General features: G+C 59.3%; 111 protein-coding genes and 2 pseudogenes (2 of these 113 only partly in view). 67 read left to right on the forward strand and 46 right to left on the reverse strand.

The genetic code is table 11. The annotated features are described in order from the left end of the window. Window positions 1-577 carry the 5' portion of a metalloregulator ArsR/SmtB family transcription factor gene (locus tag QMK47_RS17400; protein ID WP_320388858.1) on the reverse strand. It extends 179 nt beyond the left edge of the window, so 577 of the gene's 756 nt are visible here — the first part of the coding sequence; its start codon is at window positions 575-577; the stop codon falls past the left edge of the window. An 82-nt stretch (window positions 578-659) separates the two neighbouring features. On the opposite strand from QMK47_RS17400, the gene QMK47_RS17405 reads away from it, so the two are divergent. Next, window positions 660-1,796 carry a cytochrome P450 gene (locus QMK47_RS17405; RefSeq protein WP_320388859.1) on the forward strand — a complete coding sequence of 379 codons (1,137 nt, stop codon included), beginning with the start codon at window positions 660-662 and terminating at the stop codon, window positions 1,794-1,796. Window positions 1,797-1,808: 12 nt separating this feature from the next. Here QMK47_RS17405 and QMK47_RS17410 read toward each other — a convergent pair whose 3' ends face one another. Then, window positions 1,809-2,150 (reverse strand): FKBP-type peptidyl-prolyl cis-trans isomerase, encoded by a 342-nt coding sequence (locus tag QMK47_RS17410; RefSeq protein WP_003202944.1) that lies wholly within the window; start codon window positions 2,148-2,150, stop codon window positions 1,809-1,811. Between the two features lie 146 nt (window positions 2,151-2,296). On the opposite strand from QMK47_RS17410, the gene QMK47_RS17415 reads away from it, so the two are divergent. Beyond that, on the forward strand, window positions 2,297-3,358 hold the full coding sequence (locus QMK47_RS17415) for a M4 family metallopeptidase (protein WP_258688556.1): 1,062 nt from the start codon (window positions 2,297-2,299) through the stop codon (window positions 3,356-3,358). Continuing rightward, on the forward strand, window positions 3,358-3,681 hold the full coding sequence (locus QMK47_RS17420) for a protealysin inhibitor emfourin (protein WP_320388860.1): 324 nt from the start codon (window positions 3,358-3,360) through the stop codon (window positions 3,679-3,681). Before QMK47_RS17415 ends, QMK47_RS17420 begins: the two co-directional genes overlap by 1 nt. Here QMK47_RS17420 and QMK47_RS17425 read toward each other — a convergent pair. Next, the gene (locus QMK47_RS17425) at window positions 3,678-3,986 is read right to left on the reverse strand and encodes an RcnB family protein (protein WP_258688558.1); all 309 of its coding nucleotides are present in this window, start codon (window positions 3,984-3,986) and stop codon (window positions 3,678-3,680) included. The two genes, QMK47_RS17420 and QMK47_RS17425, sit on opposite strands and share 4 nt — an antisense overlap. Before the next feature lie 287 nt (window positions 3,987-4,273). Here QMK47_RS17425 and QMK47_RS17430 point away from each other — a divergent pair, with 287 nt between their 5' ends. Further along, a complete protein-coding gene (locus QMK47_RS17430; RefSeq protein ID WP_320388861.1) occupies window positions 4,274-5,377 on the forward strand; it encodes a DNA alkylation repair protein in 1,104 nt (367 codons plus the stop codon). Window positions 5,378-5,383: 6 nt separating this feature from the next. Here the strand turns inward: QMK47_RS17430 and QMK47_RS17435 are convergent, their stop codons facing one another. Beyond that, complete coding sequence (locus tag QMK47_RS17435; protein ID WP_320388863.1) at window positions 5,384-7,462, reverse strand: putative bifunctional diguanylate cyclase/phosphodiesterase; 2,079 nt, start codon at window positions 7,460-7,462, stop codon at window positions 5,384-5,386. 430 nt (window positions 7,463-7,892) lie between these two features. Between QMK47_RS17435 and pncA the strand changes: the two genes are divergently transcribed. Both pncA and QMK47_RS17445 read left to right on the forward strand, forming a co-directional pair. Beyond that, window positions 7,893-8,546 (forward strand): bifunctional nicotinamidase/pyrazinamidase, encoded by a 654-nt coding sequence (gene pncA / locus QMK47_RS17440; RefSeq protein WP_320388864.1) that lies wholly within the window; start codon window positions 7,893-7,895, stop codon window positions 8,544-8,546. A gap of 41 nt (window positions 8,547-8,587) precedes the next feature. Then, entirely contained in the window at window positions 8,588-9,229 is a 642-nt protein-coding gene (locus tag QMK47_RS17445; RefSeq protein WP_320388865.1) for a DUF1345 domain-containing protein, read from the forward strand. A gap of 83 nt (window positions 9,230-9,312) precedes the next feature. On the opposite strand, the gene QMK47_RS17450 is transcribed toward QMK47_RS17445, so the two are convergent. The 7 genes and pseudogenes from QMK47_RS17450 to QMK47_RS17475 all read right to left on the reverse strand — a co-directional run bounded on the left by QMK47_RS17450 (window position 9,313) and on the right by QMK47_RS17475 (window position 17,208). After that, window positions 9,313-10,614, reverse strand: coding sequence for an ATP-binding protein (locus QMK47_RS17450; protein WP_320388866.1), 1,302 nt, complete (start codon window positions 10,612-10,614; stop codon window positions 9,313-9,315). 4 nt (window positions 10,615-10,618) lie between these two features. Next, the gene (locus tag QMK47_RS17455) at window positions 10,619-11,320 is read right to left on the reverse strand and encodes a response regulator transcription factor (RefSeq protein WP_253475874.1); all 702 of its coding nucleotides are present in this window, start codon (window positions 11,318-11,320) and stop codon (window positions 10,619-10,621) included. 218 nt (window positions 11,321-11,538) lie between these two features. Next, window positions 11,539-12,723 carry a pyridoxal phosphate-dependent aminotransferase gene (locus QMK47_RS17460; RefSeq protein WP_258688568.1) on the reverse strand — a complete coding sequence of 395 codons (1,185 nt, stop codon included), beginning with the start codon at window positions 12,721-12,723 and terminating at the stop codon, window positions 11,539-11,541. A gap of 41 nt (window positions 12,724-12,764) precedes the next feature. Beyond that, on the reverse strand, window positions 12,765-13,628 hold the full coding sequence (locus tag QMK47_RS28765) for a methyl-accepting chemotaxis protein (RefSeq protein ID WP_413817781.1): 864 nt from the start codon (window positions 13,626-13,628) through the stop codon (window positions 12,765-12,767). Beyond that, a pseudogene (locus QMK47_RS28770) lies at window positions 13,620-14,390 on the reverse strand (MCP four helix bundle domain-containing protein); the annotation flags it as partial. The pseudogene QMK47_RS28770 and the gene QMK47_RS28765, both read right to left, overlap by 9 nt. Before the next feature lie 226 nt (window positions 14,391-14,616). Beyond that, window positions 14,617-15,753, reverse strand: coding sequence for a glycerate kinase (locus tag QMK47_RS17470; RefSeq protein ID WP_320388868.1), 1,137 nt, complete (start codon window positions 15,751-15,753; stop codon window positions 14,617-14,619). A 330-nt stretch (window positions 15,754-16,083) separates the two neighbouring features. After that, a complete protein-coding gene (locus tag QMK47_RS17475) occupies window positions 16,084-17,208 on the reverse strand; it encodes a sugar diacid recognition domain-containing protein (protein ID WP_320388869.1) in 1,125 nt (374 codons plus the stop codon). 184 nt (window positions 17,209-17,392) lie between these two features. Here QMK47_RS17475 and QMK47_RS17480 point away from each other — a divergent pair, with 184 nt between their 5' ends. From QMK47_RS17480 to rarD, 3 genes are all read left to right on the forward strand, one after another. Beyond that, a complete protein-coding gene (locus QMK47_RS17480; protein ID WP_320388871.1) occupies window positions 17,393-18,703 on the forward strand; it encodes an MFS transporter in 1,311 nt (436 codons plus the stop codon). A 209-nt stretch (window positions 18,704-18,912) separates the two neighbouring features. Further along, window positions 18,913-19,947 carry an aldo/keto reductase gene (locus QMK47_RS17485; protein WP_003202978.1) on the forward strand — a complete coding sequence of 345 codons (1,035 nt, stop codon included), beginning with the start codon at window positions 18,913-18,915 and terminating at the stop codon, window positions 19,945-19,947. Window positions 19,948-20,071: 124 nt separating this feature from the next. Then, entirely contained in the window at window positions 20,072-20,956 is an 885-nt protein-coding gene (rarD, locus tag QMK47_RS17490) for an EamA family transporter RarD (RefSeq protein WP_024617788.1), read from the forward strand. 85 nt (window positions 20,957-21,041) lie between these two features. Here the strand turns inward: rarD and hppD are convergent, their stop codons facing one another. Both hppD and QMK47_RS17500 read right to left on the reverse strand, forming a co-directional pair. Continuing rightward, entirely contained in the window at window positions 21,042-22,118 is a 1,077-nt protein-coding gene (hppD, locus tag QMK47_RS17495) for a 4-hydroxyphenylpyruvate dioxygenase (protein ID WP_018605953.1), read from the reverse strand. A gap of 250 nt (window positions 22,119-22,368) precedes the next feature. After that, window positions 22,369-23,313 (reverse strand): DMT family transporter, encoded by a 945-nt coding sequence (locus tag QMK47_RS17500; RefSeq protein ID WP_320388873.1) that lies wholly within the window; start codon window positions 23,311-23,313, stop codon window positions 22,369-22,371. A 248-nt stretch (window positions 23,314-23,561) separates the two neighbouring features. On the opposite strand from QMK47_RS17500, the gene QMK47_RS17505 reads away from it, so the two are divergent. From QMK47_RS17505 to QMK47_RS17515, 3 genes are all read left to right on the forward strand, one after another. Further along, complete coding sequence (locus tag QMK47_RS17505; RefSeq protein WP_214511982.1) at window positions 23,562-24,425, forward strand: LysR family transcriptional regulator; 864 nt, start codon at window positions 23,562-23,564, stop codon at window positions 24,423-24,425. A gap of 132 nt (window positions 24,426-24,557) precedes the next feature. After that, window positions 24,558-26,102, forward strand: coding sequence for an EAL domain-containing protein (locus QMK47_RS17510; RefSeq protein WP_258688591.1), 1,545 nt, complete (start codon window positions 24,558-24,560; stop codon window positions 26,100-26,102). A gap of 211 nt (window positions 26,103-26,313) precedes the next feature. Further along, window positions 26,314-26,679, forward strand: coding sequence for a histone-like nucleoid-structuring protein, MvaT/MvaU family (locus QMK47_RS17515; protein WP_013693615.1), 366 nt, complete (start codon window positions 26,314-26,316; stop codon window positions 26,677-26,679). Between the two features lie 110 nt (window positions 26,680-26,789). On the opposite strand, the gene QMK47_RS17520 is transcribed toward QMK47_RS17515, so the two are convergent. After that, window positions 26,790-27,317: a DUF4946 domain-containing protein gene (locus tag QMK47_RS17520; RefSeq protein ID WP_320388874.1), complete on the reverse strand. Its 528-nt coding sequence runs from the start codon at window positions 27,315-27,317 to the stop codon at window positions 26,790-26,792. 85 nt (window positions 27,318-27,402) lie between these two features. Continuing rightward, window positions 27,403-30,273 carry an acyltransferase domain-containing protein gene (locus QMK47_RS17525; protein WP_253475900.1) on the reverse strand — a complete coding sequence of 957 codons (2,871 nt, stop codon included), beginning with the start codon at window positions 30,271-30,273 and terminating at the stop codon, window positions 27,403-27,405. A 302-nt stretch (window positions 30,274-30,575) separates the two neighbouring features. Between QMK47_RS17525 and gloA the strand changes: the two genes are divergently transcribed. Further along, window positions 30,576-31,097, forward strand: a complete 522-nt coding sequence (gene gloA, locus QMK47_RS17530; RefSeq protein WP_253475902.1) for a lactoylglutathione lyase — start codon at window positions 30,576-30,578, stop codon at window positions 31,095-31,097. Between the two features lie 181 nt (window positions 31,098-31,278). On the opposite strand, the gene ahpF is transcribed toward gloA, so the two are convergent. The 4 genes from ahpF to galU form a co-directional block, all read right to left on the reverse strand. Beyond that, complete coding sequence (ahpF, locus tag QMK47_RS17535; RefSeq protein WP_320388876.1) at window positions 31,279-32,841, reverse strand: alkyl hydroperoxide reductase subunit F; 1,563 nt, start codon at window positions 32,839-32,841, stop codon at window positions 31,279-31,281. Window positions 32,842-32,965: 124 nt separating this feature from the next. Continuing rightward, on the reverse strand, window positions 32,966-33,529 hold the full coding sequence (gene ahpC, locus QMK47_RS17540; RefSeq protein WP_024617781.1) for an alkyl hydroperoxide reductase subunit C: 564 nt from the start codon (window positions 33,527-33,529) through the stop codon (window positions 32,966-32,968). 271 nt (window positions 33,530-33,800) lie between these two features. Then, the gene (gorA, locus tag QMK47_RS17545; protein WP_320388878.1) at window positions 33,801-35,156 is read right to left on the reverse strand and encodes a glutathione-disulfide reductase; all 1,356 of its coding nucleotides are present in this window, start codon (window positions 35,154-35,156) and stop codon (window positions 33,801-33,803) included. Window positions 35,157-35,455: 299 nt separating this feature from the next. After that, window positions 35,456-36,295: a UTP--glucose-1-phosphate uridylyltransferase GalU gene (gene galU, locus QMK47_RS17550; RefSeq protein ID WP_003182953.1), complete on the reverse strand. Its 840-nt coding sequence runs from the start codon at window positions 36,293-36,295 to the stop codon at window positions 35,456-35,458. A 234-nt stretch (window positions 36,296-36,529) separates the two neighbouring features. Between galU and QMK47_RS17555 the strand changes: the two genes are divergently transcribed. Together QMK47_RS17555 and QMK47_RS17560 are read left to right on the forward strand one after the other, a co-directional pair. Beyond that, entirely contained in the window at window positions 36,530-36,745 is a 216-nt protein-coding gene (locus tag QMK47_RS17555; RefSeq protein WP_214511978.1) for a hypothetical protein, read from the forward strand. A 115-nt stretch (window positions 36,746-36,860) separates the two neighbouring features. Next, window positions 36,861-37,142, forward strand: a complete 282-nt coding sequence (locus QMK47_RS17560) for a hypothetical protein (protein WP_014337812.1) — start codon at window positions 36,861-36,863, stop codon at window positions 37,140-37,142. Here QMK47_RS17560 and QMK47_RS17565 read toward each other — a convergent pair whose 3' ends face one another. Both QMK47_RS17565 and QMK47_RS17570 read right to left on the reverse strand, forming a co-directional pair. Then, window positions 37,143-37,373 (reverse strand): hypothetical protein, encoded by a 231-nt coding sequence (locus QMK47_RS17565; protein ID WP_018605985.1) that lies wholly within the window; start codon window positions 37,371-37,373, stop codon window positions 37,143-37,145. A gap of 109 nt (window positions 37,374-37,482) precedes the next feature. Further along, on the reverse strand, window positions 37,483-37,833 hold the full coding sequence (locus QMK47_RS17570) for a hypothetical protein (RefSeq protein WP_003203007.1): 351 nt from the start codon (window positions 37,831-37,833) through the stop codon (window positions 37,483-37,485). 203 nt (window positions 37,834-38,036) lie between these two features. On the opposite strand from QMK47_RS17570, the gene QMK47_RS17575 reads away from it, so the two are divergent. The 5 genes from QMK47_RS17575 to ada all read left to right on the forward strand — a co-directional run bounded on the left by QMK47_RS17575 (window position 38,037) and on the right by ada (window position 41,413). Then, a complete protein-coding gene (locus QMK47_RS17575; protein ID WP_014337810.1) occupies window positions 38,037-38,339 on the forward strand; it encodes a DUF1883 domain-containing protein in 303 nt (100 codons plus the stop codon). Window positions 38,340-38,368: 29 nt separating this feature from the next. After that, a complete protein-coding gene (locus tag QMK47_RS17580) occupies window positions 38,369-38,539 on the forward strand; it encodes a hypothetical protein (protein WP_014337809.1) in 171 nt (56 codons plus the stop codon). Between the two features lie 325 nt (window positions 38,540-38,864). Further along, window positions 38,865-39,584 carry a 2OG-Fe(II) oxygenase gene (locus QMK47_RS17585; protein WP_320388879.1) on the forward strand — a complete coding sequence of 240 codons (720 nt, stop codon included), beginning with the start codon at window positions 38,865-38,867 and terminating at the stop codon, window positions 39,582-39,584. After that, window positions 39,571-40,251 carry a DNA oxidative demethylase AlkB gene (alkB, locus tag QMK47_RS17590; protein ID WP_253475912.1) on the forward strand — a complete coding sequence of 227 codons (681 nt, stop codon included), beginning with the start codon at window positions 39,571-39,573 and terminating at the stop codon, window positions 40,249-40,251. The genes QMK47_RS17585 and alkB overlap by 14 nt, the downstream gene beginning before the upstream one ends. Before the next feature lie 88 nt (window positions 40,252-40,339). Next, entirely contained in the window at window positions 40,340-41,413 is a 1,074-nt protein-coding gene (gene ada, locus QMK47_RS17595; RefSeq protein WP_003203015.1) for a bifunctional DNA-binding transcriptional regulator/O6-methylguanine-DNA methyltransferase Ada, read from the forward strand. On the opposite strand, the gene QMK47_RS17600 is transcribed toward ada, so the two are convergent. Beyond that, window positions 41,377-41,865, reverse strand: coding sequence for a GyrI-like domain-containing protein (locus QMK47_RS17600; protein ID WP_320388880.1), 489 nt, complete (start codon window positions 41,863-41,865; stop codon window positions 41,377-41,379). The genes ada and QMK47_RS17600 overlap by 37 nt on opposite strands. A gap of 149 nt (window positions 41,866-42,014) precedes the next feature. On the opposite strand from QMK47_RS17600, the gene QMK47_RS17605 reads away from it, so the two are divergent. The 8 genes from QMK47_RS17605 to QMK47_RS17640 all read left to right on the forward strand — a co-directional run bounded on the left by QMK47_RS17605 (window position 42,015) and on the right by QMK47_RS17640 (window position 48,993). Further along, window positions 42,015-43,085, forward strand: a complete 1,071-nt coding sequence (locus QMK47_RS17605; protein ID WP_320388881.1) for a nitronate monooxygenase family protein — start codon at window positions 42,015-42,017, stop codon at window positions 43,083-43,085. Window positions 43,086-43,604: 519 nt separating this feature from the next. Further along, entirely contained in the window at window positions 43,605-44,357 is a 753-nt protein-coding gene (gene modA / locus QMK47_RS17610) for a molybdate ABC transporter substrate-binding protein (RefSeq protein ID WP_258688607.1), read from the forward strand. Then, window positions 44,358-45,038 (forward strand): molybdate ABC transporter permease subunit, encoded by a 681-nt coding sequence (gene modB, locus QMK47_RS17615; RefSeq protein ID WP_003203023.1) that lies wholly within the window; start codon window positions 44,358-44,360, stop codon window positions 45,036-45,038. 3 nt (window positions 45,039-45,041) lie between these two features. Then, the gene (gene modC / locus QMK47_RS17620; protein WP_214511971.1) at window positions 45,042-46,121 is read left to right on the forward strand and encodes a molybdenum ABC transporter ATP-binding protein; all 1,080 of its coding nucleotides are present in this window, start codon (window positions 45,042-45,044) and stop codon (window positions 46,119-46,121) included. 216 nt (window positions 46,122-46,337) lie between these two features. Continuing rightward, the gene (locus tag QMK47_RS17625; protein WP_320388883.1) at window positions 46,338-47,393 is read left to right on the forward strand and encodes a DNA topoisomerase IB; all 1,056 of its coding nucleotides are present in this window, start codon (window positions 46,338-46,340) and stop codon (window positions 47,391-47,393) included. 116 nt (window positions 47,394-47,509) lie between these two features. After that, window positions 47,510-48,073, forward strand: a complete 564-nt coding sequence (locus QMK47_RS17630; protein WP_014337800.1) for an ATP-dependent Clp protease proteolytic subunit — start codon at window positions 47,510-47,512, stop codon at window positions 48,071-48,073. A gap of 128 nt (window positions 48,074-48,201) precedes the next feature. Beyond that, window positions 48,202-48,381, forward strand: a complete 180-nt coding sequence (locus QMK47_RS17635; RefSeq protein WP_003203031.1) for a general stress protein — start codon at window positions 48,202-48,204, stop codon at window positions 48,379-48,381. Window positions 48,382-48,522: 141 nt separating this feature from the next. Next, window positions 48,523-48,993 (forward strand): arsenate reductase ArsC, encoded by a 471-nt coding sequence (locus QMK47_RS17640; RefSeq protein WP_253475927.1) that lies wholly within the window; start codon window positions 48,523-48,525, stop codon window positions 48,991-48,993. Window positions 48,994-48,997: 4 nt separating this feature from the next. Here the strand turns inward: QMK47_RS17640 and QMK47_RS17645 are convergent, their stop codons facing one another. After that, window positions 48,998-49,531, reverse strand: coding sequence for a DUF3087 family protein (locus tag QMK47_RS17645; RefSeq protein ID WP_320388885.1), 534 nt, complete (start codon window positions 49,529-49,531; stop codon window positions 48,998-49,000). 217 nt (window positions 49,532-49,748) lie between these two features. Here QMK47_RS17645 and ppnN point away from each other — a divergent pair, with 217 nt between their 5' ends. Further along, on the forward strand, window positions 49,749-51,122 hold the full coding sequence (gene ppnN, locus QMK47_RS17650) for a nucleotide 5'-monophosphate nucleosidase PpnN (RefSeq protein WP_253475930.1): 1,374 nt from the start codon (window positions 49,749-49,751) through the stop codon (window positions 51,120-51,122). Window positions 51,123-51,385: 263 nt separating this feature from the next. Here ppnN and QMK47_RS17655 read toward each other — a convergent pair whose 3' ends face one another. Both QMK47_RS17655 and QMK47_RS17660 read right to left on the reverse strand, forming a co-directional pair. Further along, window positions 51,386-52,054 (reverse strand): HAD-IA family hydrolase, encoded by a 669-nt coding sequence (locus tag QMK47_RS17655; RefSeq protein ID WP_320388887.1) that lies wholly within the window; start codon window positions 52,052-52,054, stop codon window positions 51,386-51,388. 171 nt (window positions 52,055-52,225) lie between these two features. Then, a complete protein-coding gene (locus QMK47_RS17660) occupies window positions 52,226-53,572 on the reverse strand; it encodes an MATE family efflux transporter (RefSeq protein WP_214511966.1) in 1,347 nt (448 codons plus the stop codon). A gap of 504 nt (window positions 53,573-54,076) precedes the next feature. Between QMK47_RS17660 and QMK47_RS17665 the strand changes: the two genes are divergently transcribed. From QMK47_RS17665 to QMK47_RS17730, 14 genes are all read left to right on the forward strand, one after another. Beyond that, on the forward strand, window positions 54,077-55,294 hold the full coding sequence (locus QMK47_RS17665; protein ID WP_320388888.1) for a methyl-accepting chemotaxis protein: 1,218 nt from the start codon (window positions 54,077-54,079) through the stop codon (window positions 55,292-55,294). A gap of 11 nt (window positions 55,295-55,305) precedes the next feature. After that, on the forward strand, window positions 55,306-55,674 hold the full coding sequence (locus QMK47_RS17670; RefSeq protein WP_003203044.1) for a response regulator: 369 nt from the start codon (window positions 55,306-55,308) through the stop codon (window positions 55,672-55,674). A 15-nt stretch (window positions 55,675-55,689) separates the two neighbouring features. Continuing rightward, window positions 55,690-55,974 (forward strand): lipid asymmetry maintenance protein MlaB, encoded by a 285-nt coding sequence (locus QMK47_RS17675; RefSeq protein WP_214511964.1) that lies wholly within the window; start codon window positions 55,690-55,692, stop codon window positions 55,972-55,974. Between the two features lie 39 nt (window positions 55,975-56,013). After that, complete coding sequence (locus QMK47_RS17680; protein ID WP_320388889.1) at window positions 56,014-58,113, forward strand: chemotaxis protein CheA; 2,100 nt, start codon at window positions 56,014-56,016, stop codon at window positions 58,111-58,113. A gap of 33 nt (window positions 58,114-58,146) precedes the next feature. Then, window positions 58,147-59,805 (forward strand): methyl-accepting chemotaxis protein, encoded by a 1,659-nt coding sequence (locus QMK47_RS17685; RefSeq protein WP_320388891.1) that lies wholly within the window; start codon window positions 58,147-58,149, stop codon window positions 59,803-59,805. Between the two features lie 39 nt (window positions 59,806-59,844). Next, the gene (locus QMK47_RS17690) at window positions 59,845-60,381 is read left to right on the forward strand and encodes a chemotaxis protein CheW (protein ID WP_253475946.1); all 537 of its coding nucleotides are present in this window, start codon (window positions 59,845-59,847) and stop codon (window positions 60,379-60,381) included. Continuing rightward, window positions 60,378-61,214, forward strand: coding sequence for a CheR family methyltransferase (locus QMK47_RS17695; protein ID WP_214511960.1), 837 nt, complete (start codon window positions 60,378-60,380; stop codon window positions 61,212-61,214). Before QMK47_RS17690 ends, QMK47_RS17695 begins: the two co-directional genes overlap by 4 nt. Continuing rightward, window positions 61,211-61,708 (forward strand): chemoreceptor glutamine deamidase CheD, encoded by a 498-nt coding sequence (gene cheD, locus QMK47_RS17700; RefSeq protein ID WP_214511959.1) that lies wholly within the window; start codon window positions 61,211-61,213, stop codon window positions 61,706-61,708. Before QMK47_RS17695 ends, cheD begins: the two co-directional genes overlap by 4 nt. A 2-nt stretch (window positions 61,709-61,710) precedes the next feature. After that, a complete protein-coding gene (locus QMK47_RS17705) occupies window positions 61,711-62,784 on the forward strand; it encodes a protein-glutamate methylesterase/protein-glutamine glutaminase (RefSeq protein ID WP_214511958.1) in 1,074 nt (357 codons plus the stop codon). Between the two features lie 1,122 nt (window positions 62,785-63,906). After that, window positions 63,907-65,655 (forward strand): ABC transporter permease, encoded by a 1,749-nt coding sequence (locus QMK47_RS17710; RefSeq protein WP_413817733.1) that lies wholly within the window; start codon window positions 63,907-63,909, stop codon window positions 65,653-65,655. Window positions 65,656-65,666: 11 nt separating this feature from the next. Next, window positions 65,667-66,971: a nitrate/sulfonate/bicarbonate ABC transporter ATP-binding protein gene (locus tag QMK47_RS17715; RefSeq protein WP_320388894.1), complete on the forward strand. Its 1,305-nt coding sequence runs from the start codon at window positions 65,667-65,669 to the stop codon at window positions 66,969-66,971. 46 nt (window positions 66,972-67,017) lie between these two features. Next, window positions 67,018-68,094 (forward strand): sensor histidine kinase, encoded by a 1,077-nt coding sequence (locus QMK47_RS17720; RefSeq protein WP_320388896.1) that lies wholly within the window; start codon window positions 67,018-67,020, stop codon window positions 68,092-68,094. After that, window positions 68,081-68,719 carry a response regulator transcription factor gene (locus tag QMK47_RS17725; RefSeq protein ID WP_320388897.1) on the forward strand — a complete coding sequence of 213 codons (639 nt, stop codon included), beginning with the start codon at window positions 68,081-68,083 and terminating at the stop codon, window positions 68,717-68,719. Before QMK47_RS17720 ends, QMK47_RS17725 begins: the two co-directional genes overlap by 14 nt. 77 nt (window positions 68,720-68,796) lie before the next feature. Continuing rightward, window positions 68,797-69,339 (forward strand): hypothetical protein, encoded by a 543-nt coding sequence (locus tag QMK47_RS17730; protein WP_320388899.1) that lies wholly within the window; start codon window positions 68,797-68,799, stop codon window positions 69,337-69,339. Window positions 69,340-69,486: 147 nt separating this feature from the next. On the opposite strand, the gene QMK47_RS17735 is transcribed toward QMK47_RS17730, so the two are convergent. Next, entirely contained in the window at window positions 69,487-69,684 is a 198-nt protein-coding gene (locus tag QMK47_RS17735; protein ID WP_413817734.1) for an antitoxin Xre/MbcA/ParS toxin-binding domain-containing protein, read from the reverse strand. Window positions 69,685-69,907: 223 nt separating this feature from the next. Then, on the reverse strand, window positions 69,908-70,825 hold the full coding sequence (locus QMK47_RS17740) for a DMT family transporter (RefSeq protein WP_320388900.1): 918 nt from the start codon (window positions 70,823-70,825) through the stop codon (window positions 69,908-69,910). A 102-nt stretch (window positions 70,826-70,927) separates the two neighbouring features. Between QMK47_RS17740 and QMK47_RS17745 the strand changes: the two genes are divergently transcribed. Both QMK47_RS17745 and QMK47_RS17750 read left to right on the forward strand, forming a co-directional pair. Further along, window positions 70,928-71,794 (forward strand): LysR family transcriptional regulator, encoded by an 867-nt coding sequence (locus QMK47_RS17745; protein WP_320388902.1) that lies wholly within the window; start codon window positions 70,928-70,930, stop codon window positions 71,792-71,794. 113 nt (window positions 71,795-71,907) lie between these two features. Beyond that, on the forward strand, window positions 71,908-72,429 hold the full coding sequence (locus QMK47_RS17750) for an HIT family protein (protein WP_320388904.1): 522 nt from the start codon (window positions 71,908-71,910) through the stop codon (window positions 72,427-72,429). Here the strand turns inward: QMK47_RS17750 and QMK47_RS17755 are convergent. Beyond that, window positions 72,383-73,054 (reverse strand): DUF2268 domain-containing putative Zn-dependent protease, encoded by a 672-nt coding sequence (locus tag QMK47_RS17755; RefSeq protein ID WP_320388905.1) that lies wholly within the window; start codon window positions 73,052-73,054, stop codon window positions 72,383-72,385. The two genes, QMK47_RS17750 and QMK47_RS17755, sit on opposite strands and share 47 nt — an antisense overlap. Before the next feature lie 288 nt (window positions 73,055-73,342). Here QMK47_RS17755 and QMK47_RS17760 point away from each other — a divergent pair, with 288 nt between their 5' ends. After that, window positions 73,343-73,615 carry a hypothetical protein gene (locus QMK47_RS17760; RefSeq protein WP_018601122.1) on the forward strand — a complete coding sequence of 91 codons (273 nt, stop codon included), beginning with the start codon at window positions 73,343-73,345 and terminating at the stop codon, window positions 73,613-73,615. A 378-nt stretch (window positions 73,616-73,993) separates the two neighbouring features. Here QMK47_RS17760 and QMK47_RS17765 read toward each other — a convergent pair whose 3' ends face one another. Continuing rightward, window positions 73,994-75,277: a hypothetical protein gene (locus QMK47_RS17765; RefSeq protein WP_320388907.1), complete on the reverse strand. Its 1,284-nt coding sequence runs from the start codon at window positions 75,275-75,277 to the stop codon at window positions 73,994-73,996. Window positions 75,278-76,105: 828 nt separating this feature from the next. Here QMK47_RS17765 and QMK47_RS17770 point away from each other — a divergent pair. Beyond that, a complete protein-coding gene (locus QMK47_RS17770) occupies window positions 76,106-78,151 on the forward strand; it encodes a P-loop ATPase, Sll1717 family (protein WP_320388908.1) in 2,046 nt (681 codons plus the stop codon). 216 nt (window positions 78,152-78,367) lie between these two features. Here the strand turns inward: QMK47_RS17770 and QMK47_RS17775 are convergent, their stop codons facing one another. From QMK47_RS17775 to QMK47_RS17790, 4 genes and pseudogenes are all read right to left on the reverse strand, one after another. Then, window positions 78,368-79,207: a hypothetical protein gene (locus tag QMK47_RS17775; RefSeq protein WP_320388909.1), complete on the reverse strand. Its 840-nt coding sequence runs from the start codon at window positions 79,205-79,207 to the stop codon at window positions 78,368-78,370. Further along, window positions 79,191-80,261 (reverse strand): DGQHR domain-containing protein, encoded by a 1,071-nt coding sequence (locus QMK47_RS17780; RefSeq protein WP_320388910.1) that lies wholly within the window; start codon window positions 80,259-80,261, stop codon window positions 79,191-79,193. Before QMK47_RS17780 ends, QMK47_RS17775 begins: the two co-directional genes overlap by 17 nt. Window positions 80,262-80,626: 365 nt before the next feature. Beyond that, a pseudogene (locus QMK47_RS17785) lies at window positions 80,627-81,070 on the reverse strand (helix-turn-helix domain-containing protein); the annotation flags it as partial. A 122-nt stretch (window positions 81,071-81,192) separates the two neighbouring features. Further along, window positions 81,193-81,984: an NAD(P)H-dependent oxidoreductase gene (locus tag QMK47_RS17790; protein ID WP_320388911.1), complete on the reverse strand. Its 792-nt coding sequence runs from the start codon at window positions 81,982-81,984 to the stop codon at window positions 81,193-81,195. Between the two features lie 85 nt (window positions 81,985-82,069). Here QMK47_RS17790 and QMK47_RS17795 point away from each other — a divergent pair, with 85 nt between their 5' ends. From QMK47_RS17795 to QMK47_RS17810, 4 genes are all read left to right on the forward strand, one after another. Beyond that, window positions 82,070-82,987: a LysR family transcriptional regulator gene (locus QMK47_RS17795; RefSeq protein ID WP_320388913.1), complete on the forward strand. Its 918-nt coding sequence runs from the start codon at window positions 82,070-82,072 to the stop codon at window positions 82,985-82,987. 85 nt (window positions 82,988-83,072) lie between these two features. After that, a complete protein-coding gene (locus QMK47_RS17800) occupies window positions 83,073-83,327 on the forward strand; it encodes a hypothetical protein (RefSeq protein ID WP_053180412.1) in 255 nt (84 codons plus the stop codon). A 44-nt stretch (window positions 83,328-83,371) separates the two neighbouring features. Next, window positions 83,372-83,758, forward strand: coding sequence for a hypothetical protein (locus QMK47_RS17805; RefSeq protein WP_320388915.1), 387 nt, complete (start codon window positions 83,372-83,374; stop codon window positions 83,756-83,758). 172 nt (window positions 83,759-83,930) lie between these two features. Then, window positions 83,931-84,416 carry a GNAT family N-acetyltransferase gene (locus QMK47_RS17810; RefSeq protein ID WP_077508705.1) on the forward strand — a complete coding sequence of 162 codons (486 nt, stop codon included), beginning with the start codon at window positions 83,931-83,933 and terminating at the stop codon, window positions 84,414-84,416. A gap of 259 nt (window positions 84,417-84,675) precedes the next feature. Here the strand turns inward: QMK47_RS17810 and QMK47_RS17815 are convergent, their stop codons facing one another. Beyond that, entirely contained in the window at window positions 84,676-85,260 is a 585-nt protein-coding gene (locus QMK47_RS17815; RefSeq protein ID WP_320388916.1) for a DUF805 domain-containing protein, read from the reverse strand. A gap of 296 nt (window positions 85,261-85,556) precedes the next feature. Here QMK47_RS17815 and QMK47_RS17820 point away from each other — a divergent pair, with 296 nt between their 5' ends. Both QMK47_RS17820 and QMK47_RS17825 read left to right on the forward strand, forming a co-directional pair. Continuing rightward, window positions 85,557-86,318, forward strand: a complete 762-nt coding sequence (locus tag QMK47_RS17820) for an SDR family NAD(P)-dependent oxidoreductase (RefSeq protein ID WP_080675466.1) — start codon at window positions 85,557-85,559, stop codon at window positions 86,316-86,318. An 85-nt stretch (window positions 86,319-86,403) separates the two neighbouring features. Further along, entirely contained in the window at window positions 86,404-87,099 is a 696-nt protein-coding gene (locus QMK47_RS17825) for an HAD family hydrolase (protein WP_320388917.1), read from the forward strand. 14 nt (window positions 87,100-87,113) lie between these two features. Here QMK47_RS17825 and QMK47_RS17830 read toward each other — a convergent pair whose 3' ends face one another. Then, a complete protein-coding gene (locus QMK47_RS17830; protein ID WP_214511932.1) occupies window positions 87,114-88,007 on the reverse strand; it encodes a LysR family transcriptional regulator in 894 nt (297 codons plus the stop codon). Between the two features lie 94 nt (window positions 88,008-88,101). Between QMK47_RS17830 and QMK47_RS17835 the strand changes: the two genes are divergently transcribed. Further along, window positions 88,102-89,268, forward strand: a complete 1,167-nt coding sequence (locus QMK47_RS17835) for an MFS transporter (protein WP_320388918.1) — start codon at window positions 88,102-88,104, stop codon at window positions 89,266-89,268. A 63-nt stretch (window positions 89,269-89,331) separates the two neighbouring features. Here the strand turns inward: QMK47_RS17835 and QMK47_RS17840 are convergent, their stop codons facing one another. Continuing rightward, window positions 89,332-90,186 carry a LysR substrate-binding domain-containing protein gene (locus tag QMK47_RS17840; protein ID WP_003203143.1) on the reverse strand — a complete coding sequence of 285 codons (855 nt, stop codon included), beginning with the start codon at window positions 90,184-90,186 and terminating at the stop codon, window positions 89,332-89,334. 101 nt (window positions 90,187-90,287) lie between these two features. Between QMK47_RS17840 and QMK47_RS17845 the strand changes: the two genes are divergently transcribed. Then, the gene (locus tag QMK47_RS17845; RefSeq protein ID WP_258688661.1) at window positions 90,288-90,932 is read left to right on the forward strand and encodes an FMN-dependent NADH-azoreductase; all 645 of its coding nucleotides are present in this window, start codon (window positions 90,288-90,290) and stop codon (window positions 90,930-90,932) included. 85 nt (window positions 90,933-91,017) lie between these two features. On the opposite strand, the gene QMK47_RS17850 is transcribed toward QMK47_RS17845, so the two are convergent. Next, a complete protein-coding gene (locus QMK47_RS17850; protein ID WP_013693659.1) occupies window positions 91,018-91,362 on the reverse strand; it encodes a cupin domain-containing protein in 345 nt (114 codons plus the stop codon). A gap of 191 nt (window positions 91,363-91,553) precedes the next feature. Between QMK47_RS17850 and QMK47_RS17855 the strand changes: the two genes are divergently transcribed. After that, window positions 91,554-92,003 (forward strand): GNAT family acetyltransferase, encoded by a 450-nt coding sequence (locus QMK47_RS17855; protein ID WP_320388920.1) that lies wholly within the window; start codon window positions 91,554-91,556, stop codon window positions 92,001-92,003. A 103-nt stretch (window positions 92,004-92,106) separates the two neighbouring features. Here QMK47_RS17855 and QMK47_RS17860 read toward each other — a convergent pair whose 3' ends face one another. Further along, window positions 92,107-92,994, reverse strand: a complete 888-nt coding sequence (locus tag QMK47_RS17860; protein WP_320388921.1) for a LysR substrate-binding domain-containing protein — start codon at window positions 92,992-92,994, stop codon at window positions 92,107-92,109. A gap of 106 nt (window positions 92,995-93,100) precedes the next feature. On the opposite strand from QMK47_RS17860, the gene QMK47_RS17865 reads away from it, so the two are divergent. Next, window positions 93,101-93,475 (forward strand): tautomerase family protein, encoded by a 375-nt coding sequence (locus QMK47_RS17865; protein ID WP_214511925.1) that lies wholly within the window; start codon window positions 93,101-93,103, stop codon window positions 93,473-93,475. Window positions 93,476-93,640: 165 nt separating this feature from the next. Continuing rightward, entirely contained in the window at window positions 93,641-95,809 is a 2,169-nt protein-coding gene (locus QMK47_RS17870; protein WP_320388923.1) for a TonB-dependent siderophore receptor, read from the forward strand. Window positions 95,810-95,917: 108 nt separating this feature from the next. On the opposite strand, the gene QMK47_RS17875 is transcribed toward QMK47_RS17870, so the two are convergent. From QMK47_RS17875 to QMK47_RS17890, 4 genes are read right to left on the reverse strand one after another with little or no spacing between them, the layout of a single operon-like run. Then, window positions 95,918-96,322 (reverse strand): acyl-CoA thioesterase, encoded by a 405-nt coding sequence (locus QMK47_RS17875; protein WP_018601181.1) that lies wholly within the window; start codon window positions 96,320-96,322, stop codon window positions 95,918-95,920. Between the two features lie 54 nt (window positions 96,323-96,376). Next, window positions 96,377-97,462, reverse strand: a complete 1,086-nt coding sequence (locus tag QMK47_RS17880; RefSeq protein ID WP_320388925.1) for an aromatic ring-hydroxylating dioxygenase subunit alpha — start codon at window positions 97,460-97,462, stop codon at window positions 96,377-96,379. Then, window positions 97,447-99,048, reverse strand: coding sequence for a GH3 auxin-responsive promoter family protein (locus QMK47_RS17885; RefSeq protein ID WP_320388927.1), 1,602 nt, complete (start codon window positions 99,046-99,048; stop codon window positions 97,447-97,449). Before QMK47_RS17885 ends, QMK47_RS17880 begins: the two co-directional genes overlap by 16 nt. Then, window positions 99,048-99,977, reverse strand: coding sequence for a fatty acid desaturase family protein (locus tag QMK47_RS17890; RefSeq protein WP_320388929.1), 930 nt, complete (start codon window positions 99,975-99,977; stop codon window positions 99,048-99,050). The genes QMK47_RS17885 and QMK47_RS17890 overlap by 1 nt, the downstream gene beginning before the upstream one ends. Window positions 99,978-100,066: 89 nt before the next feature. Here QMK47_RS17890 and QMK47_RS17895 point away from each other — a divergent pair, with 89 nt between their 5' ends. Both QMK47_RS17895 and QMK47_RS17900 read left to right on the forward strand, forming a co-directional pair. Continuing rightward, complete coding sequence (locus QMK47_RS17895; protein WP_320388931.1) at window positions 100,067-100,945, forward strand: metal-dependent hydrolase; 879 nt, start codon at window positions 100,067-100,069, stop codon at window positions 100,943-100,945. A gap of 8 nt (window positions 100,946-100,953) precedes the next feature. Continuing rightward, window positions 100,954-101,868, forward strand: a complete 915-nt coding sequence (locus tag QMK47_RS17900; RefSeq protein ID WP_320388932.1) for a hypothetical protein — start codon at window positions 100,954-100,956, stop codon at window positions 101,866-101,868. On the opposite strand, the gene QMK47_RS17905 is transcribed toward QMK47_RS17900, so the two are convergent. Further along, a complete protein-coding gene (locus QMK47_RS17905) occupies window positions 101,856-102,971 on the reverse strand; it encodes a hypothetical protein (RefSeq protein ID WP_258688675.1) in 1,116 nt (371 codons plus the stop codon). The two genes, QMK47_RS17900 and QMK47_RS17905, sit on opposite strands and share 13 nt — an antisense overlap. Next, complete coding sequence (locus QMK47_RS17910) at window positions 102,965-103,630, reverse strand: hypothetical protein (protein ID WP_258691252.1); 666 nt, start codon at window positions 103,628-103,630, stop codon at window positions 102,965-102,967. The genes QMK47_RS17905 and QMK47_RS17910 overlap by 7 nt, the downstream gene beginning before the upstream one ends. Window positions 103,631-103,801: 171 nt before the next feature. Between QMK47_RS17910 and QMK47_RS17915 the strand changes: the two genes are divergently transcribed. The 4 genes from QMK47_RS17915 (at window position 103,802) to QMK47_RS17930 (ending at window position 108,005) form a co-directional block, all read left to right on the forward strand. Further along, the gene (locus tag QMK47_RS17915; protein WP_320388933.1) at window positions 103,802-105,262 is read left to right on the forward strand and encodes a fatty acid desaturase; all 1,461 of its coding nucleotides are present in this window, start codon (window positions 103,802-103,804) and stop codon (window positions 105,260-105,262) included. An 899-nt stretch (window positions 105,263-106,161) separates the two neighbouring features. Next, the gene (locus QMK47_RS17920; protein ID WP_320390537.1) at window positions 106,162-106,476 is read left to right on the forward strand and encodes a type II toxin-antitoxin system RelE/ParE family toxin; all 315 of its coding nucleotides are present in this window, start codon (window positions 106,162-106,164) and stop codon (window positions 106,474-106,476) included. Window position 106,477: 1 nt separating this feature from the next. After that, a complete protein-coding gene (locus QMK47_RS17925) occupies window positions 106,478-106,972 on the forward strand; it encodes an addiction module antidote protein (RefSeq protein WP_258688681.1) in 495 nt (164 codons plus the stop codon). A gap of 793 nt (window positions 106,973-107,765) precedes the next feature. Then, on the forward strand, window positions 107,766-108,005 hold the full coding sequence (locus QMK47_RS17930; RefSeq protein ID WP_320388934.1) for a hypothetical protein: 240 nt from the start codon (window positions 107,766-107,768) through the stop codon (window positions 108,003-108,005). A 60-nt stretch (window positions 108,006-108,065) separates the two neighbouring features. Here QMK47_RS17930 and QMK47_RS17935 read toward each other — a convergent pair whose 3' ends face one another. After that, window positions 108,066-110,765, reverse strand: a complete 2,700-nt coding sequence (locus QMK47_RS17935; protein WP_320388936.1) for an EAL domain-containing protein — start codon at window positions 110,763-110,765, stop codon at window positions 108,066-108,068. Window positions 110,766-110,879: 114 nt separating this feature from the next. Beyond that, window positions 110,880-111,629: a substrate-binding periplasmic protein gene (locus QMK47_RS17940; protein WP_320388937.1), complete on the reverse strand. Its 750-nt coding sequence runs from the start codon at window positions 111,627-111,629 to the stop codon at window positions 110,880-110,882. Between the two features lie 217 nt (window positions 111,630-111,846). On the opposite strand from QMK47_RS17940, the gene QMK47_RS17945 reads away from it, so the two are divergent. From QMK47_RS17945 to QMK47_RS17955, 3 genes are all read left to right on the forward strand, one after another. Beyond that, window positions 111,847-112,647 carry a hypothetical protein gene (locus tag QMK47_RS17945; protein ID WP_253476067.1) on the forward strand — a complete coding sequence of 267 codons (801 nt, stop codon included), beginning with the start codon at window positions 111,847-111,849 and terminating at the stop codon, window positions 112,645-112,647. 161 nt (window positions 112,648-112,808) lie between these two features. Further along, complete coding sequence (locus QMK47_RS17950) at window positions 112,809-112,961, forward strand: hypothetical protein (protein ID WP_320388939.1); 153 nt, start codon at window positions 112,809-112,811, stop codon at window positions 112,959-112,961. Between the two features lie 39 nt (window positions 112,962-113,000). After that, window positions 113,001-113,160 carry the 5' portion of a VOC family protein gene (locus QMK47_RS17955; protein ID WP_320388940.1) on the forward strand. The gene runs 488 nt beyond the window's last position, so only the first 160 of its 648 coding nucleotides appear in the window; it begins with the start codon at window positions 113,001-113,003; its stop codon lies off the right edge, out of view.

Consider the following 113,160-nt stretch of genomic DNA (forward strand, 5'->3'; position numbering starts at 1 on the left):
ACGCCGCGCCCAAGGCACCGCCCAGGTGCGGGCGGCGCATGCTCCAGTCCAGGCAGGGACAGGCGAATCGGCGGCGTTGCGTGACGAGTTGCTGGACGTCGATGCCCAATCCTTCGAACACCGCCGCCCCGGACTCACTCAGCCGATAGCCATCGCCTTGCACCTCTATCAGCCATCCAGCCTCGATCATCCGGTCATGCAGGCGCACCGCCAGAGTGCCGGCCATGTGGTCGTAACAGGTGCGAGCAAATTGCAGGCGATCCGGTGTGCGCGGGGTGAAGGTTGGTGCGGCGCTCTGGCCGATCACCATCAACGCCTCCAGTGCCTGGGCGACGCGCGGGTCGGCCAGGCTGTAATAACGATGACGGCCCTGGACATGCAAGCGCACCAAGGCCATTTGCTTGAGTTTCGCCAGATGGGCGCTGGCGGTCGAGGCGCTGACCTCGGCGATGCTCGCCAATTCGGTGCTGGTGCGGGCATGGCCGTCCATCAACGCACACAGCATCCGGGTGCGCGCCGGTTCGGCAATGGCCGCCGCCACTTGGGACACGCCCAGGTCATGGTGCTCTGCGTTCATATTTCGCTCCCCGACGAATCAAGCCATGCATCGACTGGAGATAGTAGCAACACTTTCTCCATCACGAACAAGGCCGCGCTTCATGGACCCGATCACCGCCGCGACACATTCCGACCCTTACCCTTTTTACGCCGCCCTGCGCGCTGCCGGCGGACTGGCCTTCGATCCCGAACTGAACCTGTGGATCGCCAGCAGCGCCGAGGCCGTGTGCGCGGTGCTGCACCATCCCGATTGCCATGTGCGCCCGGCTCACGAGCCCGTGCCAAAGGCCATCGCCGAGGGGCCTGCCGGGCGGGTGTTCGGCCACCTGATGCGCATGAACGAAGGGGAACGGCAGCGTTGCCCGAGGGCCGCAATTGCGCCGCGGTTGCAGGACATCGATCCCCGGCAGGTCGAGGCACTGGTCAGGGCCCGCCTTCTCCAAGAGGGCGCCGAAGGCCTGCACCAGGCCCAATTCATCGGGCCGGCCAGCGTGGTCGCGGCATTGCTGGGTTTCAGCCCGACGGACTGTCACCGGGTCAGCGAATTGACCGCAGACTTCGTCGCCGGCCTGTCGCCCCTGAGCCAAACACCGCAACTGGACGCGGCACACCAGGCCAGCGAGCAACTGACCGGTTTATTCCAGGAGCGGATCGAGGCGCAGGACAACCCTTTGCTGCTGGGCATTGGCCCAGGCTTCGAAAACGCTGATCCGGACAGTAAAGTCGCCAACCTGATCGGGCTGCTCTCGCAAACCTATGAAGCCACCGCCGGCCTGATTGGCAACGCGTTGCTGGCGCTGATCGGCGATCCCGCGTTGCACCGGACGCTGCGAGAGGCCCCCACACAGGTCGGCTCATTGCTGGCCGAAGTCCAACGTTTCGACCCGCCGGTACAAAACACTCGCCGCTTCATCGCCGCGCCCTGCGAAATCCTCGGCACTGCGCTGAACCCCGGGGAGGTGGTCCTGGTGCTGCTGGCCTCAGCCAACCGCGATCCGCAACTCAACCCCCGACCAGACACCCTGCTGCTCGACCGCCCGAACCGCCGCAGTTTCAGCTTCGGCAGCGGGCGCCATGAATGCCCAGGCCAAACCCTGGCCATGGACATCGCCCGCGCCACGCTGACGGCGATTCTGGAGCGCGAACCGCCACTGGATCAGTTGACCTGGTGCTATCGCCCCTCCGTCAACGGCCGCATCCCGCTGTTCAGCGAGCGGTCCTGTGCCGGCAGGTCATGACCCGCCCAGCCATCAATCGTCTCGCGTCAGGACTTCCAGCAACTCGATTTCGAAGATGAGGTTGGCGTTGGGCTTGATGTGGGCGCCCATGGACCGCTCACCGTAGGCCAGGTGGGCCGGCACCCACAACTTGCGCTTGCCACCGACTTGCATGCCCATCAGGCCCAGATCCCAGCCCTTGATGACGCGACCTGTGCCGATCACGCATTGGAAGGGTTTGCCGCGACTGTAGGACGAATCGAATTCGGTGCCGTCTTCGAGGGTGCCGCGGTATTGGGTGGTGATCAGCGCACCTTTGACTACGCTTTTGCCGTCGCCCTGTTCCAGGTCGATGATTTGCAGCTCTTCATTCATGGCGGTATCCCTCGTGTGATCCAGGCGCGGGGTTTTCGCAGAAATCCGGGCGCATGGCAAACGTTGTATGCCATGCGGCAGGGAACCGCGACGGCCTCTTCGGTTCACATGGGTATCGTCCCTGCATTTCAGATAAGGATTTTCTGATGTTCGACTCTCGTCCGCTCTACAGTTTCATTCCGCCATACATCCTCAATCGCATCATCGCCCACGGCTCCGAACAGCAACGCTCCAGCGCCCTCGGCACCTTGACCCACGTGCGCAGCCTGCGGCACAACCCCGGCCCGCCCGGCAACCTTCCCGCCGCCGCGAACCGGCCCAATCCCGGCACGGCCGGACAGCCGCAACGCAGCGTGCATGACGCCCAGAACAGCATGGAACTGCCCGGCCAGCCGGTTCGCCTGGAAGGCCAGCGGGCCAGTGGTGACCCAGCCGTGGACGAAGCCTACGACGCCCTCGGCGCCACCTATGATTTTTTCTGGAAGGTCCTGGGGCGCGACTCCATCGACAACAAAGGCTTCGCCCTGGTGGGCAGCGTGCATTATGGCCAGGGCTATGAAAACGCCTTCTGGAACGGCGCGCAAATGGTGTTCGGCGACGGCGATGGCGAAATCTTCCAGCGCTTCACCCGCTCCCTGGACGTGGTGGCCCACGAGCTGGCCCATGGCGTCACCGAAAGCGAGGCCGGCTTGATCTACGCCAACCAATCCGGTGCGCTGAACGAGTCCATCTCCGATGTGTTCGGTGTGCTGGTCAAGCAGTTCGTGCTCGAACAGACCGCCGACCAGGCCGACTGGCTGATCGGCGCCGACCTGCTCACCGACAAGATCAACGGCGACGGCCTGCGCAGCATGTCCAACCCCGGCACCGCCTACGATGACCCGTTGCTGGGCAAGGACCCGCAACCTTCGCACATGCGCGAATTCGTCATTACCCGTGAAGACAACGGCGGCGTGCACATCAACTCCGGCATTCCCAACCGGGCCTTTTATCTGGTGGCGACCACGCTGGGCGGATTTGCCTGGGAAAAGGCCGGCCGGATCTGGTATGAAACCTTGTGCGACCGAAGATTGGCCAATGACGCGTCCTTCAGCGCCTTCGCCCGCCTGACCGTCGAGCATGCCCGCCAGCGCTTTGGCACGCGGGAAGTGCAAGCGGTGCAGAACGGCTGGGCCCAGGTCGGCGTCGACCTGACACAGGAGAGCTGATGAAAACCCTTCCAGACCTCGACGACAAGGCGGTGATACGGCTGTCGCGCCAGGGTGGCGTGGCCGCCATCCATGCGCTGACCCGACCACGGGAAATCGAATTCGCCCAGTGCGACCTCGACCAGCGCACGCGCATCTGTTCGGTCCTGGAGGGTTGCCTGCCACTGACGTCCTCCACGCCCGGGCACGGCGACCAGCGATTTTTCCAGATCGAGGTGCGCTACCGCACCGACGACCAGGACGATGAGATGGTGCTACAGGTGCCTGAGGACCAGGCACCCGGCGAGCTGGTTCACCTGTGGGACAAAGGCGAAGTGCTCTAACGTGTGGCCGGCACGATCTTGACGATGGCGCCGGACACGGTTTCGACCAGCAGGTACTTGTCGTCGATCTGCACCCATTGCTGCTCGTTTGTCGGTTGCTCGAGTTTCTTCTGTTTCCAGTCTTTCATGGCCCGGTCCGCGCGCTGGTAGTCCGCCGGTACCCGGTCGTTCGCCACCAGCCTGCGGCCATTGCTTGGCGAATGCTCCAGGGCCTCCCCGGTTTTCTCGACCGCTTGCGCAACAGGCCCAAGGGCTCCAAGGCCGGCGATCAGGAACAGGCTGGCGATCAGGGATGGTTTGCGCATAGAAAAAACTCCAGTTATTCGAGGGACTGAATCTGGGACTTCGCGGGCGGCGAATCATTCCTTAATTTCTGGAAACTGTACCCCCTGCTTGCTCCCGCTGAACCCTGTAGGAGCTGGCGAAGCCTGCGATCTTTTGATCTTTTGATCTTTCGCTTGAGACTCAAGTGCCTGGGGAAAGATCGCAGCCTCGTTGCACTCGACAGCTCCTACAGAGCCGAGCGGGAGCAAGCTCCCTCGCCACAGGTTGTGCATGGCATAGTGACAACCTCTGGACCACGGATCTCGCCATGACCACCTCTACCCCGTCATCCCCTGCCCTCAAGGAAATCTTCAACAGCGCCCGCCTGGAGCACATCGCTGGCGAAATGCGCGCGGTTTACCCAGCATTCGATGCCCCGGCGTTTTTGCACATGGCCAACGACGGGCTGGCCGAGTTGTCGGTGATGCAGCGCATGGCCCGGGTCAGTGAGTGCCTGCATGCGGTGCTGCCCCTCGGTTATGAAGCTTCACTGGAGGTGCTGCGCGCCCTGGCCCCGCGCCTGAACAGCATGTTCGTCAGCATGTTCCTGCCACACTACGTGGCGTCCTATGGCCGGCATCGCTTCGACGTGTCGTTGGACGCGCTCAAGTATTTCACCCGGTTCGGCTCGTCGGAGTTCGCCGTGCGGCACTTCCTGCGCGATGACCTGGAACGCACCCTCAAGGTCATGCACGACTGGGCGCTGGACGCCAACGAGCACGTACGCCGCCTGGCCAGCGAAGGCAGCCGGCCACGCTTGCCGTGGTCGTTTCACCTGGAGCCGATCCAGGCCAATCCTGACCTCGCCGCCGCGATCCTCGACACGCTCAAGGCCGACGACAGCCTTTATGTGCGCAAATCGGTGGCCAACCATCTCAACGACGTCACCAAGCAGCATCCCGACTGGGTGCTGGACCAGATCGAAGGCTGGCCGCTGCAAGACCGCCACACGGCGTGGATCGCCCGGCATGCGCTGCGCAGCCTGATCAAACAAGGCAACCCCAGGGCGCTGGGCGTCATCGGGGTCGGCGGCAAGGCACAGGTCCAGGTACTGGATTTGCAGGTGACGCCTGCGGTGATTCGCCTGGGGGAACAGGTCACGCTGTCCTTCACGGTGCAATCAACCCTGGAACAGAGCCAACGCCTGGTGATCGACTATGCCATCGACTACGTGAAAGCCTCGGGCGGCACCTCGGCCAAAGTCTTCAAGCTCAAGACCTTCGACCTGCCTGCCCAGGGTTGCGTCAACCTCAGCCGCTCCCAGCACATTCGCGAGTTGACCACCCGCAAACATTACGCGGGCCGGCATGCCGTGCACCTGCTGGTCAACGGCGAGCGGCTGGGCAGCACGGCGTTCGATATCGTGCCTTGAAGTGGCTCAGCCCGCCGCTATCCGTTGCGCCTGGCGAATGTCGTGGATGAACCGCTCAGCCGGCAATGGATGCCCCAGCAGATAGCCCTGCAGCGAATCGCAGCCCAACTGGGTCAGGAAGTCTTGTTGCATATCGGTCTCCACGCCTTCGGCGACGATCCGCAGGCCCAGGGCCTGGCCGAGGGCGACGATGGCAGAGACGATCGCCGCGTCATCGCTGTCGTGCTCCAGGTCACGCACGAAGCCGCGATCGATCTTCAACTCATTGGCCGGCAGCCGCTTGAGGTACATCAGGCTCGAATAGCCGGTGCCAAAGTCGTCGATGGACAGGTCCACGCCCATGTCCGAGAGCTGTTGCAGCACCGTCATGCTCGCGTCCGCATCGCTCATGGCGGTGGTCTCGGTGATTTCCAGGGTCAGGCTGTTGGCCGGCAGCTGATGCGTTTCCAAGGCCTTGGCCACGCTCTGCACCAAACCGGTATGGCAGAACTGCAACGCCGACAGGTTCACCGCAATGCGCCAATCGGTATAACCGAGCACGTACCATTCGCGCATCTGCCGACAGGCTTCGTTCAACACCCATTCGCCGATGGGGATGATCAACCCGGTCTTTTCCGCCAAGTCGATGAAGGTGTCGGGCATCAACAGGCCCAGGGTCGGATGGTTCCAGCGCAACAAGGCCTCGGCGCCGACCGGCCGGCCGTTGGCGGCATCGAACTTGGGCTGGTAGTACAGGCTGAATTGCCGCTGTTCGACGGCGATGCGCAAGTCTTGCAGCAACTGCAATTGCTTGCGGGCGTTGCTGTTCATCGACGCGTCGAAAAAGCTGTAGCCGTTCTTGCCGGCGCCCTTGGCGTGGTACATCGCCGCATCGGCGTTCATCAACAGTTCGTCGGCGCTCTGGCCGTTACCAGGGTAAACGGCGATGCCGACGCTGGCGGAGATCTGCAAGTCATGCTCAGCCACCCGGAACGTGCGTGCGATCAAGCCGACCTGACGTGCCGCCAGTTGCAAGGCATCGTCCGGTTCAGTCAGTTGCACCAACAGCACGAACTCATCACCGCCGATCCGCGCCAGGGTGTCCTGGCTGCGCAGGTCTTCACGCAGGCGCAGGGCCACGTCCCGCAGCAACAAATCGCCCATGTGGTGACCAAAGGCGTCGTTGACCGGCTTGAAACCATCCAGGTCGATGAACATCAGGGCGAAGCAGCCGCCCTGCCCTTGCACCCGGTGAATGGCCTGGTCGATACGATCAGCCAGCAATACCCGGTTGGGCAGTCCGGTGAGAGGGTCGTGCAGGGCCAACTGGGTCAGTTCCCGGTTGGCCAGGGTCAGCGATTGGGCCAACTCCGCAGTACGGGCTTCCAGGCGCGCATCGAGAATCGACGTCAGCAAGGCGATGGCCAGCACCGCCAGGGTGGTGATCAACACCAGATTGTCCAGGCCCTTGCCGCTCAAGCCGTCCAGGGAGCCACAAAAGCTGCCGTCGCTGAACCGCGCCCCGGCCATGCCGGTGTAGTGCATGCCGACGATGGCGATACCCATGATCACCGCAGCGCCTGCACGAGCCAGACGCACGTGGGGAGTGTTCTGACGCAGGCGAAAGGCAATCCACAACGCCGCCGCTGAAGCGCCGACCGCAATCACCAACGAAGCCCCGAACAGTGTCGGGTCATAGTCGATGCCTGGCTGCATTCGCAGTGCGGCCATGCCCGTGTAATGCATGGTGCTGATCCCGGCGCCCATGATCAGCGCGCCGAACGCCAGTTGCCACGCTGGCAATCGTGGCTGGCTGACCAGCCACAGGGCAAAACCGCTGGAAAGAATCGCGACCAGCAGCGACAGCGCGGTGATGGATACGTCGTAGCCAAGCTCCACCGGCAAGCTGAACGCGAGCATGCCGATGAAGTGCATGGACCAGATGCCCACCCCCATCGCCAGCGCCCCCCCGGTCATCCACAAATGCGCAGCGCGCCCCTGGGCGGTCGCGATCCGCCCGGCCAGGTCCAGGGCGGTATAGGAAGCCAGCACAGCAACAAACAAGGAAATCGAAACAAGGGCGGGGGAATAACTGCCGATGAGCATGGTTTTTTCTCGTAACTGGAGACCGGACTGCTTCCATGCCCGGTTGAAGGCCGGCGATTGTACTTAATCGTGACAGGGACGCACGAAGCAAATGTCAAAAAGCCATCAAAGCTGGAATGTTTTCGACGAAAGACATTATCCCCAGCAGGGAGAATATTTTTTGTAAACCATCAATCCTGTGTTCACTGTAGTTCCATTGTGGAAGCGAGCTTGCTCGCGATAGCGGTGTGTCAGCTTGCATCAATGTTGAATGTGCCGCAGCCATCGCGAGCAGGCTCGCTCCCACAATGGACTTGCGGTGAATGCAAAACCCATGAGCCCTGAGCCCCCTGTGGGAGCGAGCTTGCTCGCGATGGCGGTGCGTCAGTCTACGCACCTGGCCCAAGCGGTTCAGCTACTATCGAAGAATCACTTCAAGGAGGATTCATTCATGGGCGTTCCCGCCAACCGGGCTTTGACCACCGCGCTGGTAGTAATCGATGTACAGAACGACTTCATCCCCGGCGGCCAACTGGCCGTGCCAGGCGGCGATGAGATCGTGCCGCTGATCAACCAACTCGGCCATTCCTTCAGGCACGTCGTCCTTGCCCAGGACTGGCACCCGGCCGGGCACGCCTCGTTTGCGTCCAGCCATCCGGGCAAGCAACCGTTCGACATCGTCCAATTGCCCTACGGCGAGCAGAAACTCTGGCCCGACCACTGCATACAGGGCAGCAACGGCGCCGCGCTGCACCCGGCACTCGACCTCGCCCATGCCAAGCTGATCATCCGCAAGGGCTGCAACCCGGACATCGACAGCTATTCAGCCTTCATGGAAGCGGATCACCTGACCCCTACCGGCTTGACCGGCTATCTCAAGGAACGCGGCATCGACACCGTGTACCTGGTGGGGCTGGCCCTGGATTTCTGCGTGATGTTCTCGGCGCTGGATGCCCGGTTGGCGGGGTTCAATGCGGTGGTGATACTGGATGCCTGCCGGGGCATCGATATCGACGGCTCGATGGAGGCGGCAATCCGACGGATGCAGGAAGCGGGCGTGCAATTGATCGAGTCCAGCGCGATAGATGGTCGCCCCTTCGCTTGATCGCTCATACTAGCCGCCTCCCCTCTGGACAGTGAGTCTCCATGCCCTTCCTCACCCGCACCCACCCGCGTCTGTCCAGCGCCACGGTCCTTGGCCTGGCGGTGGGTATCCTGGCTCCCGTGGACTCGATCATCAGCAAGATCCTGATCGGCTGGAATGTCGGCGTCTGGACCTACCTGGTGCTGATGTCCTGGCTGACCGTGCGGGCCAAGGCGCCCGACGTCCGGCGCATTGCCGAAATCGAAGATGAAAATGCCGGGCTGGTCCTGCTGGTGGTCTGCATCGCGGCATTGGCCAGCCTGGCAACCATCACCTTCGAACTGGCCGGCAGCCGCGACCTGGACGCCGCCGGCAAGCTGCTGCATTACGGTTTCACGGCAATGACCGTGATCGGTTCCTGGTTGCTGATCGGGGTGATCTTCAGCGTGCACTACGCGCGGTTGTATTACACCTGGGAAGGCAAGGAGCCGGCGTTGCGGTTTGCCGAAGGGCTGACCACACCCAACTATTGGGACTTCCTGTATTTCTCCTTCACCATCGGCGTGGCGGTGCAAACCGCGGACGTGGGCGTCGCCACGCGGCAATTGCGCAAGATCGTCCTGGCGCAATCGTTGATCGGGTTTGTGTTCAACACGGCGATCCTGGGGTTTTCGATCAATATTGCGGCGGGGTTGTTTGGGTGAAAAGCATTGGGGCCGCTTCGCGGCCCAGCGGGAGCAAGCTCCCTCGCCACAGGGTCAGCGTCAAGCAATAGAGAGTGGCAACCTCAGGATGGTGTTGGCAGCCACAGCCTGAAGCGCGCCCCACCCAGCGGCGAGGCCTCGACGGTCAGCGTGCCGCCCTGAGCTTCCAGGGCCCGGCGGCTGATGGCCAGGCCGAGGCCGAACCCGCCGGTGGCGCGGTCGCGGCTGCGATCCAAACGGTAGAACGGCTCGAACACGCGCTCGCGTTCGCTGTAGGGAATGCCGATACCATCGTCGTCGACCCAGATCTCACAGCCTTGATCACTGACCAGCACGCCCACCTGGATGCGTTTTTCGCAATAACGCATGGCATTGCGCAGCAGGTTCTGCAAGGCCCGTGCGGTCAGGCGTGGGTCCAGTACGAAACGCTCCAGCGCCCCATGCAGCAGCACGTCGATCACCACGTCTGGCGCCGCCAGGTCTTCGTCGACGCTACCCAGGATGCTGTCGATGAACTCGTCCAATGCCACTTCGACCCGTTCGGGCAGGCGTTGCGGGTTCTGCAAACGGCTATAGGACAGCAGTTCCAGCACCAGCTCATCCAGCTCACGAATATGCGCCACCAACCCTTGCAAGCGCTCGCGACTGGCCGCCGGCAGGTCATCGGACAGCGCCAGGGCCAGGCCGAAGTCGAGCCGTGTCAGGGGCGTGCGCAGTTCGTGGGACACGGCGTTGAGCAGGTCGCGCTGTTGGTTGAGCAAGTTCTCGATGTCCCCCGCCATCGTGTCGAACACGTGGGCCAGGCTGCCGATGTTCGAACTGGAGGCAATGTGCGTACGCTCACCCAGATGACCTTTGCCGAAACGTTCGGCGGTACGCCTGAGGCGTTCCAGGTCGCGCCAGTGAGGCCGCAACCAGAGCAGCAGGCAGGCCAGCATGGTCGCGCCGATCAACACGTTGATGCTCCAGTACAACCAACTGACGTCGGCCGGGTCCGGCGGCACGACCATCTTCACCGCTGTGCGCCCGTCCAGCGGCGCCGCCGCCAAGGTGCGCCAGGCCCAGTCACCGATACGCACCACGTTCTCGCCGCGCTTGAGACGCGCCTGCTCATCGGCGCTGAAGCCGCCGTCATCGACCGCCGCCAGCTCGATGCGCAGCGGCTCGAACTCCCTGTCCATCTGCGCCGCCAGCGCCGGCCACTGCTCGCTGGGCACGGCGCGGAACTGCTTGACCATCAAGGTTTGCAAGCCACGGGAATAATCGAGGTTGTAGGTCATGAAACGGTCTTGGAACAGGCGGATCACCAGTTCCGGCATCAGGTAGATCGCCGCGCTGTAGGACACGATGGTGACCAGGTAAAGGCGAATCAGCAGCTTCCACATCGGCTCAGCATTCCCACTCGGAACGACTGAACAGATAACCCTTGCCCCACACGGTCTTGATCTTGCGGGCTTCGTCGGCGTTGTCGTCGAACTTGCGTCGCAACTTGGAAATAGCCACGTCCACCGAACGGTCGGTGCCGTTGAATTCGATGCCGCGCAGGCGCTGCAGGATCTGGTCGCGGCTCAGCACTTCGCCGGAATGCCGGGCCAGCACCACCAGCAGGTTGTATTCGCCGCTGGACAGCTCCACCGCTTGTCCGCGCCAGGTTACGGTGCGCTCGGACAGGTCGATGCAGAGGTTGCCCATGACAATACGGTCGTTGACCGTCTGCGGCTCGGTAAGGCTGCTGCGGCGCAACAAGGTACGCACCCGCGCCAGCAACACCCGGGGCTCGCAAGGCTTGGTGACGTAGTCATCGGCGCCCATCTCCAGGCCCAGCACCTGGTCGTGGCTGTCGTCCCGGGCGGTGAGCATCAGGATCGGCAAGGTCGCCGAGTCGGCCCGCAGCAGGCGGCAGACTTGCAAGCCGTCCAGCCCGGGCAGCATCAGGTCGAGAATCACCAGGTCCGGTGGATCGACGCGCGCACGCTCACGCACATGATCGCCACGGCTGAGCACGCTGACCTGATAGCCGTTGCGTTCCAGGTAACTGGCGATCAGTTCGGAGAGTGCGCAGTCGTCTTCGACCAGGAGGATGTTGGGCATGGGTGTTTCCAGAAAGTGCTGTAGCGCCTGGCAGGGCCTTATCGCGAGCAAGCTCGCTCCCACAGAGGTCTTTGGTACTACACAAAACCACTGTGGGAGCGAGCTTGCTCGCGATGGCGATACCACGGGCGCAGAAAATCTCAAGCTGCCAAGGATATACGCCCTCGCTCATCCACGAGCAAAACCCTTACACAATTTCACACAGCCACTACAAAACGTTACCGCTGGGCCCGTAGCAAATCCGCCGCACACGAGGCGATCCGCTGGCACGCATCCGTCAGCTTCACCTGATCGACCACCAGCCCGAGGCGGATATGCCCTGCCGCACTGGGCCCGAACGCCTCGCCGGCCAGCACCGAGACGCCGTAGTCGTCCAGCAGCCGCTCGGCAAATGCCTGGGCGTCGAGGCCGGTCCGGCGCACGTCGACCATCACGAACATACCGCCATCGGGCCGCACCGACTTGAGGCCCGGGCTGTCGTCGAGCATGGCGCACACCAGGTCCCGGCGCTGGCGGTACTCCTCGTGCATCTGCGCCACTTCCGGCAACGCCCGCGTCAGGGCAACCTGGGCTGCGCGTTGCACGAAGTCCGGCAGGCCGAACACCATACACAGCGACAGGTTCGCCAAGTGTTCGGCCAGGGGTTCAGGGCCGATGGCCCAGCCGACGCGCCAACCGGTCATGGCGTGGGATTTGGACAAACTGTTGATAGTGACGGTGCGCTCGGCCATGCCCGGCAGCCCGGCCGGGCTGATGTGTTCGCCGTCGTAGAGCAAGTCGCTGTAGACCTCGTCACTGATCAGCCACAGGTCATGTTCGATGCACAACCGGGCCAATGCCTGCCATGTGGACATTGGCAGGCTGGCGCCGGACGGGTTGTTCGGGCTGTTGATCAGCATCGCCCGGGTACGTGGGGTCACAAGACGGGCAACGTCCGCCGGTTCGACCCGAAAACCGTTCTCCGGGCGGACCGCCACCGGCACCACTTTCGCCCCGCAGGCGCCGAACACCGCTTCATAGGTGACATACATCGGCTCGGCGACGATGACTTCGTCGCCAGGGTTGAGCAGGCATTGCGCGACCGCGTAGAGGGCACTTTGCGCGCCGGGCAGCACCGTAACGTGCCCGGCGCCCACCGGTTGGCCGCTACGTTGTTGGTGTCGGCGAGCAATGCTGGCCCGCAGGGAGTGCAGGCCGCGGCTGTCCGAATAATGGGTCTCACCGGCCCGCAGGCTGGCGACGGCGGCCTCGACAATGGCGCACGGGGTGTCGAAGTCCGGATCACCTACTGACAGCAACAACACATCCATGCCCTGTTCGCGCATGGCCAGCGCCCGGTCATGAATCTGCCAGGCGGCGGCACCATCGCCGGTGATGCGTTGGGTCAAAGCTGAGAAGCGCATGTATCTCTCCTGATTGCGCGATATCCAGCCTCAACCCTATCTCAAATCACAAACCGCGCCACCATCGCATTCAACCCCACCGCCAGGCGCGACAGTTCGTGGGTCGCGTCGCTGGTCTGTTTGGCGCCGCTGGCCGACTGGGTGGCCAGGTCGCGAATGTTCACCAGGTTGCGGTCCACCTCACGGGAAACCTGGGCCTGCTCTTCCGAGGCGCTGGCGATGACCAGGTTGCGTTCGTTGATCTGGTGGATCGAATGAGTGATCTGCTCCAGGGCCACGCCGGCGGCGCGGGCCATTTCCAGCGTGCTTTGGGTACGCTGGTTGCTTTGCTGCATCGACTGAACGGCCTGGCCGGTGCCGTTCTGGATGCCGGCGACCATTTTTTCGATTTCCTGGGTCGATTGCGCAGTGCGATGGGCCAGGGCCCGGACTTCGTCGGCCACCACCGCGAAACCGCGTCCGGCCTCCCCGGCGCGAGCGGCTTCGATGGCGGCGTTGAGGGCCAGCAGGTTGGTCTGTTCGGCGATGGCGCGGATCACGTCCAACACCTTGCCGATGTCGCGGCCCTGGACCGCCAGGCCTTCGACCATCGAAGCGGTGGCCTGCACATCGTGGGTCATGGTCTGGATCGCATCGACAGTTTCCACCACACGTGTGCGGCCTTCCTGGGCGGCCTGGGTCGACTGGTTCGACGCCTCGGAGGTGGACACCGCGTTACGGGCCACCTCTTCGACCGCGGCGGTCATTTCGTTGACGGCCGTGGCCGCCTGTTCGATTTCGTTGTGCTGCTGTTGCAGGCCGCGGGAGGATTCCTGGGTCACGGCGCTCAGCTCTTGCGCCGCAGCGCCCAGTTGAGTGGCCGAACCGGCAATCTGCTCGATGGTCTGGCGCAGGCTGCCTTGCATGGCGGCCAAGGCCTGGAGCAAGCGCCCAGGCTCATCCTTGCCATCGTCCTCGATGACCTGGACCAGATTGCCACTGGCAATGGTCCGCGCAGCCTCCAGTGCCCGGTTGAGCGGCGCGACGATGCTGCGGGTCAGCAGCAAGGCCAGCACCACGGTGGCCAGGGCGGCGGCGATCGAGACAATAATGATGCCGGTGATGGCGCTGCTGTAGTTTTCACCTGCCTTGGCCGACGCTTCGCTGGCACCGGCCACGTTGATCGCGATGAGCTTGTTGAGCTGCTCGCCCATCAGGTCGGTGCCTTCCTTGATCCGCGTATTGATGTGGGTACGCAGTTCATCGGCCTTGTTCTGTCGCGACAGGTCGAGCATCTGCTTCTGGTCTTGCAGGTATTTCTCGAGGGTCGCGGAGAAGGTTTTGTACAACTCAACTTCTTCGGGGGTGGCCGGCAGCGCGGCGTAGCCGCTGTTGGCCTTGTTCAGTTTCTCCGTCAGTACGCCGATGCGGCTCTCCGCCTCGGTCAAGCTGGCAGGGTCCCGGTTGACCAGGATGCGGAACGAGAGAATGCGCATGCGCAGCACGTTTTCCAGCACATTGGCCAGATAGCCGACGCTGGGCACCTGATTCTGCTCCATGCTCAGCGAGGCCTGGCGAATGACGGACATGCGGTTGGCGGCGAAAACACCGAGGATAACGACGAGCAACGCGATGACGGCGAAGCCGAGAAAGGCTCGTGGCGCGATATTCAGGCTGCGTAGGGACATGGAAAGACCTCGAAATGTTGGGTCGAGCGTCCATGCTGGCAAGCGCACCGATTGGAGTTATGGGTGGTATACGCTTAACCCGTTATCGGCTGGGCTTTAGGGTTTGCGCAGGGCGAGTGTAAAAAAATATTTCTAAACGCTTTTTTGTGGCGAGGGAGCTTGCTCCCTCGCCACAGGTTCACCATGCTCCTGGTCCAATGTCCAAGCACGCTTGTGTCCGTTGGGTTTACCGCGCCGCCACCCGCCAAAGCCGTGCAATGTCCCGGGCGCGCTCGCTCAGCAGGCGCGGGGCGTCGGTGCAGGCTTGCTGCAAGGTCATCGGCCCGCTGGCCAGGGCGAAGGCAGCGTCGATGCCGTGTTCATACAGCGCCGGGTAACCCTCCCCCAGCGTGCCGGCAATGACCACCACCGGTACACCGTGCTGGCGGGCGATGCGGGCCACGCCGAAGGGGGTCTTGCCGCGCAGGGTCTGGGCGTCGAAACGGCCTTCGCCGGTAATCACCAGGTCGGCGCCGTTGACCGCCTCGGCCAGCCCGGTCAACTGGGCGACGACGTCCACGCCGGTACGAAACTGCGCGCCCAGGAACGCCTTGGCCGCAAACCCCAGGCCACCGGCGGCGCCGCCGCCCGGCTCGTCGCGCACATCCTTGTTCAACGCCCGTGCGCAGTGTTCGGCGAAATGCCCCAGGGCCCGGTCCAGCGCCTGCACTTGAGACGCCGAAGCGCCCTTCTGCGGACCGAAGATCACGGAAGCGCCATGGGGCCCGCACAGCGGGTTATCGACATCGGCGGCGATCTCGAAGCTGACCCGGGCCAGGCGTGGGTCGAGGTCGCTCAGGTCGATGTGCGACAAGTTCGCCAAGGCCAGGCCACCGGGAGGAAGGGGTTGGCCCTGGACATCCAGCAACACCACGCCCAGGGCCTGCATCGCACCGGCCCCGGCGTCGTTGGTGGCACTGCCGCCGATCGCCAGGATCACCCGGCCGGCGCCCTCATCGAGGGCAGCGCGAATCAGCTCGCCAGTGCCGTAGGTGCTGCTGGAACAGGCGTCGCGTTGCTCCGGCGGCACCAGTTGCAAGCCACTGGCCTCGGCCATTTCGATGATCGCGGTGCGGCTCTCGGCCAACCAGCCCCAGCGCGCCTCGACAGCGACACCCAACGGACCGCGGACCCGGGTGTGGCGCCACTCACCGTGACAGGCCGCCAACACCGACTCCACCGTCCCCTCCCCGCCGTCCGCCATCGGGCATTTGATCAACTGCGCATCCGGCCAGACCTCGGCCAGCCCCAGGGCGATGGCATCGGCGACGCCCTGGGCGCTGAGGCTGTCCTTGAACGAGTCGGGGGCGATGACTATTTTCATATTATTCTCCGGTTCCGATGCACAGCATGCTGCCAGTTGACCGCAGCCGTGACGCCGGTCCGCTGCACAAAAGGCACCGGGCATTATTGTTCAAATTCACAAATATTGGTTTGGCCGAGAGATTCGGGTTGAGGCTGCCGGCCTCATCGCGAGCAAGCTCGCTCCCACACTGGGTCTCCAGTGAATATAAAACCTGTGCCCGGACAAAATCCCCTGTGGGAGCGAGCTTGCTCGCGATGACAGTGGCACATCCAATACATATGCAAGCTGACACACCGCTATCGCGAGCAAGCTCGCTCCCACAGGGGTAGTTGTGAACCCAAAGGGGGGTTATGTGGGTGTATCTGCGGTCTGCGGTAGCAACTGCACCCCCAGGTACAACGCCAGCATCCCATCCAGGCGCAACGGGTCCACGCCGCTGAGTTCGGCGATGCGTTCCATGCGGTAGCGCAGGCTGTTGCGGTGGATACCCAGGGCGTCGGCGCAGGCCTGGCTCTGGCCGTCGTGTTCGCACCAACTGCGCAAGGTGGCGAGCAACTGGCCGTTGCTGTCCTTGGCGATGACCTTGCGCAACGGGGTCAGCAATTCGTCCAAGGCATCGTCGCTGCGATGGCGCCAGAGCAGCACCGGCAGGCGATAACGGCTGAGGGCCAGCAGGCGCGATTGTGGCAACACATCACGCCCATAGGCCAGCAGATCAGCCACCCGCCGATAGCAACGCCGCAAGCCCGCCAACCCTTCAGCCTGCCCGCCCACCGCGATCCGCAGGATGTTCCAGCCCAGCCCATCGAGCTTGCCCAGCAGCCGCTCGTTCTCCACCGAGGCGGTGACCGGCCGGCACCAGAGCAAGGATGATTTGGACGAGGTCAGGCACCAACTGTCCGGGTAGCGCGACATCAACCACGCGCTCAACGTCTCGACGGTCTGCCCGGGCCCATGTTCCAGGCCCAGTTCGAACAGATACGGCACCCGCGACAATTGCGGCTTGAGGCCCATTTGCCGGGCTTCGTCCAACAATCGCGGCGAATCCCCGGCATCGCCCAGCAGCAACGCCAGCAAGTCATCGCAGCGCTGCCGGCGCCATTGCTGCTCGGCCTGCTGGTTACGCTGGCCCACCAGCATCTCGGCGGTCATGCGCACCAGCTCGGCGTAGGTGCGCAGTTGCGCAGGCTCACCCGTGATGCCCAGGACGCCGATCAGCCGTTGATCGAGCATCAGCGGCAGGTTGATCCCCGGCTGCACGCCCTTGAGGTGCATCGCGGTGTGCTCGTCGATTTCCACCACCCGACCGTTCGCCAAAACCAGTTGCGCGCCCTCGTGACGGGTGTTGACCCGCTCGGGCTCACCGCTGCCGAGGATCAAGCCCTGGTTGTCCATGACATTGACGTTGTACGGCAGGATCGCCATCGCCCGGTCGACGATGTCCTGCGCCAGGTCGTGATCGAGTTCGAACATGGGCGGTGTTCCTTGCAAGCGGCGTGAATTGTTGTTTCAGGCATGGGTTTGGTCAGGCGCACAGGGTCTGCATTCAAACCCTGTGCTCTGGCACAAAGACACGGGCCCCTGGGCTGGCCGAGACTCAAGGGGCGGTCAACGTTACCCCTTGGCTCGCAAAAATCATAATAATGAGAGACCCGCCATGTCCCAGAGCGCAATAGCCCTCCTGGCTACCCCCGACGAAAAAAATACCGTCTACAAGCGCATCACCCTGCGCTTGATCCCGTTCATTTTCATCTGCTACCTGTTCAACTACCTCGACCGGGTCAACGTTGGCTTTGCCAAGTTGCAGATGCTCGACGCCCTGAAATTCAGCGAAACCGTGTACGGCCTCGGTGCCGGGATCTTCTTCATCGGCTACGTGCTGTGCGGCATACCGAGCAACCTGGCCCTGACCAAATTCGGCCCACGGCGCTGGATCGCGCTGATGATGATCACCTGGGGCACCCTGTCGACGTGCCTGCTGTTCGTCACCACCCCCACCGAGTTCTATACCTTGCGGCTGTTCACTGGCGCCGCCGAGGCCGGGTTCTTCCCTGGCGTAGTGCTGTATCTCTCGCAATGGTTTCCGACGTTCCGACGTGGCCGAATCATGGCGTTGTTCATGTCGGCCATCCCGGTGTCCGGCCTGCTGGGTAGTCCGTTTTCCGGGTGGATCCTCAACCACTTCGCGGCCGGCCAGGGCGGCCTGGCGGGTTGGCAGTGGATGTTCCTGCTGCAAGGCATTCCGACGGTGATCCTCGGGGCGCTGGCGTTCTTCCTGCTCAGCGACACGTTCGCCAATGCCAAATGGTTGACCGACCAGGAGCGCGCCGTGCTCACCGCCGACCACGCCGAAGACCTGGCCAACAAGCCAAAGACCGCCACCGACTCGCTGTTGGCAGTGTTCAAGAACCCGGCGATCTGGGCCTTCGGCCTGGTGTACTTCTGCATCCAGAGCGGCGTGTACGCGATCAACTTCTGGCTGCCGTCGATCATCAAGAGCCTGGGTTTTGGCGATAACCTGGTGATCGGTTGGCTGAGTGCAATCCCTTACCTGCTGGCGGCGGTGTTCATGTTGCTGGTGGGCCGCTCGGCGGACCTGCACAAGGAGCGCCGCTGGCATCTCGTGGTGCCGATGCTGATGGGCGCCGTCGGGCTGCTGATCGCCGTCAACTTCGCCACCACCCCGGCCATCGCCATCATCGGCCTGTCCATCGCCACCATGGGCGCCCTCACCGGCCTGCCGATGTTCTGGCCGGTGCCCACGGCAATGCTCAGCGCTGGCGCGGCGGCCGGTGGATTGGCGTTGATCAACTCCATGGGGCAGATGGCTGGGTTCCTGAGCCCGTACCTGGTGGGTTGGGTCAAGGACGCCACCGGCTCGACCGACGCGGCGCTGTACCTGCTGGCGGGCGTGATTGTCTGCGGCAGCCTGCTGGCGTTGCGCATGACCCGCACCCTACGGGCCTGACATCCTTTTTTCCCTGTGGGAGCGAGCTTGCTCGCGATAGCGTCAAATCAGCCAACATTGATATTGACTGACCCACCGCTATCGCGAGCAAGCTCGCTCCCACAGAGGTAGTTACACAGTTGATTTGGGGTGTTTGAGAATTCTGTTTGATCCGTGCGACTGTTCTGGGGTTTGATTGAGCCTTTCCCCATGGATAAAAGGATCTTGTCATGAGCTACCGCACGCTAGGCCATTCCGGGTTGCAAGTCTCGACGCTGACCCTGGGCACGATGATGTTCGGCGAACAGACCAGCACCGAGGATTCGCTGCGGATCATCGACAAGGCCTGGGACCAGGGCATCAATTTCATCGACACCGCGGACGTCTACACCAACGGCCGTTCCGAAGAGATCGTCGGCGAGGCGATCGCCCGTCACCGCCAGGAATGGGTGCTGGCCACCAAGGTCGGCTTCGGCCCGCCGGACGGCATGCCCAACCGCAGCGGCCTGAGCCGCAAGCACATCTTCAATGGCATCGAGGCGAGCCTGACGCGCCTGGGCACCGATTACCTGGACATCTATTACCTGCACCGCGAAGACCACAACACGCCGCTGCACGTTACTGTGTCGGCCATCGGCGACTTGATTCGCCAAGGCAAGATCCGCTACTGGGGCCTGTCGAACTACCGCGGCTGGCGCATCGCCGAAGTGATCCGGATTGCCGACAGCCTGGGCATCGACCGACCGGTGATCAGCCAACCGCTGTACAACATCGTCAACCGCCAGGCGGAAACCGAGCAGATCACCGCGGCGCAGAACTACGGCCTCGGCGTGGTGCCGTTCAGCCCCCTGGCCCGAGGCGTGCTCAGCGGCAAGTACGCGCCAGACGTGGCGCCGGACGCCAACAGCCGTGCCGGCCGCCAGGACAAACGCATCCTGGAAACCGAGTGGCGGGTCGAGTCCCTGCGCATTGCCCAACAGATCCTGCAATACACCCAGGGCCGCGGCGTGGGCATCGTCGAGTTCGCCATCGCCTGGGTGCTGAACAACAGCGCCGTGACCTCGGCCATCGTCGGGCCGCGCACCGAGGAGCAGTGGGATTCGTACACCAAGGCGCAATCGGTGAAGATCAGCGCGGAAGATGAAGCCTTCATCGATTCGCTGGTGACGCCGGGGCATGCTTCGACACCGGGGTTCAACGATGTGAGCCATTTCGTGCCGGGGCGGGTACCTGTGGGAGCAAGGCTTGCCCGCGATGAACGATAACGCGGTTCACTGTTAAACCGTGGCGTGGCTATCGCGGGCAAGCCTTGCTCCCACAAACTTGCTCCCCTAGATAAACTTGCCAGCCAACAGTTTGGGTTGATTGATCGCCCTCAAGAGAATCACCGTGTCCAAAGGCATCGTTCTATCGGTCTCGGCCTCCGCGCTGTTCGCCGTCATGTACTACTACACCTCGTTGCTCTCACCGCTGACCGGCGTGGAGATCTTCGGCTGGCGCATGCTGCTGACGATGCCGTGCATGACCGCCTTCCTGCTGGTGACGCGGGACTGGCACCTGGTCACGGCGCTGATCCAACGCCTGATCGCCACGCCACGGCTGTTGATCGCGGCGATCGCCTCCTCGGCATTGATGGGCGCGCAACTGTGGCTGTTCATGTGGGCACCGCTCAATGGCTACAGCCTGGACGTGTCGCTGGGGTACTTCCTGTTGCCACTGTCGATGGTCCTGACCGGACGCATCGTCTATGGCGAACGCCTTTCCTACCTGCAGAAAGTCGCCGTGTTCTTCGCCACCCTTGGCGTGTTCAACGAGTTGTACCAAGTAGGTGGTTTTTCCTGGGCAACCTTGCTGGTGGTGATTGGCTACCCGATCTATTTCATCCTGCGCAAACGCATCAAGACCGACAACCTGGGCGGCCTCTGGCTGGACATGACCCTGATGCTGCCCCTGGCGCTGTGGTTCGTGCAAAGCGGCGAACAGGGTTTCGACGTTTTCGATCAATACCCGTGGCTGTCGCTGCTGATCCCGGTACTCGGGGTCATCAGCGCCAGCGCGCTGGTGTCCTACATCGTCGCCAGTCGATTGCTGCCGTTCAGCCTGTTCGGGCTGTTGAGTTATGTCGAGCCGGTGTTGCTGCTGGGTGTTGCGCTGCTGTTGGGCGAAAGCATCAAGGCCGGTGAATGGCTGACCTACATCCCCATCTGGATGGCGGTGGCGGTGCTGGTGTTCGAAGGGTTCAAGCACTTGGTGCGACAACAGCGCCGGACTTGAGGTCACCGCCAGCCCCTGGGGGTCTATCGGCAATAAAAAGCCCGCCCGGCATCACTGCCGGGCGGGCTTTTTCATGGCTCAGGCCTTACTCGGTCGCCAGCACACCACGACGCACCTGGTCGCGCTCGATGGATTCGAACAGCGCCTTGAAGTTACCTTCGCCGAAACCATCGTCGCCCTTGCGCTGGATGAATTCGAAGAACACCGGCCCCATCAGGGTTTCCGAGAAAATCTGCAACAGCAGGCGCTTGTCGCCCTGCTCGGAAGCACCGTCCAGCAGAATGCCCCGCGATTGCAGTTCATCGACCGGTTCGCCGTGGTTTGGCAGGCGGCCTTCGAGCATTTCGTAGTAGGTGTCCGGCGGCGCGGTCATGAAGCGCATGCCGATGCTTTTCAGGTGATCCCAGGTCTTGATCAGGTCGTCGGTGAGGAAGGCCACGTGCTGGATGCCTTCGCCGTTGAACTGCATCAGGAACTCTTCGATCTGCCCGGCGCCCTTGGACGACTCTTCGTTCAACGGGATACGGATCATGCCATCCGGGGCGGTCATGGCCTTGGAGGTCAGGCCGGTGTATTCGCCCTTGATGTCGAAGTAACGGATTTCGCGGAAGTTGAACAGCTTCTCGTAGAAGCCGGCCCAGTAGGCCATGCGCCCGCGATAGACGTTGTGGGTCAGGTGGTCGATGATTTTCAGGCCCGCGCCCACCGGGTTGCGGTCAACGCCCTCAATGAACACGAAGTCGATGTCATAGATCGAGCTGCCTTCGCCAAAACGGTCGATCAGGTACAGCGGCGCGCCACCGATGCCTTTGATCGCCGGCAGGTTCAGCTCCATCGGGCCGGTCTCGATGTGGATCGGCTGGGCGCCGAGTTCCAGGGCACGCTTGTAGGCCTGTTGCGAATCCTTGACCCGGAACGCCATGCCGCACACCGACGGACCGTGCTCGGCGGCAAAGTACGACGCCACGCTGTGGGGTTCGTTGTTGAGGATCAGGTTGATCGCGCCCTGGCGATACAGGTGCACGTTTTTGGAGCGGTGGGTGGCCACTTTGGTGAAGCCCATGATCTCGAAGATCGGCTCCAGGGTGTTGGGGGTCGGGGATGCGAATTCAATGAATTCGAAGCCCATCAGGCCCATGGGGTTTTCGTATAGATCTGCCATGTCGGCGCCTCATCAGTCGGGTCAATTAACAAAAAACGTTAGTTGCTGGCGATGCTGAGGCCACGGGGCGGCGCGCAGGAAATGCCACGAACGCTGCGGGCGAGGAAATCGCCATAGATCAGTTGAAACCCAAGTATCTTCATTGTCGACCCAAGGCTCTTGCGGGCGAGGCTTCTGCTGCCAGAAGACGTTATTCTTATATGCGTAACTCGATTCTACACAGCGTAACCAGGTTTGTCCGCCTTCTGTATCAAATCGCCTTTTCCTTCGACCGCGCAAGGGGTTTGTTGCACAGGAAAATGCCCACCAGGATCACGCCCCCGCCGACACACATCAAGGCCGTGAGCCGTTCGTCCAGCAGCAGCGCCCCCAATAGCACCGCCGTCAGCGGATTAAGCGCGATGAACACCCCGGAACGGGTCGCGCCAATCCGACGAATGCCGTCATACCAGGCGATATAGGCCAGGGCCGAGCCCAGCACGCCGAGGTACAACAGGCTCAGCCATTGCTCCACGTCCAGCGCGCGCAGGGCTTGGACACGAATCTCGCCCGCCGCCGCGCAGGCCAGCCACAACATCAGCGTGCCCAGCAGAATCGACCAGGTCACGGTCTGCAAGGGGCCGAGACTGTCGTTGAGTTTTTTCGAAAACAGCGAATAGATGCCCCAGCCCAGCACGCAGCCAAAAATCAGCAGGTCGCCGATCCAACCCTGCGCTGCGCCTTGCAACAAGGACGGATCACGACTGACGATCACCAGCCCCGCCCCACCGATGCAGAGCACGATGCCCGCCACTTTCAAGCGGCTCAGCCGCTCCTTGAATAACCACCAGGACGCCAGCCCGATCACCGCCGGGTTCAAGGCCACGATCAGCGAGGCGCGCGAGGCATTGATGTACTGCAAGCCATAGAAGAAGCACAGGTTGTAGAAAAAGATGCCGAAGAACCCCAGCGCGGCCAATTGCAGCCCCTGCTTCACACTGGGCCTGACCAACGGGATCCCGGCCAGGGCGAGAAACGCCAGCAGCGCGATACTGGCCAGCAGGAACCGCAGGCTGGCGGCAAACATCGGCGCCAGGGCATCGGCAAGGATCCGGCCGGCCACGAAGGTCCCGCCCCAGATCATGGTGACCATGGCGAGCTTCAGGTAGACCGGCAGGTCTGACGGGGTTGGGAGGGTTTGCTCGAGGGTTTTCATGGTTCACCACCGCACGCTAATGAGAACAACACATAACCTGTGGCGAGGGGGGGTTAGTTGTGGGAGCAAAGCTTGCTCGCGATGAAGGCGGCGTGATTCAGCAGGCAAACCGAGTCATCGTTCATCGCGAGCAAGCTTTGCTCCCACAGGGTGCGACCTCGCCAAAAGGTGTTGTGCTACTTCCTGATTCAGATCAGATACCCCATTATCTGGCTCATGTTTGATCATCGTAAAATGAGCAATCCCTCATGACTCTCACCCAACTCGAAATCTTCTCCCTGGTCGCCGAGCTGCGGGGGTTCACGGCGGCGGCAACGCGCCTGGGCATCGGCCAGTCAGCGGTATCCCACGCCATCAAGTCCCTGGAACAAGAATTGGGCGTGGAATTGCTCAGGCGTCATCAATCCCAGGTGGAACTCAGCGATATTGGTCAGCAATTGCTGCTGCGGGCCCGGGCCATGCTCGGGCTGGCCAACACCTTGCGCCAGGAAGCCGCCGATGCCCGGGGCATGCGCCGCGGCACCTTGCGCATCGGCTCGTTCGGGCCAACGTCATCGATGAAACTGTTGCCCGGTATCCTGCGGCGCTATCGAGACTTGCACCCGGGCATCGAAGTGCACATCGACGAAGGGCCCGACAGGCAGGTCCTCCAATGGCTGGACGAACGGCGGATCGACGTCGGCTTCGTGGTGCTGCCCGAGGAGCGTTTCGATACGTTCATGCTGATGGAAGATCAGATGGTCGCCCTCCTGCCCACTAACCATCCCCTCGCCGCCCAGGCCAGCCTGAGCCTCAAGGACCTGTGCAACGACCCCTTCGTGCACACCGAGGCCGGATCGTCGGAGCTGGTTTCGCGCCTGTTCAATGCCGCCCGGCTGACCCCGAACGTGCGTTTTCGTTGTTCGCAACTGCTCAGCACCCTGGACGTCGTCAGGCGCGGTGAGGCGGTGAGCGTGGTGTCCGAAGGTTCGTTGCCGGAGGGCGAAAGCCTGGGTTTCGTCGCGCGCCCCTTGTCGCCGCGGGTGCCGCGCCAGATTGGCCTGGCAGTCCTGGACAGCCGCCAGGCCTCGCCCGCCACCCTGGCGTTTATCGAGCTGGCCCGGCAGTCATGAGCCTGGCATTGAACCTATGGGAGCAAAGCTTGCTCCCATAGTCACGCTGCGATCAGCAAGCACCCGGCAAGCCATCTATCATGGTCGGCATCCGACGTTTCCCCTCACCCCTTTTCCTCTCAGGTTGTGCCGATGCCCTTGACCGCCACCCGCTCGCACACCCGGCCCCGTCGCTATCTCGTCACCCTGCTGTGCGGCCTGGTACCGATGCTCTCAGGGCTGACCATTTTGTACATGCAGGCCGAGCGGACGCTGGCGCAACACACCCGGCAGACCGCCGAGGAGCTGGTCAGGCAGATCGAGCTGATGCTCGACAACACCGCCTTGGCGGCCCGTGAACTATTACCCCTGGCCGGCCAGCCCTGCGAAGCGGTGAAGCTGGCCTTACGCGAACAAGTGACGCGCCGGCCCTTTGTCCGTTCGACCAACCTTATCTGGGACAACAACCTGTATTGCAGCTCGCTGTTCGGTGCCTTCGAGGAACGCGTCAACCCGAGCGACTACCATCAAGACAGCTTGTGGCTCATGGGCGGCAACCCGGTCACGCCGGACACCGCGCTGCTGATTTACCGGCTCAACGAGGGCCATCAAGGCGCCCTGGCTACGCTCAACGGGTACCACCTGACGAACGTCTTGCGCTTGATCGGCCGCCAGACCCGGCTAAGGCTGCAAGTCGGGACGAACTGGCTGGCGGCGGACGGCAAGGTCCGGCCAGCGCCCATGCCCGGGCTGCCGGTCGCCCAGAATGAGCTGGGGTCATCGCGCTATGCCTTCAATGTAGAAGCCGGCTTCGACGAGGGCGAGACCTGGCGCTACATGGCCAGGGAATATCCGCCGCTGTTCAGCTTGCTGATCTTCTTCGGCGTCGTGGCCGGGACCCTCGGGCACTGGCTGCAAAAGCGCGCCTCCTCGCCCAGTCGTGAACTGCAACGGGCCCTGGAAGCCGGCGAGTTCGTGCCCTATCTGCAACCGGTCGTACACAGCGACAGCAAACGCAGGGCCGGCGTCGAAGTGCTGATGCGCTGGAACCACCCCAAGGAAGGCCTCGTTTGCCCGGACCTGTTCATTCCATTCGCCGAACACAGCGGCCTGATCGTACCGATGACCCGGGCGCTGATGCAGCAGACCATGCACCTGCTGGCACCGCTGGCGCCTCAACTCGAAGTGCCGTTTCATGTTGGCATCAACATCACCGCCCGCCACTGCCAGGATCTGGCGCTGGTGGACGATTGCCGCGAATTTCTCGCCGCCTTCGCGCCCGGTACGATTGCCCTGGCGCTGGAGTTGACCGAGCGCGAGTTGATCGAACCTACGCCCGTTACCCGGCAACTGTTCGACCAGCTGCGGGAGCTGGGCGTCAAGATCGCCCTCGACGATTTCGGCACGGGTCATTCCAGCTTGGCGTACGTGCGCCAGTTCAACGTGGACCTTTTGAAGATCGACCAGAGTTTTGTCGCGAGGATCGGTGCCGATACGCTGTCACGGCACCTGCTCGACAGCATCATCGAACTGTCGGGAAAGCTGGGCCTGGACATGGTGGCCGAGGGCGTCGAAACCGTCGAGCAAAGTGACTACCTGAGCGCCCATGGGGTGAACTTTCTACAGGGTTATCTATTTGGTCGACCGATTAGCGGGCAGGCGTTCATTGAGACCTTGACCGACCTTAATGGCAGTTAACCGCCGCCGATCTATTGACGACGATGCCCAACTGATAAAAAATTTTTCTGTTGTTACATAACGAAAAAGTTACGATTTACACTTCCCGGATTAACTACTACAATTTTTCTACCTGTGCCAGATAGCAGGAGAGTCATTAACACCAAGGCGCTCGGCTTATAGCTTTGTTTGCGGTTGGTATCAGCCAAATATTTTGAATGGAGTAACGATTTTGTCCAGACTCGCTGAATTTCGTGCAGCCGAAAAGGCCCTTCAAGAACAGCTCAAGCAGTTGGAATCACTGAAGAACGATGCCGGGCTCAAGAAGGAAATCGAATTCGAGGAAAAGCTCCAGGGACTGATGAAAACCTACGGCAAGAGCCTGCGCGACATCGTCGCGATCCTCGACCCGAACCCGTCCAAGGCGAGCCTGCAATCGAGCAAACCCATCAAGACCCGCCGTGCGCGAGTGGTAAAGGTTTACCAGAACCCGCACACCGGCGAGTTGATCGAGACCAAGGGCGGCAATCACCGCGGCCTGAAAGCCTGGAAAGAACAGTACGGTGCAGCTACCGTCGACTCCTGGTTGCGTGGTTGACACGTGCGCGGTTGACAGCGTCCATGATGCAAAAAAGCCCTGAATACACTCAGGGCTTTTTTATGGGCTAAACTTTTGGAGTAAACCCCGAGCGTATTACGCTGACGGCGTTATAGTTTCAAACTGTTTCGCACCGACTGTATTTCATCCTGGCTTTCAACAAACACCTGCGCCTGCCCTGCATAGGACAGCACATAAGCCTTGCCCTCATTTAGTGCCGCGACGAGTGCCTGAGACAATACATGTCGTCCGTTTTGCGTGATCGTGCAAGTGGTTTCCAATGCAGTTACGCCGCCCAACATGGAAGCATGGATCTTATTGCACACACTTTGGTAACCGCCCTGGAAGAAATCCTTCTGGATCGATTTGCGCATTTCCAGCAACACGCCTTGCAAGTTGACCTGGTGACCGGGTTCGACGGTAGTCGTGGTCAACTCCATGACCATCACGGCATTGCCTGCCGAATCGCTCTTGGTTGCACGTTGTCGCAGGGTTCCCGGGGCCGCCGAGGTCGATGCCTGCGCCGGCAGCGGTTCGACGACCCAGCCCTGGGGCCACGTAACCTGCTGTTCGGACGCCTGGACGCCGCCGACACTCACTAGCAGCAGGACAAACAGCGAAAGGAACGGTCGAATCATTGCGTGGCCACTCAAGGACGAATCGTAAAGTCTGAAGCATGATTTCGATGAGAGCTACAGCAAATTGAACGCCGGGAACATGAGGTTAACGCTGGGGACGGGCCCCCACTGCCCAGTTCAAGGCATCAGCCAAGGCGTTGGCATAATCCAAGTCGTCTCCGATGGGAGCCTGGGTTGCATTCCCCGGATGGCCAAACGCTGCGATCCATTGCGGTGTGTGTTGTGCAAGCTGGTCGCACAACACCGTTATCTCGCCTTCCAACTGACGGTACATGTCCAATTCAAGCAGTCCCTCGCTTATGAACCAGGCGGCATGCTGTTCGATACGCTCAAGCACAAACAGCGCGGTCAAATCCCCCAGCATTTTTTTCGCCTGAGGCAAGGACACGACTGAAAGGGCCTGGAGCGCGCTTTCAAGAAACAGACGCAAACCGTGCGCCTCGCCCACCGCCCGGGCACCGACCAATAACGGATTCCACACCTGCATCGGATCGCAGCCCAGTAATTCAGCCGCTTCAACGTCCGCCTTGAGCCGGCTGATCAACCGGTATTCGCGTGTTCGAAACAGGAATAGCCAATATTCGGGCTCCAACAATCGAGCACTCCCGGAAAATACCGGGGGCAAGTCGAGAGGTAATGCACTCAAGCTTTTGGCGGTATCCAGAACGATCAGCAGATTATTACCGCCAGCGTCATTGAATACGTGAGCCAGCCCTTCATACTCCATGAAACGATTCAGTGTCAGATCACCCGCTACACCGCAGCGAAGCCGACACTCGCTGATCACCTGCTCGGCAGCCCAGGTACACAATGCCTTGCTCAGGGCCAACGATCGGTTCGCGCTGGACCACGGCGCCCAGGTCAAGGCCGACGCATCGGCGGTGCGTCGAGTAGTCCGCTCGCGCACTCTTTGCATCCAGCCTTCAACTTCATGATTAACCTGGCAGGTAGTGACGTAAGTGGTCGCCAAGGCAGCGAACAGCGCACGACGTTGGGTACTGTAGTTCAGCAAACTGACATCGGCGCCAATACGCGCCATCGTGGTGCGGCGTAAAGAATGACTCAGGGCCAACCCGACACTGGCACGGGCCACCGCGCACATGGCTACTGCCGCCATGGCCCAGACATGCGCGGGTGCCACTAGCGTACGGACAAGCCGCTCGTCCGGATTGGAGAGCGGATCATGCAAGACGCCTTGTTCATCAATGGAGGCCGTGCCGGACAACCAAGCGCAATAAGGTAGGTGCACGTGATCGAATCCCGCCAATCCATAATCGAAGGGAACCAGGGGGATTTCTGCCGGGGAAGACAACCGCACGCCCGGACGAGGGCCTCGGTTATCGCTGATATCGAAGGCGAAAGGGTAGACACCACAGTCCCGGTCATCAATCTTCAAGCGTGCGCACACGACCCCGATCTTGGCCTGGTCACTGATTCCCACATTGGTAAACTTCAGCGCACCGTTATCCGGTGTATGCAACGTGAAGGACCTACTCGCGGGATCGAAGACAGCCTCGGTACGATTGGCAATCTGACTGTTGCTGCCACCGATTTCGGTGATCATGTAGGCGCTGACCTTCTCGCCGGACTCCAACGCCTGGCGCAGGCGGATGGCTCCCGAGTTGCCCTGCTCGAACTCGATCAAGGTGCCGACACAAAGCCCGTACTGGATGGCGAAGGCGATAAACAAAGATGGATCGGTCACCCCCAGCGATTGCGAGAGCGCCAGCATCAGGCCGGGCTCATCGAACAATCGGGTATTGGCGGGTAGCGCCTTGATCAGCGCCCGCAGCCGCGCATAGGTGCCTCGGTGCAGTTCCAGACTCCCCAAACCGATACGACGGGAGAGATCCAGGCCTGCAAGAATCTGCGCTGCCTGCATGCTCGTTTCATTAGAAACAGCCCCTTCAATGGCTTCGACCAGGCCGCGGACTGTCCGATCCGTCAGCGGATCGTCGGCCCCAGCCCGGGCCTCCAGTTCGGAGAACAAAACCTTCAGCTCAGCACCATCCTGTACTAACGGAGCGTATGCCTGCACCTGAGGTAATGTGGCGTACACACACCGCGACAAAGCACCACCGATGCCGAGATCGACGAAGACCGTCTGCGCATCCGACTCGACGTCCCGCAGCGCCTGTAATAGGTGGGCCGGCTTGACGACACAATCAGCGAGCCCGCGCAGCAGGTCATCCTTGTCGTGGTACATCCTGCGCGCAACGCAGGAATACAGAGGGACCCGCAAAGGACGTGGTGACATTGCGCGAAGTTGCGTAAGGAAATGCTGAGCCACTGACGCCTGGGCTGGATGATGAGACGCGTAAGGTGCATCCAGCCTCAGCAGCTTTGCGCCACCTGGGGCTTGTTTCATCAAGGCTTCGATGGCCTCGTTGGGACCGCTGACGAGGCATTGACGAGGCGCGTTGACACACGCCAACGCCAGGTCCGAGCGCCCCAGCGTCTCCAGCATGGTTAAGGTCTCCTGCTCGGAACCGATGATCAGCACCATGGTCCCTTTGCCTTCCTGATCTTGGAAGGCATTGTTCAACGCACAAATGGCCCGCACGCCATCCATCAACGTAAGCGCACCAGCGCAGACCATCGCCGCAATTTCCCCCAAGCTTTGCGCAACAATAATGCGAGGACGAACACCAAAAAGCTCAAGGACCTCTACCAACGCTACCGAAGCGGCGAAGGCTGCCATCTGCGGAACACCCACTGGCAGCACACACTTGTGGTCCGGCTCGAGCAGAATCTGTCGAATCAGGCCCGACGCTATAGGTCGACGTTGCTCGATATGATTCAAGGCATCATCCACTGCACATAGGATTGTCTCTATCCGTTGCGCAATTTGCGGGCTGGTGCGGTGGAGCGTCGCCAAGCCACCTCGCGGATCAGATCCTTGGCCGGGGAACATGAAAACAACGTTATCGCGTAATGAAACCAATGGGCAGGACATGAAACCCCTCCAGTCGCACGACTCCGTTCGTCTGGTTCACAAGGGCGACTATCGGGAGCATAAGTGGGAAAAAAAGCGCAGCGGATGGAAAGACCGATTTTTTCCATCGGGTTCAGAATAAAGTCATGATCTAGTCGTACAACTGTCGACTCCTACAGTGAATCGATACAGCCAAGGTTTGGCGACGCCGCGCCCCTTGCGTATCATGGGCGCACCTGCAAGGAAGCCGTCTGACGCAAGCCCAGGAACCGTCGCAACCACGCTTGCGACGCCGTTTGCCCCACTTATTTTCCGGAGGGCCCATGAGCCTGCACGAACTCAACACTTTCCCTGGCGTCACCGCACAACCTGATGCCGCCACGGCCAAGTTCGTCTTCAACCACACCATGCTGCGCGTCAAGGACATCACCCGGTCCCTGGATTTCTACACCCGCGTGCTGGGTTTCTCGCTGGTGGAGAAACGCGACTTCCCGGAAGCCGAGTTCAGCCTGTATTTCCTGGCGCTGGTGGACAAGCACCAGATCCCGGCGGACGCGGCGGCGCGGACCGAATGGATGAAGTCGATCCCGGGCATCCTGGAACTGACCCACAACCACGGCACCGAAAGCGACCCGGCCTTCGCCTACCATAACGGCAACACCGACCCACGCGGCTTCGGCCATATCTGCATCTCGGTACCGGACGTCGCCGCCGCCTGCGAGCGCTTCGAAGCACTGGGCTGCGATTTCCAGAAACGCCTGAACGACGGGCGCATGAAAAGCCTGGCCTTCATCAAGGACCCGGATGGCTACTGGGTTGAAATCATCCAGCCTGCGCCGCTGTAAACCTCACCACCGCCCCCTGTGGGAGCGAGCTTGCTCGCGATGACGGCGGCACATTCAACATGGATGCAGGCTGGGGCACCGGCTATCGCGAGCAAGCTCGCTCCCACAGGGTGATGCGTGATCCAAAACAAAACCCCATGAGCCAGGCTCATGGGGTTCTGTTTTTTCCGCTATCGGCTATTCAGGCCGGCGCAGAGGTACGGATCAGGTGGTCGAAGGCACTCAGCGAAGCCTTGGCGCCCTCGCCTACGGCAATCACGATCTGCTTGTACGGCACGGTGGTCACGTCACCGGCGGCGAACACGCCAGGGATCGAGGTTTCACCCCGGGCATCGACGATAATTTCACCCCGCGGCGACAGCTCGACGGTGCCTTTGAGCCAATCGGTGTTGGGCAACAGGCCGATCTGCACGAAGATCCCCTCCAACTCCACATCCCGCACGTCACCGCTCGGACGGTCCTTGTAGCGCAAGCCATTGACCTTCTGACCGTCTCCGGTCACTTCGGTGGTCTGGGCGTTGGTAATCACCGTCACGTTCGGCAGGCTGTGCAGTTTGCGCTGCAATACCGCGTCGGCACGCAATTGCACATCGAACTCCAGCAACGTGACGTGGGCGACGATACCGGCCAGGTCGATGGCCGCCTCGACGCCGGAGTTACCACCGCCGATCACCGCCACGCGCTTGCCTTTGAACAGCGGACCGTCGCAGTGCGGGCAGTACGCCACGCCCTTGTTGCGATACTGCTGCTCGCCCGGCACGTTCATTTCACGCCAGCGGGCACCGGTCGCCAGGATCACGGTCCTGGCCTTGAGGCTCGCACCGCTGGCGAACTTGATTTCATGCAACCCGCCGTCCTTGCCTGGCACCAGGCCGTCGGCACGTTGCAGGTTCATGATGTCCACGTCGTACTGCTTGACGTGTTCTTCCAGGGCGACGGCCAGTTTCGGCCCTTCGGTTTCCTGGACCGAGATGAAGTTCTCGATGGCCATGGTGTCGAGCACCTGGCCGCCGAAACGTTCGGCCGCCACGCCAGTGCGGATGCCTTTACGGGCCGCGTAGATCGCCGCCGAAGCACCGGCCGGGCCACCGCCGACCACCAGCACATCAAAGGCATCCTTGGCGCTGATTTTCTCGGCCTGGCGTTCGATGCCGCTGGTGTCGATCTTGGCGAGAATCTCTTCCAGGCCCATGCGGCCCTGGCCGAAGTTCACACCGTTGAGGTACACACTCGGCACGGCCATGATCTGGCGTTCATCAACTTCGGCCTGGAACAGCGCGCCGTCGATGGCGACGTGACGAATGTTCGGGTTCAGCACCGCCATCAGGTTCAGCGCCTGGACCACGTCCGGGCAGTTCTGGCACGACAGCGAGAAATAGGTCTCGAAGTTGAACTCGCCCTTGAGGGAGCGGACCTGTTCGATGACGTCGACACTGGCCTTCGAAGGGTGACCGCCAACTTGCAGCAAGGCCAACACCAGCGAAGTGAATTCGTGGCCCATGGGAATGCCGGCAAAATGCAGGCTGATATCGGCTCCCGGGCGGTTCAACGAAAACGAAGGCTTGCGCGCATCGCTGCCGTTGTCGAGCAAGGTAATCTGGTGGGAAAGACTGGCAACGTCCTGGAGTAACGCGAGCATTTCCTGGGATTTCGCACCGTCGTCGAGGGAGGCGACGATCTCGATCGGCTGGGTGACCCGTTCCAGGTATGACTTCAACTGAGCTTTAAGATTGGCGTCCAACATACGGGCGATTTCCATTTTTTGAATTTCAGAAAAAACAACGCCCGAGGGAATCTCGCCCGGGCGTTTTTTGGGGCGAAGCGGCTTACTTGATTAAGAGCGGATCGCCCTCGGATGACTCACAGACTTAGATCTTGCCGACCAGGTCCAGGGACGGAGCCAGGGTGGCCTCGCCTTCTTTCCACTTGGCTGGGCAGACTTCGCCTGGGTGAGCGGCAACGTACTGAGCGGCCTTGACCTTGCGCAGCAGTTCGGAAGCGTCACGGCCTACACCGCCGTCGTTGATTTCAACGATCTTGATCTGGCCTTCCGGGTTGATCACGAAAGTGCCGCGGTCAGCCAGGCCAACTTCTTCGATCAGCACGTCGAAGTTGCGGGAGATAACGTGGGTTGGGTCGCCGATCATGGTGTACTGGATCTTGCCGATGGCTGGCGAAGTGTTGTGCCAGGCCGCATGGGCAAAGTGGGTGTCGGTCGATACGCTGTAGATCTCGACGCCCAGTTTCTTGAATTCGGCGTAGTTGTCAGCCAGGTCTTCCAGCTCGGTTGGGCAAACGAAGGTGAAGTCAGCTGGGTAGAAGAACACGACAGACCACTTGCCTTTCAGATCGGCGTCCGATACCGGAACGAATTCGCCGTTTTTGAAAGCGGTAGCGTTGAACGGTTTAACTTGGCTGTTGATGATAGGCATCGATGTTTCTCCATCAGGGTTGAAAAGTTGATGGAGGGAATCTTAACCACTCGTCCCCGGGCTGGCTCATTGGCAAACCTGATGTGAATGATTGGTTTTGGCTATCAGGAATCTATATAGATAGAAAAAATCTGTAGGAGCTGGCGAAGCCTGCGATCTTTTGATCTTTCTTTTGATCTTTCGCTTGAGATTCAAGTGTCTGGGGAAAGATCGCAGCCTCGTTGCACTCGACAGCTCCTACACAGCTCTTACGCAGCTCTTACGGGTAGCTTCAGGCGACGGGCGTACGCATCGTCACGAACTCTTCGGCAGCCGTCGGGTGCACGCCGATGGTTTCGTCGAAGTCGCGCTTGGTGGCGCCGGCCTTGAGGGCAATGGCCAGGCCCTGGACGATTTCCCCGGCATCCGGTCCAACCATGTGGCAACCCAGTACCTTGTCAGTCCGGGCATCCACCACCAGTTTCATCAGTGTGCGCTCCTGGCATTCGGTCAAGCTCAGTTTCATCGGCCGGAAACGGCTTTCGAAAATCTCAACCTCATGGCCCTCCTCCTTGGCCTGCTCTTCCGTCAGACCCACCGTGCCGATGTTCGGCAGGCTGAACACGGCGGTGGGAATCATCCGGTAATCCACCAGGCGATATTGCTCGGGCTTGAACAGACGTCGCGCAACCGCCATGCCTTCGGCCAGGGCAACGGGGGTAAGCTGCACACGACCGATCACATCGCCAATGGCCAGGATCGACGGTTCAGTGGTCTCGTATTTTTCGTTGACCTTGACGAACCCCTTCTCGTCCACTGTGACAGCGGTGTTCTCCAGGCCAAGATTGTCGAGCATCGGCCGTCGGCCGGTGGCGTAGAACACGCAATCGGTGATCAACGTCTTGCCATCCTTGAGCTCTACCCTGAGGCTGCCATCGTCGAGTTTTTCGATGGATTTGATGTCCGCGTTGAATTGCAGATCCAGGCCACGCCGAGTCAGTTCTTCCGCCAGGTGCTTGCGCACTGCACCGTCAAAGCCGCGCAGGAACAGCTCACCGCGATAGAGCAAGGACGTCTGCGCACCCATGCCGTGGAAAATCCCGGCGAACTCCACCGCAATGTAGCCGCCGCCCACCACGATGACGCGCTTGGGCAGTTCCTTGAGGAAAAACGCCTCGTTGGAGCTGATGGCATGCTCGCGCCCCGGAATGTCCGGAATCACCGGCCAGCCGCCGGTGGCGATCATGATGTGCTTGGCGGTGTAGCGCTGGCCGTTGATCTCGACCTCATTGGGCCCGGTCAGCCTGGCATGCCCTTCGTGCAACTCGACGCCGCTGTTGACCAGCAGGTTGCGGTAGATGCCGTTGAGGCGATTGATTTCCCGGTCCTTGTTGGCGATCAACGTGGCCCAGTCGAAACTCGCCTCGCCCGCCGTCCAGCCATAGGCCGACGCCTGCTCGAAGTCCTCGGCGTAGTGCGCGCCGTAGACCAGCAGTTTTTTCGGCACGCAGCCCACGTTCACGCAGGTCCCGCCCAGGTAACGGCTTTCCGCCACGGCCACCTTGGCCCCGAAACCGGCGGCAAACCGCGCAGCCCGTACACCACCGGAACCGGCGCCAACCACATACAAGTCAAAATCGTAGGCCATTTTCTATCTCCTTCGGCAGGTCGTCAGCATACCTGCTGTTTTCACCTGAGGCAGCGTTGCAGCGCAATTCCTGTGGGAGCGAGCTTGCTCGCGATAGCGTCGGCACATTCAGCACCGATGCAAGCTGACCCACCGCCATCGCGAGCAAGCTCGCTCCCACAGTTGTTTTGGGGTGGGCTCAGGATTTTCATACCCCACAGGGTTTGTTTGTGTGATTGAGGCGTTGCGAGAGACTTTTCCGCGAGCCAAAAAAACGCCCCGAACCAGTCGGGGCGTTTTTCAAGGCGTGGCGCAGGCTATCAGTAAGCCTTGCCCGTCTTGTAGAAGTTCTCGAAGCAGAAGTTGGTCGCGTCGATGTAGCCTTCGGCGCCACCGCAGTCGAAACGCTTGCCCTTGAACTTGTAGGCCATGACGCAGCCGTTCTGGGCCTGTTTCATCAGGGCGTCGGTGATCTGGATTTCGCCGCCCTTGCCTGGCTCGGTCTGTTCGATCAGGTCGAAGATGTCCGGGGTCAGGATGTAGCGACCGATGATCGCCAGGTTCGACGGTGCGTCTTCAGGTTTTGGTTTTTCAACCATGCTGTGAACGCGGTAGATGTCGTCGCGGATCATTTCGCCGGCAATCACGCCGTACTTGTTGGTTTCCTGCGGATCGACTTCCTGGATCGCCACGATGGAGCAGCGGAACTGCTTGTACAGCTTGACCATCTGGGTCAGTACGCCGTCGCCTTCGAGGTTGACGCACAGGTCGTCCGCCAGGACCACGGCGAACGGTTCGTCACCGATCAGTGGGCGGCCGGTCAGGATCGCGTGGCCCAGGCCTTTCATTTCGGTCTGGCGGGTGTAGGAGAACGAGCACTCATCCAGCAGTTTGCGGATACCGACCAGGTATTTTTCCTTGTCGGTGCCCTTGATCTGGTTTTCCAGCTCGTAGCTGATGTCGAAATGGTCTTCCAGGGCGCGTTTGCCGCGGCCGGTGACGATGGAGATTTCTGTCAGGCCCGCATCGAGGGCTTCTTCGACGCCGTACTGGATCAGTGGCTTGTTCACCACCGGCAGCATTTCTTTGGGCATGGCTTTAGTCGCTGGCAGGAAGCGAGTACCGTAACCGGCTGCTGGGAACAAGCATTTCTTGATCATATAAGTCCTTGAAAAGGCGGTGTGTACAAGTTTCGGCGCAGTCTAATCAGGCGACGGGCACCTTACAATGCCCGCACTGGCCAACCGGTGCCATCATAGAGAAATAAAAAACGGCAGATAGTTCAATCGCCTTTCGTTTCGATGGCTGCAGCGGACCCACTGTACGCCAGTAGGCGCTGTTTGCGAGCATTTGACGTATCATGGTGCCCTTGATCACGCCAATGAGGCAGCTAGATGTCGGCAACAAGAAACGCAAACGGTTATTCGGTCAGCCAGGGCAAGGACGGCCAGTGGTGGATTATCAACTACCACGGCGAGCAGGTCGCCGGTCCCTTGCCCAGCAAGGCCATGGCGGTGGAAGTGGCCGCGGTATTCCAGGATGAGCGCGCTGCCCCGGCGGAGAAAGAACGCGCCACCGCTCCGGCACGCAGCCCTCGCCGCAAGAAATAACCAGACGAGCCTCTAGTAAATGTCTCCCCGGCATTGAGCGAGGCTGGTTTAGCTGTACCGCAATGGCCATTCGCTATAATCTCGCCGTTGCCCTTCCCTCCTTGATGACGATCCCATGAAGACACTTCTGGCACTGTTTACAGTCCTGGCCTTGGCGGGCTGTGCCTCGGCCGAAAAAACCTACCTGAACAACGGCGAGCAAGGCCTGGCCATTGACTGCTCGGGTGAGGCCAACTCCTGGGCGACGTGCTACGAAAAGGCTGACGCGTCCTGTGCCGGCACCGGCTACCGCATCGTCGGCACCGACGGCACGCCCCAGGCCAAGGAAAGCGAGAAGACCCTGGGCGTCGACGTCGGCAACTTCACCAGCCGCAGTGTCGTGGTGGTCTGCAAGTAGTTAAATGTGGATCTCGGCGAACTTGATGCCCAGCCCGCGCAAGGTTTCGATCAGTTCATCGAGACGGGCGAAGGACTCGACTTCGTCCAGGTCATCCACCAGGAAAAAACTGCGCCCGGCGCTTTTCTTGAAGAACACGATCCATTCGCCCGGGCTCGCCGGGTTCTGAATCACGTGGGTGGCACAGATAAGACCTTCTGCATGGCGCTCGCGCACCTGCTCGCGTTTCATCGACTGGCTCCATAAATGACAATGCCGCCAACGTGAACCGTGGCGGCATTTTTTGTCGAGGGCAGTAGTTTAGCCGATGCCCGGTCCGCTCGTCAGGCGCGGAATGTGATCAGCCGGAAATGCAGGCGTTGGCCGCATCCTGCACGTCGCCCGGACGCACCGGTACATTGGACATGCTTTCGTGCAGCTTGATGCTGCTGCCGCTGGAGCGCTCGTCAATGTCGAACACCGCCGCCGGCAGGGTCGACAGTTTGCCCGGGACGATCAATCGGACGCCATTCTTGTGTGGCTCCACTTGCAGCGGACCACGGCTTTTGGCCAGTTTGTCGGAAACACACTTGGCATATTCGTGAGGTTTCTTTCCGGAGATGACGCTCATGGTGGGGGGCGTCTGGTTGATGTCCGATACCGATGCACATCCACTCATGGCTAATGCCAACACCCACACGCTGCGCTTCATATGATTCCTCCAATAAAGATCCTCCGACAGTGCAGGCGCCGTTTTTCTCCGGCGCCACACCGCTTTATTTTTCCCGCAACCTGCAATAAATGAACAAAGCCTGGAGCGCGGGCCGGATATTAACACTCGGGGCTGATAAACTGCGCATCATTGCCCCTTGCTATCGTTTTGATTTTGTAGAAAAAGCCCTTCTGGAGGCGCCCATGAAATTCATCCACCAGCGCGAGCACCTGAACGAAGACGACATTGTCGTCATCGAATGCTCCCAAATGTGCAACATCCGTTTGATGAACGACGCCAACTTCCGTAGCTTCAAGAACGGCGGCCGGCACACGTATCACGGCGGCGCGTTCGACACCTTCCCGGCCCGGATCACTGCCCCTAGCACCGGTTTCTGGAACATCACCATCGACACCGTCAGCCACCGTGCAATCAGCGTCACGCGCAAGCCGACCCTGACCCACAAGATCAAAATCATCCGGCGTTCCAGCTCGAAACTGAGCTGAATCGCCCCTTATTCAAGACAGGCAAAACCGTGGCCCAGACGACCAAATACGTCATCAAGTACAAGCTCAACGACGAACGCCGCTTCGAATTCGCGCAACTGGAAACCGGCACCGAGGAAGAAGCCAGGGCCGCATTGCAAAAGCTGCACGGCGAAACTGACGATGTGATCAGCGACGTCAAGGTCAGCAAGGCGCTGTAACAACACACCCTGATTGATTTTTGCGGCACCTGGGTGGGCACGATGCTTTTGTGGCGAGGGAGCTTGCTCCCGCTCGGCTCTGTAGGAGCTGTGTAGGAGCTGTGTAGGAGCTGTCGAGTGCAACGAGGCTGCGATCTTTCCCCAGACATTTGAGTCTCAAGCGAAAGATCAAGATCAAGATCAAGATCAAGATCAAGATCAAAAGATCGCAGGCTTCGCCAGCTCCTACAGAGCCCACAGGGATGGCTGCGTACCGCAAGAATCGGGGTGCCCTGCAACGCAGCACTGCGCAGACTGAACAGTCCTTCCAACAAGGATTGCCATCGTGCCCCCTACGCCTTCCCTGCCCCAACACCTCGCCAACCTTGACTGGCCCACCCTGGAGCAAAATCTCGACCAGGACGGCTGTACAGTCATTCGCAACCTGCTGCCGACAAAACAATGCCGGCTGCTGAGTGGTCTGTACGCCGAGCCCGGGCTTTTTCGTTCGCGGGTGATCATGGCCCGCCATGGGTTCGGGCGCGGCGAGTATCAGTATTTTCGCTATCCGCTGCCCGACCTCATCCAGCAGTTGCGCCAGTCGTTATATCCGGCGTTGGTACCGCTGGCGAACCGCTGGAATGAACACATGGGTATTGAAGTGCGCTACCCCCACGAACACCCTGACTTCATCCGGCGCTGTCACGCCGCCGGGCAATCGCGACCTACGCCGTTGTTGCTGCAATATGGTCCGCAGGACTACAACTGTCTGCACCAGGATCTGTACGGCGAGCAGGTGTTCCCGTTGCAGGTGGCGATCCTGCTGTCGGAACCGGGCCGGGATTTTACCGGCGGCGAATTTGTCCTCACCGAACAGCGCCCGCGCATGCAATCGCGGCCCCAGGTCATCGATCTGAAACAGGGCGATGCCGTGGTGTTTGCCGTGCACCAGCGGCCCGTCAAAGGCGTTCGCGGGTATTATCGGGTGAACATGCGCCATGGCGTCAGCTGCGTGCACAGCGGCAGGCGACACACCTTGGGAATCATTTTTCATGATGCGCAGTAATGACACACCGCTCACATTGGACCTGTTCGCCGACCAGGCGCCCACCACGCCTGGCCAGGTCGAGCAGATCGGCCAGCAAGCGTACGTGCTGCGCGGGTTCGCCCTGCCCTGGCTCGAACGCTTGCTGCCGGCGCTGGAAAGCGTCTTGCAGGCGGCGCCGTTCCGGCAAATGGTCACGCCCGGCGGCTTTACCATGTCGGTGGCCTTGAGCAGTTGCGGTGCGCTGGGCTGGACCACCGACCGCAGCGGCTATCGCTACACCGCCCACGACCCGCAGACCGGCCAACCCTGGCCCGACATGCCGGCGGTGTTTCGCGAACTGGCCCAGGCCGCCGCCCGGCAGGCGCACTTCGAGCATTTCGAGCCCGACGCCTGCCTGATCAACCGCTACGTGCCCGGCGCGCGGATGTCGCTGCACCAGGACAAGAACGAACGCTCCCTCGCCGCCCCCATCGTCTCGATGTCCCTGGGCCTGCCGGCGGTGTTCCAGTTCGGCGGCTTCGAGCGCAGCGACAAAAGCCTGCGCATCCCGTTGTTCCATGGCGACATCGTGGTCTGGGGCGGCGTCGACCGGTTGCGCTACCACGGCGTGTTGCCGCTCAAGGAAGGCCAGCACCCGCGCCTGGGCGCCCAGCGGATCAACCTGACGTTTCGCACCGCCGGGTGAAGGTGCAGAATTCAACCGCAAGACCCGGAGTGTCGTCACTTGGATGGCTCGCTACTGTAGCCAAAACGGGCCAATGGACATAACGACCATGAACAGCACTTCGAACAATCTCGCCCCTGAACTGGATCCTCGCTGGGCCGCCGTGCTCGCCCGCGATCCTCGCGCCGACGGCACCTTCGTCTATGGCGTGAAAACAACCGGTATCTATTGCCACCCCAGCAGCCTGTCGCGCCTGCCCAACCCGCGCAACGTCGAGTTCTTCGACACGCCTGAGCAAGCCCAGGCAGCCGGCTACCGGCCCAGCAAGCGCGTGGCCCGCGACCAGACCCAGATCGCCGCCCAACAAGCGGCACGGGTTGCCGCCGCCTGCCGGCAGATCGAGGCGGCTGAGGAACTGCCTGGCCTGAATGAACTGGCAGAAAGCGCGGGCTTGAGCCCCTTCCATTTTCATCGGGTCTTCAAGGCAGTCACCGGCCTGACCCCCAAGGGTTATGCCGCCGCCCACCGCTCACGCAAGGTGCGCGAACGCCTGGCCGATGGCGGCACGATCACCGAGGCGCTGTACGACGCCGGTTTCAACTCCAACAGCCGCTTTTATGAGGCAGCCGACAAGGTGTTGGGCATGAAACCCGCCGACTATCGCGCCGCCGGGCAGAACACCGACATCCGTTTCGCCGTCGGCCAATGCTCCCTCGGGGCAATCCTGGTGGCGCAAAGCGAGCGTGGCGTGTGCGCGATCCTGCTGGGGGACGACCCGGACGCGTTGGTGCGCGACCTGCAAGACAAATTCCGCCGGGCCAACCTGATCGGTGCCGACCGCGAGTTCGAGCAATTGATCGCCCAGGTGGTTGGCTTCATCGAAGCGCCGGCCCTGGGCCTGGACCTGCCCTTGGACCTGCGCGGCACCGCCTTCCAGGAGCGGGTCTGGCAAGCGTTGCGGGACATTCCCGCAGGCAGCACCGCCAGCTACGCCGAGATCGCCCAGCGCATCGGCATGCCCAAGGCCGTGCGCGCCGTGGCCCAGGCCTGCGGCGCCAACAGCCTGGCGGTGGCGATCCCTTGCCACCGGGTGGTACGCAGCGACGGCAACCTGTCGGGCTATCGCTGGGGCGTGGAGCGCAAGCGTCAGTTGCTGGCGCTGGAACGCTCGTCCGGGGATTGAATGCCGATGTAGATCGCCACCGAATCGGGGCCACTGTAGACCTCGAAATCGGTGGTGAAACGGCGCAATGTCTGCGGGTTATCCGCGAAGTACGCCCAGATCAGGCCCCAGGTCTGGATCACGCAGTCGGGCATCGCCCCCTTGGCCGCAAACATCAGGTAATCCCCGCCCTCGATGTCCACGGCGGGGTAGCCTGCGCTGGTCGCATCCACCTGCACCCCGGCCGTCACATCGAAGTGGCCGGTGGCGTCGGACTCGTAATTGGAATACACCCCGTAGACGAACGACTCCGACTGCCGGGCCGGAATCGTGTCGAACAGCCCTTCGTTGAAGAACTGCTGCCACATCGGGCCGATCCGGGCGGTGTCGGGCTGCTGCTCGTCGGTGTTGCGGGTGCGCACCTGCAAACCGGCCACGGTGAAGGGTTCGACGGTCTTGAGTTTCACGTCCATGGGTTGGGCTCCTTGATGTATGAAGCGCGCATGGTAACCCTCCCACCGTCGGGATCAAGTCGCAGCGCTCGATTGAAAAACTCGACTGGCCCTCGCCGGCCCACACCTGCTAAAAACGCTGTTTCCTTCTGCCGTCGGAGACCCCGCACATGAGCCAGTGGCCAGACACTCGCATTCTTGACCTGCTCGGTATCGAGCTGCCCATCATCCAGGGGCCGCTGGCCGGGGTGACCGGGCCGGCCATGGTGGTCGCGACGTGCAATGCCGGCGGGCTGGGTTCGATGCCGGCAGCAATGCTCGATGTCGAGCAACTGCGCCAGGCGCTGACGACCATCGGCGAGCAGACCGACAAACCGTTCAATGTGAATTTTTTCTGTCACCAGCCGCCGGCCTTCGACGAACAGCGGGCCGCGGCCTGGAAGCAACGGCTCAAGCCGTACTACCAGGAACTGGGCGTCGACTTCGAGGCGCCGACCCCGGTGTCCAACCGCACGCCCTTCGATGATGCCGCCTGCCGGGTGCTGGAAGAGATGCGTCCGAAAGTGGTCAGTTTCCATTTCGGCCTGCCGGAAAAATCCTTGCTGGATCGGGTGAAGGCCACTGGCGCGAAAATCCTTTCCTCGGCCACCACCGTCGAGGAGGCCATCTGGCTGGAACAGCATGGTTGCGACGCGATCATTGCCATGGGTTACGAAGCCGGTGGTCATCGCGGGATGTTCCTCAGCGACGACCTCAACACCCAAGTCGGGCTGTTTGCCTTGCTGCCGCAGGTGGTGGATGCGGTGAAGGTGCCGGTGATCGCCACCGGCGGCATTGGCGATGCGCGGGGGATCGTCGCGGCGTTCGCCCTGGGGGCCTCGGCGGTGCAACTGGGCAGCGCCTACCTGTTCACGCCCGAGGCGAAGATCAGCGCTTCCCATCACCGCGCGTTGCGCACGGCCAAGGAAAGCCAGACCGCTGTGACCAACCTGTTCACCGGTCGCCCGGCCCGAGGCATCGTCAACCGGGTGATGCGCGAAGTGGGCCCGATGAGCCCACTGGCCCCGGCATTCCCCCTGGCGGGCGGCGCGTTGATGCCGTTGCGCGCCAAGGGCGAAGCAGACTTCAGCAACCTCTGGGCCGGCCAGGCCTTCCCCCTGGGCCGCGAGCTGTCGACGGCCGAGCTGACGCGGCGGCTGGCCGAAGAGGCGTTGGCCCGACTCCACAGGGCGAATGCCTGATCGAACGCCATCGCGAGCAGGCTCGCTCCCACAGGGAATAGGGGGCAACCGGCACATCCAGGCACACCACCGGACCTGTGGGAGCTGAGCTTGCTCGCGATAGCGATAGCACATTCAAAATGGATGCAAGCTGCCCCACCGTCATCGCGAGCAAGCTTGGCTCCCACAGGGAATAGGGGGCAACCGGCACATCCGGGTACACCACTGGACCTGTGGGAGCCGAGCTTGCTCGCGATAGCGGTAGCACATTCAAAATGGATGCAAGCTGACCCACCGTCATCGCGAGCAAGCTTGGCTCCCACAGGGAATAGGGGGCAACCGGCACATCCGGGTACACCACAGGGGGCCTGAGGTGGCAGCAGGATTTATGTTCACCACAGAACTCTGTGGGAGCGAGCCTGCTCGCGATGGGGCCAGCCCCTGCATCCACACTCCCCAGGCAAAATGCCGCGTTCCGTTTGTCGGTCATTCGCTATATATTCCGGTATATAGCGAACCTGACCCCACGGAGCCTCACCCATGCCCCTCACCCGTTTCGCACCGTTGCTGCTGACCACGCTCTTCACCGTTGGCGCCGTCCAGGCCGCTGAGGTGCAGGTGGCGGTCGCTGCCAATTTCACCGCGCCGATCCAGGCCATCGCCGCCGATTTCGAAAAAGACACCGGGCACAAGCTGGTGGCGGCTTACGGGGCCACCGGGCAGTTCTACACCCAGATCAAGAACGGCGCGCCATTCGAAGTCTTCCTCGCCGCCGACGACACCACCCCGGCCAAACTCGAAAGCGAAGGCGACACCGTCAAGGGCTCGCGTTTCACCTACGCGGTCGGCACCCTGGCGCTGTGGTCAGCCAAGGACGGTTATGTCGACAGCCAGGGCCAGGTGCTCAAGCGCAACGACTTCCAGCACCTGTCCATCGCCAACCCGAAAGCCGCACCCTACGGCCTGGCCGCGACTCAGGTGCTGGACAAGCTCGGCTTGAGCGCGCAGGTGAAAAGCAAGCTCGTCGAAGGCCAGAACATCACCCAGGCCTATCAATTCGTCTCCACCGGTAACGCCGAACTCGGTTTCGTCGCCTTGTCCCAGGTGTACAAGGACGGCAAAGTGACGGGCGGCTCGGCGTGGATCGTCCCGGCTGAACTGCACGACCCGATCAAACAGGACGCGGTGATTCTCAACAAGGGCCGGGACAACCCCGCTGCCGCGGCCCTGGTGGATTACCTCAAGGGCCCGAAAGCCGCCGCCATCATCCAAACCTACGGTTACCAACGCTAAATGCCACTGACCAGCGCCGACTATGCCGCCATCTGGCTGACCCTGAAACTGGCGTCATTGACCACGGTGATCCTGCTGCTCATCGGCACGCCCATCGCATTGTGGCTGTCGCGCACCCGCTCCTGGCTACGCGGGCCGGTGGGTGCGGTGGTGGCGTTGCCGTTGGTGCTGCCGCCCACGGTGATCGGTTTTTACCTGTTGCTGGCGTTGGGGCCAAACGGCTGGATCGGCCAGCTCACCCAAGCCCTCGGGTTGGGTACCCTCACCTTCAGCTTCACCGGGCTGGTGATCGGCTCGGTGATCTATTCCATGCCGTTTGTGGTGCAGCCGTTGCAGAACGCCTTTGCCGCCATCGGCAGTCGCCCCCTGGAAGTCGCCGCCACCCTGCGGGCCGGGCCTTGGGATACGTTTTTCAGCGTCATCCTGCCCCTGGCCCGCCCCGGCTTCATCACCGCGGCGATTCTCGGCTTTGCCCACACCGTCGGCGAATTCGGCGTGGTGCTGATGATCGGCGGCAACATCCCGGAGAAAACCCGGGTGGTGTCGGTGCAGATCTACGACCATGTCGAAGCCCTGGAATATGCCCAGGCCCACTGGCTGGCCGCGGCGATGCTGGTGTTTTCATTCCTGGTGCTGCTGGCGCTGTACTCCAGCCGTCGAACCCGTGCCGGTTGGAGCTGATCGATGATTCACGCGCGTTTTCAGCTCGACCACGGGGCTTTTTCCCTGGACCTGGATGTGCAACTGCCGGGCCGTGGCGTGACCGCCCTGTACGGGCCTTCCGGTTCCGGCAAAACCACCTGCCTGCGCTGCATTGCCGGGTTGGAGCGGCCGGCCCGGGGTTTTATCGAGGTCAACGGCCAAGTCTGGCAAGACAGTGAGCACGGCGTGTTCGTGCCGCCCCATAAACGGTCGGTGGGGTATGTGTTCCAGGAGGCAAGCCTGTTCGCCCATCTGTCGGTACGGGCCAACCTGGCGTTCGGCCTCAAGCGCATCGCGCCGGCACAACGGCGGGTGGACATGCAACAGGCGACCGAACTGCTGGGCATCGGGCACTTGCTCGATCGGCAGCCGCACAACCTGTCCGGCGGCGAACGCCAACGGGTGGGCATCGCCCGCGCCCTGCTCACCAGCCCGCAACTGCTGCTGATGGATGAGCCGCTGGCGGCCCTCGATACCCGGCGCAAAAACGAAATCCTGCCGTACCTGCAACGGCTCCACGATGAGCTGGACATCCCGGTGCTGTATGTCAGCCATTCCCAGGACGAAGTGGCGCGCCTGGCCGATCATATCGTGCTGCTCGACGGCGGCCGCGCGCTGGCCAGTGGGCCGATCGGCGAAACCCTGGCCCGGCTCGACCTGCCATTGGCCCTGGGGGATGACGCCGGAGTGGTGATCGAGGGCAAGGTCAGCGGTTATGACCCGGCTTATCAATTGCTGACCCTGAATCTGCCCGACAGCCAATTGAACGTCCGCGTGGCCCACACATCCCTGGCCCTCGGCCAGCCGCTGCGTTTCAAGGTCCAGGCCCGGGATGTCAGCCTCAGCCTGGCGAACGATGCCCAGACCAGCATCCTCAATCGCCTGCCGGTCACCGTGGTCAGCGAACAGGCGGCCGACAACGCCGCCCATGTGCTGATCCGCCTGGAAGCCGCCGGCACCCCGCTGCTGGCGCGCATCACCCGCTATTCGCGCGATCAGCTGAAATTGCATCCAGGGCAGGTGTTATGGGCGCAGATCAAGGCGGTGGCGGTGTTGGCGTAGGATTCGGGCTTCTCAGGTGACCCCAAACCTGTGGGAGCGAGCTTGCTCGCGATAGCGGTGAGTCAGCTTGCATAAAGGTTGAATGTGCCGGCGCCATCGCGAGCAAGCTCGCTCCCACAGGTTCGGCGGCGGCAGCCTCAGAATCTTGGCACGACGGCAACAGCCTGCGGTCAATGAATTCACAGGCCACCGGATTCGTTGCCAAGGACTCTTTTCATGCCCGACACCCTGCCGCCGGATGCGCTGCCGGCCGACCTGCATTATGTCGATGACACGGCCCCGGGCATCACCCGCAAAAAGCAGCGGGGCAAATTCTGTTATTTCGACCCACAGGGCCAGCGCATCACCGACGCGGCCGAGATCCAGCGCATCAATGCCCTGGCGGTGCCACCGGCCTACACCGATGTCTGGATCTGCACCGACCCGAGCGGCCATCTCCAGGCCACCGGGCGCGATGCCCGCGGGCGCAAGCAGTACCGTTACCATGCGCGCTGGCGTGAGGTCCGTGATGCGGACAAGTATTCGCGGATGCTGGAGTTCGGACGGGCCCTGCCGCGCTTGCGCAAACGCTTGGAGGAAATCCTCGCCACGCCCGGGTTCAGCCGCGACAAAGTCATGGCCACGGTCATCACCCTGCTGGACGTGACCCTGATCCGCGTCGGCAACAGCCAATACGCCCGGGACAATCGCTCCTATGGCCTGACGACCCTGCGCAACAAACATGTCGAGATCAACGGCAGCGCCATCGCCTTCCAGTTCCGCGGCAAGAGCGGCATCGAGCACCAGATCACCGTGAAGGACCGGCGCCTGGCGCGGATCATCAAGCGCTGCCAGGAGATCCCCGGGCAAAATCTGTTCCAGTACCTGGACGAACACGGCGAGCGCCACGCCATCAGTTCTTCGGACATCAACGCCTACCTCAAGACCCTCACTGGCGCTGACTTCACCGCCAAGGACTACCGCACCTGGGCCGGCAGTGCTGCCGCTCTGGCCGGGTTGCGGACGCTGCGCTGGGAAACCGAAAGCGAGGCCAAAAGGCATGTCGCCGAGATGGTCAGGCAAGTCGCCCGACAGCTGGGCAACACGCCGACCGTCTGTCGCAAGTGCTACATTCATCCTGCGGTGGTGGAGGGATTCCTGCTCGGTGCCCTGACCCAGTTGCCCAAACCCCGGGCACGTAAAGGCCTCAGCGAAGAAGAAGCCGGGCTGACGCTATTTCTGCAGCGCATGACCCAAGCCGCCCAGAAATGCGAACAACAGCAACCGGCTTGATGCGCTCACCGGCAGCCAGCCACGGATGAGGAACATCCGCAGACCGCTGGACTCCCAACTGTACGGCACAGCCGACCCGCAGGCACTTCAAAGGGTGAAGTCGACAGGAGTTTCAGATGTCCGAACACATTGTCCATTTTCATTGCCAGATCGATCAGGGCACCACCGAACGCTTTCGCGATAACTGCCTGGAGGCCATTGAGAAAGGCGCCGACTCGCTGATGCTCAATCTCTCCACAGTCGGCGGCAGTACCAACTTCGGTTTCACCCTCTACACCTTCATCAAGTCCCTGCCGGTACCGGTACGTGCGGTGAACGCCGGCAACATCGAGTCGATGGGCATCGTCATGTACCTGGCCGCCAGCGACCGCACCACCACCCCGCATTCGCGGTTCCTGATTCATCCGATGAACTGGTACTTCGGCCAGAAATCCGTGGACCACTCACGCTTGCGCGAGTACCTGTCCAGCCTGGACAACGACGTGGCGCGCTACGTGGAAATCTACGTCAAGGAAACCGCTGGCGCGGCGACGCAGCTGGATATCTTCAAATGCCTGTGCGCCGAAGAGCGGGTGATTCCGGCGGAAAACTCCCTGGCTTTCGGCATTGCCCATCGGGTCGAGCAAGTGGTATTCCCGGCAGATGCCAAGCATTGGAAAGTCAGCGGCGGCGAGGATTAGAAGTGAAGTCGGGCGGCCGACCATTCGTCGCCAGCAAGCGGTTTTTTTTTAAACTTCCCCCGGCCAATTTCTTTCCCAACTAATGCGAGGCACGTTGCTCGCTCAACCAAAAATGAGGATTCTCGAAAATGGCCAGTAGCGGAAACAAAAACCCAGGCAACTTCGCAAATGATCGTGAAAAAGCATCGGAAGCCGGCAAGAAAGGCGGACAGGCGTCGGGCGGCAACGTTGCCAACGACCGGCAAAAAGGCACTGGAGCCGGTAACAAAGGTAGCGAACGCAGCCAAGGCGGCGGCAGAAAATCGTAACCACCCAGATCGTTGGGGCGCAGACGTACTGCGCCCCGGCGCTATCCGCTCTCGCCCTCGCTACAAATACGAAATTCCATATATTCGATTGTCCGCATATACTCCGGCGCAGCCCAACCTTGCGCTTATCGGAGCCGATCGATGAAAGTCCTCTTCATGTGCACAGCCAACAGTTGCCGCAGCATTCTCAGCGAAGCGATGTTCAACCATCTGGCCCCGGCCGGGTTCGAGGCCGTCAGTGCCGGCAGTTTCCCAAAGGGCCACGTGCTGCCGCGCAGCCTGAGCACCTTGCAAGAAGCCGGTATCAGCATAAAAGGCTTGCGCAGCAAGGGTAACGACGCGTTCGAGGACAGCCCGCCGGACATCGTCATCACCGTGTGCGACAGCGCCGCCCGCGATGCGTGCCCGGTGTACTTCGGCCCGGCCATCAAGGCCCACTGGGGCCTGGTCGATCCATCGAACGTCAGAGGCAGCGACGATCAGATCGGCCAGGCCTTCCATGCCACCCTGGATCGTATCGAAAGCCGCTGCCGGGCCTTTTTTGCCCTGCCCTTCGACCAGCTCGATGCCCAGGCCCTGAAAGCCGAACTCGACCGCATCGGCACCCTCTGACCGCTCAACCTGCGCGATAGGCCTGCTTCACCGTCTCGATCCAGCTCGCCTCCAGGCGCGACTGTACGGTGTCCAGGCCCAGCGCCTGCATCTTCGCCAGGTGCGCGTCGGCCTCTCGCGCCAGGGAGCCCTGGGCGCTGGAGTTGGCGTCCAGCTGATGCATCTGGGCCAGCCCCAGGTGATAGAAACGCAGCAGCTTCATGGCGATGGGGTCCTGGGCCTGCACGCCAGCTGTCACCTGGTGCATCACGTTGGTGATTTTCATCAGGCTGCGCTTGAGCTGCCAGCCGTACACGGCGGCGGCCATCCACGGCTGCGACCAGAAATACAGGCGCATCAGCGCAGCCATCGCCAGCACCGCGACAATCACCCCGCCGAGATTGAAACGAAAGTTATCGCCCCCGGGCGTGCCCAGCAGCATCACGCTCAGGCTGGACAGCAGCATCGCCAGGGCCAGGAACACCACTGCGATGATCAGGGTGCTGCGGCGAGTCTGCTTGCGGTACGTGTCGCCATCCCACGGTTTGATCTCGAACATCGCGGTGCAATTTCCTTGTACGGCATCAAAAGAGTCACGCATTATCGCCTGCCCGGTCGATTTAGCTATGCTGGAGCTCATTTTGTAGCGCAACCGACTCGCCGGGTCCGGATCAAAGTCCATGGCGATAGCGCAAGGATCGTGCGATCTTTCTACGTGGACGTTTTTTTCAAGATGCCGTCGTTGTGTGCATGGCATCGTTTTCAAGGAAAGCTGAATGACTCAAAGACATGTAATCAACGCCTCGGTAAGCCCCAAAGGCAGCCTGGAGACCTTGTCCCAGCGCGAAGTCCAGCAATTGAGCGAAGCCGGTTCCGGCAGTATCTATACCCTCTTCCGCCAGTGCGCCCTGGCCATCCTCAACACCGGCGCCCATGTTGATAACGCCAAGACCATCCTGGAAGCCTACAAGGACTTCGAAATCCGTATTCACCAGCAGGACCGGGGCGTGCGCCTGGAGCTGCTGAACGCGCCGGCCGACGCGTTCGTCGACGGCGAAATGATCGCCAGCACCCGGGAAATGCTGTTCAGCGCCCTGCGCGACATCGTCTACACCGAGAACGAGCTGGACAGCCAGCGCATCGACCTCAGCTCGTCCCAGGGCATCAGCGACTACGTGTTCCACCTGCTGCGCAACGCCCGCACCTTGCGTCCAGGCGTGGAGCCGAAAATCGTCGTGTGCTGGGGCGGTCACTCGATCAACACCGAAGAATACAAATACACCAAGAAAGTCGGCCACGAACTGGGCCTGCGCAGCCTGGACATCTGCACCGGTTGCGGCCCTGGCGTGATGAAAGGCCCGATGAAAGGCGCCACCATTGCCCATGCCAAGCAGCGCATCCACGGCGGTCGCTACCTGGGCCTGACGGAACCGGGCATCATCGCCGCCGAGGCGCCGAACCCGATCGTCAATGAGCTGGTGATCCTGCCGGACATCGAGAAACGCCTCGAGGCTTTCGTACGTGTCGGTCACGGCATCATCATCTTCCCAGGTGGCGCTGGTACGGCGGAAGAGTTCCTCTACCTGCTGGGTATCCTGATGCACCCGGCCAACCAGGACCTGCCGTTCCCGGTGGTTCTCACCGGGCCGAAAAGCGCCGCGCCGTACCTCGATCAGTTGCATGCGTTTGTCGGTGCGACCCTGGGTGAGGCGGCGCAGAAGCACTATCAGATCATCATCGACGACCCGGCCGAAGTGGCGCGGCAGATGACCCAGGGGCTCAAGGAGGTCAAGCAGTTCCGCCGCGAGCGCAACGACGCCTTCCACTTCAACTGGCTGCTGAAGATCGACGAGGGCTTCCAGCGCCCGTTCGACCCGACCCACGCCAACATGGCCAGCCTGGGCCTGAGCCGCGACCTGCCCGCCCACGAACTGGCCGCCAACCTGCGCCGGGCGTTCTCGGGGATCGTGGCCGGTAACGTCAAGGACAAGGGCATCCGCCTGATCGAAGAACACGGCCCGTACGAGATCCACGGCGACACCGCCATCATGGAACCCCTCGACCGCCTGCTCCAGGCCTTCGTCGCCCAGCACCGCATGAAACTGCCGGGTGGCGCGGCGTATGTGCCGTGCTATCGCGTGGTGACCTGACCTATCTGAGGACTACAAATCCAATGTGGGAGCGAGCTTGCTCGCGATAGCGCCGGCACATTCAGCACAGATGCAAGCTGAACCACCGCTATCGCGAGCAAGCTCGCTCCCACAGTTTTTGAGTCGTTCACAGGCATCGCAACCACCACAAATCCCCCTGTGGGAGCGAGCCTGCTCGCGATGGCGGCGGCACATTCAGCATTGTTGCAAGCTGAACCACCGCTATCGCGAGCAAGCTCGCTCCCACAGGAGTTCTGCTGTGGTCACAGAGTCGGGGTCAGCCGCATCAGGCCGGCTTCATCCACTTCAATGCCGAGCCCAAGGTAATCCTTGATCTGCGGATGAAGGGTGACCACCGGGTGCGTATGCGTCGCCGTCACCACCAGCACATCCGCCTCGGCCGCCTCGCCTGCCTGGATGCCCGCCTCGGCGTCTTCAAAGACCAGGCATTCCTGCGGCGTCACTTGCAGGCGTTCGGCGGCCAGGCGATAGCAGGCGGGGTTGGGCTTGCCGTCGCTGACGTCTTCGGCCGTGACCATGACCAAAGGGCGTGGAATTGCGGCGGCTTCCATGCGGCGCAAGGCCAATGCCATGGGCGCTGAGGTGACGATTGCCCAGCGCTCTGGCGGCAGGCTGTTCAGAAAGGCCTGCGCACCGAGCACCTGCACCACCCCTTCAACGTCTTCGATTTCCTCGCGGGTAATCTGCTCGGCCTCGGCCTGGGCATCCACCCCCGGCAAGCGCTGGCGGGCGATGGTGTCGATGGCGCGCACGCCATGGATCGTCGGCAGGAACGTCGCCACGTCCACGCCATGGCGCAGGGCCCAGCGCGTCCAGATCCGCTCGGCGGCGGCGATGGAATTGAGCAGAGTGCCGTCCATGTCGAACAGGAAGGCGCGGTAGGCAATGTGGGTGGGGAGACTGGCAGGCATCGGATCCTCGGTGGCGGCGTGGCGGGTGATGGCCACTGTAACATCGCCAGAACCCAATCCCCTGTGGGAGCGAGCTTGCTCGCGATAGCGGTGGGTCAGCTTGCATCGATGCTGGATGTGCCGGCGCTATCGCGAGCAAGCTCGCTCCCACAGGGTTTAGTGGTGGGTGGGTTACACCAGCCGCTCGATCGACTGATGCTGCCACACCCGCTTGTAGTACAGCGTCTGCAACAGCAGCATGCTCAAGTAGGCCACCGGGAACGCCATCCACACCCCTTGCAGCCCGAAGTGAGCGTCCAGCAGATACGCCGCCGGCACTTGCACGGCGACGATGCAGAAGATCGAGATGGCGACCGGCACCAGCACCGTGCCGCTGGCGCGCATGATGCCGCCGACGATCGCCTGGAAGCCGAACACCAGCAGGCTCCAGAGCATGATGTGCAGCAGGTGTTCGGCCTGGACCCGTGCCGCCGGATCGGTGATGAACAACCCCAGCAGCCAGTGGGACAACAGATAACCCAGGACCACCAGCCCACCGGTAAGCCAGAGGTTGATCAACAACCCCGTGCGCAGGATCGGCCCCAGGCGCTCCAGGCGTCCGGCACCGATGGCCTGGGCGCCGAGGATCGAAGCGGTGATGGCGATCGACAGCGCCGGAAACTGCACGTAGTTGACGATCTGCGTCACCGCGCCGTAGGCCGCCGTGGCCTGGGAGCCATGGCTATTGACCAGCGTCAGGATGACCAACTCGGACAACGAGATCACCACCATCTGCAACCCGGTGGGCAAGCCAATGCGCAGCACTTTGCCAAGGATCTCCGTGTCCAGGCGCATCGCCGCGAACAACGCCCGGTCCGGTGCCAGGGCATGCTCGCGACGGTTCAGGCGCCACGCCAGCATGGCCATGGCCGAGGCCGTCCCCACCAACCCCGCCAGCGCCGCGCTCTGGATGCCCATCGGCGGCAACCCCAGCCAGCCACGAATCAATGCCGGCGTGAGCAGCAGCCCGACACTGGTGGAAATCAGCAGCGCCAACATCGGTGACACCGTATCGCTCACCCCGCGCAGCAGCTGGGTAAACAGCACAAATACCAGCAACATCGGCAGGATCCACATCATGACCCGAGCATAGGAAACGGCGTCCTCCAGCACATCGGCCGGCGTGCCGAGCCCCTGCAACGCCTGGCGCGCAAAGACACTGCCAAGCACCGCCGCCGTCAGGCCGATGATCGCCCCCAACAACAACGTCGAACCGGCAATCGCCTTCACCGTGCCGGTTTCTCCGGCGCCATAGGCCTGCCCGATCAACACCCCCGCCCCCGCGCCGAGGCCAATCACCAATGCGATAAAGAAAAACACGATGGGAAACATGCCCGACACCGCCGCCAAGGCCTGGGTACCGAGCATCTGGCCGATGTAGATGCTGTTGAATGTGCCAGACATGGACTGCAGGAAATTGGACAGGACCATGGGGGCCAGGAACAGGAGATAGGTTTTCCAGAGGGGCTGGGTGGGCATGGGGGCTCTGATGGCAGGTTCGAAAATCCAATGCGGGGTAATTTAGCGCAATCCATTCAGTCTGTTTCAGAAGAATCAGCGCGCACCGGCCTTTGTGGCGAGGGAGCTTGCTCCCGCTGGGCTGCATTGTAGGAGCTGCCGAGCGAAGCGAGACTGCGATCTTCCAAAGGCCAGTTGAGTCGCAAGTGAACGATCAAAAGATCGCAGCCTTCGGCAGCTCCTACAGAGCCGCGCGGGAGCAAGCTCCCTCGCCACAAAGGCCGGTGCGCCATCCACAAAGGCCCGTGCGCCATCTCCCTCGCCATGCGGCTTATACCTTCGTCGGGTGCATTCGACATTTCACAGACTGCGTCTAATCTGAAGTAGCACAGTGCCACGCGCTGTGTAGGCTAATGCCTACAGCAATACCGGTATCGGACAGCCGGTCTTAAAGTCCGAGTAGGGGTCGCAGATAACCAGTTATTCGCAAATAACCTGTTAGCAACACTGTTCAAGGACCGAACCATGACGTCGTACTCTCACGGTCATTCCCTTTCCCAAGCCCAACCCCGCATCCTCTGGAATGCCGTGCTGGTGGCCGTTGCCGCGAGCATCGGCGTGCTGGCGCTCAATGGTGCGAGCGCACAAAACATCGGTTTGAGTGTGGCGATCCTGGCCGCAGGCGTCGGTGCCGGCGTATGGGGTGCGCGTTCGCAACGCCGGCAGTTCGACAGCGCCATCGCCGCCGCCATGGCCCGCCACGACCTGCAAGCCGGCGAGCACCTGGCCCATAAAACCCGCGAGCAACTCAACGAAGTCATTCTTGGTGCCATGCCGATCTGGGCCAAGCAGGTCGAAAGCTCCCGACAGCAGACCGAAACCGCAATCGTCTCGCTGACCAGCCGCTTCACCGGCATTTCTTCGCGCCTGGAAGAGACCGTGCAAGCCTCGCAACTGGCCGCCGGTGAGTTGGCCGGCAGCAGCAGTGGCGGTGCCGTGCAGGTGCTGGCCAAGAGCGAAAGTGAACTGGTCAAGGTCATCGATTCGCTGAAGGCCACCCAGGCCAGCCGCGATGAAACCCTGGCCCAGGTGCGTAACCTGACGGCCTATACCGGCGAGCTGCGGACCATGGCCGCCGATGTCGCGGCGATTGCCGCGCAGACCAACCTGCTGGCCCTCAACGCCGCCATCGAAGCCGCCCGTGCCGGCGAGGCCGGGCGTGGGTTTGCCGTGGTGGCCGACGCCGTGCGCAGTCTCTCGAGCAAGTCCAGCGAGACCGGCCAGCAGATGTCGGCCAAGGTCGACATCATCAACACCGCCATCACCCAACTGGTGCATGCCGCCTCCAGCGGTGCGGACCAGGACAGCCATTCGGTCAGTGCCTCCGAGCAAAGCATCCAGCAGGTGCTGGAGCGCTTCAAGAGTGTCACCGGCAGCTTGGCCGACTCGGCCGACATGCTGCAGCGCGAGAGCTTCGGCATCCGCGATGAACTCACCGAGGTGCTGGTCAGCCTGCAATTCCAGGATCGGGTCAGCCAGATCCTCAGCCATGTGCGCGACAACATCGAGGACCTGCACGTGCACATGCAGCAGGCCAACCAGTCGCCCGAACAGGCTGTTTCCATCGACGCCCGCCAATGGCTGGCGCGCATGGAAACCACCTACGCCACCGACGAGCAACGCCGTAATCACCACGGCGACTCGAGCGCGCAACAGACTTCACAGGAAATTACCTTCTTTTAGGAGCGCCGTTCATGGCTAAAAGTGTATTGGTTGTCGACGACTCCGCGAGCGTTCGACAGGTGGTCGGCATCGCGTTGAAAAGTGCCGGCTATGACGTGATCGAAGCCAGCGATGGCAAGGACGCACTGGGCAAGCTCAATGGCCAGAAAGTGCACCTGATCATCAGTGACGTGAACATGCCCAACATGGACGGCATCACCTTCGTCAAGGAGGTCAAGAAGCTGGCCAGCTACAAGTTCACGCCGATCATCATGCTCACCACCGAATCCCAGGAATCGAAGAAACAGGAAGGCCAGGCCGCCGGAGCCAAGGCCTGGGTGGTCAAGCCGTTCCAGCCGGCGCAAATGCTGGCGGCGGTATCCAAGCTGATTCTTCCTTGATCGCCGGAGGCTCCGATGCCGTTGCAATACGAGACACACGATGACACCGCCCAGGTGCACATCGACGGCGAGCTGACGATCTACACCGCCGCCGACCTGGCCGCGCAATGGTTGCCGCACCTGGGCGCAACGCCGCGGATGGCCCTTGATCTGTCGCAGATCACCGAGATGGACGGCGCCGGCCTGCAACTGCTGCTGATGGTGCAGCGCGAGGCCGCCAAGGCCGGCACCCAACTGACATTGACCGGCCAAAGCAAAGCCGTCACGGAAACACTTGCCCTGTGCAACCTGGTTGCCTAGGGCCGTTGCAAGACGTCGGACACGACAAAGGATATGAGCGTGAGCATCAATCTCGATCAGGCACAACAGACCTTCATCGTCGAGGCACGGGAACAGTTGCAGGCGATGGAAGAGTCGCTGCTGCAACTGGAAACCGACCCCGGTGACGATGACGCCATTGGCGCGATCTTCCGGGCGGCGCACACGATCAAGGGTTCGGCCGGATTGTTCGGCCTGGAGCCGATTGTCAGCTTCACCCACATCGTCGAAGACGTGCTCGATCGCCTGCGCAACGGCAGCGTCGAGGTGGACGCCGGCCTGATCGCGGTGCTGCTCAAGTCCAGCGATCACATGCTGGAACTGATCAACGTGGCCGCCAACCAGGGCGGAGCGCTACCGCCACCGGCCCTGCAACGGGAAGTGGAACTGTGCCAGATCCTGCAGGAGTACCAGGCGCCCTCGCCCGCTGCGGCCCCGACGCCAGCCCCTGAAACCAACACCCGCGAACCCGGCGAAACGCGCCTCTGGCACATCTCCCTGCGCTTCGGCCAGGACGTGTTCCGCAACGGCATGGACCCGCTGTCGTTCCTGCGCTATCTGCAAACCCTGGGTGACATCGTCGACCTCACCACCCTGATCGACGCCCTGCCCGCCGCCGACGCCTGGGACGCCGAATCCTGCTACCTGGGCTTCGACATCGAATTTCGCTCGACCGCCAGCCACGGGGCGATCAACGAAGTATTCGATTTCGTCCGCGAAGATTGCGAGATCGAGATCGTTGCCCTGGATGACGACATCGCCCCCGCGGCAAACACTGGCCTGGTTGCCACGTCGCCGGAACCGGCCGAGGAAAACACCGCACTGGTCACCACCGGCGAGTTGCTGTCCGACCAGCGCAAGACCCCGCGCGTGCCCGCCCAGATCGCCAGCGACAAACAAGCGGTGACCAGCGACAAGGCCAAGGACGGCACCTATGTGCGGGTCAATGCCGACAAGCTCGACGAGTTGATCAACCTCGTGGGCGAACTGGTCATCGCCAGTGCCGGCGCCAGCCTGCTGGCCCGCACCTGCAACAACGATCCATTGCAGGAATCCACTTCGACGGTGTCGTCATTGGTGGAGGAAATCCTCGACGGTGCCCTGCGCCTGCGCATGATCCCCATCGGCGAAACCTTCAACCGCTTCCGCCGGGTGGTGCGCGATGTCAGCCAGGAACTGGGCAAGGACATCGACCTGATCATCAGCGGTGCGGAGACCGAGCTGGACAAGACCGTGGTGGAAAAAATCGGCGACCCGCTCATGCACTTGCTGCGCAACGCCATGGACCACGGCATTGAAACCGCCGAGGCACGCCTGGCCGCCGGTAAGCCGGCCAAGGGGCATCTGCACCTCAACGCCTATCACGACTCGGGCAGCATCGTGCTGGAAATCGCCGACGATGGCGCCGGCCTGAACCGCGACCGGATCCTGGAAAAAGCCCAGGAACGTGGCCTGGTGACACCCGGCGCAAGCCCGACCGACCAGGAAATCTACAACCTGATCTTCGAACCTGGCTTCTCCACCGCCCAGGCCGTGACCAACCTTTCGGGGCGTGGCGTGGGCATGGACGTGGTCAAGCGCAACATCACCCTGCTGCGCGGCACCGTCGACCTGGACAGCCAGCCCGGCAAGGGCACCGTGGTGCGCATCCGCCTGCCGCTGACCCTGGCGATCATCAATGGTTTTCTGGTGGGCATCGGTCAGTCGACCTATGTCATTCCGCTGGACATGGTCCAGGAATGCATCGAGCTGAGCGAAGACGATGGGCTCGCCAGCCGCGAACAAGGCTACCTCGACCTGCGCGGCGAGGTGCTGCCGCTGGTCTACCTGCGCGATCACTTCAGCCACGAAGGCCCGGCCGCGCGCCGGCAGAACGTGGTGGTGGTGCGCTACGCCGAACTCAAGGCCGGGCTGGTGGTGGATGATTTGCTAGGTGAATTCCAGACCGTGATCAAACCGCTGGGCAAGCTGTTTGGCGCCCTTCGCGGCATCAGTGGCTCGACCATCCTGGGCAGTGGCGCCGTGGCGTTGATTCTCGACGTGCCGGCGCTGCTCACCCAGATCACCCAAGTGGAAAACCGCTACACACCGACTCAATTCCAACAAGCCAACGCTCGCTGACGCTTTAGCAATTCCATGGAGAGGTACTTCCCAATGAAATGGTTCTACGATCTTAGAATCGCCACCAAACTGATCACTTCATTTCTTGTGGTGCTGGCGCTGACAGCCGTCATGGGGGTGTTCTCGATCATCCAACTGGGCCAGGTGAACGGCACCACCATTGAGATCCGGGAAAACTGGATGCCTTCGATGCGTGCGGCGTCGGGCATGCGCTTCTACGGGGCGAACTATCGCCTCAAGGAAAACCGCCATATTACCGCTGACTCCGAGCAAGAGCGCGCCACCACCGAGCAAGAAGCCGACGAGGCCAAGAAAGCCTTTGAAACGCGCCTGGCGACCTACGAAAAACTGCTGTCCAACGCCGAAGACCGTCAACTGTTCGAAACCACCCGCAATGACTGGAACGCCTACCTCGCGGTGAGCAAGGACCTGCTTGCACTGTCTCGGCAAAACCTGACCGAACAAGCCCATGCCCTGCTCAAAGGCGAGTCCAAGCGTCGATTCGACCTGGTAACCAGCGACCTGCAAAAGCTGGTGGAACTCAATGATGTCGGGGCCGGTGCGGCCAGCGAACGTGGTACGGCACTGTTTGAAAACGCACGCCTGTCGATCATTGTCGCGCTGGTTGCCGCCCTGCTGGTGGGCCTGGGCCTGGCGCTGTTCATTTCGCGGATCATCTCCCGCCCATTGAAACAGGCCGCGACCGTCGCCGAGCAATTGGCCGAAGGCAACCTGAACGCCAAAATCGAGAGTGGCTCCAAGGACGAAACCGGCATGGTGCTCAACGCCATGCAGAACATGGTCGGCAAGCTCTCGCACATCATCGGTGAAGTGCGCAACGCGGCGGACAACCTGGCCAGCGCCTCCGAAGAAGTCAGCGCCACCGCGCAATCGATGAGCCAGGCCACCAGCGAACAGGCGGCCAGCGTCGAGGAAACCAGCGCCTCCATCGAGCAGATGAGCGCCAGCATCAACCAGAACACCGAGAACGCCAAGGTCACCGACGGCATGGCCAGCAAGGCCGCCAAGGAAGCCACCGACGGCGGCGAATCGGTGCAGCAGACCGTGGTGGCGATGAAGAAAATCGCCCAACGCATCAGCATCATCGACGACATCGCCTACCAGACCAACCTGCTGGCGCTCAACGCTGCCATCGAGGCCGCCCGCGCCGGTGAACACGGCAAAGGTTTCGCGGTGGTCGCCGCCGAAGTACGCAAGCTGGCCGAACGCAGCCAGGTGGCCGCCCAGGAAATCGGCGAGCTGTCGTCCAGCAGCGTCGACATGGCCGAGAAGGCCGGGAACCTGCTCAACGAGATGGTCCCGTCGATCAACAAGACCTCGGACCTGGTGCAGGAAATCAGCGCCGCCTCCGAAGAACAGGCCGCCGGTGTGGCGCAGATCAACACCGCCATGACCCAGCTCAACCAGGTGACCCAGCAAAACGCCTCCAGCAGCGAAGAACTGGCCGCTACCGCCGAGGAAATGAGCAGCCAGGCCGAGCAACTGCAGCAGGCCATGAGTTTCTTCACCTTGGACACGCCGCCCAAATCCGCCGTCCAGGTCGCTCGGGTCGACAACACCCCCGGCCCGTCCAGCCGCAAACCGGCCCGGACTCCGGCACCGGTCATGCCCAAGGCGTTTGCCTACAACATGGCCAGCGCCCCGGACGAATCGGAATTCACCCGGTTCTGATGGCCCGGATCCACTGGCTTGCTTAAAGGAGAAAAAGCAATGGGCGCCATCGCGACCACCCGTCAAACCGCCATCGCGGTCGAGGAAGAAGCGCAATACCTGACGTTCATGCTCGGCACGGAGATGTTTGCCATCGGCATCCTGTGCATCAAGGAAATCATCGAATACGGCAACCTGACCGTGGTGCCGATGATGCCGGCCTTCGTACGCGGGGTGATCAACCTGCGTGGCGCGGTCGTGCCGGTGGTGGACCTGTCGGCCCGTTTCGGCCGGCCGAATTCGGCGATCAGCCGCCGCAGCTGCGTGGTGATCATCGAGGCGGCCAGCGCCGACGGCCAGGCCCAGGACATTGGCCTGCTGGTGGATACGGTGTCGGCGGTGCTGGAAATCCCGGCCTCGCAGATCGAGCCGCCACCGAGCTTCGGCGCGAAGATCCGTGCCGACTTCATCAGTGGCATGGCCAAGGTCGATGGCAAGTTCGTCATCGTATTGGAAGTGGGCCGCGTGCTGTCCATCGACGAGATGTCCCAACTCGCAGAAACCAGCCCGAGCGCGCTGGAAGTGGATGCCCCGTGAACGCCGATAGCTGCAAGGAACGCACGGTCAATTCACTGGCGCTCACTGACCGAGAGTTCGGTCAGTTCCAGTCCTGGCTGTACCAGGCCGCCGGCATCAGCCTGTCAGAGGCCAAGAAAGCCCTGGTGGCCGGGCGTTTGTTCAAGCGCCTCAAGCACTATGGGCTGGACAGCTATGGCGAGTATTTCAAGCTGATCATGAACGGCCAGCGCACCGATGAGTTGCAGGTGGCGCTGGACCTGTTGACGACCAACGAGACCTACTTTTTCCGCGAGCCCAAGCATTTCGATTTCCTGCGCCAACACGTGCTGCCCCACGCGACACCGGGCAAGACCTTTCGCCTGTGGAGCGCGGCCAGTTCATCGGGGGAAGAGCCCTACAGCCTGGCCATGACCCTGGCCGAAGGGCTGGGCACCACGCCCTGGGAAGTCATCGGTTCGGACATCAGCAGCCAGGTGCTGGCCAAGGCGCGCGCCGGGCATTACCCGATGGAACGCGCCCGCACCCTGCCCCAGCCGCTGCTGGTGAAATATTGCCTCAAGGGCACCGGCAGCCAGCAAGGCACGTTCCTCATCGACCGGGCATTGCGCAACCGGGTCAATTTCATCCAGGTCAACCTCAACGACACCCTGCCGGAGCTGGGGGAGTTCGATGTGATCTTCCTGCGCAACGTCATGATCTATTTCGACCAGCCCACCAAAAGCAAAGTGGTTGCCCGCTTGTTCCCCCGGCTCAAGCCCGGCGGGTATTTCATCATCAGCCACTCGGAGAGCCTCAACGGTGTGTCCGACGCATTGAAACTGGTGGCGCCATCGATTTACCGCAAACCATGAACGCCGCCATCAGGGAAGTGGCCGAGGTGTACCTGGCGCCCGGGGAGTTTCGTTTCGCCACCTGCCCGACGCGCCTGCGCACGATCCTCGGTTCTTGCGTGGCGATCACGCTGTGGCATCCGGAACGCAGGATCGGCGCCATGTGCCATTTCATGTTGCCCAGTCGGGTGCGCTGCTCCACCGCACTGAACGGCCTCTATGCCGACGAAGCCATCGAACTGTTCATCCGCCAGGCCCGGGCCCACCACACCGAACCCGAGGATTACCAACTCAAGTTGTTCGGCGGCGGCGAGATGTTCCCCGAGCTGCAACGCCACGTGCCCTACGGCGATGTGGCGCGGCTGAACGTCAACGCTGCGCTGGAAATTGCCGCCCTCTATCGCCTCGACCTGATCGCCCAGGACATGGGCAGCACTGGCCACCGCAGCATCATCTTCGACCTTTGCAGCGGCGATGTGTGGGTCAGGCACCAACCTATAAGGACCCGGCACTGACTATGTCAAAAAAGATCAATGTACTGCTGGTGGATGACTCTGCCGTGGTTCGCCAGGTGTTGCTGGCGATCCTCAGCGACACACCGGACATCCACGTCATGGGCGCGGCGTCCGACCCGATTTTCGCCATGGACAAACTGGCCAAGGAATGGCCCGACGTAATCGTGCTGGACGTGGAAATGCCGCGCATGGACGGCATCACGTTCCTGAAAAAAATCATGAGCGAGCGCCCCACACCGGTGGTGATCTGCTCATCCCTGACGCCCCGGGGCGCGGAAACCACCTTGCAGGCGATGGCCGCCGGCGCGGTGGAAATCATCACCAAGCCCACCACCGGCCTGAAGAATTTTCTGTTGGAGTCGGCGCCGGAACTGGTGTCGGCAATCCGTGCCGCCGCCCAGGTCAACGTGCGCAACCTGGGCAAGCGCCCTGCCCCGACCGCGCTGACGCCCGCGACCAAACTCACCGCCGACGCCATGCTGCCCGCCGCCAACGGCCACGCCATGGCGCAGACCACCGAACGCATCGTCGCCCTGGGCACCTCCACCGGCGGCACCCAGGCCCTGGAAGCGGTGCTCACCGCTCTACCGCGAGTGTGCCCGGGCATCGTCATCGTCCAGCACATGCCGGAAAAATTCACCGCCTCGTTCGCCGCACGGCTCAACAGCCTGTGCCAGATCGAAGTGCGCGAGGCCCGCAACAACGACCGCATCCACCCGGGCCTGGCGCTCATCGCACCGGGCGGCAAGCACATGATGGTGACCCGCAGCGGCGCGTTCTATCACGTGCAGGTGGTGGACGGCCCACTGGTCAACCGCCATCGCCCTTCGGTGGATGTGCTGTTCCGCTCCGTAGCCAAATTCGCCGGCCGCAACGCCACCGGCATCATCATGACCGGCATGGGCGACGACGGCGCCCGCGGCCTGAAGGAAATGCTCGACGCCGGCAGCACCACCGTGGCCCAGGACGAAGCCAGCTGCGTGGTCTTCGGCATGCCCAAGGAAGCGATCAAGCTCAATGCTGCGCAACGGGTGATGGGGTTGCAGGAGATTGCGCAGGTGATTTTGCACAAGTAACAAGGCCAGATCACAACCCCGTGGCGAGGGAGCTTGCTCCCGCTGGGCTGCGCAGCAGCCCCAAATGCTAGACCGAGGTGCGGCCGTTAGGGCCGCTTCGCGCCCCAGCGGGAGCAAGCTCCCTCGCCACAAAAGCCATTGAGTGCTGTTGAGCTTGCATCAGTGCCCCCTCACCACAAAGCAATCAAAACAACACCGCTCCCACAGTGGGCTTGTCGCCACAGAGGCTTCAGCAGCATGTGCCTATACGGGTGAAATCGTCGCCAGCACGCCAATCAAAAGGGTCAGTGCCAAAAAACCACCCAAGAAAATCGCCATCTTCGCCATGAGCACTCCTGGACCAAAAAATTGCAGTACACGGGCCGTCCGATAGGTAAACACTGATCGACCGAGGCGTGAGCGTTTAGGGCCGCTGCGCGCCCCAGCGGGAGCAAGCTCCCTCGCCACAAAAGCCATTGAGTGCTGTTGAGCTTGCATCAGTGCCCCTCACCACAAAGCAATCAAAACAACACCCCGGGCTCTATGTGGGAGCGAGCTTGCTCGCGATAGCGGTGGGTCAGCTTGCATCCATGTTGAATGGGCCGCCGCCATCGCGAGCAAGCTCGCTCCCACAGTGGAGTTGTGGCAGGGATGAATTCCTCGCCACAGAGGCTTCAGCAGCATGTGCCTATACCGGCGAAATCGTCGCCAGCACGCCGATCAACAGGGTCAGTGCCAAAAACCCACCCAAAAAAATCGCCATCTTCGCCATGAGCACTCCTGGACCAAAAAATTGCAGTACACGGGCCGTCCGATAGGCAAACCGCGTGGTTATTCTGGGGTGGGGGCCGGGTTCATGACAGAGGCACCTGACGCAGGAAAATACGGATCAGACGAACGCCCTCCCGCCCTCGTCGCGCAACTTTCAATAGGCGACAAATACGGCGAAGTTCTCTCTCCCAAGGGAAACGGATATACCAAAGTATATTTTCATGTCCCAAGTCAGCGTGGTCTTCAGCCCAGGCAGCACTTAATCTTGCCGGGCATTTAACGCCCCCGTTCAAGTGCGCTTCAACTTCATGACATCCAATGATCGCAAGTGTGGTCGCAGCCCTGGTTTTCAAAGAGTAATAGAGGTGACCCATGCGCCCTTCTTTCCTTGCACCTGTATTGACGCCCTTCAAAAACCGGGAGCAACTTCCTGCTAATTCCTGGCGGGCCGATATCGCGCTGTTGGGCCTCCTGGTGCTCTTGGCGGCCTTTGTATTCCATGGCCTGGATCAAATGAACCAGCCTCTCGGCGTGCTTGACTCTTCGCCGCTGTCCCTTGAGCTGGTGCACCTGCCGGAATATACCTTGCGCACGACTTTGCGCATGTTCATTGCCTTGTTCGCTTCGTTTGTTTTTTCCTTGGTCGTCGCCACGTTGGCCGCCAAAAGCCGCAAGGCTGCAATCGTTATCCTGCCCGCCTTGGATATTCTCCAATCGGTGCCAGTCCTTGGCTTTCTTACGTTTACCGTTGTGTTCTTCATGGGACTTTTCCCGGGCAAGGAAACCGGTGTGGAGTGCGCGGCTATCTTCGCCATCTTCACCAGTCAAGTCTGGAACATGACCTTCAGTTTCTATCAATCGCTGAGAACCGTGCCCAACGATCTTTACGAGGTCAGCCGACAGTTCGCGTTTTCGCCATGGCAACGCTTCATCAGGCTGGAACTGCCCTTCGCCACGCCGGGCCTGGTGTGGAACATGATGATGTCGATGTCCGGCGGCTGGTTTTTCGTGGTCGCGTCCGAGGCCATCACCGTCGGCGACACCACCGTCAGCCTGCCGGGGATCGGCTCATGGCTGGCGCTGGCGATCGAGCAGCAAAACATTGCCGCGATTGCTTGGGCGGTGCTGGCCATGGTCGCGGTGATCATTGCCTATGACCTGCTGTTTTTCCGGCCAATCGTCGCCTGGGCGGACAAATTCCGCTTCGAGCAGACCGCCTCCCAGAAACGCCCACGGTCGAGGGTCTACGACCTGCTGCGCTCGACGCGCCTGGTGCCCTTGGTGCTGCTGACGCTGGGCAGCATCAAGGCCTCGTTATTCCTGGAGAAACTCCCCCGGCTGCCGTCCATCCGCTTCACGGCCAGTGCCCGCGTCAGCCGCGCAGCCGACCGGGTCTGGCTCGCCCTGGTCGCCGCTGCCTGCATCGCCGGCATCCTGCAGTTGTCGCAGTTCATCGGCAGCACGTTAGGTTGGGAGGACGTGGCCAGTACGTTTGGCCTGGGCCTGATCACCCTGGTGCGAGTCAGCGTGCTGATCGTGCTGGCCAGCGTGGTGTGGGTGCCCATCGGCGTCTGGATCGGCTTGAACCCGCGCTGGGCCGAGCGCCTGCAACCCATCGCGCAGTTACTGGCAGCCTTCCCGGCCAACGTGCTGTTTCCGTTCGCGGTGATCGCCATCGTCGCACTGAAACTCAACCCCGATGTCTGGCTTTCGCCGCTGATGATCCTGGGCACCCAGTGGTACATCCTGTTCAACGTGATTGCCGGCGCCAGCGCCCTGCCGACCGATTTGCGAGAAGCGGCGCGCAGCTTCCACATACACGGCTGGCAGTGGTGGCGCCAAGTCGCGCTGCCGGGCGTTTTCCCTTACTACGTCACCGGCGCCCTCACGGCAGCGGGTGGCTCATGGAACGCCAGCATCGTCGCCGAGGCGGTGTCCTGGGGCGACCACCATTTGTACGCGTCCGGCTTGGGCGCCTTCATCGCCCAGGCGACCACGGCCGGGGATCTGCATCGGGTGGCGCTGGGCATCGTGGTCATGTCGATTTTCGTGGTGGGCTTCAACCGGTTGCTGTGGCGCCCGCTGTACGGTTTCGCCGAGCGTCGGCTTCGAATTGATTGAGGGGTGATCCAATGCAAGTGATGGACAAACGCTGCCTCGTGGATGTGCAGCAAGTCGGCCACGTCTACGGCACGGCTGGCGGCGCCGAGCGCCGGGTTCTGGACAATGTCTGCATGCGCCTGGACGAGGGTGAAATCGTCGGCCTGCTCGGGCGCTCGGGCTCCGGTAAATCGACCTTGCTACGCTCCATCGCCGGCCTGATTTCGCCCACCACCGGCGTGGTGGATTTTCCAAGCAATGCCCAAGGGCTGGCGAGCTCGGTGCGCATGGTGTTCCAGAGCTTTGCCCTGTTCCCCTGGCTGACGGTGCTGCAAAACGTCGAGGTCGGCCTCGAGGCCCTCGGCGTGGTGGCACCTGAGCGACGTCGGCGGGCGCTGGCCGCCATCGACATGATCGGCCTCGATGGCTTCGAAAGCGCCTTCCCCAAAGAGCTGTCAGGCGGTATGCGCCAGCGCGTCGGCCTGGCCCGCGCGTTGGTGGTCAACCCGGATGTGTTGTTGATGGACGAGCCGTTTTCCGCGCTGGACGTGCTGACCGCCGAAACGCTGCGCACCGACCTGCTGGACTTGTGGCGCGAGGGGCGCATGCCGATCAGGTCGATCCTGATGGTCACCCACAACATCGAAGAAGCCGTGCTGATGTGTGACCGGATTCTGATTTTCTCCTCCAACCCGGGGCGGGTCATGAGCGAGATCAGCGTGGACCTCAGCCAGCCGCGCAATCGCGCCGACCCGGCGTTCCAAGCCCTGGTCGAGCACATTTACGTGCAGATGGCCGGCGGCGTGAATGCCGGCTCCGCACGCCAGGAAACCTTTGCCGGCAGCGGTGTGGGCATGGTCCTGCCGTCGATTTCCAGCAATGCCCTGGCCGGGCTGATCGAAGCGGTGCAGGACCAGCCGTTTGCCGGCCAAGCGGACTTGCGCGAGCTCGCCAGTGCATTGCGCTACACCGCCAGTGACCTTTTGCCGGTCGCCGAAGTGCTGCAACTCATGCGCCTGGCCGACCTGCAGGACGGCCACATCACCCTCCTGCCGGCCGGGCAGCGCTATGCCGATTCAGCGGTGGATGAGCGCAAGCAACTGTTTGCCCGGCACCTGCTCAAATATGTCCCGTTGGTGGGCCACGTGCGCCGGGTGCTGGACGACCGCCCTACCCGCACCGCACCGGCCAGGCGTTTCCGTGACCAACTGGAAGATTTCATGTCCGAGCACGACGCCGCCATTACCCTGGACTGTGTCACGCAATGGGGCCGCTACGCCGAGTTGTTCGCCTACGACGAAGTGGCCGATCAGTTCAGCCTGGACAATCCATCCTGAGACGCTGCGGTATAAACTGCGTGGATCAGGCCTGGTCGTTGGAGCAATGCGCGATGGACATTCAATGAGAAGAACGGCGTTGACCCTGCGTCTACTGCTTCTGCTGGGATTGGCCCTGGGCATCGCGGCAATCGACACCGTCACCGACCTGGAGATCGCGGTCGGGGTCTTCCAGATCGTGGTGGTGCTGATCGCCGTGAGAATCCTGCCGGCACGCGCCGTGGCCGGGGTCTCGGTCCTCTGCATGGTCCTGACGATCCTCAGCTATCGCTTCACACGTTTCGGCGACACAGAGGCCGGGCTGATCAACGTGCTGATCAGCCTCGCGGCCATCGCCGGCACCACGTACCTGGCGCTGCGTCTCTCGGCCGCCGTGCGCACGGTGCATCAGACCCGCGCCCACCTGGCGCACATCGCCCGCATCAACATGCTCGGCGAACTCGCCGCCTCGATTGCCCACGAAGTCAACCAACCGCTGGCCGCCGTTGCCGCCAGCGGCAGTGCCAGCCTGCGCTGGATGGCCACCGAGCCGCCCAACCTGCCCAAGGCCCGGCAGGCGGTGGAGCGGATCATCGCCGACACCCATCGAGCCAGCGACATCATTGCCCGGCTGCGCGGCATGGCCCGGCATCAAGCGCCGACGAAGCAGTGGCTGAACGTCGCCGACACGGTCCATGCCGCGCTGCGATTGTTGGCCGGAGAGCTGAACGAGCAGAACATCACCTTGCGCGTACAGGTCCAGGACGGGCTGCCGCCGATGCTGGCGGATGAAGTGCAAATCCAACAAGTGATCCTGAACCTGGCGATGAACGCGCTCGACGCCATGCGCCAGGTTGACGTCGACCAGCGGATTCTGCAGTTTCAGGTGACGCTTGAGTCGCCCCAGCAACTGCTCTTTTCGGTGTCCGACCAGGGCAACGGCTTGTCGGCAAGCGACCGGGAACGGGTATTCGATGCGTTCTACAGCACCAAGCAGGACGGCATGGGAATGGGCTTGGCTATCAGTCGCTCGATCATCGAGGCCCATGACGGGCGGATCTGGGCCGCCAGCAATCCACCGTCCGGCTCGACGTTTCACTTCACCCTGCCAGCCGTTACAAGGGAATCCGATGAGCCAAACTGACGTTCATGACCGGGCCGATTCGATGATCTACATCGTCGACGACGACCACTCGGTGCGTGCCTCACTGCAAGACCTGCTGGCCTCCGTGGGCCTGGCAAGCATGGCATTCGGCTCGGCCCGCGAGTTCATCGACGCCGAGCGGCCGGACGTCCCGGCGTGCCTGATTCTGGATGTGCGCATGCCGGGCTTGAATGGACTGGACTTCCAGCAGGAAATGGCCCGCTTGAACATCCTGGTCCCGGTGGTGTTCATCACCGCCCATGGCGACATCCCCATGTCTGTCAAAGCCATGAAGGCCGGGGCGCTGGAGTTCCTGACCAAGCCATTTCGCGAACAGGACCTGCTCGATGCCATCACCCAGGGCCTGAACCGCGACCAGGAACGGCGCAAAAACGCAGCGAGTATGGACGCGTTGAAACGCCGGCATGACACCCTGACTGACGGCGAACGCGAGGTGATGGACTTGGTCGTGTCAGGGCTGCTGAACAAGCAGGTGGCCGGCCAACTGGGTTTGAGCGAAGTGACCGTGAAAGTGCGCCGCGGGTCGTTGATGCGCAAGATGAATGCGGACTCGTTGGCAACGCTGGTGAAGATGTCGGAAAAACTCAAAGAGGTAAATCGCTAACGGTCCTCGATCACGGCTATCATTGCCGCTCGCCCTTCTGACAGGCGATGTCGCAGGCCACCCTCAAGGATCCAGGTATGACTTTTCTGCCGTCACGCTCCACCCTCTTCGTCTCCAGCCTCCTGCTCAGCGCCCTGTGCTTTGCCGAAGGCGAGCCAACCGACGGCAGCCTCATCAAGGACTCGACCAAGGCAGCCGTTTCAACGTTCATTACCGCCGGCAAAAACCTGCTCGGCGGCGTCAGTGAAGGCGTGCTCGATGGCCGCGAATCGGCCCAAGGCACCGATGGCGCCGCGATCATTTCCTCCAGCGAGCAAATGAAAGACCGCATCGCCGTTGAAGTGTTGAAGCTCGAACCCGGCGACGACAACGTCAGCATCACCCTCGGCTTCAAGAACAGCACCGACACCCAACTGCGCGTGGTCAACCTCGGCCAGACCGGCGTACTGCTGGCCATTGACCAGGCAGGTTACTCCAACCGCCTCACCGGCCTGGGCAACCCGGACGAAGTCACCATTCCGCCGAAGACCGCCGTGCGCCAGAAGTTTGTTTTTGAAGGCATGAACGAGGCGGTCAGCACGGTACGGGTGTGGGGGCAGGATTATCCGGTCAAGAAATAATGCACCCGCTCGTTCGGACGATCGTTCCCACGCAGAGCGTGAAGAACGATCGTTCAAAGTTGTAGGCATAACGCAACCTGTGGCGAGGGGATTTATCCCCGCTGGGCTGCGCAGCAGCCCCAAAAAACGCGCAGCAGAACAAAGGATTCATTGATAAACCCCAAGCTCAACCCGGGTCAGGTAATCCTCTACTACCTGAAAGCCCGGCGGGTTATCGATCAGCTCCAATGGCACCTGCCCGTCCAGGTACATGCAGGGTTTTCTCAACCAGTCTTCAGCCAACTGCTGGCTGCCGAAAACATTGGCGGCGTGTTCCAAGGCCTTGGCGTATGGGGCTCCAGGCATCGATCTGTCCTCACGATATAGAACCAAGCTGAGCGCGCCGGATGCGACGCTGAGCACTGAGACAATCCAGATCGTAAGGCTGGTACTTCCGAAGGCCAACCCTAAAAAGTTGTCAGAGACTTCTGTGATTTATCCCAAAGCGATCGCCTGTCTGTAGGACGGTGTTCCATGGCACTCCGTGTGGCGACAACATCCAACGTCATTGCCTACACCCACAACAGAATCAACCGACTTTCGCCCCACTCCCCGGCTCAAGCCTCAACGCCAGCACGCTCACCAACACAATCACCGCCCCCACAATAACCATCGCTGACGGACGCTCGGCCAGCACCAGAGAAGCCATCAACATCGCCGTGGGCGGTATTAGGTAAAGCGCCATGGAAGCGCGGCTCACGTTGCTGTGCGCCAGCACGTAAGCCCAAGCCAGGTACGCCAACGCACTGGGAAAAATACCGAGAACCAATACCGCCAAATTCACCGAAGCCGAAGCCTCTCGCGCCGCGCTCAACATCCCCGGCGCAAAAATGCACAACAGAATCGTGCCCGACCAAACGGTGTAGCAAACCACGGTCAAACCGTCATAACGATGGGCATGGCGCTTCTGCAAAGCGAAATACAAACTCCAGGACAGCGCCGCCAACAGGATCAAGAGTCCATGGGCGTCCATGTCACCCAAGCCACGATCCCCCGCGACGACCACGCCAGCGCCAAGCAAGCCGCACAGCACGCAACCCCACTGCCACCCGCTGACTCGGTCCTTGAAGAAAAAATGCGCCAGCAGCGTGCTGAACAACGGCGTGGACTGGGCCAGCACACTGGCCGCCCCGGCGCTGACGCCCCGTTGGCCATAATTGAGGGCGATGTGGTGCAGGCTGACGGCAAAGAAACCCAACACCGCCAGCAACGGCAAATCCCTGAGACGCGGCCAGGAAATACCCTTCACCATTGCAACGAGGGCCATGAACACTGACGCGATGAGAAACCGCACCAACGCCAGTTGACCGGGTTCGTAAGCCTGCAGGCCAATGCGAATACCAATCGGCGAATAGGCCCAGCAAACGATCACCAACAGCGTCGCCAGGATAACTTTCACACCGGTTTTGCCGGAGGAACCTTCAACCAGCGCAAAACGCGTTTCCATCTAAAGTTCCTGCTCACTGGCCGATTTGCCTCGAAGTATCGAAACCACCCCACCTCAGCACAAGTGACTTAAACTCAACCAATCATTCACTTCTGGTGAGCTATGGAACTGTCCCAACTGCGCATGCTCAAGACAGTCTGCGACACCGGCAGCATCGCCCGCGCCGCCGACGTGCTGCACTGCGTGCCGTCCAACATCACTGCACGCCTCAAGTCCCTGGAACGAGAGCTCGGCACGCCGCTGTTTTTTCGCGAAGGTCGCGGGCTGCAAGTCAGCCCGGCAGGCGAAGTGTTTCTGGAGTACGCGACAAAAATACTGAGCCTGACGGAAGAAGCCCGCCGCGCAGTCGCCCCCACCCGCGCACCGAGCGGCCCACTGCGCATAGGCGCCATCGAGTCCAGCGCCACCGGGCGCCTGCCTCAGTTGCTCGCCAAATACCACGCGCAGTATCCGCAAGTGTCACTGGAACTGAGCACCGGAACCTGGGCGCAGTTGCTGGACGATATCCAGCATCACCGGCTCGATGGCGTGATCGTAGCGGTAGACATCGAACGGCCTGGACTCAAGCGAGCCGTGATGTACCGCGAAGACCTGGTGCTCATCGCCTCCGAGTCCCACGGCCCGCTGCGCAGCGCCGCCGATTTGCAAGGCAAAGCGATCTTCATGTGGCCCACGGGCTGTCCGTACCGCTTGGCGCTGGAACAGTGGCTGCTGCGTCATGACCAAGTGCAACCGATCACCAGCATCGCCAGTTATGGCGCCATCGTTGGTTGTGTCAGCGCGGGTGCCGGCGTCTCGCTGGTGCCCCGGGGGATCTATAAGCAATACCGCCAGAGCGCTGGTTGGACAGGGTATGAGTTTCCCGAGCTGACGGGCATCGATAACCTTTTCTACTGGCATGAAAACGCTGGGAAGCATCCTGCCAGAGAGGCGTTTTTGACGATGCTGCAAACGGAGTTCGAGGGCTAGTTGCAGCACTCTCCCCTGTGGCGAGGGAGCTTGCTCCCGCTGGGCTGCGAAGCAGACCCAATACCCGATCATCCTGATAAACGAAGATTCCAATCATTAACAAGGAGTCCGCTTTGGAATTACTCCCCCACTTCATCCTCCACGAAACCACCCATTGGATAGTCAACCACCACCTGGCATCCGCCCTGCCCGGCTACCTCATGCTCGGCTCCAAACACCACGTTAACTCACTGGCCCAATTGCCCGGACCTGCACTCGCAGAGCTGGGCAGCCTGATGGCAAACATCCAGAGCGTTCTTGAAACACAACTGAACCCCAAATGGCTTTACATCAGCCGATTCGGCCACGATCCCCGCTACCCCATCCACTTCCATTTCATCCCGGTGTACGACTGGGTCGAGGCACTATTCTGGAAAGATGCGCGGTACAGGCTGCTGGAGACCTTTGGGGCTCAAGAAAACGCCCAGACATTGACCGATGGCGCGGAGCTGACATTGTTCATCTGGCGTGAATTTGGTGAGAGCCCGACGCCACCAGCAATCCAAGGGCCCTCTATCAGCCAGGTAATTGAAAAGTTGCGGCAAGCGTTCAGGACTCAGCCAACACCAAACCTTCCTCCAGCGCATTGGCCATGATGTCTGCTGCTGGTGCGTTGACCCAGGTCGAAATATCAGTTTCGCCCCTCGACGCAAGCCAACGTCCGACCATTTGATAGCCCAACGAGTAACCAAGCCATTTGGGTTTGTCGCCAAAACCAAAGAACCACTCGTTGTGATCGTAATACCTCGACTCGAGAATTTGCAGTCCAACCGGTGAGCGTAATAGATCGGCAGATGCGATGGCACGCTCCCAAGGCTCCGGATCAGTACCAAGCACATGCCGAACAAACTGACCGGCAAGCCCTTCGCTGACCAACGCCTCGCCTAATGTCCAACCATAACCAGGGCCGCCCATGCGCAGGCAATGGTGAACCTCATGAACAACCTGTCGACGCAGTGCGCCGGTGCGTAGGCTGGAAAAGAAATTCGGATTGTCGGGATCAAGGGTCATGGTAAACATGGAGCTGCGATACGCCCGTCCTACCAGGCCCATCTCCGGAATGGTTTCGCCCGGTAGCCGCTGAATCAGGACATCGAGTCGCGGCGGGGGCATCAGGCGAGCAATAGCCTTGTAAGCGGCGTCAAACTCATCAACCAGCTCGCGGCGAAACTCGGCAAGACTCCCCGAGGCCTCCAGCCAGTGCAGCGTCCATTTCTCCATTTCCCCTCTCCTTTATTAATCAAAGCACCTGGCTCGATGACTCCGGGCCGCTCGCGACGGTAGATCCCCGCCGGGCAACTGTCCAGTGTCGATCAGGTTTGACTGCGCCTCTTTCTGCCCGGTTATCTCTGGCAAAAAACTGTCTCGATTCCTACAAGGCTCTCGGAAGCAGGTGTCTTGCTCGTCAAACCTGGTGAAATCTATAGTCATTCCCATCGCCGCAGAATGGCGATCAGGTTTGGCGACCTGCGTATTGGATTAGCCCTTTAAATTAATTGGAGTAATCCCATGCAAAGATACACACCCATCACCGGCATCGACTGCACTCCCGCTTCCCTGCTTATCGACACCCAAGCCCCGCTTGACGTACTACACGCCACGGCTGATTACCGCATCCGTGTGGTGACTCAGGTATTGGAGAACATTGCGTTTCGCTCTGAAATCACCAGCGATACGGTTGTGCTTTCGGACTTTGCACAGCTTTTGGTGATTCCGTTGCGGGATGGGTGCGATTTGCTGGAGGTGATTGGTCGGCGGCTTCAGGCTCAGGTTGAAAGCTGATGGAACGACGGGCGCCTAAAAGCGCCCGTTTTACATAACTAGAAGTGGTAGCTACACCGCGCCTCAAATCTGGCCACCTAGTTTAAAGGTCCCTGCCGGCAGAGATCGGCCAAAAGCGGCATTTACGGGCTGAGCAATCAAGCCAAGTCAACCATAGACACATTGTGTTGCCACTGATGCCTGATTGACCCGGCTACTGAAATTTTGCTGACCCCGGCCTCTACTTCATAAAGCATTAGCAGGTCTGGCATTGAGCTTGTTGCTGATGGGGCAGCGTTATGTCGGTATCAGCGTAAATATTGCGTCAGCGGCAAAAGTTGAGACGTCCCATTCAAGAAAATATGTTGATTTACTTCTATCGGTCGCTATCGAAGGCAGTCATCTCCAGCCAGTTTGGGCTGAGTCTAAAATTACATCTACGCACTTTTTAGCATTATAAATGATAGTGCGGTCTGAGGTAATATCTCCAATCTCTTCTATTGAATGCCCAATTGTCACCAAAAAAGATTCATGGAGTGCGTCTTCAAATGACTGCTCACTTTGCTGACTTGCCACGTCTCTAAGCATGTCCATCCCCATCTTATCATCGCAAAGCTCGCGTCGAGAATTGCTCATGACTTGGCGTAGATAAAAGAGGCTGAATAGTTCCTCCTGCGAAGACGCCATCTTGGCAGCGATTGCCACTAACGAAACAACTGTACTGTTTGATTCTCTGGAGTTGTCTAGCGATAGGAAATTTTTGATACTCTCGTTCAGGACGTAGCCAATAGAGGTGGTATTCATGCCTCGATTGCTGAGTTCGAGATGCAGGAGTCCGGATGCGAATATTAGCGACTCTAAGGTCGCGACATTATTCATTAAGCCTATAACTTTATTCCTCTCTATATAATCGGTGCGAATCCTTATAATCGTCTTGGCGAAGTAGCTACTGGTTTCTCGCCTAACTTGCTCACTTGAAGTAGTTTTGTCGCTGAGAATATCGCCTAAAAAGTTAAATGCGGAGTTTACAGTTTTCATGGTACGAATAGAGCCTATCATCGTATCCTTTTCTATACGCTCGAAAATAGACTCAACTGAAGCATCGCTCTTCGGCGGCTGTGCCTGCTCATCAGGGACAACCGCCTCACCTATAATTTGACTATTTTCAATCAGTTGTGCTTCCGCGTCCTGCTCTATTGCAATGCCGCTAGCTGCAACTTGATTTTCTAGTATAGGTTGAACGGATGCTGCAATACTTGGCAAAACTTCTTGAGCGGAGGTGTTTTGCGAAGCCGCTGCAACCCTAATGTGCCTATCAATTTTCTTGAAAATCGAAATAAGGTCGTTGAGGGAGGGTTGAGTAAAGGATATTACTTTCTGGTCATTTATATATAGCGTTACGGAGGTGAATCCTTTTTTCGCAAAAACGTCCGGTTTTTTGCTAAGGCTAAAGTAAAAGGGGTCCGTGAAGCTCTCCTTGCCAATAATTGCCTCTTCTGTAACGATTAATCCGTTCTTTGAATTTCCGAATACGGTATCGTCTATCAATACCACAATATCATCGTAATTTAGATCTTCAGCATAGGATAAAATCGCATTCCTCGCCTTATCTCGTGGAATTCGCGGCTTAATGTAGATTTTGTCAGCTTTTCCTATTTCGCCGATAGACTCTAAAATTGACATGTAATACCTATCTCCCTTGGATACTGATAAGCTCACTGAACTTCTAAGTTGCGCAGCGCTGAAACGCCTTACCATTTAATCTGAATCTGCGGGCGTAGCGGTCGCGAGCGGACTTTGCTGCATTGGTTGGGCTGATGAGCACCGTAAGATCCCAAAAACACGATTAAACGGCTGTATCGGCTGCCCATCAAAAAACTGAAGAAGCGCATCATGATGATAGGCTCCTTTTCTCAGAGCCCAGCGGGCGAGGCAGCCTATCCGTAGCAGATGATAGCTTCAGGCCGGCAGTTGGCAGGGGCTTTGTCAGATTCACATAGTACAGATTGCGACGCATGGAATCGTTCACAATCCCCCCCACGCAAAGCCCCCTAGACTCCCTACAAGAAGCCCGACTGCTCCGTGCGCGAACTTGGCTGAGGAGGCTGCTGAATTCCACGTAGATGCGAATTTCGTCGTCTTTGATTACTCCGAAGATCCCGAAGAAGCCGTCATCTGTGAGAGACCGCTTTGGGTCGATTGCAGCCCTTCGCAACAGGGCAGCAAACGCCCCAATACGGTCATTCGCGAAAGGTAAAAAGCAGCCCATAGCGGACGCTCGACGTGGGTGGAAGATATGATAGTTCGGAAGAGCGTGTCGTCAAAAAGGAGTCTCAAGACGGTCAGTTTATGCACGAGACCGATGGAGTCGGTGAGGAGATCAGTCCTTGCTTCCAACCAATAATCGTTCGCGAATGGATATTTCATCGATTTAAGCTAATCTACGTTGCGAAGCGTTAGCGCGACTCACCCCCTTTATATACGTCTCTGATAAGCACAAGGATATTACCTTTGGCTAAAGTTCAGTTACCTAAAGATGCTTTGCAACGAGTAAAACTGGGCCAGGCTTTTGCGGAGTACGATATAATAAGGAGCGATCATGAACTATTCGTAACTACGCCGGCGACTCTCTCTGCGCTAAATCCGGATAGCTCCAACTGCTTTTTTGTAGGTCGACGCGGCGCCGGGAAAACCGCAATTACATTTGAAGTAAAGCGACGTTTCCCCCGAGCCATCAATATTGTGCCACAGATATTTGATCTATTGCGACTTCCATTAGAGCAGCAGTTATTTTTAGACACAAGGCAGCGTCCTTTCAAATCACTAATGCACTCGATGGAAAGGGCTTTGATTGATGAGGTGATCAAAATATGGGTAATGGAAGGACGTGTAAGTTTTGATAAGGCACCAGACACTATACGACGAGAAAGAGGCTTGATAGAGGATTGTGATTTTGATCAGCGCATCTTGAATTTGACCGAAGAGATTTTTGATGCATATACCAAAGATAATGATAAGTTATGGCTGCGCCAGATAAGCCGAAGCAAAAACCTGCTGGCGGAAATTAATCAGATTTCATTTTCTTCACCAATTAGCTACATCATCTTAATTGATCGTCTAGATGAGTCCTGGGATGGTTCTGGCTCAGCCATCATATGCCTCATGGCATTGATGCATGCCACGGTGAGACTAATCGCGTCAACTCCGCACGTAAAACCCTACGTCTTCATACGCGAAAACATTTATGACAGAATTCGCTCGCTCGATAATGAGTTTGCGAGGCTTGAGACGTCAGTCGTTTTTCTTGACTGGTCTTCTGAAAAACTTACTGAGCTTGTAGAGCGTCGATTGGTAAAACCTTTTACTACCAAGCCAAAACTAGGAGGAGAGGCATGGAATTGTTTTTTCGAGGAGGAAGATTCAAAGACTAGCGTACCCGCGGTCATGAGCCTTTGTCAGCATCGACCTCGGGATGTGCTAATGCTAACTAGCTATGCAATTGACTCAGCTATTAATCACGGCAATCAGAAGGTCAGAGACGCCGATATGGATGTCGCCTCCAAACGCTATAGCACGAGTAGACTCAAGGATTTAGGAGATGAGTATGCTGAGAATTATCCAAATATCAGTTTAATCTTAGAGTACTTTTTTGGCTTAGGTAATGAGTACACCCTAGTCGCAATTGAAGACTTTATTCAAAAATTGCTGGTTACGGAGTCTATTAACAAATACTGCAACGGTTGGTTTTACGACTACACGACACCTTTTCGATTTGTCGAGGTCTTGTATGGGATCGGCTTTCTTGGTATTCGACGAAAAAAAACTGTCGAGTATAAAGAGTCTGGAAAAGATTCAAATGCCAAGCCGTCATTTGATAACAGCTCCACTTTCTATATTCACCCTACCTACCACGAAGCATTGAACCTTCAACCACTGCTGCTGAAGGATTTGCGTGACGAAACGCAGCTTAAGAATGAAGGCATTCTAGAGGAGCTACCCGACACCTTTAATTTGGATGACTATAAAGGCGCCTTGCAGGACACATTAGATAACTTGAGGACTTTGCCCAAGGGGCCGGCGGGGGCGACTGGATTTGAAGAAATCGTAGGCAATATAATCAAGCTATGTTTCTTTCGGTCTTTGACGAATGTTCAACCGCACGAGCGAAGTCACGATGGCGCCTCAATACGTGATTGGATAGCATCCAACCGTGCGCCTGACGGTTTTTGGGAAGTCATAAGAAATAAATACGGTTCTACCCAAGTCGTATGGGAGTGCAAAAACTACGAAGACCTAAGCGCAAGTGATTTTCATCAGATCAATTACTACCTAAATGACACATTTGGACGATTTGGCATCATTGCTTTCCGTGGTGAAGAAGTAAAGAACAGCTACTATCGTCACATTTCCAATATAATAAACCGAAATAAATCAGGACTAGTCGTGTTGTTGACTCAGAAAGATTTGGAGGTTTTTCTGCGCCAAGCAATCAAGGGTGCATTCAAGGAATCACATTTACAAGATAGATATGATCAAACGATCCGCCAGATTTCATAAAAAGCAGAGGAGAGAGCGGTATCTAAACTGGTGCAAATATTTGACATTCCAGCCGGTTGCTCTCGGCCGCTCTCTGAATCACCCCTAATTTCCGAGACGCGTGGAGTGACCGCTAGTAGCTAGGGCGGCAGTCGACACAAAGCTGCCTTTCACGAGGGTAGCTAACGGCCAAAAGCAGACGGAAAGGTCCACCTCAGGAAACTTAGAAAGGGTATCCTATTGGTTGCGAAACAGTTCTAAAAACGGATCGTATGTGCCAAATTTTCCAGTGCTCAATAGTGAGTTCAGGGTTTGGTTTTGGCTTGATAGGAACGGGTCTTTAAAATTAAGTCGAGATGACAGCTCCGATCGAACTTTTTTGAGCAGGTACAGCGGAGTTGCGATGCAACTGTGTTGATCAAGAAACAGAAATACACCGGTTGAATCCCGGACGTATTCCTCAATCCATTTAGCCAGCCCCTCATCCGACAAAATCGTACTTTCAAAGAAGTCAAATGTGGGCTCTGAGAAGGTTGGATGTCGATAGTGGACAGCTTCTCTTGAGCTCATCATGAACTCCAATACACTTCCACCCTGGATAGTGTTGCTTAGTAATAAATCACCTACACCTACAACCTTTTCAAAAATGTAGATCGTAGTTTTGTGATCCCCCCTCGTGTCTTGACCGTTAAATTTTTTGCCGGTTTGTCTGGACGGTTTTTGCCCAGGTTCTATTTTTAAAATGTATATTTCACCTTTGCATTTTATCATGCCAAATCCACGAGCTCCAAAGAGGACTCTCAGAAAATAAAAAGAGGCATAATAAAGTTTAACAATTGCCCAGGACTGATGGCCATCAGAAATCGAAGCTAATGCTTCAAGTAAAGAAATGACGCCTTTATAAAGAGTATTACCAGAATCTTCTCTAAGCGCATTCTCAAATTTCAGAAGATCATTCTGCGCAATCACAAAGCTTTCGAGATTTGCTTTATATGTCGAAAGCTCCTTATGATTTGTACAGCCAATGGATAATTCAACTAACTGTTGTAGTTTGAAGCGTTCAGAATTGATAGTCATCGTGGCGCAGCAACGAGTTAAGTAAATTGCTTTCCAAGAGGTCTTTGATTGCCTTACGGGCAGTTTTTCCGTCTTTCCCCTTGAGTTCTTCCCACGTAACAATACCATCACGATCAAGACCAATGAAGTCTTTCATTACTGGAATAGCGAACGACCCTTTTTCAGCGCAGCGCTTGATGAGAGAGTCAAGGAAAAAATCCATAGCACCATTGAAACCGGCCGCTTTTAGGAACGGGTTTTTGGAAGCCGAGCTCCAAGCTTTAGCTTCGGTATAATAATCGCGAATAACAGTGAAAAAGTTGGATATGGCAGCTTTTTGCTTGTCAAACTCTTTGAGTTTGTACGTATAAAACGTTCCTTTTTTTGGCGTCAAGTGGTCTTTTAGTGCACTCACGAAAGTCGATAACTCTATATTTCCTTGGCCTCTAGGAGCTCCTGGGAACTTAATGAGATTATACAATGGAGAGTCAGGGTCGTCGTTCAGATCTCTGGCCAGATCAGTCGCGCGATTGATGGCATGGTTTTCATCACTCACCACATCCCCGAACAAGTCATAAACCAAACTCTTAGGTACAGGCTTTTGCTCAGTATTAATATTCAAGAAAATTCTAGCAGCATCAGGTGTTGTGAGCCCAATACACATAGTAACCAAGAGTTCCGAGTCACCAACTTTTGAATCTATTTCAATCGCCGTTTCCAATCCAGCCAACCTATGCTGGCCATCAAGGACTTGCGCCGCATGTGGTACCAATGGAATTGAAATGGAGCCCTTACTGAACGAAGGGCTAAAGTTTTCATCAGTCCAATTTATAATAAAAGAATTAAAGAAAGTATTCCCATCAAGTATATATGAGCGTATGCCATTAATTCTTCTTATGCTCAGAGGTCTCTGTACCGCACCTTCCTCTAGATCTTTTCCTCGCACTGCTACGTAATGGAGCGACAAAAGATCTCTAGCGCTCATCGCGAACGTAAAAGCGGGGATAGCTCCAAAAGTTGTTTTTAAACAAGGTGCATCGTGAGTTGCGTATTTCGCTTTAACTACCTTTGCCATAGATGATATCCCTGTAAAACGGCAATTTTGGAAAGCTTTTTGCCAGCTTTGACATACAAGCTATTAGCTTCAGAATGACCGTTTTGGCTCTTTTAGTCTAGGGCTGCGGATACCAAATGGTCTCAAAATTTTTTACGTGTAGGCTGTCACACTAGGGCACATTGGTATTAACCTCACAAATGACATGCCATACGCGTCAAGAGCCTGTCCTTTAATTATCAGAATGTGCGTGTAGGTTACTCAGGTCGGAATGGCGCTTGGGATCGTCTGCGATTGGCCGATTGCTTCCTCTCACGAAGGGCTGAAATCGGCCAAAAGCCGCCGACCAAGAAAATCGTCTATCTCCCCACCAACCCGCCAACCGACTAGCCTCTAACCGCTTTCATATTTCCAAGTATCCTCCCGGCATCCTGCCCGGGCAGAAGTCCAAACACCCGCCCCTAATCCAGGCCGAATTGCGCCGCGCTCTCATAGCCCACTTCGAAGGCAGTCGCCATGACGCTTTTGGCATTCGCCACCATCAGGGTTCTAGCCTGGAGCAGGCGAACCCGCTTCTGGTACTGCAAGGGGCTCAGGTTGGTGACAGCCTTGAAATGCCGATGAAATGCCGAGACGCTCATTGAAGCGCATAGCGCCAATCCCTCAACACCAATGGGCTCGGCGAAGTCGCGGCGGACCCATTGGATTGCCAGATTGATTCGGGCCATCGCGGTACCCGGCGCCACGATGTCTCGCAACATCCAGCCATGGGGGCTTTGGAGTACGCGGAAGATAATCTCTCGCTCATAGACGGGGGCCAGGGCCTTCGGAGAAGGGTTCGCCCTGAGCATCGCCGGGACCATCATTACTGACCTCCAAGAATGATCAATCCCGAGGCGCACGACCCGACTACCAGCCCCCTTGGACTCAAGCCCCCAATGCACGCTTCACCTCAAACCCTCTCACCGTCACTGATATGAATACCAAGATCGCAACGACCCGATGCAAGATGCGATTTAAGCGTCAACGCCGGGATTTCGTAATCGCCGTGATTCTGGCGACGAAATGGCAAGGGTTGATCACTGAAAAGCGTATCCAAGCGAGCGGCATAAGCCGTGCAAATGGATTGGAACCGGGCGGCGTCCATTTTGCTGGTCTTATAAATTGGGAAGGCCGGCATGACCGTGAAGCCAGGATAGAAAAGCACTCCATGCTGGATAGGAAATAGCAGGTCATCCAGCGCGCCGTTCACCCCTCGGCCACTGTAGTGGGATTCCCAACCGCCCATTGTGACCACCAACATGGCGCGCTTGCCTGTCATGCTGCCTTCGCCGTAGCGCTCGCCCCAGTGGTTTTCGCTATGTTCGCCGACACCATAGGCAAACCCGTAGGCGTAGACGCGTTCGATCCAACCCTTGAGAATCGCGGGCATCGAGAACCACCACAGCGGAAATTGAAAGATGACGGCATCGGCCCAGAGCAATTTGGCCTGCTCTGCCTGGATGTCCGCCGGTTGGCTGTCAGCGGCAAATACACGCTGGGATTCAAGCGCCGGGTTGAAAGGCGTTTCTGCGTCATAACCTGGGGCGTCGTCTGGATCGAGGGATGCTTTCCACCGCATGCCGTAGAGATCTGAAACTTTGACCTCGTGGCCTGCTGTTTCCAGGTGAGTGATCGCAAAATCCTTGAGCGCGCCATTGAGCGAACGAGGTTCGGGGTGGGCGTAGATCAGCAGTATTTTCATGAGGGTCTCCGTGTTGAATGTGTCCCTCACCGTAAGCTTGCATCCGCTATGATAGAAATGAATTTCCGAAACACATGGTATTTGCATGCACAATAGCTTGCGCCGTCTGGATCTTAATTTGCTGGTCACATTGGATGCCTTGCTGGCCGAGCAGAATGTGACGCGGGCAGCGCGCTTGCTCAATCTCGCGCAACCGACCGTCAGCCTCCAACTGGGCAGGCTGAGGGACATTCTTGGTGATCCGCTTTTGCTGCCTGGCCCCCGAGGGATGTCGCCCACCGAGCGAGCTCGCGAATTGCAGGGCCCCCTGCGTGACGCGTTGGCCGCGCTGGAAAGCGCACTGAGTCCTGTTGCCGCTTTTGAACCCGGACGGTCCCATCAAACGTGGAAGATCGCTGCCAGTGATTATGCGACGACTGCCTTGATCTGGCCGTCGCTCTCGCGGCTCAGGCACCTGGCCCCGTACACGCGGTTGGCGCTTATGAATAAACCGACTGTCGACTTTGCCAAGGATCTGGAAAACGGCCTTATCGATCTGGCGCTGCACACCCGCGATGAAGCGCCGCCCAAGTTGCGTCAGCGCTCCTTGATTCACGAACGCTATGTGCTGGCGGCGCGACGCGGCCATCCCGCTCTGGCAACCAAGCTGTCGCTCAAAGCGTTCTGCGCGCTTGAACATGCGGTCATGTCACCAGATGGCGCCGGCTTCGTTGGCAGTACCGACCACGCGCTGGCTGCTGAAGGTCTGGAACGGCGAGTGGTATTGTCCGTGTCGAATTTCAACTCGCTGGTCTCAGCATTGGTGCACAGCGATTTGGTTGCGGTGGTGCCGGAAAGGCTGGTGAAACATGAGCCCGCGCTTAACGTCCAGGCACCTCCGCTGGCCATTCCCGGGTTTGAAATGCTGATGTTATGGCCCGAGCGACTGCATCGCGATCCTGCCCATATGTGGCTGCGCGAACTTATTGCTTCGACGTTGGAAACAACCGGCACGCAGAAATAAATGGACCGGACCATGAAACGATGACGACGCCCCCCCTGCCCCGTGTCCCGTTAATAATGTCCAATTCACTCCAAGGAAGAAGCTAATGTCCTCCGATCCCCTATGCCTGGTTTTCGTACCCGCCCTTGCAGCTGTACTCACAGCAGCCGAGTCCAAAAAAGGCGCCCCACTCACCGAACTCGAAGTCTGCAACATCCGAGACCAGGCCACCTGCATTGCAGTAACCTTTGCCACCGCGCTGGCGATGGAACAAGAGCGGGGCTATGCGGATATCGTTGCCGAGGATTGCTGGAATGAGTGGCAACGGTTACGCCTCTCGATTCAACAAAGCCCACGTTGAGGGGCTGACACCTCAGCCATTGAACACCCCGCCTGGAGCCTTTTATGCCACCCACCTCACGTGACGACGCCCGTATTGAGCGTCGTCTCATCGCCACCCTGACCGAAGCCTGTGAAACCGCTAAAACTGAAATCCCGGGCTTCGCCTGGCTGACCCACACCGTCGACTATCGCGCCTTTCCCCAAAGCCTGCGCGTGATCTGGATTTTCGACAGCCGCGCCAGCCAGGAACACGCCCTATCAACGGGGGCCGACAACCGCATGCGTGAGCTGACCGCCGCCGCCCTGAACGACGCCGACGTACACGTCCCCCATATGGCCCGCTGCGTCAGTTTCGACTCCGAAGAAGAATGCCGCCTCCGGCATGGCGGCGACTGGCGCCTGCGCCTGGCCAAGGTACACACGACCAACGCGCCTGCGAGCCATCGATGACCCACTGCTGCGGGCCCATTCTCGACGGCACCCGAGAAGACATCCGGACAGGTCATCTTGCGAACTGGAAGTCAGCTCCGCCCGGAGTAACGGGTTGCTTTCGGCCAAAAGCGGACGATGTCTCCCCCCTTTTTTCTGATCACATGAGGCAGGCTTACAGCCAACACGACCGATGATTGTTTCCATTAGAAATTTCTTTCCAGAAGACAAGCCGCTGGTCGATCAGGTAGTGCGTGATGCCTGGATAGAGCTGGCCACCGCCATGCCGGGGTGGAATGAGCTCGCTCCGCGACTCGGGGCGCTTACCGCCAATGCTGCTCTCAGCGAAGTACTTGTCGCAGAACTGGACGGCGAAATAGTCGGCGCGGCCGGCTACGTCGGTCCAAACCAGCCCAAGCCCGACTTTTTTGCGCCCGAATGGCCGATAGTACGGTTGATGTCAGTTGTGCCGAAAGCACGGGGCCATGGCGTTGGCCAAGCTCTACTCGACGAATGCATCAACCGCGCGAAGCGCGATAGCACGACGTTAATCGCATTACATACAACCCCGATAATGGAAGCTGCGCAGCACTTATACCAGCGAGCCGGCTTCGGGGTGGTACGTAATCTGCCAGACATGTTTGGCGTGCCTTATGTGCTGATGACCCGACTGTTTTAACCTGTTGGAATAGTCACGAAGCAGGTAAAAACGGCACGCTGCAAGGTCCGCAAGAGTCGATTGCAGCCCTTCGCGACAGGCAGAAATCGGCCAGGAGCGGACGTTTAGAGCAGAGAAATAAATCTGTTCTCTTTTCCCAATGGACATCACCGCGGCGTACGCAGGGCTATCGCGTGGTGCGCGCAGCGCTCTCTACAAAGGCACCTGAGCACTTGGCGCCGCGCAATGAGGTGAAGCATGGACTTCGCGTACGCTAACGTTATGCCTGAACCAATGCATAAAAGAACCACTCGTAGAGTGCCCGTGGGTTGTATTGGGGAAAATACACAACTAGCACGGTTGAAGTTACAAGCACCAGCACCACCAACAGCGCGGTAAGTAGCTTTACCAACGTCGAAAGAGGTGGATTGGGCGGGCCGTATTTATTAATCGCTTTACGCCCCGGCAGCATGAAGAGCGGAAGCGTTATCACAAAGCCGATAACAGGGACTACGCTGAGAATTCCCCATATCGGACTCCAGCCTAGATCACGTGCCCTGCGTACCAGTAGAGACACGTTGAGCAGCATGGCAGGAACGACAACGGTGACACCGACTATCAGCAAAACCACCAGTTGATGGCGCAACCCCACCATAAAGAACGTCAGCAAAATGCACGGAAGAACCAGCACCAAGGGCATATGAATCAGCCAGAAGCGCGTCAGAGAAATACGCCCGGAAAAATCCAAAATCTTGGGGTTTGAAAACGTGACAACCTCGTCGTCAATCAGTTGAGCGTCGCCCAGTTGGTATGGGTTTTCGATTTCGCTGCTGATGCTGCCGAAAACGGGTTCTATCCTTGCCATTTAGTGCTATTCCCTTGTGTTGGATGGCGCTATTCACGTCACAACGTTTACTCCTCATATCTAATCGAAGGCCGGCATCAAACTCAAGGGAAAAGACGCTATCGTGTAAGGGGGGCTGTGTGCACCACAGCATGTGTGGGTCTGTCGCATGGTGCGCACAGTACACCTGATGAAGTGTTTTGCCGCTAGTAAGAAGGCGGGTCATGTCCCAACTCTGAACGACGGCTTCCGGCCCAAAGCCACCAGTCACGAACGGCACCGTGATGGCTTTCTAGCAACCAAGTCGAGATATCCATATGAAACCCAATCCGACAATCGATAACGTATTACGCGTCGCGTTGGTGACAGGATCCACTTCCGGTATCGGCGCTGCCATTGCACGTGTACTAAGCCGGGCAGGCTATGCGGTGGTGCTCCATTCGCGAAATTCTGCAGATACAGGACGCGCTATGGCTGCCGAAATGAAGCAGGCTATTTACGTGCAAGCTGATCTTGCTTTCGAAGCTGACAGGGTCAGGCTTATTAACGAGGCGATCGCCGCGTGGGGGCAGCTCGACGTATTGGTCAATAATGCCGGTATTAGCAGAGTCATTCCGCACAGCGACCTTGCCTCGGCCAACTCGACGGTGTGGCACGAACTTAACGAGGTTAATGTCGTTGCGCCGTTCCACCTGGTCGCATTGGCCGAGTCGGCATTGCGCGATGCCGCCCGTTACCGTCGAGCAGGTTGCGTCGTAAACATCAGTTCGCATGCCGGTATCCGTCCTAAGGGCGCATCGATTCCCTATGCGGTAAGCAAAGCTGCGCTTAATCACATGACCCGCTTGCTGGCGGTATCGCTGGGGCCAGAAATTCGCGTAAACGCTGTGGCGCCTGGCTTGGTCGACACGCCTCTGACCGCAGAGTGGACAGGTGCCCAAGAGTTGTGGCGAACTCGCGCACCTATGCGCAGGGCCGCTAGCCCAGACGACATCGCAAAAGCTGTAGTAATGCTGGTCGAGTCGGACTACTTGACCGGCGAGATACTCCTCTCAGACGGCGGGTTGAATCTGACCTAGGCTAGCGTGCTCCGATGTAGCAGGTGAGAAGACGGGTCACTCTGTAATCAAGTTAGCTAATGCATCGTGATCGCTGGGAGGGAACTTGGCACCGAAAGCTATTCTGTTTGATCTGGACAACACACTCACCCATCGCGCGCTCAGCATTGACCGCTACGCTGAGCGGTTTCTGCATGAGTTCAAGATTGAAATCGCTGAGGCAGACGCCCGTCAGATCTCTCATCTGATCGCGCGCATCGACAACGGTGGATATCTGCGACCGGAATCGGAATATTCTTCCATCCGTGAGGCGGTTGGGTACACGTTAGCCCAGGAGCTGAAGTGGACTGGGCCAGTCGATCCCAAGCGATTAATTGCACACTGGATGAATCACTTCCCGAGCGCTGCGGTTGAAATGCCAGGCGCTAGCGCGATGGTTCAAGCGCTGCATCGCAAGGGTATTGCCCTGGGCGTCATTTCCAACGGCGCCGAGCATTCGCGACGGCAGACTTTGGCGGCACTGCCTTTCGGCGAAACCATTGAAACGATGATTTGCTCCGAGGCGTGCGGCATTGCGAAACCGACGCCCGGGATATTCCATCTGGGAGCGCAGGCGCTGGGCGTTCGTCCTGAGCATTGCTGGTTTGTCGGTGATCACCCAAAAAACGATTACCTGGGTGCTACAGCCGCCGGAATGCTTGCTGTCTGGTTGAGTGGATTCCATCCGTGGCCAGCGAGCATAACGCCAGCGGAGCGGTCCATTAAAACATTGGAAGGACTCCTGGACATGCTTGCAACCTAGCAGCGGTCCACCGCTTACATCCGGTGATGCTCCAGCAAAAAATCCACGAACAACCGCACCCGCGCCGGCATTGCCGAGCCACCTACGAACACCGCATGAATCGGTTCCCGATCACCGGGGTTCCACTCTTCCAGCAGCCGTACCAGATCGCCGCGCTTTAGGTCCTCGCTCACGGTGAACTCGCCGATACGCGCAATGCCGGCACCGACTCGCGCGAGTTGTGCCAGCGCTTCACCACTGCTGCATTCGATGTTGCCGCTGACCTTCAGGGAGAACTCTCGTCCGTCGCGGATGAACGGCCAGTTGGGTTCGGCACGCCGGAAGTTGAAGCGTAGGCAGTTGTGCCGCAGCAGGTCTTCCGGTTCCTGGGGGGTGCCGTGGCGTTGCAGATAGTCGGGCGATGCCACCACTACCTGGCCGGTGTCGCCGATCCTGCGCGCGGTCAGCGGGCTGTCGGGCAGATGACCAAAGCGCACCGCCACGTCGGCCTGGCCGCCGAGGATGTCGACCACTTCGTCGCCGAGAGTGAGGTCGACGACGATGTTCGGGTAACGGGCGCTGAATGCGGCTACCAAGGGAACGATGGCCAGCCGCCCATGGCCAAGGGCGGCGCTGACCCGCAAGCGGCCCCTGGGTACGCCCTGGTCGGCGATGGCTTCTTCGACTTCGGCCATGTCGGCCAGGATACGCCGGGCGCCGCGCAGGAACGCCTCGCCCTCGGCGGTGAAGGTGATCGCTCGGGTGGTGCGCAGCAACAGGCGGGTGCCAAGGCGTTGTTCGGTACGCGCGATGATCCGACTGACCGCCGAGGGTGTCAGCCCCAATGCACGCGCGGCGGCTGAAAGGCTGCCTTCCTGCGCCACGGTGGCGAACACGCTCATCTCACCTGACCTGCCGTTGAAGTCCATTTGTGCCTCTTACGCAAAGGTGATTGCCAAAAAGGCTATCTACCGCCTGGAAAGTTTGGATCGTAGCATTGGCGGCATAGATAAGGAGCCTTCCATGCGTATCAATCCACCACTTGTCGCACTCGCCATTGGTGCCTTTGGCATCGGCGTTACCGAGTTCGCCCCCATGGGCATGTTGCCGGGCATCGCTGCGGATCTCGGCGTTTCCATTCCCGCTGCGGGTCTGTTGGTCAGCGCTTACGCCCTGGGCGTGCTGCTTGGCGCGCCGCTGATGACCCTGACCACCGGCAGGATTCCCCGGCGCTATCTGCTGATCGGGCTCATGGCGATTTTCACCCTGGGTAATCTGATGTCAGCCTTGGCTACCGATTACTACAGCCTCATGGTCGCCAGGGTGGTGACCTCACTGAACCACGGTGCGTTCTTTGGCGTTGGCTCGATCGTCGCCGCCAGCGTGGTCGCCCCAGAGAAGCGTGCCGGGGCGGTCGCGGCCATGTTCATGGGCCTGACCCTGGCGACCATCGGCGGTGTGCCGCTGACCGCCTGGTTTGGTGAACTGTTCGGCTGGCGCACCGCTTTCTGGGGTATTACCGGCCTCGGCGTGGCGACCATGGCCGCGTTGTGGTTCGCCCTGCCCAACCTGCCGGCGCCGCAAGGCGCCGGTGTGCTGGCTGAAATTCGGGTACTGGGCCGTGGTCCGGTGCTGGGGGCGTTGGCCCTGACCGTCGTCGGCTCGGGTGCCATGTTTACCGTCTTCACCTACATCGCGCCGATCCTCAGCAGCGAGACCCACGCGTCCACCGCCTACATCACGGCCATGCTGGTGCTGTTCGGTGTGGGATTGACGCTGGGCAACATGTGGGGCGGCAAGGCCGCCGACCGCTCGATAGATCGCACCCTGATCGTTTCACTGAGCGTGCTGATTCTTGTCTTGCTGGCGTTCACCGCACTGATGCGTTGGCCGCTGCCGGCCGCCGTGGCCATCCTGATATGGGGTATCGCCAGCTTCGCCCTGGTGCCGCCGCTGCAGATGCGCGTCATGGAAGCAGCCAAGGACGCGCCCAACCTGGCCTCGGCGGTGAACATCGGCGCCTTCAACCTCGGTAACGCGATTGGTGCGGCGCTCGGGGGTGCGGTGATCAATGCCGGGCTGGGTTATCCGGCGATCTCCCTGGCCGGGGCGGCAATGGCGGGGTTGGGTTTGCTGATGGTGTTGGCTTTTGCCTGGCGCTCCAGAGCGATTGCAGCTGCGGTGGTGTGAGGATGATGTGAGGGGGCTGTTAGTCGCCATTGAGGCGCTCAAGCAGCCCCTTTGAAATGACAATCAAGCCCTGCGCTTGGCGCAATACTCCAGCATGAGCTGAGTGACCGCTGCCACAATCGTCTGATCCGCATCGGGCGAGGTGAACAGCCGACATTGGGCATCCGGCAAATCCGGCAACCCATGTTCGACCCCAATGACCGCCAATCCTTGCCCCAACTGACTCAGTGGCATGGGCGCTACCGCGAAGCCTGCCAAGGCCGACGCCCGTAACCCGGCCGTGCTGCTGCACAACATCACTGTGCGTTGGGCGATCCCCGCCTGTGCCAGCCTTGTCAGCGCGGCCTCGCGATAAGGGCACGGCTCGGGGAACAGGGCCAGCGGCAACGGCGTGGGTAACCGCGCGACGGGTTGCGCCGACCAGGCCCATACCAGCGGCTCTTGCCATAGCAACAGCCCTGCTTCGCTGGTTTCGCACAGCGAACCGATGACCACCTCCAGATGCCCTTGCTTCATCAGCGCCAGTAACGTCCCCGGAATGTTTACCTGCACCTCGATCTCCATCCCGGGGTACTGCGCCGCAAAATCCTGAACAGTGCGCAGTAATCGAGCCTCGACAAAATCTTCGGACACCCCGATCCGCAGCCGTCCATGAAACGGCGTGCGTGTCAGGTCTGTCCAGGCATCACGGTTGAGCGCGAGGATCGTGCGCGCATAAGAGACCAGACGCTCGCCATCGGCTGTCAGTTGCTGGGAACGGGTGGTGCGCGTCAACAGGGGTTTACCAATCTGTTCTTCCAATCGCCGCACGTGGCCACTGACCGCAGATTGAGTCAGGTGCAGCTTCTGGGCGGCGCGGCTGAAGCCGTCTTCATCGACGACCGTGACCAATGTCTTGAGCAGCAGAGCATCGAACATAGTTTTATACGTGATCAATTGAGCTGTAATTTACGATTTATATTTCAATTACAACTATGTTGCAATGCTCCCACCTGCCCTGCCCTCATTCAAGGTGCGTCATGACGACTCTTCTCCATATTCAGTGCTCTCCACGCAAGCAGCGTTCGGCCTCCCTTGAAGTCGCGCGCAGCTTCATTGCGCGTTATCAAGCCAACACCCCGGACACCGAGATCATCACCCTCGACCTCTGGGACATGGCCCTGCCGGAATTCGATGATCTGGCCATGGAGGCCAAATACGCCGGGCTCAATGGCACGCCGTTGACCACCGCACAACAAGAGGCCTGGAACACCTTAGAAACGTTGGCAAGTCAGCTGCACCGTGCGGATGTTCTGGTGATGTCCGTACCGCTGTGGAATTTCAGCATCCCGTACAAACTCAAGCACTTCATCGACCTGGTATCGCAGAAAGACATCCTGTTCAGCGTTGACCCGCAACGCGGTCTGGAAGGCATGTTGCACAATAAACTCGCCGTGGTGATGTACGCCCGCGGCCTGGATTTTTCGGCGCAGTCGAGCACACCGGCGGAGCGCTTCGACTTCCAGAAGCCCTACGTGGAAGCCTGGCTGAAATTTATCGGCGTCACGGATGTGCATTCGGTGATTGTGGAGAAAACCATCCTGGGGGAAGACGTCGATCGGCACGCGCGTGAGGCCGCGACTCAGCAGGCCAGGGACCTGGCAGACAGCTTTATCAGCACCTGATGATCGATGAGAAGAAGGCTGAAGATCCGGCGTGCGGGCGTTTGAAGGATTGGCTGGTTGCTCAGTTCAAGTGAAGTCAATGAACTTACCCTTGCCTGACAATATCCACCGAGATCTCCACCGCCGCAATCGTGCCTCTGTTCTCAAGCCAGTGCGTGGTGTTCCTGTCCTCGGGCCAGCCCACTCCCGGCCCGTAATCCGTGGCGACGCCATTTCGATGGTCGGTGATCGTGCCTTGCAGGATGTAGACGGTGCCTGGTCTGTCGACATGGTTGTGGATCGGCCCGAAGACGCCTCCAGGCTCTATGGTCACCCTGCGCATCCTGAGTTGGCGCCCTGCCATACCCTCGATCTCAGGCCCCAGGTCAATCGTCGACAGTAACGTCACCGTCACCCCTTTCGTCTCAGGCGCCACCTGTTCGTTGCTCATCGCGCGCTCCCAACTTTACCTTCAGGGCCTAACTGGAAGTAAAGACCCTGAAAGGTGTGATCAGTTGGAAGGCGACAAAGGGTATCCCTGCTTTGAAGTCCGCGTCGCTACGAGAACTCGCCAAAAGAAGACAATGGACAGCACCCTCGACGGGGAGATAGCGTCAGCCACTTCAATTCGGGAGCTGCGCCATGGATGCCATTGCCAATTATTCAAACGAACACCACCGGCTTTCCGTCATGCAACTATGGGAAACCGTATTCGGTTACGAAACCGCCCATAACACCCCCAGCCTGGCTATCGACAAGAAGCTGGCCGTATCCGATGGCCTCTTTTTTGTTGCTCTGGCTGGAGATGAAGTTGTTGGCACTGTTCTGGCTGGGTACGACGGCCATCGGGGATGGCTTTACTCGGTGGCGGTGCATCCTGCGCATCGTAGAAAAGGCTTAGGGGCAAACCTGGTCCGTCATGCCGAAGGCGCGTTGACTGCCCGAGGGTGCATGAAGATCAACCTGCAAATTGTCAGCGCAAATGAGAACGTCAAAACGTTCTATGAGTCGCTGGGCTACTCGGTCGAGCCACGCATCAGCATGGGGAAGAAAATCGAATCGAATATCGTGATGCCTGGCGGACAGTCCTGAAGGAATATCCGCCAGGAGTTCAGAGTGCATTCCCGCGATACCCCACTTCGCGTCGACCACTACTTTTGACCTGTGTATCAGGTCCCCAATCTGATACCTCCAACTACTGCGCAACCGCAAAACCGAACGTGTGCGCTTGCAGGCTCGTTTTGATCAACTCGGCCAGTTGCTGGATGGCAGGCGTCGAGTCTTCTCCACTGCGGTGAAGCACATAGCCAAGGCTTGGTACGGCCGGCAAGCCGGAAACGACGGCGAGATGACTCGGCAGCCCGATGCGAGTTCGCAGCGTCAAGCCCAAGCCGGCGGCGACGGCCGCCCAGATACTCGCGACGCTGGGGCTGGTCAGGGCGATTCGCCAGGGAATTTTCGCGGCATCCAATGCCTGTGTGGCAGCGCTACGCAGTACGCAAGGCGCGTCGAACATGATCAATGGCAGCGGTGAGTCAGCAAGGCGGGTCAGTGACACCATGTCACGGGCCCCGATCCAGTGCATCTGTGTTTCGCCCAGCCGCGTGGCATAGGGCGACGTATGCCCTGTGTCCCATGTCAGGGCCAAGTCCAGACCAGCACTTTCGACCAACGCAAGCAGTTCGGCGTTGCGCGCGATCCTGACCTCGAGAATCACCATCGGGTAAGCCTGGATGAAGCGTCGAAGGATCTCGCTCAGTAAATGTTCCCCAAAGTCTTCTTGAAGCCCGAGGCGAATTGTCCCCGCGGCTTGGCTTTCATGCAGGGCCTGGAAAATGCCGTCGTTCAGTTCCAGTAACCGACGGGCATGACTGAGCAGTGATTCACCTACGGGCGTCAAGACTAACCCTCGACCGGATTTGGCCAGCACCGGAGTACCGATCTGCTCCTCAAGCTTCTTCAATTGAGCGCTCACGGCAGAAGTCGATCGACCGAGACGATCCGCCGCTTTGGCAAAGCTGTTGAACTCCACGCCGATGACGAACGTACGCAATACATCAAGATCGAAGGTCGGACGGCGCATTGAATAGTCCACTCATTTGGGATGATCCACCCTATTAAATCTGATATTCGGAACTATCGCGACTTGATAGTTTTTCCCTGTCGCTTTAGCCATGGGAGTAACTGTTATGCCGTTTTCACGTATTTCACTGCACCGGGGGAAGTCGGCCGAGTATCTACAAGCATTGTCCCAAGGGCTGCACGATGCCTTGGTTGATAGCTTCGAGGTGCCGAAGACCGATCGCTTCCAGGTCATCCACCAACATGAAGTGGGCGAGTTGATATTTGATCCCGACTACCTGGGCGGACCGCGTAGCCATGACTTTGTTCTGATCACGATTACCGCCGGCCGCCCTCGAAGCGTCGAGACGAAACAGCGTTTCTACCGCGATCTGGTCGAGAAATTGCGGCGGGCGCCAGGTCTCAACGGGGAGGATGTCATGGTGGTGATCACCACTACGGCCAGCGATGAATGGTCGTTTGGTGGTGGCCGGGGCAACTAGCCTTCAGGTTTGTGCTGGGTACGACGGCCATCGTGGATGGCTGTACGGTGGCGGTACACCCTGCGCATCGCCTACTCCAAGCGCAACAGACTTTATCGCCCAGATGAATCCTGTGATACTTAATGCGAATCACTCTCGTACGCATTAGCATCCAAGGATCTATTCATGTCGACTTGTGCCACCCCGCCGCATCACTTCACCCCTGCCCGCAATCTTCTGGCCATGGCTATTTGCATGGCCTCCCTGGCTCCAGCCTTTGCCGATGACAACAGCGCCATCCCACCCGCCACCCTGGAACTAGACGCAACCGAGGTCTCCGGGAGTGGCCAACTGGGGAGTACCACGGAAGGCACCGAGTCCTACACCTCCGGCGCGATGTCGACCGCGACCAAACTCCCGCTGACGATGCGTGAAACCCCACAAGCCGTCACCGTCATTACGCGCCAGCGCATGGATGACCAGGCGATGACCGACATCAACGACGTGGTCAAGGCGACGCCCGGTTTGTTCCTGGACTTTTCCTCCGGTCCTGGCCGGCAGACCTACAAGGCACGCGGTTTTGAAATCGACAACTTGATGTATGACGGCATCCCGAGTGGCTACGACGGCGTTAACGTCGGCTCCCAGCCTAACTTGGCGATGTTTGATCGAGTCGAGGTGGTGCGCGGTGCCACCGGCCTGGTGACGGGTGCAGGCAACCCTTCGGCCGCCATCAACCTGATCCGCAAGCGGCCATTGGCCGAGCAGAAAGTCACCCTGACCGGTGCTGCCGGCAGTTGGGACGACTACCGTGGCGAGGTCGATGCCTCCAGCCCGCTCAACGACAGTGGCACGTTGCGCGGCCGGGTCGTGACCTCTTACCAGGAAGCCAACAGCTTCATCGACAATGTCGAGGAGGATCATGGCCTGTTCTATGCAGTCACCGAAGCGGACTTGAACGAAGACACCACCCTGACCCTGGGGTTTTCCCACCAGAAGGACAAGACCAATTACTTCTGGGGCTCTTCGATGATCGGCCAGGACGGCCATCATCTGGACCTGCCACGTTCCTACAATCCGGGCACGGATTGGGAGAACAAGGATCAGGAGATCAACACCGTATTCGCCGAAGTCCGTCATCACCTGGCCAATGACTGGAACCTTCAGGTCAACGCCAACTACTCCGAACAGAACGCGTTGTTCTCCGGCTCTTATCAATCGCGCTGGGACAACAACACCCTGGCCCGCACGGTTTACCAAGCCGACTTCGATGAAAACCAGGCCGGCGTAGACGCCTTTGCCAGTGGGCCCTTCGAGGCGTTCGGGCGCAGCCATGAACTGGTGGTGGGCGCCAGCAAGCGCATCTACGACATGACCACCCACAACTACAGCCCGTACGACATGAACTGGCCGATCAATGGGGGTAAACCGAACTTCGTCCACACCAACAACCAGCGCGAAGTGACCACCCAGGACGGCGTCTACCTCACCACACGCCTGAGCCTGGCCGACCCGTTGAAGTTGATCCTCGGCGGACGCCTGGACTGGTACGACTACGATAACCGCGATGGCGACACCGACTACAAGGTCACCCGTAACCTCACCCGTTACGCTGGCTTGATCTACGACCTGGACGACCACCACTCGGTCTACGTCAGCTACAGCGATATCTTCACGCCGCAGCGCGAAAAGGATACCTCGGGTAGCCCGGTCAAGCCGATCGTCGGCAAGAACTACGAGGTCGGCATCAAGGGCGAATATTTTGATGGCGCGCTGAACGCGAGCGTGGCGCTGTTCCGCGTCGATCAAGAGAACCGCGCGGTGAAGATCCCCCCGGCAGACTGCCCACAGGCAGAATGCTACGAAGCCTCCGGCGAGATTCGCAGCCAGGGTATCGACTTCGAATTGCAAGGTGCCTTGACCGAAAACTGGCAAGTCGGCGGTGGCTATACCTACGCGCGAACACACACCATCAAGGATGCCGCCAACCCGCAGAACGTAAACAAGCAGTTCGACACCGACACGCCGGAGCATCTGTTCAAGCTGACCACCAGCTACCACTTCCAGGGCCCGCTGGAAAAACTGCGCGTGGGCGGCAACGTCTCCTGGCAGAGCCGCCTGTACAACGACATCCCGCTGGCTGATGGCAGCAAATACCGCCTCGAACAGGGCAGCTACGCGATCACCGACCTGATGGCCGGCTACCGGGTCAGCCAGAACCTTGACTTGCAGGTCAACGCCAACAACATCTTCGACCGCCAGTACTACTCGACCATCGCCAACTCCGTGAGCTATGGCGGTGATTCCTACGGCAGCCCACGCAATATGCTGCTGACCGCCAAGTACAGTTTCTAAGAAGAGCGGATTTGTCTGGTCTTGAACCAGGTTCATGCCTGTTTCAGGGCCAGGCCCAGCACATGAAATCGTCTCTTTCTCTGTCCGGACGAAGGTCTTTCCAGCGGGTTATGAAAGAAGCGCTCTCAGTTGTGCTGGAACGGCGACCACCTCTTTGGTTTCCGGCGAGACACATACATGAGTGACATTCGCCACAAAAGATAAGGGCCCATCAACAACAAACCCTTCGACCAGAAACGTGAACGAATGGACGCCCACCTTCGCCACACTGACTTTGATAGATAACTCATCATCCCACGTCAACGGCACCAGAAACTCCATGGACATGGCGCGTACCGGCGGCAATATTTCAAAGCCCATGAGTGTTCTGAGCCCGGGCGTACCCAGCCACTTATCAAGTGCTACGTAGATGGCCTCTACTGAAAAATACGAAAATCTCGGCGTGTAAACCACGCCTGCCGGATCACAGTCGCCAAATAAAATCGTTCTACTGACGAAAACCGCATGAGGCATTGGTCTCTTTCCCTTTAGTTATTCGAGCCTTGGTACGTATTTTTGTCGCCGCCATCAAAGCTCAAACCGTATCCGGCTCTCACGACGCTGTGCCGGTGGCAAATCCTCGCCTAGCCTTACCGCCGCCAGTAGCTGCTCGACACCGACATGTATGGCATCCGCTTGCACATTGGACGGCTTGAAGTCCGGTGCGTTATCAAGGCCTTGGCGGTGTGCTTGAATGATCTTCACGTCTTGGCGAATGACGATGCGGGTGTACAGATGGATGAACGGACGCAACATCCGCAGTACCCAACGGGGTAGGCGGAAGCGGTAGGCGATGTAGGTATAGACGCGCGACTGACGTGAATCGATTGGCGTGATTTGACTGATGATCAAAAAAGCCGAACGCTCGCCCCACTGGTAGTCGCAGCGCGTGACGTTGGGCGCAAAAAAACGATCCGTGTGAACCAGTGGTTCGCCGTCGGGATTACTCAGCCAGTTCATGACACCAATCTTGTCCCCGTCATCGTGATAGGTCACTTCAATGCTCCGCGCTTTACACGCGAGCGTGGCGTCCATCGAACGACCGGTGCTGGATCTGAAGATGCCCTCGTGCACGAATACGGTATGCGGCACGTCCATGAAGTTCTGCACCAGGCTGCCTACGTCGGCCTCAAAGGTGTTGATCATGAAATAGCTCTGCCAGCGCTGGTCAGCGTAAGCCGGCAGCCTGAACAGGGGCTTGGCCTGCGGGTCACCTGCACCGGTGTATACCCAGATCAAGCCATCAAGTTCCTGCACGGCAAAATGACGCTGTTTATACCGATACTCGCCTGATGGCGATGAGCACTGTTTATCGCCAACACTGGGGATATGAACCACGTGCCCTTGGGCATCGTAGCGCCAGCCATGGTAGGGACAGACGAGGCAATTATCGGAAATCTTGCCGGCGGACAATCGGGTTCCCCGATGCACGCATTGGTCCAGCAACGCCGCTACCTGCCCATCACCCTGACGAAAAAGCACCAGGTTCAGTCCGAGGATTTTTGCCCTGTAAGGTGTGTTCTTACGCAGCTCTTTCTGAGCGCAAGCCACATACCATTGTTCGAGGGTTGCATCGCAAGGGGTCTCGAAGGTGGTATTTAAAGATGCCGACATGAGCTTTCCGTTAGCGCGAGAATGGCATCGGCTGTCTCGAGCCGATTGATAAGTGGGCGCGGTTTGACGTCACCGGCGCGGATACCGCTTAACTCCGCCGCCTGTTGCAGTACTTGAGCCAGCACATCAGCGCTGCCTTTGAGCAAGCGAACCCGAAGAGGCCCCAACTGCCCAAGCCTGCGTGCCTGATTGTAATGAAAGGCGTTGGACAGCTCCGACTCGACCGCCAGCGCCAGTGCGCTTGCATCCAGGTCTTCAGGTGTCGCCACCAGCGCGAGGTAATGCGGTGGCATCGCCGAAGCATTGGGGATCAGGCAAGCAGCCCCTGTCGTGGTGATGCAACGGTCAAATATGCTCTGCACGATGTGTTCATCAAGCTTTTCTCCGACCAGATCACTGGTCACCGCAGTACGCCCCACAAACTCTACACGCGGAGTAGCCCCCAGCATTCCGACGACTCGGACTCGGTCGCCCAATGCGTAGCGATACAAACCGCCACCGGTTGTCAGCAGCACTTGCGCGCTTTCGCCCATGCGCAGGGAGTGGGCATTGCGTAGCGAACCGTCTTCGCAGAGAAACTCGAGATAATGGCTGCCTATCGCCAAGGGACACCCCGGCCCGTCACCAAATGGCACGCTCACCACACCTTCGGTGGCAAAAAGCCCTTTGGGTAACCATTGCACCTGAGGGAAGCGCGCCGCCAATTGCCTGTAGTAGTTGCGGCTGGGGCCATCCATCCAGCAACTGACGGCAGCCAGCCGTGGCCATAACTCGGTGCAGACACCTTGGGATCGCGCTCGGCGCAACGCAGACCTGCGGGCGGTGGGAAGCGCATTGTTCAGCCACGCAAACGTCTGCTCATGCTCAGCGCTTTCGCCATCGAAAATTGGCTGCAACAGGCTGGTCAAGAACGTAGGGCTCCAGACACTGATAAAACTCAAATCAGCGTCTGCCACCAACGCCAGGAGGGTCTGTCTACGCCAGTTGGACAGATCGCCGGCGAACTCCGGAATCAACAACGTCCCGGCCAACCCGGCAATGCTGCTGCCGCTCAAGTACTCCAGGTCACTGGCTGAACCAACGGCAATACCATTAGGCCCCGTCACCGGCACTTGCAAGGGGGGTGACATTGACCAATAGCCTGAGCCATGGCTGATCCCGGGGACTTGACGGTGCATATCCGCCAGCCAGACGCCTAAAGCACTGTGCATTTCAGAGAGAAAGTCGCGTGTATAAGGAATCGCTTTGTGCAGCGCACTGCTACCGCTTGTACGTTCAAAGAACAGTGGCGGGCGGGAGGTCAAAATCGGTCCCGATTCCTGTTGCGCTCGCTGTATCCAGGGATGCAGTTGCGAGTAAGCGTGAATCGGGACGTCGGCGCGAAACTGCGTTGAATCAGCGATACGCGCAAAGTGGTGGGCACGCCCGAACGCACAATCACTGTTGGCCTTTAGCAATCGCTGCAATTGGCGTTCTTGCGTCAGTTCTGGTTGCTCAAGTTGCTCGTGCCACCGATCAAGCGTGGGTTGGGCACTGTCTATGAAACGTTTCCACAGCGCGCGTCTGACGCCATTGTTGGCACTCATCAGAAGTAGGTCTTGTCGAGTTGCGTCACGTCATCCGGTAAACGCTGGGGCGGCAAGAAAACCTGTAGCCAGCCAAACCACAATGGCCGGGTTTCCTTCAGGTTCGAGGCCCGGTGCATCTGCTGCCAATGCAGTTGTGATTGACGATGATGGGTGAGGTTGTAGTTGAAGTTCAAAAATGCCCAGCGGACCAGGCGCGGAGCCCTCATGTTGTAGGCCCCCTCCACCACGTCCAACGGTGTGCGCATGTGGTAGACCCACTGCAGCGAAGACCAGGAAAAAGCAAAAGCGATGTAGGTAGCCAGGACGACAGGCCACTTCCATCCCAACACTATCCCGGCCGATAACCACACCGCGACACTGGCGATCACCTCCAGCCGGATACGGCTGAAATCGCTTTTTGAAAAGTCCTTGAAGGCGGCCGCATACGTATTGACCTCTGCGGTTTGCGACCACCGGCCAGTGATACGTGCCGGCAGTAACGGCAACAAAAGACTACCGATAAATGCCGCGAACCAGATCCCCCCCAGAATCGCGAAATAGTATTCGACGCGCTTGCGCAGCAACGACTCGTCTGCGCTCGCGAAATCAGCCAGCTCTGCTCGGGTGCGATTACGCGTGTGGTGCCCCAGATGGTTGATATGGATGAGCGTGGCCGATGCACCAAACAGGGTTGAAGCCCACCACATGACGAAGTAATTCAACTTTTTTTGACTATGGGCCAGCCCATGAAAGGCCTCGTGCATCATCGAAAAGACCCCTTGCATGACCAGGCAAAAAGGCATCAGCACAAGCCACTTGGGCCAACCCGCATCCGTGTGTGACAACCAGGTCAGCGTCGCCCCCCAAACCAATGTCTGCAGCATCAGTACACACAGATTGGCCACGTCGTAACGACTGGAGGATGAAATGTCACTGGAACTGCGCATTAAGAGGCCCCATGGAAAGTCGGATATCCATTTACACGATCAGTGACAAAAGAGATAGCCTATAGTTTTTCAGGGCCGCACCCGCTGATATGTCGTATCTCAAAGCCCTCTTGTCCTGGTGCTCGGCGGCAAAACCACCTGCCGCAAAAATTCTCCGCCGCAACGTACGCTTTGCTCTCGATGAGCGTATTCCCCGTTATTGGTACCGTGACTGGCCTCACGTCACGCGTTTTTTTGATGGCCTGTCGATCATGTTTCCACTCGGCGAAAAGCTGTTCATTGATAGCGTCACGCACTTTCGGACCGAGATAGAAACCGATCTGTCGCTCTGCAACGCGGTTGAAGCGTTTGTTTATCAGGAGGCGGCGCATATTCGTGAGCACAGGCTGTATAACCAGCTACTCGCGGCACAAGGCGCGCCTGTTGAGGCACTGGAAAAACTGCTGCTGCGCCGACAAGAGGTTGGCAATCGATTTACGCCAGCGACTCGTCTGGCGATGACCGCCAGCCTGGAGCATTTCACGGCCATTCTCTCTGATCAGCTTTTGCGAAATCCCGCTGTTCTCAACGGTGCCGATTCGAGGATGGCCATGCTCTGGCGTTGGCATGCCATAGAAGAAACCGAACACAAGGCCGTCGCCTACGACGTGTTGTGCCTGGTTGTGCGCAATCCACTTTGGCGCTACCTGATGCGATGCGGGGTCATGCTGATAATGACCGCGTACTTCGCCGTCGATGTGCTGTATTTCATTTACCAACTTGCAGGGACTGATGGGCAACGCCGTAACTGGCGAGGGTGGGCGCGCTTGCAATGGTGGTTGTTTGTGAATCCTGGCCCGCTGACCCGTGCATTTCCGAGCTGGCTGGCGTGGTTCATTCCTGGTTTTCACCCCGATAAGCTCGACAACAGTGAAGCCTTGGAAGCGGCCCGCCGCAAATTGGATGAATTCGCTGAGCCCAAGCCATGAGGCCAGCCGTGCCGGGAAAAAAACCCTGGATACCAGAAGGCTTTGACGAATGGCCACTTCACTTTCCAGCAACGCAATTGGCGAGGCCTGCTGCACACCTTGATTGGACAGAGCAATTTATCGCGTGCTGGCATGCCCCCGTGCCACGTCTTCCTCGAAGTACGTTGGTGGTGCTGGTTGCCGGGCTGTTTTCCGAATGGTTGCCACGTTGTTTTCAAGATTGCGCCCAGACGTTACGGCGCTCGAACTATCAGGTCCTGCGCATGCCCGTGCGTTCTTCGCGTGGGGTGATGGCTCAAGGAACGTCTATCAACAAGGTACTGACTGCCGAACTCAAGCCAGGCCAGCGATTTGTTGTGTTGGCGCACAGTAAGGGGGGGCTCGATGCACTTGCAGCCATCCTGCAGAGCAGCGTCTTGAGTGAGGCGTGCGACGGCGTGGCGTTGGTGCAACCGCCGGCAGGCCCGTCGACGGTCATGGATGAGGTGCTGGGTTGCAGCACGTGGCAACCGGCCCAACGATATCCTCTAGATCGCCTTCGTCGAGTGTTTGCAAAAATGCCGTGGGTGGCCGATGGCACACGAGACATCAGCCGCCTGCGCGACCCGCACGTTGTTCACATGCTCAATCATCTGGGCCCTGACCTGCATTGCGCGCATGTCGTCAGTTGGAGCTGCGCGCCCAGCTCTGGTTTTGACACGCATCACGCACGCCTCAATGCACTGCGACCCGGCTGGGCGCATGACGGTCAGTTTTACCTCGACCATCAGCGACTCGATGGCATGCCGCAGATTTGCCTGCCGCACCTCGATCACGGCCAACCTGTTTTGGGCGGCGGTGGATTTGATGCGACCCGTTTCTGGTTGGCGCTGCTGAACGTCTTGCACCAGACCAAGCCCGGCCGGGGCAATCAGACGAGATAGATCTCAAACCCCGGAATACGCGCCGCATCCACCGGTGCCAGTGCTGACGCACTGCCGACGCAGGGCGCCGTATACAGGTCCATGGGAATGGTGACGCTGCGATAACGGTTCATGGCGGCCCAAAGCGGGTCATTGTCATACAAGCACATTTGCATCAACGCGTACTGACTGCGAACGCGCACCCAAGCGGCATCCAGCAGCGCAGCGAAAATGTGCGGATCTCGCTGCCGCACCTGTAAATGAGTCAGGTAGATGTCCTGCAGTGCCTCGCCAGGTGCAGCGATTGCAGGGCGCCCCAAGACTGGCGCACAAGCATTGAAAGCCAGGCGAAGCGCCTGGTGCGACAAGGGCAGCTTTTCCAGCACCACCCGCTTGATACGCCCGGCATCCCAAGGGGCAACACAACCGAGCACATTGTTACGGGCATCCAAGGCCAGGAGAAATGACTCGATACCGAAGTCCGGCCAGGTGTCCAGGCGTCGGGAAAACTGCGCTTCACTGAAGACGCAACCAAAAGGCTGGCCTGCCGACTCGCTGTCGAGAAACGCTCGCAGTGCATCCGTATGGGCCGGCTGGGCTCGAACGATGCGGACGTTTTCCAGCGTTCTTGGCGCGCTGCTCCATCCGCGCTGACCATACACGGAGACATTGCTATAGCCACGCCAGTGCGAAAGCATCAGCGGATTGGCTCGCCGTCCCCCCAGAAGCGAGTGAGCCGCAAGCCTATTGCCACGAATGACACAGCAATAAGCCTGCTGCGCACCGGTTTCATGGGCCAACGCTTCGAGCCGCACCTTGACCTCGGCCATCCACGACTTTGACAAGCGCCGGTCGGGCACCAGCCGCAGGTCCCCCAGATAGGCCACCGGCTCGATACCGCCATTAAGGTAGCCATCGCGGACCACCAGGCTGGCGATGCCTTTCAGTTCGCCCACCTCGCTTTCCGCTATCCAGGTTCGATGGTCCATGGCGTGACAACGATGCAGCGCGAAATAGTCCGGCCCACGGTCAAACCGCATCGGCAAGCCACCCTGCATCGCCCGCTGCGCCTGAAAGTCGAGTAATTTCAGGTTGTCCGCGGCGCTTGCCTGGCGGATCAGCATGGCGATGGTTGAGCGCCAGCAAACAAGCGCAGCACCATCGGCCGTAAATTATTGGGGTGCAGCTCGCACAAACAGACCAACTCATCACCCAATGCGTAAAAAGGATTTCTTTCCAGAAAATACAATACGTTTGCCAGACGCAGGTGAGGCGCAGGAACCTGTGCCAACTCCGCGCTCAGCCGACCTTGTGGAACCTTGAAGGACAGGACACCCGTTTTCCGATCATAGGCCTCACCAAAACGATCGATCGCCAAGTGGTCCATCAGCGCCTGGACGCCAGCATCCGTCATCGCCCCGGCTCGGGGTGAATAGTTCAACGCCATGGCGCCTAAATAACGGTACGTTCGGTGCCCCTTGCAGATCAGAAACCAATAGAGAGGGATTTCAGGCTGCTCCTGCCAGATTTCCCCCGCCAGTCGCATCCAGGCGAAGGCCAGTTGCTGGCTCCCCCAGTGTTCACGATCAATGATGGTATCGCCCGAAAAAATCACCCTGATCGGTTTGCCAGACCAGGTTTTTTCATAAAGTTTGAGCGTGGTAAATCCAACGATTACTTCACCCGCATCCCGTAATACGATGCAGTGGGTTTTTTCCTTGAAATCCTGATCGAACCTTGCTCGCGAGGTGTCGTCGTAGGACGCAGCATAAATCTCGAACATCCGATCAATTTCATTCAGATGCAGATGGGCGCATTCAACGGAGGTTGCACTCAAACTCATGGAGACCTTCAGCATCGCAAGCAAGGGGGGACGGATATTGGCCAGATCAATCGGCCAATGCAACGTAGACTTCCATTCATCGCCCTCCTCGTTTACCCAGGCCTCTTGATCATGTCATCCACTGTCGCACACCATCCTGTCAATGCCTCAAGGGTGACCCGCCCCGTCAGTTGGCTGCTGGCCTACACCGTAGTGACGGGGGTCCTGTATTTTCTCGTCACGCACTTCCCGATGGGGCCGGTACGGGTTATTCAACCCGGCAGTATCGATGCGCACGTTGCGCAACTGCCTTACACACTCCCCTTGTACCTTAGCTATTTATTGATCATGCCCGCGCTGGTGTTTCTAGGGCGTCGCTGCGACTGGCTGCTACCGGTTTTTTTTGCCGGGGCCCTGGCCTCTGGAACATGCCTGGTGAGCCACCTGTTCTGGCCAACCCTTATAGAGCGCCCGGAGAGCCCGTCGCAGTGGCTAACGTGGTTCTACAGCATTGACTCACCGCTAGCGGCGTCACCCAGTGGACATGTGGCGTTGCCGGTGGCCATCAGCGTTGTGCTGGGTTATCTGCGTGTCCGCCAGGTATGGATCTTCGCGCTGTGGAGCCTGATGCTGGCAATCACCGTGTTGACGACAGGCCAGCATGTACTGCTCGATGTGGTCTATGGAGCAGCCATTGGCGCAGCAGCGGGTTTGGCAACCATCACGCTGAGTCGCCTCAAGGTGGATTTGCGCACCCTGGCGGCCATCCTGCTTGAATGGTTGTGCATCATCGTGACGTTGCGCATTGCGCTGTATGTCTCGGACTGGCGTTTCTATTGCCTGGCGTTTGTCATCATCGCCGCGCGCCAACATGCACTGTTCATTCTGTACCACGACGCGACTCACTATCATCTGACGCGTCATCGCGGTATCAATGACTTTTTGATCAACGTGGCCATCGGTGTTCCGGGTACGGTGCCCATTGAATTCTATCGGCCACTGCACCTTGAGCATCATCAGCACACGGGATCAACGAAAGACCCGGAGCGGCGCTTTCTTTATCACCAGCAGCCGTGGAAATTCCGACCCCTGTCCGGGAAATTATTGCTCAGGCAATTGCTGGGGGATCTGTTCGTTATCAATACGCTGCGCAATCTGCGTGCTTACAGAGATGCGGGCGGGGCATCACCGAAGATGACCCGGCCAATCGCCGCTGCGGGCATTATCTGGCTTGCCCTCTTGTCGTTCATCGCCTGGCAAACCAGCGCCCAGACAATGATGCTTATCGTGCTGTTATGGTTTTTGCCACTCGCCACTTTGGGAACGCTACTACAGAAAATCCGTAGCATCGCCGAACACAGTGGCGGGCCTGATGTAACGCCAGGCTGGCCGCAATGGACTTACGCATGGAAAGTGGGGTGTGTCGGAAGGTTTTTCATTTGGCCTTATCACATCAATCTGCATCTGCATCATCATCGCAGCGCCAACCATCCATGGCATGCTCTTCCAGGCCTGCTGAGTGCCGACGAGCGTCTAATGGACTCGCGTACGCTGCTTTCCCTGCTCTGGTCTGGGTCGAAGCAAAAAAGCTGATTCAACCCTCTTTCGATTGTTTAATGCTCGGTGTCGCCTTTCGGAATTCCCACGCGAACATAGCTGTGCAACAGCAGCCCGATCAGCACTTGCGCCCCGTCTCATGGTCTACCGCAAGCCACCAATGGCACCACCTGCACACATCCACCCCGGAGACACCCTCACATGAGAATGGCTGCCATGTTTGTACTCACCTGGATTGGCTTCACCTCAGCCGGTGCATTTGCCGGTGATCGGAACCAGGACTATCGAGAGGCAAACAGGCGCCACTGGGAACACCAGCGGGAAATGGATAGAGCACAAGACAGGAAACACCGCGAGCGCCATGAAGAGAGGGAGCGGGACGAGCGCAAGCATTATGAAGAAATGGAGCGGGACGAGGCCAGGCGTAGAGAGCAGTACTATCGAGAGCGGTAGAAAGCCTCCCCTCAGGGTCAAACCACAATTGATAACCATGGCCTGAACCTGATTTTGTGCCGATTTTGTGACCCCGATTTTGATTATCCGCCTGCCTCGCCCCCCCCCGAAATCAGTCGATACGCCTTTTCCTCGCACAGCTATCACAATTCCTACAAAAGCGTGGGAATCCCTCACCTTGTACGCCAGCGTCGGTGAAACCTATAGTCGTTCCCGTCGCCCCAAATGGCGATCAGGTTTGACGACCTGCGGATCCGATCAGCCCATTAATCTGATCGGAGCAACCCCATGGAAAAATACGCCCCCATCACCAGCATCGACTGCACTCCCACTTCACTGCTTATCGATACTCAAACCCCCAGCGAGTAGTGGTTACTGCCAGCCAGGGCGACACCATCAGCTTCATGACCGATGAAAGACACCCTTTACCTGCATTCAACCTCGCACCCGTCAGGAGTAGCCATATGGCTACAATTGGGACTATGATCAATAAGAAAATAAACGAGATCCACCAGACGTCCTATTTTGAGGATTGGCTCGACAGTGTGAAGGATGCTCAAGGGAAATCGGCCATCTTGGCCCGTCTGGATCGCGCCGCAGACGGCAACTTTGGTGATTGCGAACCCGTTGGCGATGGGGTGAGCGAAATGCGTGTTTTTATTGGACCGGGGTACAGAATTTACTTTGTGCGCTCGGGGATCGCAGAGTATTTGATGCTCAGTGGAAGCGATAAAACAGATCAAAAACGAGGTATTAAGAAAGCCAAAGCGATCCTTGATGCCCTGAGAGGTAAATGACATGAGCGAGAAATTCAACCCTGAGGATATGCCGGTCCTTAACCTAAACACTACGGGTACGACTCGTTATGAGGCTTCGCGCTTTCTCGATAGTCCGGAGGCTATAGCTGCATATTTGGCCGAAAGTATGAAAGCTGATGATACAGAAAGTCTTATTCACGCTTTGGCCGAAGTCGCAAAAGCCAAAGGTGTTAATAAAGTCGCCAAGGATGCCGGGGTTAATCGCGAAAGCCTTTATAAGGTGCTGAAATCAGGTGCAAAAACGCGGTTTGAAACTATCAAGAAACTGATGACCGCGATCGGTGTAGAACTCACCGTACAACCGATTGCAACATTAGCAGCGGCTTCCAAAGCAACTGCTCCAAAGGCTCGCAAACCATCGGTAGCGGCGGCCAAACCTACCGCGAAATCCGCTGCAAAAAAACCAGTGGCAGCAGCGGCTAAACCAAGCGCAAAACCTGCTGCGAGAAAGGTAAAAGCCGCTGTGCAGCAGTAAGTCGCCGTTGGCTTCGTGGATTCCAGACAAACACGAATTGGCCAAGCCCCCTGCCCCTGTTGATCCCTTCCACGCTCGCGGTCAGCACAGAGAACCTGGAGCCTTTTCACATGAAACTACGCGCCCCACAGGCATATCACCTTGAACTCTTTGACGAAGGACCCTACCGGCTTTCTCTGGACGGGGTGAAATGCACCTTTTCTAAACCCGCAGGCACACATCAGCATCCAAAGCTGTACACACTAAGTGGAAAAATCTGAGACACAGGTTGGCTCTGAGCATATGGACTGCCGAACATGAAGGAGCGCCCACGACTCTAAGAGATTTGGAGACAGTTGAGGCTGAAGTCGCATTTCTCTGCAGGCAGCAATCGGGTCAATGACCGGAATTCCAGCACGAAATCCACTTCTACCCTTCGTTTTGCGTCCATAGGGAAGCAGCCCAAGAGATTTACGCCCATGCCATCCTGCGAAGCTCCTGACGCGAACGTCCGTTGAGCCCTCGCGTCCCCCCTTAATAGCAGTGATCTGACCCGATCTTCCCCACCCCGCCTCCCTCAATGGACTTACCGGAAACATCTGTGCAACGCCTGCGCCAGGCCAACAGCCACCGGCCGATAAGCAAGCCACCCTTCACGTACCAAAGCACCGATCGCGGCGGATGCCCTGCCCGACATCAACCCCGGCGTGTTGAGGAGCATTGAGCAACTGCACATGCCGGCCCCGGCCAAGACGCTGACTTACATTGAGTTGGCAGGCACCGCCAGTCATTCCCAAGAGAGTTGGCCGGAGCGTTGGGCAAGGAACCGAAAACCTTCGACTGCACCGTCGACAGTGAAGGGCCAGCCAAACGACTGAACCCAGCCTTGAGCGGTAACGCCAAGGCGTTGAGCTGCCGTGAACAGCGCCCAAGCTCAACAGTCGTGCCGCTGAAGCACTATTACTACTTGGTTGACTATGGTTTCTTCTATCACGCCAGTACTGACAAAAATGACTCGGTATCCATCGACATGCATGTGCAGAGCGTGAAGTGAGTGAAGGTCTGCGGGACCGGCTTTCGCCGGTTCCGCGGGATATCGGGCGGACGGTCACCCTCACACAGTCCAACCGTTGCTGTATTCACGAATAAACGTAGCCAGTTGTTCTTCCTGCATCGGCTTGGCAATGAGGTATCCCTGCACTTCATCACATTCCAACTGTTGCAAGCATGCAAGCGTCGCTTCGTCTTCGACGCCTTCGGCTATCGTGCGAAGGTTAAGTGCGTGAGCCATCTGGATGATTGCACGCACGATTGTTTTGTCATTGGTGTTCTGACACAGGTCGCGCACGAAGGCCTGGTCAATCTTCAACTTGTCGACGTCAAAGCGCTGGAGATAAGCCAAGCTGGAGTAACCGGTGCCGAAATCGTCCACGGAAACCATCACGCCAAGCTGCTTAAGACGCTGGACGGTGTTAAGCACTTGTTCAGTGTTGCGAATGAGCACCGACTCCGTAAGTTCAAGTTCGAGAAAGTTGGGATCAAACCCAGACTCGATCAAAGCACGTCGGATCGTCCCTTCAACGTCGCTGTGACTGAATTGCACGGCCGACAGGTTGAACGCAATTCGTACAGGTGCAATACCCGCTTCGCGCCACACTTGCCCCTGTCGGCAGCATTCGCTTATGACCCATTCACCGATGGGCACGATAAGACCACTTTGCTCAGCGATCTGAATAAACTGCCCGGGGAGCACCAACCCTTGCTCGGGATGCCGCCAGCGCAACAACGCTTCGACCCCCTGTACAAGACCACTTCGAAGGTCAATTTGCGGTTGATAATGTAATTCGAATTCACCCTTTGCCAGGGCCCTGCGCAATCCAACCTCCGTACGAAGGCTGGCCGTCGCTTCGCGGTCAAGCCCATCGTCGAAAAAACGACACGAGCCTCGACCGTCACCTTTGGCCCGAGACATCGCGGCGGCGGCCTTGCGTAAAATCGTCTCGAAATCCTCACCATCCTCCGGATACAGGGCTACCCCCATCGTCGCAGACGTATAAATTTCCTCACCCTGGATATTCATGACGCAGGACACGCTGGACTTAAGCTCATGCAGAACCGCCTGAATTTGCGCCAGGCCATCCATACCGATCAGCAGCAGGAGGAACTCATCGCCACCCTGGCGACTTACCGTGTCGGAGTCACGTACACATTCTGTCAGGCGCTTGGCGACGACTCGGAGCACGGCGTCACCTGCGGCATGTCCAAGCGACTCGTTGATGGTCTTGAAGTTGTTCAGGTTGAGCATGACGAATACCAACCTAGGACATTGGTCCCCCCCGGAGCCTTTGGCATGTTCAAAGCGGTCGCGCAACATCGACCAGTTCGGCAGCCCCGTCAACGCGTCCCTTGAGGCGAGGTACTCCACCTTGGCTTCAGCGTCCTTGCGCCGAGTGATGTCCATCGCCATCGTCAGGTAACCGGTGACCGCACCACTTGCATCACGCAGCGGCGCCTGTGTAGCGCTGATATTGACGGGATGCCGGTCGCGGTGCGAACGCGTTATTTCCCGGTCTACCACGGTTTCACCCGTGAACGTCTTATGGTGGGGATAGGCGATCTCTGCGGCCATGTCGGGAAGCAGGTTCTCTAGCGTTTGCCCCACGAGTGCGTCGGCGGGCCATCCCAGCAGTTTCTCCGCGGCCTCATTTACCAACGTGATAACGCCTTCAATGTCACGCGTCACGACAGCAATAGGCGACTCATCAATAATGACTTGGTTAAATCGATGTTCAGCGTCCCTGACCTGATAGGCAGCTTGCTCGGCGTTCATGGCGTCGAGTTGCCTACACCACGCCCGGTAGGTCAGATACCACAACAGCAAGGTAAACAAAGTAAATAGCGCAACGGAGCCAACGATCATGCGCCGCTCGGCAACCCAGGGGGCGAGATAGGCTTCAAGCCCGACCCCCACCAGAATGCAAATCGGCTGCGTCGCCATGCAGCGATACCCATAAGAGCGCAATACTCCATCTTGCGGCGCGACATTGACGAAGGTTCCAGACAGCCGGGAAATTCGTCGAGCAACAAACATTGGAGCATCTTTGCGAACGATTAGAGGTTCTCCCGGGGCAACGACCCCTTCGGGGTACCGCGTAATAAACCTCAAACTCTGGTCATTAAAGATGGCGAAAATATCAGTTGATCCGTTGGAAAGCGTCGCAAAGCGTTCGTTTAGCGAACTGATTGGAAGGACAAGCGTCACAATGCCGGCAAACTCGCCTTGCGGTGTGTGGATGGCTCTGGCAAAGACAATGTCCCATGTTTTGCTTATTCGGCCCAAAACCGGATGGCTGATGACCATGCCCTTCTTAGGATCATCACGTAACTGCTGAAAGTAATCACGGTCGGTAACAAAAACCTGGGATTCCCCACTGGCACCGAAGACAATCTCGCCGACGGCGTTCACCACTCGCATACCTGACATCGATGGGAGCACGAAGAGGTGTTGGCTCAAGACCGGTTCGACGAGCTCAGGGCGCAGTTCTCCGAATGTCTCTTGGCGCTCGATTTCATGAGCCACTGCGCTCAGCGTACGGTCGATACTCTCAAGTCGGCCATTAAAGTCTGAATGGAGCAGCAGCGACAGGTTGTCTGCCTGAATAGAGGCCTTCGCCTCGAACTGCTTGCGAGTTACATCCAACCATCTCCATGCGCCAGCCCATACGATCAAATCGAGAAATAACAGACCCAGTATCAGCAGTACGCCGGCACGATTTATGCTCAAGATCATCCCCACTGCCAGTTGATTTATCATTGTTCACCGGACTGATTCGGCTCGCTCGATAAAACAAACCAGGTCATCTCCAGTTAGCAATCACTCAAGCAAAAACACTCCGTGCAAAGTGGCACGAGGCCTACCCCTTTTTCCTCACCGCCCAACCGCCCCCTCATACCGCCGCTGAATCCGCTCCAACTCCCCTGAACGCCGCAACTTCTCCAACGCACTTGCCCACGCCGCCACCACTTCATCCTCACTGTCAGGGCTGAAGGCGATGTACAACGATGAGCGATACAGTTCGATAGGGATCCGTCGCAGGGTGCCCGGCGCGATGTTCAACTGACGGCTGTAATAAGCCACGCCAGCATCGGTGTCACCGATGATGATGTCGGTGCGTCTGGCAAGCAGCATGCGGTAAAGCAGCTTGCTCTCGGTGGCGCTTTTATCCAGGTTGTTGAAGCCCAGCGACTGCAACATCTGCGGCACCAGGCCGGCGTGGCGGGTGGTGATCTGCGGGGCATGCAGCAGTTGTTCCAGGGAGTTCACCGGCGGCGTACTGGCCAGTTGATAGGGGTGAATGGATTCCTCCACGATCGGTCCGACCCATTTGTATAACGGCTCGCGCTCCGGTGTGCGGAACAGGGAGTACATGATGGTCTTGGGCCGCGTCTTCAGTACCTGGGTGGCTCGCATACTCGGCTGCAACAGGACCTCGAAGTCATTCCCGGTGAGCGCCATGATGGCCCGGACGATCTCGGTGGTCATGCCGGTGAGCTGATTGTTTTCCTGATAGTTGTACGGCGCCCACTCTTCGGTGATGACTTGATACTCCTCGGCCCCGGCATCAACCGTGCCGAGCAATAGGCAGAGCAGCGCTGCAGCCGGTGTCGAATGTCTCACGTGTTCTCCCGCCGGATTGTTCGGTGTTTGTGCATGGATGGAGCCTGATTCAAAGGGGGCAAGGTAAGCATAGACCCAAACACACGCCCGACAGTTGAAGCAGTCCACATTCCGCCCCTTAGCAACCCCCAGGCCTTGGTGTACGATCAGCGCGAACCGGATATCGGCCAACGTACACGGCGCTTCCCTTTCGCCCTTCTCCCTGTGACCCGCCCACATGAATCCGATCGACCCACTGTCGTTTCAACGCATCATCACCGCCCATGGCCACGTCGAAGGCGCGGCGTATTTCGATGCTGAGGAAAGCCTCGCCCATGAGGTGTTTGCTGACCGCATCGTTTTCCAGACCAACTACCTGGATTACCGCAGCTATGAGGTCGATCTCGCCGAGGGCCGCGTACGCGTGCGCAAGACGCGGCTGGATAACTACTCGCGCGGCCATAAGGCACAGGTGATCGATGACGACATGGATGACGAGGACTGGGCCGAGCTGGGCAGTCTGTGGCAGCGCTTGAGCCACGACCTGGACACCCAGGGGCAAGGGCCGCAGCCCGATTTGGCCGATACCCTGGCCGATCTGTTTGATTGTTTGTTCGACGAGGCGCGCGCGCAGGCGCTCATTCAAAACATGCCGGCGCCTACCGGGCAATGGGATTGGGCTTGGACGCAGGTCGAGTCAGCGCTCACCGAGGCCAATCAGTTGGCGGGGTTCGAATGGAAGGAGTGGTCGTCCTACGGGATCGATGCCGTCAATGCCCTCGCCCCGCTGCGACAGTTGGGCATTGAAATCCCTGCGCCGGAGCGTAAAGCCATCGATGCCATCAACCGCGCCAACAATTGGGAGCGTGCGCTCCTGCAGTATTTCAACGCACAGCTGGAGGCTCATGACTTGAAGCTGTTGGCCATCGGCACGCACTTCGATGAATACCAGGCCTTCGCCTGCCTGCCCATGAACGGCCTGGGCCTGATCAATGCCTTGGAGATCATGGGAAGGCTGGGCATCGTCTACAAATATTAAGCGACTGACGCCACGCGCTTTCGGTCCGCTTTTACCAGCCCATAAAGGGCTGCCCCTCCTTTGAGCCTCGAAGTGACGACATGACAAACTGTGATCAATGCGGATCCGTCCTCCCTTACGACACCGCTGCTTGCCCGCGATGCGCCGGGGAAATTCGGCACATGGTAGAGGCGAACGCGCCAAGGTCCCTGCCGTCGAAAGGGCAGAAAATCCTGAAATGGGTGCTGATCGGCATTGTGGTCGCGGTGCTGGCAGCAGTGGCGGCGGTCATGTGGATCTTGCACTCGCTGGGGCCGATGCCTTCTTTTGGTTGATGGCTACAGATACTTCCCAATCCACGGATGGATGAACACATGAAAACCACCCTTGATCACCTCGTCATCGTGGCAACGGACCTCGATACCGGCTGCGCGTTCGTGACTGACGCGCTGGGCGTCGACCTTCAGCCGGGTGGCGCCCATTCACGCATGGGCACCCATAACAGGCTGCTGCACCTTGGCCCCGGGCTCTACC

It is taken from the genome of Pseudomonas sp. P9_35 (assembly GCF_034008205.1).
In the GTDB taxonomy this organism is placed as follows: domain Bacteria; phylum Pseudomonadota; class Gammaproteobacteria; order Pseudomonadales; family Pseudomonadaceae; genus Aquipseudomonas; species Aquipseudomonas kilonensis.

Coding starts and splice junctions, on each gene's coding strand:
- QMK47_RS17405 (WP_320388859.1), top strand. CDS start 660: ATGGACCCGATCACCGCCGCGACACATTCCGACCCTTACCCTTTTTAC.
- QMK47_RS17410 (WP_003202944.1), bottom strand. CDS start 2,150: ATGAATGAAGAGCTGCAAATCATCGACCTGGAACAGGGCGACGGCAAA.
- QMK47_RS17415 (WP_258688556.1), top strand. CDS start 2,297: ATGTTCGACTCTCGTCCGCTCTACAGTTTCATTCCGCCATACATCCTC.
- QMK47_RS17420 (WP_320388860.1), top strand. CDS start 3,358: ATGAAAACCCTTCCAGACCTCGACGACAAGGCGGTGATACGGCTGTCG.
- QMK47_RS17425 (WP_258688558.1), bottom strand. CDS start 3,986: ATGCGCAAACCATCCCTGATCGCCAGCCTGTTCCTGATCGCCGGCCTT.
- QMK47_RS17430 (WP_320388861.1), top strand. CDS start 4,274: ATGACCACCTCTACCCCGTCATCCCCTGCCCTCAAGGAAATCTTCAAC.
- QMK47_RS17435 (WP_320388863.1), bottom strand. CDS start 7,462: ATGCTCATCGGCAGTTATTCCCCCGCCCTTGTTTCGATTTCCTTGTTT.
- pncA (WP_320388864.1), top strand. CDS start 7,893: ATGGGCGTTCCCGCCAACCGGGCTTTGACCACCGCGCTGGTAGTAATC.
- QMK47_RS17445 (WP_320388865.1), top strand. CDS start 8,588: ATGCCCTTCCTCACCCGCACCCACCCGCGTCTGTCCAGCGCCACGGTC.
- QMK47_RS17450 (WP_320388866.1), bottom strand. CDS start 10,614: ATGTGGAAGCTGCTGATTCGCCTTTACCTGGTCACCATCGTGTCCTAC.
- QMK47_RS17455 (WP_253475874.1), bottom strand. CDS start 11,320: ATGCCCAACATCCTCCTGGTCGAAGACGACTGCGCACTCTCCGAACTG.
- QMK47_RS17460 (WP_258688568.1), bottom strand. CDS start 12,723: ATGCGCTTCTCAGCTTTGACCCAACGCATCACCGGCGATGGTGCCGCC.
- QMK47_RS28765 (WP_413817781.1), bottom strand. CDS start 13,628: ATGCAAGGCAGCCTGCGCCAGACCATCGAGCAGATTGCCGGTTCGGCC.
- QMK47_RS17470 (WP_320388868.1), bottom strand. CDS start 15,753: ATGAAAATAGTCATCGCCCCCGACTCGTTCAAGGACAGCCTCAGCGCC.
- QMK47_RS17475 (WP_320388869.1), bottom strand. CDS start 17,208: ATGTTCGAACTCGATCACGACCTGGCGCAGGACATCGTCGACCGGGCG.
- QMK47_RS17480 (WP_320388871.1), top strand. CDS start 17,393: ATGTCCCAGAGCGCAATAGCCCTCCTGGCTACCCCCGACGAAAAAAAT.
- QMK47_RS17485 (WP_003202978.1), top strand. CDS start 18,913: ATGAGCTACCGCACGCTAGGCCATTCCGGGTTGCAAGTCTCGACGCTG.
- hppD (WP_018605953.1), bottom strand. CDS start 22,118: ATGGCAGATCTATACGAAAACCCCATGGGCCTGATGGGCTTCGAATTC.
- QMK47_RS17500 (WP_320388873.1), bottom strand. CDS start 23,313: ATGAAAACCCTCGAGCAAACCCTCCCAACCCCGTCAGACCTGCCGGTC.
- QMK47_RS17505 (WP_214511982.1), top strand. CDS start 23,562: ATGACTCTCACCCAACTCGAAATCTTCTCCCTGGTCGCCGAGCTGCGG.
- QMK47_RS17510 (WP_258688591.1), top strand. CDS start 24,558: ATGCCCTTGACCGCCACCCGCTCGCACACCCGGCCCCGTCGCTATCTC.
- QMK47_RS17520 (WP_320388874.1), bottom strand. CDS start 27,317: ATGATTCGACCGTTCCTTTCGCTGTTTGTCCTGCTGCTAGTGAGTGTC.
- QMK47_RS17525 (WP_253475900.1), bottom strand. CDS start 30,273: ATGTCCTGCCCATTGGTTTCATTACGCGATAACGTTGTTTTCATGTTC.
- gloA (WP_253475902.1), top strand. CDS start 30,576: ATGAGCCTGCACGAACTCAACACTTTCCCTGGCGTCACCGCACAACCT.
- ahpF (WP_320388876.1), bottom strand. CDS start 32,841: ATGTTGGACGCCAATCTTAAAGCTCAGTTGAAGTCATACCTGGAACGG.
- ahpC (WP_024617781.1), bottom strand. CDS start 33,529: ATGCCTATCATCAACAGCCAAGTTAAACCGTTCAACGCTACCGCTTTC.
- gorA (WP_320388878.1), bottom strand. CDS start 35,156: ATGGCCTACGATTTTGACTTGTATGTGGTTGGCGCCGGTTCCGGTGGT.
- galU (WP_003182953.1), bottom strand. CDS start 36,295: ATGATCAAGAAATGCTTGTTCCCAGCAGCCGGTTACGGTACTCGCTTC.
- QMK47_RS17555 (WP_214511978.1), top strand. CDS start 36,530: ATGTCGGCAACAAGAAACGCAAACGGTTATTCGGTCAGCCAGGGCAAG.
- QMK47_RS17560 (WP_014337812.1), top strand. CDS start 36,861: ATGAAGACACTTCTGGCACTGTTTACAGTCCTGGCCTTGGCGGGCTGT.
- QMK47_RS17565 (WP_018605985.1), bottom strand. CDS start 37,373: ATGAAACGCGAGCAGGTGCGCGAGCGCCATGCAGAAGGTCTTATCTGT.
- QMK47_RS17570 (WP_003203007.1), bottom strand. CDS start 37,833: ATGAAGCGCAGCGTGTGGGTGTTGGCATTAGCCATGAGTGGATGTGCA.
- QMK47_RS17575 (WP_014337810.1), top strand. CDS start 38,037: ATGAAATTCATCCACCAGCGCGAGCACCTGAACGAAGACGACATTGTC.
- alkB (WP_253475912.1), top strand. CDS start 39,571: ATGATGCGCAGTAATGACACACCGCTCACATTGGACCTGTTCGCCGAC.
- ada (WP_003203015.1), top strand. CDS start 40,340: ATGAACAGCACTTCGAACAATCTCGCCCCTGAACTGGATCCTCGCTGG.
- QMK47_RS17600 (WP_320388880.1), bottom strand. CDS start 41,865: ATGGACGTGAAACTCAAGACCGTCGAACCCTTCACCGTGGCCGGTTTG.
- QMK47_RS17605 (WP_320388881.1), top strand. CDS start 42,015: ATGAGCCAGTGGCCAGACACTCGCATTCTTGACCTGCTCGGTATCGAG.
- modA (WP_258688607.1), top strand. CDS start 43,605: ATGCCCCTCACCCGTTTCGCACCGTTGCTGCTGACCACGCTCTTCACC.
- modB (WP_003203023.1), top strand. CDS start 44,358: ATGCCACTGACCAGCGCCGACTATGCCGCCATCTGGCTGACCCTGAAA.
- modC (WP_214511971.1), top strand. CDS start 45,042: ATGATTCACGCGCGTTTTCAGCTCGACCACGGGGCTTTTTCCCTGGAC.
- QMK47_RS17625 (WP_320388883.1), top strand. CDS start 46,338: ATGCCCGACACCCTGCCGCCGGATGCGCTGCCGGCCGACCTGCATTAT.
- QMK47_RS17630 (WP_014337800.1), top strand. CDS start 47,510: ATGTCCGAACACATTGTCCATTTTCATTGCCAGATCGATCAGGGCACC.
- QMK47_RS17635 (WP_003203031.1), top strand. CDS start 48,202: ATGGCCAGTAGCGGAAACAAAAACCCAGGCAACTTCGCAAATGATCGT.
- QMK47_RS17640 (WP_253475927.1), top strand. CDS start 48,523: ATGAAAGTCCTCTTCATGTGCACAGCCAACAGTTGCCGCAGCATTCTC.
- QMK47_RS17645 (WP_320388885.1), bottom strand. CDS start 49,531: ATGTTCGAGATCAAACCGTGGGATGGCGACACGTACCGCAAGCAGACT.
- ppnN (WP_253475930.1), top strand. CDS start 49,749: ATGACTCAAAGACATGTAATCAACGCCTCGGTAAGCCCCAAAGGCAGC.
- QMK47_RS17655 (WP_320388887.1), bottom strand. CDS start 52,054: ATGCCTGCCAGTCTCCCCACCCACATTGCCTACCGCGCCTTCCTGTTC.
- QMK47_RS17660 (WP_214511966.1), bottom strand. CDS start 53,572: ATGCCCACCCAGCCCCTCTGGAAAACCTATCTCCTGTTCCTGGCCCCC.
- QMK47_RS17665 (WP_320388888.1), top strand. CDS start 54,077: ATGACGTCGTACTCTCACGGTCATTCCCTTTCCCAAGCCCAACCCCGC.
- QMK47_RS17670 (WP_003203044.1), top strand. CDS start 55,306: ATGGCTAAAAGTGTATTGGTTGTCGACGACTCCGCGAGCGTTCGACAG.
- QMK47_RS17675 (WP_214511964.1), top strand. CDS start 55,690: ATGCCGTTGCAATACGAGACACACGATGACACCGCCCAGGTGCACATC.
- QMK47_RS17685 (WP_320388891.1), top strand. CDS start 58,147: ATGAAATGGTTCTACGATCTTAGAATCGCCACCAAACTGATCACTTCA.
- QMK47_RS17690 (WP_253475946.1), top strand. CDS start 59,845: ATGGGCGCCATCGCGACCACCCGTCAAACCGCCATCGCGGTCGAGGAA.
- cheD (WP_214511959.1), top strand. CDS start 61,211: ATGAACGCCGCCATCAGGGAAGTGGCCGAGGTGTACCTGGCGCCCGGG.
- QMK47_RS17705 (WP_214511958.1), top strand. CDS start 61,711: ATGTCAAAAAAGATCAATGTACTGCTGGTGGATGACTCTGCCGTGGTT.
- QMK47_RS17710 (WP_413817733.1), top strand. CDS start 63,907: ATGCGCCCTTCTTTCCTTGCACCTGTATTGACGCCCTTCAAAAACCGG.
- QMK47_RS17715 (WP_320388894.1), top strand. CDS start 65,667: ATGCAAGTGATGGACAAACGCTGCCTCGTGGATGTGCAGCAAGTCGGC.
- QMK47_RS17720 (WP_320388896.1), top strand. CDS start 67,018: ATGCGCGATGGACATTCAATGAGAAGAACGGCGTTGACCCTGCGTCTA.
- QMK47_RS17725 (WP_320388897.1), top strand. CDS start 68,081: ATGAGCCAAACTGACGTTCATGACCGGGCCGATTCGATGATCTACATC.
- QMK47_RS17730 (WP_320388899.1), top strand. CDS start 68,797: ATGACTTTTCTGCCGTCACGCTCCACCCTCTTCGTCTCCAGCCTCCTG.
- QMK47_RS17735 (WP_413817734.1), bottom strand. CDS start 69,684: ATGCCTGGAGCCCCATACGCCAAGGCCTTGGAACACGCCGCCAATGTT.
- QMK47_RS17740 (WP_320388900.1), bottom strand. CDS start 70,825: ATGGAAACGCGTTTTGCGCTGGTTGAAGGTTCCTCCGGCAAAACCGGT.
- QMK47_RS17745 (WP_320388902.1), top strand. CDS start 70,928: ATGGAACTGTCCCAACTGCGCATGCTCAAGACAGTCTGCGACACCGGC.
- QMK47_RS17755 (WP_320388905.1), bottom strand. CDS start 73,054: ATGGAGAAATGGACGCTGCACTGGCTGGAGGCCTCGGGGAGTCTTGCC.
- QMK47_RS17760 (WP_018601122.1), top strand. CDS start 73,343: ATGCAAAGATACACACCCATCACCGGCATCGACTGCACTCCCGCTTCC.
- QMK47_RS17765 (WP_320388907.1), bottom strand. CDS start 75,277: ATGTCAATTTTAGAGTCTATCGGCGAAATAGGAAAAGCTGACAAAATC.
- QMK47_RS17775 (WP_320388909.1), bottom strand. CDS start 79,207: ATGACTATCAATTCTGAACGCTTCAAACTACAACAGTTAGTTGAATTA.
- QMK47_RS17780 (WP_320388910.1), bottom strand. CDS start 80,261: ATGGCAAAGGTAGTTAAAGCGAAATACGCAACTCACGATGCACCTTGT.
- QMK47_RS17790 (WP_320388911.1), bottom strand. CDS start 81,984: ATGAAAATACTGCTGATCTACGCCCACCCCGAACCTCGTTCGCTCAAT.
- QMK47_RS17795 (WP_320388913.1), top strand. CDS start 82,070: ATGCACAATAGCTTGCGCCGTCTGGATCTTAATTTGCTGGTCACATTG.
- QMK47_RS17800 (WP_053180412.1), top strand. CDS start 83,073: ATGTCCTCCGATCCCCTATGCCTGGTTTTCGTACCCGCCCTTGCAGCT.
- QMK47_RS17805 (WP_320388915.1), top strand. CDS start 83,372: ATGCCACCCACCTCACGTGACGACGCCCGTATTGAGCGTCGTCTCATC.
- QMK47_RS17810 (WP_077508705.1), top strand. CDS start 83,931: ATGATTGTTTCCATTAGAAATTTCTTTCCAGAAGACAAGCCGCTGGTC.
- QMK47_RS17815 (WP_320388916.1), bottom strand. CDS start 85,260: ATGGCAAGGATAGAACCCGTTTTCGGCAGCATCAGCAGCGAAATCGAA.
- QMK47_RS17820 (WP_080675466.1), top strand. CDS start 85,557: ATGAAACCCAATCCGACAATCGATAACGTATTACGCGTCGCGTTGGTG.
- QMK47_RS17830 (WP_214511932.1), bottom strand. CDS start 88,007: ATGGACTTCAACGGCAGGTCAGGTGAGATGAGCGTGTTCGCCACCGTG.
- QMK47_RS17835 (WP_320388918.1), top strand. CDS start 88,102: ATGCGTATCAATCCACCACTTGTCGCACTCGCCATTGGTGCCTTTGGC.
- QMK47_RS17840 (WP_003203143.1), bottom strand. CDS start 90,186: ATGTTCGATGCTCTGCTGCTCAAGACATTGGTCACGGTCGTCGATGAA.
- QMK47_RS17845 (WP_258688661.1), top strand. CDS start 90,288: ATGACGACTCTTCTCCATATTCAGTGCTCTCCACGCAAGCAGCGTTCG.
- QMK47_RS17850 (WP_013693659.1), bottom strand. CDS start 91,362: ATGAGCAACGAACAGGTGGCGCCTGAGACGAAAGGGGTGACGGTGACG.
- QMK47_RS17855 (WP_320388920.1), top strand. CDS start 91,554: ATGGATGCCATTGCCAATTATTCAAACGAACACCACCGGCTTTCCGTC.
- QMK47_RS17860 (WP_320388921.1), bottom strand. CDS start 92,994: ATGCGCCGTCCGACCTTCGATCTTGATGTATTGCGTACGTTCGTCATC.
- QMK47_RS17865 (WP_214511925.1), top strand. CDS start 93,101: ATGCCGTTTTCACGTATTTCACTGCACCGGGGGAAGTCGGCCGAGTAT.
- QMK47_RS17870 (WP_320388923.1), top strand. CDS start 93,641: ATGTCGACTTGTGCCACCCCGCCGCATCACTTCACCCCTGCCCGCAAT.
- QMK47_RS17875 (WP_018601181.1), bottom strand. CDS start 96,322: ATGCCTCATGCGGTTTTCGTCAGTAGAACGATTTTATTTGGCGACTGT.
- QMK47_RS17880 (WP_320388925.1), bottom strand. CDS start 97,462: ATGTCGGCATCTTTAAATACCACCTTCGAGACCCCTTGCGATGCAACC.
- QMK47_RS17885 (WP_320388927.1), bottom strand. CDS start 99,048: ATGAGTGCCAACAATGGCGTCAGACGCGCGCTGTGGAAACGTTTCATA.
- QMK47_RS17890 (WP_320388929.1), bottom strand. CDS start 99,977: ATGCGCAGTTCCAGTGACATTTCATCCTCCAGTCGTTACGACGTGGCC.
- QMK47_RS17895 (WP_320388931.1), top strand. CDS start 100,067: ATGTCGTATCTCAAAGCCCTCTTGTCCTGGTGCTCGGCGGCAAAACCA.
- QMK47_RS17905 (WP_258688675.1), bottom strand. CDS start 102,971: ATGCTGATCCGCCAGGCAAGCGCCGCGGACAACCTGAAATTACTCGAC.
- QMK47_RS17910 (WP_258691252.1), bottom strand. CDS start 103,630: ATGTTCGAGATTTATGCTGCGTCCTACGACGACACCTCGCGAGCAAGG.
- QMK47_RS17915 (WP_320388933.1), top strand. CDS start 103,802: ATGTCATCCACTGTCGCACACCATCCTGTCAATGCCTCAAGGGTGACC.
- QMK47_RS17920 (WP_320390537.1), top strand. CDS start 106,162: ATGATCAATAAGAAAATAAACGAGATCCACCAGACGTCCTATTTTGAG.
- QMK47_RS17925 (WP_258688681.1), top strand. CDS start 106,478: ATGAGCGAGAAATTCAACCCTGAGGATATGCCGGTCCTTAACCTAAAC.
- QMK47_RS17935 (WP_320388936.1), bottom strand. CDS start 110,765: ATGATAAATCAACTGGCAGTGGGGATGATCTTGAGCATAAATCGTGCC.
- QMK47_RS17945 (WP_253476067.1), top strand. CDS start 111,847: ATGAATCCGATCGACCCACTGTCGTTTCAACGCATCATCACCGCCCAT.
- QMK47_RS17950 (WP_320388939.1), top strand. CDS start 112,809: ATGGTAGAGGCGAACGCGCCAAGGTCCCTGCCGTCGAAAGGGCAGAAA.